Origin of the sequence: Streptomyces sp. AP-93, from assembly GCF_022808175.1 — a bacterium.
Taxonomy (GTDB): domain Bacteria; phylum Actinomycetota; class Actinomycetes; order Streptomycetales; family Streptomycetaceae; genus Streptomyces.
In genome coordinates this window covers 115,343-230,685 of sequence record NZ_JALGBX010000009.1, presented here as the reverse complement: position 1 = coordinate 230,685, position 115,343 = coordinate 115,343, and the positions used below count along the sequence as shown (strand labels likewise).

General features: G+C 72.1%; 100 protein-coding genes, 1 tRNA gene and 1 pseudogene (2 of these 102 running past the window's edge). 72 read left to right on the top strand and 30 right to left on the bottom strand.

What is annotated here, in order from left to right; all coding sequences use genetic code 11:
- From pfkB to MTF69_RS17405, 3 genes are all read left to right on the top strand, one after another.
- On the top strand, positions 1-748 hold the 3' portion of the coding sequence (pfkB, locus tag MTF69_RS17415; protein ID WP_243335463.1) for a 1-phosphofructokinase. Its footprint begins 206 nt before the window's first position; the window shows 748 of its 954 coding nt (coding positions 207-954); its start codon lies off the left edge, out of view; the stop codon is at positions 746-748.
- 573 nt (positions 749-1,321) lie between these two features.
- On the top strand, positions 1,322-1,891 hold the full coding sequence (locus MTF69_RS17410; protein WP_243335461.1) for a peptidase inhibitor family I36 protein: 570 nt from the start codon (positions 1,322-1,324) through the stop codon (positions 1,889-1,891).
- A 612-nt stretch (positions 1,892-2,503) separates the two neighbouring features.
- Positions 2,504-2,725, top strand: a complete 222-nt coding sequence (locus MTF69_RS17405; RefSeq protein WP_243335459.1) for a hypothetical protein — start codon at positions 2,504-2,506, stop codon at positions 2,723-2,725.
- A gap of 50 nt (positions 2,726-2,775) precedes the next feature.
- Here the strand turns inward: MTF69_RS17405 and MTF69_RS17400 are convergent, their stop codons facing one another.
- Entirely contained in the window at positions 2,776-3,546 is a 771-nt protein-coding gene (locus tag MTF69_RS17400) for a DUF6227 family protein (protein ID WP_243335457.1), read from the bottom strand.
- A gap of 192 nt (positions 3,547-3,738) precedes the next feature.
- Here MTF69_RS17400 and MTF69_RS17395 point away from each other — a divergent pair, with 192 nt between their 5' ends.
- Positions 3,739-4,380, top strand: a complete 642-nt coding sequence (locus MTF69_RS17395; RefSeq protein ID WP_243335455.1) for a vitamin K epoxide reductase family protein — start codon at positions 3,739-3,741, stop codon at positions 4,378-4,380.
- Positions 4,381-4,523: 143 nt separating this feature from the next.
- On the opposite strand, the gene MTF69_RS17390 is transcribed toward MTF69_RS17395, so the two are convergent.
- Positions 4,524-4,934, bottom strand: a complete 411-nt coding sequence (locus MTF69_RS17390; RefSeq protein WP_243335453.1) for a rodlin — start codon at positions 4,932-4,934, stop codon at positions 4,524-4,526.
- Between the two features lie 280 nt (positions 4,935-5,214).
- On the opposite strand from MTF69_RS17390, the gene MTF69_RS17385 reads away from it, so the two are divergent.
- Together MTF69_RS17385 and MTF69_RS17380 are read left to right on the top strand one after the other, a co-directional pair.
- Positions 5,215-5,772 carry a hypothetical protein gene (locus MTF69_RS17385; RefSeq protein WP_243335450.1) on the top strand — a complete coding sequence of 186 codons (558 nt, stop codon included), beginning with the start codon at positions 5,215-5,217 and terminating at the stop codon, positions 5,770-5,772.
- Positions 5,773-5,919: 147 nt separating this feature from the next.
- Positions 5,920-6,159: a chaplin gene (locus MTF69_RS17380; protein ID WP_243335448.1), complete on the top strand. Its 240-nt coding sequence runs from the start codon at positions 5,920-5,922 to the stop codon at positions 6,157-6,159.
- A gap of 86 nt (positions 6,160-6,245) precedes the next feature.
- On the opposite strand, the gene MTF69_RS17375 is transcribed toward MTF69_RS17380, so the two are convergent.
- The 5 genes from MTF69_RS17375 to MTF69_RS17355 all read right to left on the bottom strand — a co-directional run bounded on the left by MTF69_RS17375 (position 6,246) and on the right by MTF69_RS17355 (position 9,366).
- Positions 6,246-6,596 carry a hypothetical protein gene (locus tag MTF69_RS17375; protein WP_243335447.1) on the bottom strand — a complete coding sequence of 117 codons (351 nt, stop codon included), beginning with the start codon at positions 6,594-6,596 and terminating at the stop codon, positions 6,246-6,248.
- A 176-nt stretch (positions 6,597-6,772) separates the two neighbouring features.
- Entirely contained in the window at positions 6,773-7,987 is a 1,215-nt protein-coding gene (locus MTF69_RS42890) for a chaplin (RefSeq protein WP_279345864.1), read from the bottom strand.
- 121 nt (positions 7,988-8,108) lie between these two features.
- Complete coding sequence (locus MTF69_RS17365) at positions 8,109-8,342, bottom strand: chaplin (RefSeq protein WP_243335444.1); 234 nt, start codon at positions 8,340-8,342, stop codon at positions 8,109-8,111.
- A 241-nt stretch (positions 8,343-8,583) separates the two neighbouring features.
- Complete coding sequence (locus MTF69_RS17360; protein WP_112451357.1) at positions 8,584-8,994, bottom strand: rodlin; 411 nt, start codon at positions 8,992-8,994, stop codon at positions 8,584-8,586.
- A gap of 117 nt (positions 8,995-9,111) precedes the next feature.
- Positions 9,112-9,366: a chaplin gene (locus MTF69_RS17355; protein WP_243335442.1), complete on the bottom strand. Its 255-nt coding sequence runs from the start codon at positions 9,364-9,366 to the stop codon at positions 9,112-9,114.
- A gap of 102 nt (positions 9,367-9,468) precedes the next feature.
- Between MTF69_RS17355 and MTF69_RS17350 the strand changes: the two genes are divergently transcribed.
- The 9 genes and pseudogenes from MTF69_RS17350 (at position 9,469) to MTF69_RS17310 (ending at position 20,940) form a co-directional block, all read left to right on the top strand.
- Positions 9,469-10,674: a DUF3344 domain-containing protein gene (locus tag MTF69_RS17350; protein ID WP_243335666.1), complete on the top strand. Its 1,206-nt coding sequence runs from the start codon at positions 9,469-9,471 to the stop codon at positions 10,672-10,674.
- 19 nt (positions 10,675-10,693) lie between these two features.
- The gene (locus tag MTF69_RS17345; RefSeq protein WP_243335440.1) at positions 10,694-11,950 is read left to right on the top strand and encodes a glycosyltransferase; all 1,257 of its coding nucleotides are present in this window, start codon (positions 10,694-10,696) and stop codon (positions 11,948-11,950) included.
- A gap of 2 nt (positions 11,951-11,952) precedes the next feature.
- A complete protein-coding gene (locus tag MTF69_RS17340) occupies positions 11,953-13,560 on the top strand; it encodes an exopolysaccharide biosynthesis polyprenyl glycosylphosphotransferase (RefSeq protein ID WP_243335663.1) in 1,608 nt (535 codons plus the stop codon).
- A 3-nt stretch (positions 13,561-13,563) separates the two neighbouring features.
- Complete coding sequence (locus MTF69_RS17335) at positions 13,564-15,030, top strand: O-antigen ligase (protein WP_243335439.1); 1,467 nt, start codon at positions 13,564-13,566, stop codon at positions 15,028-15,030.
- On the top strand, positions 15,027-16,796 hold the full coding sequence (gene murJ / locus MTF69_RS17330; protein ID WP_243335437.1) for a murein biosynthesis integral membrane protein MurJ: 1,770 nt from the start codon (positions 15,027-15,029) through the stop codon (positions 16,794-16,796). Before MTF69_RS17335 ends, murJ begins: the two co-directional genes overlap by 4 nt.
- Entirely contained in the window at positions 16,786-17,562 is a 777-nt protein-coding gene (locus tag MTF69_RS17325) for a polysaccharide deacetylase family protein (protein WP_243335434.1), read from the top strand. Before murJ ends, MTF69_RS17325 begins: the two co-directional genes overlap by 11 nt.
- Positions 17,559-18,677: pseudogene (locus tag MTF69_RS17320) on the top strand (glycosyltransferase); the annotation flags it as partial. The gene MTF69_RS17325 and the pseudogene MTF69_RS17320, both read left to right, overlap by 4 nt.
- Before the next feature lie 410 nt (positions 18,678-19,087).
- Entirely contained in the window at positions 19,088-19,801 is a 714-nt protein-coding gene (locus MTF69_RS17315) for a lipopolysaccharide biosynthesis protein (protein WP_243335432.1), read from the top strand.
- Complete coding sequence (locus MTF69_RS17310) at positions 19,798-20,940, top strand: GNAT family N-acetyltransferase (protein WP_243335430.1); 1,143 nt, start codon at positions 19,798-19,800, stop codon at positions 20,938-20,940. The genes MTF69_RS17315 and MTF69_RS17310 overlap by 4 nt, the downstream gene beginning before the upstream one ends.
- Before the next feature lie 14 nt (positions 20,941-20,954).
- Here the strand turns inward: MTF69_RS17310 and MTF69_RS43400 are convergent, their stop codons facing one another.
- Complete coding sequence (locus MTF69_RS43400; RefSeq protein WP_308401412.1) at positions 20,955-22,658, bottom strand: glycosyl hydrolase; 1,704 nt, start codon at positions 22,656-22,658, stop codon at positions 20,955-20,957.
- A 294-nt stretch (positions 22,659-22,952) separates the two neighbouring features.
- Between MTF69_RS43400 and MTF69_RS17300 the strand changes: the two genes are divergently transcribed.
- The 5 genes from MTF69_RS17300 (at position 22,953) to MTF69_RS17280 (ending at position 28,635) form a co-directional block, all read left to right on the top strand.
- Entirely contained in the window at positions 22,953-24,275 is a 1,323-nt protein-coding gene (locus MTF69_RS17300) for an ATP-grasp domain-containing protein (protein WP_374323234.1), read from the top strand.
- A gap of 144 nt (positions 24,276-24,419) precedes the next feature.
- Positions 24,420-25,685: an NAD(P)-binding domain-containing protein gene (locus tag MTF69_RS17295; RefSeq protein ID WP_243335426.1), complete on the top strand. Its 1,266-nt coding sequence runs from the start codon at positions 24,420-24,422 to the stop codon at positions 25,683-25,685.
- Between the two features lie 31 nt (positions 25,686-25,716).
- Positions 25,717-26,136: a hypothetical protein gene (locus MTF69_RS17290; RefSeq protein WP_243335424.1), complete on the top strand. Its 420-nt coding sequence runs from the start codon at positions 25,717-25,719 to the stop codon at positions 26,134-26,136.
- Between the two features lie 5 nt (positions 26,137-26,141).
- A complete protein-coding gene (locus MTF69_RS17285; protein WP_374323233.1) occupies positions 26,142-28,271 on the top strand; it encodes a SpoIIE family protein phosphatase in 2,130 nt (709 codons plus the stop codon).
- 184 nt (positions 28,272-28,455) lie between these two features.
- Positions 28,456-28,635: a hypothetical protein gene (locus tag MTF69_RS17280; protein ID WP_243335422.1), complete on the top strand. Its 180-nt coding sequence runs from the start codon at positions 28,456-28,458 to the stop codon at positions 28,633-28,635.
- 104 nt (positions 28,636-28,739) lie between these two features.
- On the opposite strand, the gene MTF69_RS17275 is transcribed toward MTF69_RS17280, so the two are convergent.
- On the bottom strand, positions 28,740-29,201 hold the full coding sequence (locus tag MTF69_RS17275) for a DUF6299 family protein (protein ID WP_243335420.1): 462 nt from the start codon (positions 29,199-29,201) through the stop codon (positions 28,740-28,742).
- Between the two features lie 175 nt (positions 29,202-29,376).
- Between MTF69_RS17275 and MTF69_RS17270 the strand changes: the two genes are divergently transcribed.
- The 4 genes from MTF69_RS17270 to MTF69_RS17255 all read left to right on the top strand — a co-directional run bounded on the left by MTF69_RS17270 (position 29,377) and on the right by MTF69_RS17255 (position 34,834).
- Positions 29,377-29,982, top strand: a complete 606-nt coding sequence (locus tag MTF69_RS17270) for a DUF4352 domain-containing protein (RefSeq protein ID WP_243335418.1) — start codon at positions 29,377-29,379, stop codon at positions 29,980-29,982.
- 57 nt (positions 29,983-30,039) lie between these two features.
- The gene (locus tag MTF69_RS17265; protein WP_243335416.1) at positions 30,040-30,534 is read left to right on the top strand and encodes a DUF5949 family protein; all 495 of its coding nucleotides are present in this window, start codon (positions 30,040-30,042) and stop codon (positions 30,532-30,534) included.
- A gap of 221 nt (positions 30,535-30,755) precedes the next feature.
- A complete protein-coding gene (locus MTF69_RS17260; RefSeq protein WP_243335414.1) occupies positions 30,756-32,738 on the top strand; it encodes a WD40 repeat domain-containing serine/threonine protein kinase in 1,983 nt (660 codons plus the stop codon).
- A gap of 80 nt (positions 32,739-32,818) precedes the next feature.
- Positions 32,819-34,834, top strand: coding sequence for a WD40 repeat domain-containing serine/threonine protein kinase (locus MTF69_RS17255; protein ID WP_243335412.1), 2,016 nt, complete (start codon positions 32,819-32,821; stop codon positions 34,832-34,834).
- A 37-nt stretch (positions 34,835-34,871) separates the two neighbouring features.
- Here the strand turns inward: MTF69_RS17255 and MTF69_RS17250 are convergent, their stop codons facing one another.
- The 3 genes from MTF69_RS17250 to MTF69_RS17240 form a co-directional block, all read right to left on the bottom strand.
- On the bottom strand, positions 34,872-36,131 hold the full coding sequence (locus MTF69_RS17250) for a cytochrome P450 (RefSeq protein WP_243335410.1): 1,260 nt from the start codon (positions 36,129-36,131) through the stop codon (positions 34,872-34,874).
- A 204-nt stretch (positions 36,132-36,335) separates the two neighbouring features.
- Positions 36,336-37,490, bottom strand: a complete 1,155-nt coding sequence (locus MTF69_RS17245; protein ID WP_243335408.1) for a low temperature requirement protein A — start codon at positions 37,488-37,490, stop codon at positions 36,336-36,338.
- Between the two features lie 28 nt (positions 37,491-37,518).
- Positions 37,519-38,241, bottom strand: coding sequence for a sirohydrochlorin chelatase (locus MTF69_RS17240; protein WP_243335406.1), 723 nt, complete (start codon positions 38,239-38,241; stop codon positions 37,519-37,521).
- A 277-nt stretch (positions 38,242-38,518) separates the two neighbouring features.
- On the opposite strand from MTF69_RS17240, the gene nirB reads away from it, so the two are divergent.
- From nirB to MTF69_RS17180, 12 genes are all read left to right on the top strand, one after another.
- A complete protein-coding gene (nirB, locus tag MTF69_RS17235; protein ID WP_243335404.1) occupies positions 38,519-41,299 on the top strand; it encodes a nitrite reductase large subunit NirB in 2,781 nt (926 codons plus the stop codon).
- Positions 41,300-41,462: 163 nt separating this feature from the next.
- The gene (locus MTF69_RS17230) at positions 41,463-42,884 is read left to right on the top strand and encodes a NarK family nitrate/nitrite MFS transporter (RefSeq protein ID WP_243335402.1); all 1,422 of its coding nucleotides are present in this window, start codon (positions 41,463-41,465) and stop codon (positions 42,882-42,884) included.
- Between the two features lie 209 nt (positions 42,885-43,093).
- Entirely contained in the window at positions 43,094-45,391 is a 2,298-nt protein-coding gene (locus MTF69_RS17225) for a VCBS repeat-containing protein (RefSeq protein ID WP_243335400.1), read from the top strand.
- Between the two features lie 264 nt (positions 45,392-45,655).
- On the top strand, positions 45,656-47,926 hold the full coding sequence (gene pflB / locus MTF69_RS17220; RefSeq protein ID WP_243335398.1) for a formate C-acetyltransferase: 2,271 nt from the start codon (positions 45,656-45,658) through the stop codon (positions 47,924-47,926).
- A 118-nt stretch (positions 47,927-48,044) separates the two neighbouring features.
- Entirely contained in the window at positions 48,045-48,872 is an 828-nt protein-coding gene (pflA, locus tag MTF69_RS17215; protein WP_243335397.1) for a pyruvate formate-lyase-activating protein, read from the top strand.
- 128 nt (positions 48,873-49,000) lie between these two features.
- Positions 49,001-50,095, top strand: a complete 1,095-nt coding sequence (locus tag MTF69_RS17210) for an MFS transporter (protein WP_243335395.1) — start codon at positions 49,001-49,003, stop codon at positions 50,093-50,095.
- Positions 50,092-52,422, top strand: a complete 2,331-nt coding sequence (locus MTF69_RS17205) for a molybdopterin oxidoreductase family protein (protein WP_243335394.1) — start codon at positions 50,092-50,094, stop codon at positions 52,420-52,422. Before MTF69_RS17210 ends, MTF69_RS17205 begins: the two co-directional genes overlap by 4 nt.
- A gap of 6 nt (positions 52,423-52,428) precedes the next feature.
- The gene (locus MTF69_RS17200; RefSeq protein ID WP_243335392.1) at positions 52,429-53,028 is read left to right on the top strand and encodes a 4Fe-4S dicluster domain-containing protein; all 600 of its coding nucleotides are present in this window, start codon (positions 52,429-52,431) and stop codon (positions 53,026-53,028) included.
- The gene (locus MTF69_RS17195) at positions 53,025-53,708 is read left to right on the top strand and encodes a ubiquinol-cytochrome c reductase iron-sulfur subunit (RefSeq protein ID WP_243335390.1); all 684 of its coding nucleotides are present in this window, start codon (positions 53,025-53,027) and stop codon (positions 53,706-53,708) included. The genes MTF69_RS17200 and MTF69_RS17195 overlap by 4 nt, the downstream gene beginning before the upstream one ends.
- Entirely contained in the window at positions 53,705-54,073 is a 369-nt protein-coding gene (locus MTF69_RS17190) for a DUF6755 family protein (RefSeq protein ID WP_243335387.1), read from the top strand. The genes MTF69_RS17195 and MTF69_RS17190 overlap by 4 nt, the downstream gene beginning before the upstream one ends.
- A gap of 2 nt (positions 54,074-54,075) precedes the next feature.
- Positions 54,076-55,503 carry a NarK family nitrate/nitrite MFS transporter gene (locus MTF69_RS17185; RefSeq protein ID WP_243335385.1) on the top strand — a complete coding sequence of 476 codons (1,428 nt, stop codon included), beginning with the start codon at positions 54,076-54,078 and terminating at the stop codon, positions 55,501-55,503.
- A 37-nt stretch (positions 55,504-55,540) separates the two neighbouring features.
- Positions 55,541-55,765, top strand: a complete 225-nt coding sequence (locus MTF69_RS17180) for a hypothetical protein (RefSeq protein ID WP_243335384.1) — start codon at positions 55,541-55,543, stop codon at positions 55,763-55,765.
- A 13-nt stretch (positions 55,766-55,778) separates the two neighbouring features.
- Here the strand turns inward: MTF69_RS17180 and mscL are convergent, their stop codons facing one another.
- The 8 genes from mscL to MTF69_RS17140 form a co-directional block, all read right to left on the bottom strand.
- Positions 55,779-56,282, bottom strand: coding sequence for a large conductance mechanosensitive channel protein MscL (mscL, locus tag MTF69_RS17175; RefSeq protein WP_279345893.1), 504 nt, complete (start codon positions 56,280-56,282; stop codon positions 55,779-55,781).
- Between the two features lie 120 nt (positions 56,283-56,402).
- Complete coding sequence (locus tag MTF69_RS17170; RefSeq protein ID WP_243335375.1) at positions 56,403-56,978, bottom strand: hypothetical protein; 576 nt, start codon at positions 56,976-56,978, stop codon at positions 56,403-56,405.
- A 139-nt stretch (positions 56,979-57,117) separates the two neighbouring features.
- On the bottom strand, positions 57,118-57,579 hold the full coding sequence (locus tag MTF69_RS17165; RefSeq protein ID WP_243335373.1) for an orotidine 5'-phosphate decarboxylase / HUMPS family protein: 462 nt from the start codon (positions 57,577-57,579) through the stop codon (positions 57,118-57,120).
- Complete coding sequence (locus MTF69_RS17160; RefSeq protein WP_243335371.1) at positions 57,576-57,743, bottom strand: orotidine 5'-phosphate decarboxylase / HUMPS family protein; 168 nt, start codon at positions 57,741-57,743, stop codon at positions 57,576-57,578. The genes MTF69_RS17165 and MTF69_RS17160 overlap by 4 nt, the downstream gene beginning before the upstream one ends.
- A 17-nt stretch (positions 57,744-57,760) precedes the next feature.
- Positions 57,761-58,594 (bottom strand): S-methyl-5'-thioadenosine phosphorylase, encoded by an 834-nt coding sequence (locus tag MTF69_RS17155; RefSeq protein ID WP_243335369.1) that lies wholly within the window; start codon positions 58,592-58,594, stop codon positions 57,761-57,763.
- Positions 58,595-58,692: 98 nt separating this feature from the next.
- Positions 58,693-59,007, bottom strand: a complete 315-nt coding sequence (locus tag MTF69_RS17150; RefSeq protein WP_243335367.1) for an FmdB family zinc ribbon protein — start codon at positions 59,005-59,007, stop codon at positions 58,693-58,695.
- 217 nt (positions 59,008-59,224) lie between these two features.
- Entirely contained in the window at positions 59,225-60,511 is a 1,287-nt protein-coding gene (locus MTF69_RS17145; protein ID WP_243335365.1) for an MFS transporter, read from the bottom strand.
- Between the two features lie 365 nt (positions 60,512-60,876).
- The gene (locus MTF69_RS17140; RefSeq protein WP_243335363.1) at positions 60,877-62,448 is read right to left on the bottom strand and encodes a potassium/proton antiporter; all 1,572 of its coding nucleotides are present in this window, start codon (positions 62,446-62,448) and stop codon (positions 60,877-60,879) included.
- Between the two features lie 338 nt (positions 62,449-62,786).
- On the opposite strand from MTF69_RS17140, the gene MTF69_RS17135 reads away from it, so the two are divergent.
- Positions 62,787-65,648, top strand: a complete 2,862-nt coding sequence (locus MTF69_RS17135; protein WP_243335361.1) for a penicillin acylase family protein — start codon at positions 62,787-62,789, stop codon at positions 65,646-65,648.
- A 21-nt stretch (positions 65,649-65,669) separates the two neighbouring features.
- On the opposite strand, the gene MTF69_RS17130 is transcribed toward MTF69_RS17135, so the two are convergent.
- Complete coding sequence (locus MTF69_RS17130; RefSeq protein ID WP_243335359.1) at positions 65,670-66,281, bottom strand: 5-formyltetrahydrofolate cyclo-ligase; 612 nt, start codon at positions 66,279-66,281, stop codon at positions 65,670-65,672.
- 92 nt (positions 66,282-66,373) lie between these two features.
- On the opposite strand from MTF69_RS17130, the gene galU reads away from it, so the two are divergent.
- The 7 genes from galU (at position 66,374) to MTF69_RS17095 (ending at position 71,783) form a co-directional block, all read left to right on the top strand.
- On the top strand, positions 66,374-67,276 hold the full coding sequence (gene galU, locus MTF69_RS17125) for a UTP--glucose-1-phosphate uridylyltransferase GalU (RefSeq protein ID WP_243335358.1): 903 nt from the start codon (positions 66,374-66,376) through the stop codon (positions 67,274-67,276).
- 4 nt (positions 67,277-67,280) lie between these two features.
- A complete protein-coding gene (gene glp / locus MTF69_RS17120) occupies positions 67,281-68,636 on the top strand; it encodes a gephyrin-like molybdotransferase Glp (RefSeq protein WP_243335356.1) in 1,356 nt (451 codons plus the stop codon).
- 89 nt (positions 68,637-68,725) lie between these two features.
- Positions 68,726-69,229: a cyclic pyranopterin monophosphate synthase MoaC gene (gene moaC, locus MTF69_RS17115; RefSeq protein WP_243335354.1), complete on the top strand. Its 504-nt coding sequence runs from the start codon at positions 68,726-68,728 to the stop codon at positions 69,227-69,229.
- Positions 69,226-69,816 (top strand): molybdenum cofactor biosynthesis protein B, encoded by a 591-nt coding sequence (locus MTF69_RS17110; protein WP_374323226.1) that lies wholly within the window; start codon positions 69,226-69,228, stop codon positions 69,814-69,816. The genes moaC and MTF69_RS17110 overlap by 4 nt, the downstream gene beginning before the upstream one ends.
- A gap of 17 nt (positions 69,817-69,833) precedes the next feature.
- Entirely contained in the window at positions 69,834-70,463 is a 630-nt protein-coding gene (locus MTF69_RS17105) for a GNAT family N-acetyltransferase (RefSeq protein ID WP_243335352.1), read from the top strand.
- Between the two features lie 157 nt (positions 70,464-70,620).
- Positions 70,621-71,631 (top strand): hypothetical protein, encoded by a 1,011-nt coding sequence (locus tag MTF69_RS17100; protein ID WP_243335350.1) that lies wholly within the window; start codon positions 70,621-70,623, stop codon positions 71,629-71,631.
- A gap of 78 nt (positions 71,632-71,709) precedes the next feature.
- Positions 71,710-71,783 (top strand) — tRNA-Ala (locus tag MTF69_RS17095).
- 152 nt (positions 71,784-71,935) lie between these two features.
- Here the strand turns inward: MTF69_RS17095 and MTF69_RS17090 are convergent.
- On the bottom strand, positions 71,936-72,436 hold the full coding sequence (locus MTF69_RS17090) for a GNAT family N-acetyltransferase (RefSeq protein WP_243335348.1): 501 nt from the start codon (positions 72,434-72,436) through the stop codon (positions 71,936-71,938).
- 38 nt (positions 72,437-72,474) lie between these two features.
- Here MTF69_RS17090 and MTF69_RS17085 point away from each other — a divergent pair, with 38 nt between their 5' ends.
- On the top strand, positions 72,475-73,278 hold the full coding sequence (locus MTF69_RS17085; protein WP_243335346.1) for an exodeoxyribonuclease III: 804 nt from the start codon (positions 72,475-72,477) through the stop codon (positions 73,276-73,278).
- Here MTF69_RS17085 and MTF69_RS17080 read toward each other — a convergent pair.
- Entirely contained in the window at positions 73,260-73,940 is a 681-nt protein-coding gene (locus MTF69_RS17080; protein WP_243335344.1) for a MerR family transcriptional regulator, read from the bottom strand. The two genes, MTF69_RS17085 and MTF69_RS17080, sit on opposite strands and share 19 nt — an antisense overlap.
- Positions 73,941-74,148: 208 nt before the next feature.
- Between MTF69_RS17080 and MTF69_RS17075 the strand changes: the two genes are divergently transcribed.
- The 4 genes from MTF69_RS17075 (at position 74,149) to MTF69_RS17060 (ending at position 77,809) form a co-directional block, all read left to right on the top strand.
- Positions 74,149-75,723, top strand: coding sequence for a flavin-containing monooxygenase (locus MTF69_RS17075; protein WP_374323222.1), 1,575 nt, complete (start codon positions 74,149-74,151; stop codon positions 75,721-75,723).
- Positions 75,720-76,682 carry an alpha/beta fold hydrolase gene (locus MTF69_RS17070; protein ID WP_243335342.1) on the top strand — a complete coding sequence of 321 codons (963 nt, stop codon included), beginning with the start codon at positions 75,720-75,722 and terminating at the stop codon, positions 76,680-76,682. Before MTF69_RS17075 ends, MTF69_RS17070 begins: the two co-directional genes overlap by 4 nt.
- On the top strand, positions 76,679-77,563 hold the full coding sequence (locus tag MTF69_RS17065) for an SDR family oxidoreductase (RefSeq protein ID WP_243335340.1): 885 nt from the start codon (positions 76,679-76,681) through the stop codon (positions 77,561-77,563). Before MTF69_RS17070 ends, MTF69_RS17065 begins: the two co-directional genes overlap by 4 nt.
- Before the next feature lie 78 nt (positions 77,564-77,641).
- Positions 77,642-77,809: a hypothetical protein gene (locus MTF69_RS17060; RefSeq protein WP_243335336.1), complete on the top strand. Its 168-nt coding sequence runs from the start codon at positions 77,642-77,644 to the stop codon at positions 77,807-77,809.
- 116 nt (positions 77,810-77,925) lie between these two features.
- On the opposite strand, the gene MTF69_RS17055 is transcribed toward MTF69_RS17060, so the two are convergent.
- Positions 77,926-81,207: a S41 family peptidase gene (locus MTF69_RS17055; RefSeq protein ID WP_243335335.1), complete on the bottom strand. Its 3,282-nt coding sequence runs from the start codon at positions 81,205-81,207 to the stop codon at positions 77,926-77,928.
- Positions 81,208-81,416: 209 nt separating this feature from the next.
- On the opposite strand from MTF69_RS17055, the gene MTF69_RS17050 reads away from it, so the two are divergent.
- Both MTF69_RS17050 and MTF69_RS17045 read left to right on the top strand, forming a co-directional pair.
- Positions 81,417-82,007, top strand: a complete 591-nt coding sequence (locus tag MTF69_RS17050; RefSeq protein WP_243335333.1) for a TetR/AcrR family transcriptional regulator — start codon at positions 81,417-81,419, stop codon at positions 82,005-82,007.
- Between the two features lie 157 nt (positions 82,008-82,164).
- A complete protein-coding gene (locus MTF69_RS17045; RefSeq protein WP_243335331.1) occupies positions 82,165-84,372 on the top strand; it encodes an MMPL family transporter in 2,208 nt (735 codons plus the stop codon).
- Positions 84,373-84,508: 136 nt separating this feature from the next.
- Here the strand turns inward: MTF69_RS17045 and MTF69_RS17040 are convergent, their stop codons facing one another.
- A complete protein-coding gene (locus tag MTF69_RS17040) occupies positions 84,509-84,961 on the bottom strand; it encodes an SsgA family sporulation/cell division regulator (RefSeq protein ID WP_243335329.1) in 453 nt (150 codons plus the stop codon).
- A gap of 195 nt (positions 84,962-85,156) precedes the next feature.
- On the opposite strand from MTF69_RS17040, the gene MTF69_RS17035 reads away from it, so the two are divergent.
- The 5 genes from MTF69_RS17035 (at position 85,157) to MTF69_RS17015 (ending at position 89,599) form a co-directional block, all read left to right on the top strand.
- Entirely contained in the window at positions 85,157-86,212 is a 1,056-nt protein-coding gene (locus MTF69_RS17035; RefSeq protein ID WP_243335327.1) for an energy-coupling factor ABC transporter permease, read from the top strand.
- Between the two features lies 1 nt (position 86,213).
- Entirely contained in the window at positions 86,214-86,975 is a 762-nt protein-coding gene (gene cbiQ, locus MTF69_RS17030) for a cobalt ECF transporter T component CbiQ (protein ID WP_243335325.1), read from the top strand.
- 8 nt (positions 86,976-86,983) lie between these two features.
- On the top strand, positions 86,984-87,751 hold the full coding sequence (locus MTF69_RS17025) for an energy-coupling factor ABC transporter ATP-binding protein (RefSeq protein ID WP_243335321.1): 768 nt from the start codon (positions 86,984-86,986) through the stop codon (positions 87,749-87,751).
- Positions 87,752-87,830: 79 nt separating this feature from the next.
- Positions 87,831-88,988 carry a serine hydrolase domain-containing protein gene (locus tag MTF69_RS17020; RefSeq protein ID WP_243335319.1) on the top strand — a complete coding sequence of 386 codons (1,158 nt, stop codon included), beginning with the start codon at positions 87,831-87,833 and terminating at the stop codon, positions 88,986-88,988.
- A gap of 137 nt (positions 88,989-89,125) precedes the next feature.
- The gene (locus tag MTF69_RS17015) at positions 89,126-89,599 is read left to right on the top strand and encodes a YbaK/EbsC family protein (protein ID WP_243335316.1); all 474 of its coding nucleotides are present in this window, start codon (positions 89,126-89,128) and stop codon (positions 89,597-89,599) included.
- A gap of 133 nt (positions 89,600-89,732) precedes the next feature.
- On the opposite strand, the gene MTF69_RS17010 is transcribed toward MTF69_RS17015, so the two are convergent.
- Complete coding sequence (locus MTF69_RS17010; RefSeq protein WP_243335315.1) at positions 89,733-91,376, bottom strand: penicillin-binding transpeptidase domain-containing protein; 1,644 nt, start codon at positions 91,374-91,376, stop codon at positions 89,733-89,735.
- A gap of 143 nt (positions 91,377-91,519) precedes the next feature.
- Positions 91,520-93,301: a dolichyl-phosphate-mannose--protein mannosyltransferase gene (locus tag MTF69_RS17005; protein ID WP_374323216.1), complete on the bottom strand. Its 1,782-nt coding sequence runs from the start codon at positions 93,299-93,301 to the stop codon at positions 91,520-91,522.
- Between the two features lie 157 nt (positions 93,302-93,458).
- Between MTF69_RS17005 and rsmI the strand changes: the two genes are divergently transcribed.
- The 14 genes from rsmI to MTF69_RS16930 all read left to right on the top strand — a co-directional run bounded on the left by rsmI (position 93,459) and on the right by MTF69_RS16930 (position 110,715).
- Complete coding sequence (gene rsmI / locus MTF69_RS17000; RefSeq protein WP_243335635.1) at positions 93,459-94,343, top strand: 16S rRNA (cytidine(1402)-2'-O)-methyltransferase; 885 nt, start codon at positions 93,459-93,461, stop codon at positions 94,341-94,343.
- A gap of 289 nt (positions 94,344-94,632) precedes the next feature.
- Positions 94,633-95,013 carry a hypothetical protein gene (locus MTF69_RS16995; RefSeq protein WP_243335633.1) on the top strand — a complete coding sequence of 127 codons (381 nt, stop codon included), beginning with the start codon at positions 94,633-94,635 and terminating at the stop codon, positions 95,011-95,013.
- Between the two features lie 10 nt (positions 95,014-95,023).
- Entirely contained in the window at positions 95,024-95,902 is an 879-nt protein-coding gene (locus tag MTF69_RS16990) for a TatD family hydrolase (protein ID WP_243335313.1), read from the top strand.
- A gap of 448 nt (positions 95,903-96,350) precedes the next feature.
- Positions 96,351-97,823: a ubiquitin-like domain-containing protein gene (locus MTF69_RS16985; RefSeq protein WP_374323267.1), complete on the top strand. Its 1,473-nt coding sequence runs from the start codon at positions 96,351-96,353 to the stop codon at positions 97,821-97,823.
- A 29-nt stretch (positions 97,824-97,852) separates the two neighbouring features.
- The gene (rsmA, locus tag MTF69_RS16980) at positions 97,853-98,773 is read left to right on the top strand and encodes a 16S rRNA (adenine(1518)-N(6)/adenine(1519)-N(6))-dimethyltransferase RsmA (RefSeq protein WP_243335632.1); all 921 of its coding nucleotides are present in this window, start codon (positions 97,853-97,855) and stop codon (positions 98,771-98,773) included.
- The gene (locus MTF69_RS16975) at positions 98,770-99,666 is read left to right on the top strand and encodes a 4-(cytidine 5'-diphospho)-2-C-methyl-D-erythritol kinase (protein ID WP_243335307.1); all 897 of its coding nucleotides are present in this window, start codon (positions 98,770-98,772) and stop codon (positions 99,664-99,666) included. The genes rsmA and MTF69_RS16975 overlap by 4 nt, the downstream gene beginning before the upstream one ends.
- Positions 99,667-100,097: 431 nt before the next feature.
- Positions 100,098-101,447: an acyltransferase family protein gene (locus MTF69_RS16970; protein ID WP_243335305.1), complete on the top strand. Its 1,350-nt coding sequence runs from the start codon at positions 100,098-100,100 to the stop codon at positions 101,445-101,447.
- Between the two features lie 41 nt (positions 101,448-101,488).
- Entirely contained in the window at positions 101,489-103,288 is a 1,800-nt protein-coding gene (locus tag MTF69_RS16965) for an ABC-F family ATP-binding cassette domain-containing protein (RefSeq protein ID WP_243335303.1), read from the top strand.
- Positions 103,289-103,451: 163 nt separating this feature from the next.
- Positions 103,452-105,164, top strand: a complete 1,713-nt coding sequence (locus tag MTF69_RS42885) for a PQQ-binding-like beta-propeller repeat protein (protein ID WP_279345862.1) — start codon at positions 103,452-103,454, stop codon at positions 105,162-105,164.
- Positions 105,165-105,234: 70 nt separating this feature from the next.
- Complete coding sequence (locus MTF69_RS16950) at positions 105,235-106,998, top strand: PQQ-binding-like beta-propeller repeat protein (RefSeq protein ID WP_243335301.1); 1,764 nt, start codon at positions 105,235-105,237, stop codon at positions 106,996-106,998.
- Positions 106,999-107,125: 127 nt separating this feature from the next.
- Positions 107,126-107,542, top strand: coding sequence for a hypothetical protein (locus MTF69_RS16945; protein WP_243335299.1), 417 nt, complete (start codon positions 107,126-107,128; stop codon positions 107,540-107,542).
- A gap of 149 nt (positions 107,543-107,691) precedes the next feature.
- Complete coding sequence (locus MTF69_RS16940; protein WP_243335628.1) at positions 107,692-108,381, top strand: LuxR C-terminal-related transcriptional regulator; 690 nt, start codon at positions 107,692-107,694, stop codon at positions 108,379-108,381.
- 97 nt (positions 108,382-108,478) lie between these two features.
- Complete coding sequence (gene galE, locus MTF69_RS16935; RefSeq protein ID WP_243335298.1) at positions 108,479-109,453, top strand: UDP-glucose 4-epimerase GalE; 975 nt, start codon at positions 108,479-108,481, stop codon at positions 109,451-109,453.
- Positions 109,454-109,929: 476 nt separating this feature from the next.
- Positions 109,930-110,715 carry a response regulator transcription factor gene (locus tag MTF69_RS16930; protein WP_243335296.1) on the top strand — a complete coding sequence of 262 codons (786 nt, stop codon included), beginning with the start codon at positions 109,930-109,932 and terminating at the stop codon, positions 110,713-110,715.
- Here the strand turns inward: MTF69_RS16930 and MTF69_RS16925 are convergent.
- On the bottom strand, positions 110,674-111,171 hold the full coding sequence (locus MTF69_RS16925) for a MarR family winged helix-turn-helix transcriptional regulator (protein ID WP_243335294.1): 498 nt from the start codon (positions 111,169-111,171) through the stop codon (positions 110,674-110,676). The two genes, MTF69_RS16930 and MTF69_RS16925, sit on opposite strands and share 42 nt — an antisense overlap.
- A 160-nt stretch (positions 111,172-111,331) precedes the next feature.
- On the opposite strand from MTF69_RS16925, the gene MTF69_RS16920 reads away from it, so the two are divergent.
- The gene (locus tag MTF69_RS16920) at positions 111,332-112,216 is read left to right on the top strand and encodes a trans-aconitate 2-methyltransferase (RefSeq protein WP_243335291.1); all 885 of its coding nucleotides are present in this window, start codon (positions 111,332-111,334) and stop codon (positions 112,214-112,216) included.
- 2 nt (positions 112,217-112,218) lie between these two features.
- On the top strand, positions 112,219-112,623 hold the full coding sequence (locus tag MTF69_RS16915) for a VOC family protein (protein ID WP_243335288.1): 405 nt from the start codon (positions 112,219-112,221) through the stop codon (positions 112,621-112,623).
- A 105-nt stretch (positions 112,624-112,728) separates the two neighbouring features.
- Here MTF69_RS16915 and MTF69_RS16910 read toward each other — a convergent pair whose 3' ends face one another.
- On the bottom strand, positions 112,729-114,453 hold the full coding sequence (locus tag MTF69_RS16910) for a VCBS repeat-containing protein (protein WP_243335285.1): 1,725 nt from the start codon (positions 114,451-114,453) through the stop codon (positions 112,729-112,731).
- 255 nt (positions 114,454-114,708) lie between these two features.
- On the bottom strand, positions 114,709-115,343 hold the 3' portion of the coding sequence (locus MTF69_RS16905; protein WP_243335625.1) for a TetR/AcrR family transcriptional regulator. The gene runs 37 nt beyond the window's last position; 635 of the gene's 672 nt are visible here — the last part of the coding sequence; the start codon falls outside the window, past its right edge; its stop codon occupies positions 114,709-114,711.

Genomic DNA, 115,343 nt, shown 5'->3' with positions numbered 1-115,343 from the left:
ACTCCTCGGCGCCCAGGGGGTGGACGTCACGGCGGTCTCCATCGCCGGCCAGACCCGCTCCAACATCTCCCTCGCCGAACCGGACGGCACCCTCACCAAGATCAACGCCACCGGCCCGGCACTGACCGCCGAGGAATCGGCGCTCCTCCTGGAAACGGTCCGCACCTGCTCGGGCGGCGCCGCCTGGATCGCCTGCTGCGGCAGCCTCCCGCGCGGCGTCGGCCCCGAGTGGTACGCCGACATCGTGACCCGGGCCCACGCCGCGGGCGCCCGCATCGCGCTCGACACCTCCGGCCCGGCGCTGCTCGCGGCGCTGCCGGCCCGCCCGGACGTGATCAAGCCGAACGCCTCGGAGCTCGCGGCGGCGGTGGGGCGGCCCCTGGCCACCCTCGGCGACGTGCTCAAGGCCGCGGAGGAACTGCGCTCGCTGGGCGCGGGCGCGGTCCTGGCCTCCCTCGGCGCAGACGGCCAGCTCCTGGTCTCCGAGGAGGGCACCTACTACGGCACCGCGGCCGTCTCCGCGGTCCGCAGCAACGTCGGCGCGGGCGACGCCTCCCTCGCCGGCTTCCTGATCGCGGGAGGTACGGGGCCCGCGGCCCTGGCCTCCGCCCTGGCCCACGGCGCCGCCGCGGTCCAGCTTCCCGGCAGCGTCATGCCGGCCCCCTCGGACCTGAGGCCCGACGCGGTCCACGTCACCCAGGACCTGCCCCTGGACCTCCCCCTGTCCGACATGAGCGACGAGCGCTGAGCGAGACGATGCCGCGCCGCTCTGCGGGCCGAACCGGTCGACCTCGACCTTGTCCGCCGAGTCCAAGGAGGGGACGGCACGTGCCCTCGCCGAACGGCTCCTCCGGCGTTTGAGGAGCGGGGGTCAGGGGGCCGAGCCCCCGGAAACCCTGGGCATCGAACTGCCCAACTGGCCGCAACACCCGAATACACCAGTGCCCCGCCTCGTGACCTCACGCCGCGGGGCACTCGGCTTTCTGGTGGAGCCCTTCAAACCTTGCGAGCCGCTCCCATAGGCCAGTTGACCTCAACCGGCAGCGTTTCCCCTGTTCAGGCCGGGTTTGGATGGGTGGATGTGTCCGAAAACCCTGTGGTCCGGGGAGTTGATGCCACGTACCGTCGGCCAAGATTTCGATAATATGGGGGAAAAATGAACATCCGAAGAATTGTGGCAGCGCTGGCCGTGGGGGCGGCTCTCACGCTGGGTATGGCTGCGCCTTCCACTGCGGTGGCCCCGTCGCCCGTCGCGGAGAACCGCGGGGCGGCTGACTCGGCGGACCGGACCCGTGACGCAAAGGCCCGCAAGGGACCGGTGATGGCGTTGCACAAGGGCAAGTCCATCGACCTGGCCAAGGGCTGGGGCACCGCGACGGTCTGTACGGAGTACGCCGACCTGACCGTGCGCTGCTTCGACACCGACGCCCAGGCGGAAGAAGACCTGGCCAAGTTCAAGGCGCGGAACCCCGGAACGCTCAAGGCGCCTCCGGCCGGACGCGGCGACATGAAGGTGAACCCGCAGGGCAAGATGGAGACGGTTTCGGCTGCTTCGGCCGGAACCCGGTCGGCTTCCGTGATGGCGGCGTCGCCTGGCTGCGCGTGGGGGTTCACGTGCGTGTACGCGGACCTGAACTACGCCGGGCGTAAGCTCCAGTGGGACCTGGACGGCACGAAGACGCTGGGGCAGTACGGGTTCCGCGACCAGACGACATCGGTGGCGAACAACGATCAGATCGGTGGCATGACGCTCATCGATTACCGGGACAACATGGTCGACCCGACCATCATCATCTGCCTCGGCTGTGCCTACGGTGATCTGCGGCAGCAGGACTACCCGGGCTGGGGCACCGGGGACTGGAACGACCGCGCTGACGCGCTGACTATGTAACTGATCGCGGCTTTGAGGAAAGGTGCCTGGCATGTCGGGTCGTACCGTTGCCTGGGTGTTGGTTGGGACTGCTGTTCTGGCTGGCGCACTTCTGTTCTGGTTCCAGCCGTGGAAGACCTGCGGTGACGGCGCTGAGCGGATTACGGACCGTCCCGCCGGGTCGGCGGTCGAAACGTGTGACGACTACCGGCGCTGGGGCCACCCCACGCGATGACTCCATTGTGTTCCGCCCCTGCCGCAAGCCTGCGGCAGGGGCTTTGTCGTGAACCAAGCGTGATCGCTTGATTCCCATTGGTCCGGTGTGCTCTTGTTCGGTGAGGGAGACATTCGACGTGCTTTCGTCTGTTCGGTGGCACGTGAAGGATCGCTCGAACCCCTTCTCGAGAGGCGCCCATGAGATTCCCCCTCCGTCTTCGTGCACCCTCGCCCGCGGTGACTCCTGTGAGTCGCGTTGTGGGCATGGTGCTCCTCTCCGCCTGCACCCTGACAGCTTGCACTGCCGGGTCCGGCGCCCCCACACCGGCGGTTGGTTCCACCGCGACCGGCGCAGCCGCCAGCTCCTCCGCAACGGCCCTGGTGGATCGCTACCACCAATCCGGCGGGGACTTGGACGTGTACGCCATGGAGAAGGAACCTGGCACCAGTAGTGCCGCGCCACGCTTCATCATCCGAACACGCAATCCTGACGGCGATGACGCGGCATTTCAAAAACAGAAGGAATCCATCGTCCAGTTTCTGACTCGAGTAGAAGCACTCTCACCGGGTCAGGGCTACCTCATGGACGTCTACGGACCGGACGGCTCCCTGCTCCATCGGCTGGATACCCGCCCGTGACGCGAGCTTGACGCTGTCACGCACGTTGGCCGTCCCCGCCCCCGTCCCCGTCACCTCACCCGTGCGCGGACCTCCATGGCTCCGCGCGCGGCCGTTTCGGTCTCGTAGACCTCGCACATGTGCCGCCCGTCCGGCGTCACCGTGTGCTCGACCTCCCACAGGCTGAATTCGCTCCCGTCCAGCAGGACGAAGGAGTGCTCGTACAGGCTGAAACCGGCGTCCCGGCCGTCCGCCAGGCACTGCCGGGTGCCGAACACCTGCGTGATCTGGTGCGCGTAGGCCGACCGCAGGAGCAGGGCCACCCGCTCGCCCGGCCGGTCCGGGTTCTCCGCGCGGCGCAGCACCCGTCGAGCGTGGTCCGCGGACTCCTCCACCGCGTACTCGCGGTGCCGCTGGGCCGGGGTCGGATTGGTGAACAGCGCGCTCAGCACGGCGATGTCACTCTCCGGCTCCTCCTCCACCGTCACCTCCACGAGGTCCCGCGCCACCTGCGAGGGGACCTCGCCGAAGAGCCGGGCCGCCGCGAGGCAGGTCTCCGCCTTGCTCGCGAAGACCTCGTACCGTATGGAGAGGTCGGCGTCCTGACGGTGCGCCAGCTCCCACAGGATCACGGAGTCGCCGTCGGACAGCAGGTAGGCGTGCCGGTGGATCTCCCGCCAGGGTCCCGCCGACGGGGCGCGGCGGGTGGTGTGGAGCGAGGACCTGTGGGCGAGCGCCGTACCCAGCCGCTCGACCAACTCGTCCGGCAGATCGAAGGAGTTGAGGGCGCGGCCCAGGAGTCGCTCGAGGTGCGCCTCGGTTGTCTCGTGTGGATCGCTCAAGGTGGGTCTCCAGGCCGTCGCAGCTTGTCACTTCGCGGAAGCTCAACGTAGCCCCTGGGTCTGACATCACGTCCGGGGTTCGGTAAAACGTCCGGGAAGCGCCAGGGGTTCCAGCCACCCCTTCAGGTCAACCTCCATGTCGATGAGCATGGTTGGACCGGATAGCGGGCACAAGGGCGGGAGCATGACCGTATGGCAACAAATACCGTGGGCGTGCCCCGCCAGCAGGGCCGCCCCCACAACCGCAAGGACGCGGAACCGATCGCAGCCCCGCGCGCGCTGGCCTGGCTGCTGCTGCTCACCGGCGCCGCCGGAGTCCTGGCCGCCTGGGTGATCACCCTGGACAAGTTCCTGCTGCTGGAGAACCCGGACTTCAAGCCCGCGTGCAGTCTCAATCCGGTGGTCTCCTGCGGCAGCGTGATGAAGAGCGAGCAGGCGGCGGCCTTCGGCTTCCCGAACCCGATGCTGGGGCTGGTCGCCTACGGGGCGGTCGTGTGCGTCGGCGCCGGCCTGCTGGCCGGGGCCCGCTACCGGGGCTGGTTCTGGCTCGGTCTGGGCGCCGGAATGCTCTTCGGCGTCGGGTTCTGCTCCTGGCTCATGGTCCAGTCGCTCTACGAGATCAACGCGCTCTGCCTGTGGTGCTGCCTGACCTGGCTGGCCACCTTGCTGATGTTCTGGGCGGTCACCGCCCACACCGTCCGCACGGGGATCCTCCCCGCGCCCGCGCCGGTACGGAACTTCTTCGCCGACTTCGGCTGGGCCCCGCCCGTCCTGCACACCGGCGTGATCGGGATGCTGATCCTGACCCGGTGGTGGGATTTCTGGACCGGCTGAGGCCGCCGGACGACACGTGAGGGCCCCGGCAGCTGGACGCTGCCGGGGCCCTCGTCACTTCACACCGCTTCTTCGAACGCGTCGCTCCACGGGCGCCGTGTATGTGGACCACGGGGTCCCGGACCGTAGATCGGGAGCGGAGATCAGCTGCCCTGGGAGACGTTGCCCGAGAGGACCGGGATGTTGCTGAGGATGTGCGAGAGCGGCTCGTCACCCTTGGCCTGGGTGGAGTTCTCGGTGCACTGCTGGTTCTGCGGGTTGGACAGGACGTTGATGTCCTGGACACCGACGTTGACCAGGGCCACCAGCGACTGGGCGTTGACCTTGGCCGGCAGACCGATGCAGGGCTTGTTCAGGGTGCCCTGGACGACGCCGAGCTGCGGGCTCATGTCACCGTGGGTCTTCTGGTTGCCGTACGCCTGCACGGCACCGTTCCCGTTGACGGTGTTGATCCCGTTGTCGTTGCCGATCGCCATGGCGGGGGCGGCAGCAGCAGCGCCCGCGCCGACGGCGGCGGCGGTGACCGCGGCAGCAGTCATGATCTTCTTGAACATTTTGATCCTTTTGTCGCACGAGTGCCCGCTAGTGGAGCGCCCTGATCAACTGCCCTCCCGGAAGGTTGGTTCCGCTGCTTCACTCAAACGGCCTGTCTGTGGGCAGGTTTCCCCCGGGTGGGGTGAGGGGCCCCCGGACGCGTGCGCGAAGCCCGCACGCACCCCGTAGCGGGGTGCGGGGCCCGGCGCTCGTGTTGCGCTCCGTAGAACACGTTCGCACGGTGGGTAGGGAAGCGGATCGCTCGGGTCCGCTTCTGAGCGACCACCAGAAGGAACACCCATGCACCGCACCAAGGCCTCCCGCATCCGCGTCCTCGTCCCGTCGGCCCTGGCGGTCGTCATACTCACCGGCGCGGCAACTCCCGCGGGCGCCGCGGAAGGTGCGGGGGCCGCCGCGAACCGCGTGGCGGCGGCCCAGGAGGAGATCAACGAGAGGGTGGCGGCGGCGGGTCCCGTCGAAGACGCCCTCGCCGCGGTCTCCAAGATCCTGGCGGACCTGACCAAGAGCCTGGGCGCCCTGCTCCCGGGGATCACGATCCCCGAGATCAAACTGCCCGCGCTCCCGCCCCTGCCGCAGATCCCCGCGATCCCCGGGCTCCCCGACCTGACGGTCCCGGCGCTTCCCGAGATCCCCGACGTCCCCATCCCCGACGTCCCGATCCCCGACGTCCCGATCCCCGAGATCCCCGGTGTCCCGGCGCTCCCGGTCTCCAATCCCGCGGCCCCGCCCGCGGGCGCGGTGCCCGCTGTACCGGCGGTGCCTGCGGTCCCCGGGGTACCCGGCACGCCTACGGGCATGTTCCCGGAGATCCCGTCGTTCGCCGAGTTCCTTCCGTAGGGACCACCCGGATCCGCACGCGGTTACGACTATTGGGCTGAACAGGTCTGATCGCGTGCGGAACCGTGTCGTCTGGGAAGGTGGACCGTTTCGCTCGATGTGAGCCCCGGAATCGGGGCAGAACGTCGAAGAGAAGGTGCACTTCCCATGAACACTGCCAAGAAGGCCGCCCTGGTCCTGGCCACCGCTGGTCTCGCTGCGGCCGGTGCCGCCGGCTCCGCTATGGCCGACTCCAAGGCCGAGGGCGCGGCCGTGGGTTCCCCCGGTGTCCTCTCGGGCAACCTGGGACAGGTCCCGGTCCACGTTCCGGTGAACGTCTGCGGCAACTCCGTGAACGTGATCGGCGCGCTGAACCCGGCGTTCGGCAACGTCTGCGTCAACGCCTGACGTTCGATGCAACACATGACTGTGGGCGCCACCGGCGAGGCCGGGGGCGCCCACAGTCGTGTCGGCAGGAGAACGGGACGGGCCCGTCAGTGCTTGCTGCCGCCGCCGTTGAGCTTCACTCCGCCGAGCAGCGGGGAGGCCTGGGTGGCCCCGTTGGCGAGGTTCATCACCTCGGCCGGCGCCTGGTTCTTGACCCCGTTGACCTCCTGGACGGTGGTCACGACCTTCTGGACGCTCTCGCCCTGCTCGGCCAGCCCGTTGCCCACGGTCTGGGGCAGCGCCGCCGATACGGGGTTCACCGAGTCGGTGACCGCCGTCAGCCCGCTCGTCAGGCTCATGGGGACGGCAGGCGCCTCGGTGGCGGCGAAGGCGGGGGAGGTGGCGCCGAGGGCGGCGACGGAGCCGACGACGACTGCGGCGACCTTCGAGAGCTTCATTATCAGAATCCTTTTCTAGGGGCGACCAGAAGTGATCAGTGGCGACCGTCGCGCCACTTTCGACCTGGTTAACGATTCCCCGGCGCCGCGGAAACGCGGAGCCGAACACGGCAACGGCCGGAGAATCCGACAAGGGACTCTCCGGCCGATATTTCTTCTTATTACCGGTATTGCCGTCAGGCGGCGCTACGGGACCTGCGGTACAGAATGGCGCCGCCCAGGATGAGGGCCGAGGCCAGGGCCGCGGCGCCGGCGGGCTGTCCGGCGCCGGTCGCCGCCAGCTCCTGCCGTGCGGGGGCCGCCGCGACGGGCACGGCCTCGGGCGCGGGTGCCGGCGCGGGGCCCGGTGCCGGTGCGGGTGCCGGGGCGGGCAGCGGTGCCGGGGGAAGCCCGACCGGCAGGTCACCGGCGGGGGCCGCCGGCGGCTGGTCGGCCGGGTGCACTACCGGCGCCGGGTGCTCCACGACCTGGCTGCCGTGCGGGGGCGTCGGTGCGGGAGCCTGCTCCACCGGAGCGGGCGCGGGCGCCGGAGCGGGGAGCGTGTGCGGAGCCTCCTCCACTACGGGCGCGGGGGCCGGTGCCGGTGCCGGAAGCGGCTGCGGGGCCTCCTCGGCCGGCGCCGGGACGGGGGCCGGTACGGGCTCCGGAGCCGGTACGGGCTCCGGAGCGGGCTCCGGCGCGGGTGCCTGCTCCACCGGCGCGGGAGCGGGCGCGGGCGCCGGGTGCTCCGCCTCGGGCGCGGGCAGCGGCTTCGGCACGGGGGGCGCGTGATGCGGTTCCGGGGCCGGGGCCGGTTCCGGGGCCGGGGGGTGCTCGGCGTGCGGCGCCGGCTCGTGCTGCGGTCGCGGCTCGGGACTCTCCGGGGCGGGGTGGTCGTCGCACTCCTCTTCCTCGCCGGAGTCTCCGTAGCCGCCCTGCTGCTCGGGACCGTGGTCCTCGTGGCCACCCGGCTGTTCGGGTCCGCGGTCTCCGTAGCCGCCCTGCTGTTCGGGTCCGCGGTCTCCGTAGCCGCCCTGCTCGTGCCGGTCCTCGTCGCGCTGGTCGCGCCGGGCTTCCTGGCCGACGTAGCGGCGGACCTGCTCCGCCTGCTCCGGGCTGAGGTAGCGCTCGTAGTTGTGTCCGGAGTCGGAGCCGGTCGTGGTGGCGCAGTTGTTGCCCATGGCGGGGTTGAGGCCCGCTCCGGCGTCCACGGTGTTTCCGCACACGTTCGGCGAGAAGGTGATCGGTACCGAGACGCTGTTGCCCGCCAGCGCGCCCGGTGAATGGGCGGCCTCGGCCATCGCCCCGGGCTGCGCGTAGGCCGCGCCGGTCGCGATGGACAGCAGACTCGAGGCAGCGGCCGCCGTGAGCACCCCCTTGCCCAGTACCTGTCGGCTCAGTACCTGTCGCATGGGTCCTTCCCTGTCTACCGGCCCTGCGGCCGGTGCTGAATCGAAGGTGGCCTCGGAGTGCACCGCCGTGCACTCCGAGGCCACCCCGAGGAGGTCTGCCCTTGCGGGCGCAGGCGCTTCGTCAGGCGTTGACGCAGGTGTTGCCGAACGCGGGGTTCAGCAGCGCGATCACGTTGACGGTGTTGCCGCAGACGTTGACCGGGACGTGGACCGGGACCTGGAGCAGGTTGCCGGAGAGGACGCCCGGGGAGCCGACGGCCTTGCCGTCCGCCACCGAGTCGGCCATGGCGGGGGAGGCGGCACCGGCGGCCATCAGAATGCCGGCGGCCAGCACCACTGCCTTCTTGTACGTCATTTGTTTTCGTTTCCTTCCCGCAGAGGTCTATCCGCTGCAGAATTAACAACGAGTGGGTCCGGGAAAAGAAACCGGGGATTTTTGCGCGCTTCCCGTCAATTCACTCAGATGCTCGTGGGTCCTGAATTATGGCCGGTTTCTTACGAGCCCCTATTCGGGTCCCGACATGCGGCGGGGCCGCCGCGACCCGAAGGTGCGACGGCCCCACTGGCGCGGTGCTGTGTCAGCTGGCGCGGCGCTGTCAGCTGCCGGCGGAGGCGTTGCCGGACAGGACCGGGATGTTGCTGAGGATGTGCGAGAGAGCCTCGTCGCCCTTGGCCTGGGTGGAGTTCTCGGTGCACTGCTGGTTCTGCGGGCTGGACAGGACGGGGATGTCCTGGACGCCGACGTTCACCAGAGCCAGCACGGACTGGACGTTGGCCTTGGCCGGCAGGGCGATGCAGGGCTTGTTGAACGAGCCCTGGATGAGCGCCATCTGCGGGCTCATGTTGCCGTAGGTGGCCTGGTTGCCGTAGATCTGCGAGGCCCCGTTGCCGTTCACGGTGTTGATGCCGTGGTCGTTGCCGATGGCCATGGCCTGCGGGGCCATGGCGGCACCCAGACCGACGAACGAGGCGGCAACCGCTGCGCCGGCCGCAAACTTCTTGATCATGATGGTCCCTTTTTTGCAGGATTGCCCGGTACTCAAGCACTCGGATCAACGGCGCAACCGTGGTTCGGGTTGCGTGTCTTCACTCGGATGCCGACGTTTCGGGCAGCACGGTTGACGTCAGGCGTTGACGCAGGTGGTGCCGAACGCGGGGTTCAGCAGGGCGATCACGTTCACGGTGTTGCCACAGACGTTCACCGGGACGTGGACCGGGACCTGGAGCAGGTTGCCGCTCAGGACGCCGGGGGACTCGCCGGTGAAGCCGTTCGCCGTCGCGCCGTCGCCGCCGTGCGCGGAGGCGAGGCCCGCGCCGCCCATCAGCAGCGCGGTGCTCGCGACCGCCAGGGTGGCGCCGCGCACCAGCCTCTTCTTCATCTCCGTTTTTCCTTTCCGTTCGAACAATGGTGCAACCCATAACGACCCGCCCGTCTCCAGGGTGCGTGTTATCGCCCAAAAGGCCGTATGAGCGAGTCCGGCGTGATTTCCCTCCTGACTTCTGACAAAGTTCACTCCTGTTTTGTCCCCTTGATCGAAAATGGAGACAGGGTCATGGGTTCCTCCCGCAGAATCCTCGGCACGCTCGGTCTGCTGTCCTGCCTCACGCTTTCGGTGAACGTCCCCGCCGCCGGTGCGGCTGCCGGTGCCGCCGCCGCCCCGCCGGGCGCGCGGGGTCCGCTGGTCAAGGAGGCGCCACGGGTGCCGTTCACCCAGCGTTATCAGGCCGTGCAGCACGGCGGCCTGGTCCGGGCCTCGAACTCGTCCATCGGCTGCCGCAAGGAGGAGTCCGAGCAGGCCGAGCCGTGTGCCGCGGTCAACAAGGGTGCGGCCGGGACCAACGGCGACTACGAGATGTTCTACGACGAGGTCGACAAGGACCCGGACACCTACAACTCCACCCGGGCGGAGCTCAAGGTCCCGGCGGGCGCGAAGGTCTCGTACGCCCGGCTGTACTGGGGCGGGAACCTGCGGGTCGGCGAGCAGAAGCCGCCGCAGGACAACGGCCGGGTGCTCGTCGCCGAGCCGGGCGGCGCGTACAAGGAAGTGCTGGCCGACACGGCGATCGGGCACCGCAGCGACGCGGCCGGCGATGCCTACCAGGCCTCCGCCGACGTGACCCCGCTGGTCCGCAAGGGCGGCGCCGGGATGTGGACGGTGGCCCAGCTGAACATCGCCATGGGGCACTCGGACATGGGCGCCTGGGGCGGCTGGACGCTGGTGGTCGCCTACGAGCACCCGCAGGAGCCGGTGCGCAGGATCTCGGTCTGGGACGGCTTCGAGGGGCTGGCCGCGGGGGCCGGCGAGGCGGCGGGCGGGACGGTGGAGCTCACCGGTCTGGACGCGGCGCCCGGCGCGCAGGGGCGGGTCGGGGTGGTCGCGTACGACGGGGACCGCGGAACGCTCGGGGATTCACTCACGGTGACCGCCGACAGCGGACGCAGGGTCAGTCTCAGTGACGGAGAAAATCCTTTTAATGATGTTATGAATTCCACGATCACGGAATTCGGTGATCGCTCGTTCGTGCGACAGCCCGAACATGTGAATAACCTCGGATATGACGCGGACGTGTTCGATCTGAGCCCCGCCCTGTCCGGTGGCGCCCGCAGCCTGACCTTCGGGTTCACGGGCGAAAAGCAGGGTCATTTCCTCGGTGTGCTCTTCGTTCAGACAGATGCGCGCCGCTGAACGCAGGAGACCACTCCACGTGCCGACACAGCCGCCTTCTCCCTCTCCTTCTCCCTCTCCCTCTCCTTCTCCTTCTCCCTCTCCCTCTCCCTCTGCTCCTTCCTCCCCTCCCCGGCCTCCGGTCGTCCTCCACCTCGTCCAGCCGGTCGAGGGCGGGGTCGCCCGCGTCGTCGTCGACCTGGTACGCGCCCAGTCCGCGGCCGGCCTGCGGACCTACGTCGGCTGCCCGCGCGGCGGACAGCTCGCGGACGCCGCCCGCGAGGCCGGGGCCGAGGTGCTCACCTGGCGTGCCGGGCGGGCTCCCGGACCGGGACTGGCCGCCGAAGTGCTCGGCGCGCGCCGCCTGATCGGCCGGGTCCGGCCCGACATCCTGCACGCCCATAGCGCCAAGGCCGGACTCGCCGGGCGGCTCGCCGTGCGCGGGGCCGTCCCGACCGTCTTCCAGCCGCACGCCTGGTCCTTCGACGCCGTCGGCGGGGCCACCGCCGCGCTCGCGCTGCGCTGGGAGCGCTTCGGGGCCCGTTGGGCCGACCGGGTGCTCTGCGTCAGCGAGGCCGAACGCAGCACCGGCGAGTCCGAGGGGATCGCCGCCCGCTGGTCGGTGATCCGCAACGGCGTCGACCTCGCCCACTTCCGCCCCGGCGGCGCGGACCCCGTCCAGGACAAGGCCCGCGCACGCGCCGAACTTCCGCTGCCCGCCGCCTTCCAGGGCGACGGGCCGCTCGCGGTCTGCGTCGGCCGGCTCTGCCAGCAGAAGGGGCAGGACGTCCTGCTGCGTGCCTGGCCGGAGCTGCTCGGAACCGTTCCCGGGGCCCGTCTCGTGCTCGTCGGGGACGGCCCCGACATGGAACGGCTGCGCCGGGGCGCCCCGCCCTCGGTCCACTTCGCGGGGGCCGCCTTCGACATCCGGCCGTGGCTTCGGGCCGCCGATCTCGTTGTACTGCCGTCGCGGTGGGAAGGCATGGCGCTCGCCCCGCTCGAAGCGATGGCCTGTGGCCGCCCGGTTCTGGTCTCCGACGTCAGCGGTGCCAGGGAGAGCCTCCCGCCCGGCCAGGGACGGCTGTGCCTGGTGGAACCGGAGGACCCGGCGGCGCTGGCCAAGGCCCTGGGCGGGCTGCTCGCCGAGCCACGGCTGCTCGCCGGACTCGGGGAGCAGGCCGAGCGGCACGCGCGGATGGAATTCGACGTGCGGCGCACCACGGACGCGGTCACCGGTCTGTATCACGAACTGCTGGGCAGGCCCCGGCCCTTGAACCAGGAGCGCATCAGTCGATGACGATGGACAGTGCACCCGCCCGGCACACCGGGCAGGGCGGTACGGGGCCCGCCGACGGCATCACCGGCATCACCGGCACGACCACCACCGGCGGCGCCGGCGCGACCAGCACGGCCACCAGCGCGGCCACCAGTACGGCCACCGGCACCGCCGTCGGCGTCGGCGTCGGCGTCACCGCCGTCCGTCGTTCCGTGACCGCCATCCACCCCCCGCGCGGACCCAAGGCCGACCGCGCCCGGGCCACCGTACGGCCGAGGCGGGTGCGTCGCCGGGACGGGATCGCCCCGCTGCTGGCCGCCGACGCGTTCGCCGCCGCGGCGACCGTGGCGGCCCTGCCCGGAGCGGAGCTGCCCCTCGGTGCGGCCGCTCCCCTCGCCCTGGCCCTGGTCGCGCTGCACGCGCAGGCCGGGCTGTACCGGCCGCGGCTCGCCCCCTCCGCGCTCCTCGAACTGCCCGCGCTCGCCGGGCGGGCCGCCGCGCTGTGGTGCGCGGCCGCCGCCGTGCTGGCCGCCGCCGCCCCGGGCGACGCCCTGGGCTGGAGCGCGCTGCTCGGCGCCGTCTGCGTCCAGGTCGTACTGGCCTGCGCGGGGCGCGGAGCCGTCAACCAGTTCCGCCGCCGCACCCGCGCCCGCCGCCCCGCCTCCGCCCTGGTCGTGGGACCCGGCGCCGGGGCGAGCGCGGTCGCCGCCGCCCTGCACGGGCGCCCCGAGTACGGACTGCGCCCCGTGGGGCTCGCGGACACCGGGCCCGAGGGGGAGGGGGCGGCGGGAGTGCCCGTACTGGCCACCCACGAGGACATCCGGCGGGCCGTCATCCAGAACTCCGTCCGGCACGCCGTCTTCACCCGCCCGCCCGAGGCCGACGAACGCACCGCCTCCCTGGTCCGGCTCTTCCACGACCACGGCTGCCGGCTCTGGCTCGCCGACCCGGCGGGCACCGCCAAGGTCACCGGGATGCGCGTCGCGCAGCCCGCGGACCAGCTCTGGGGCTACGCCGTGCAGCCGCTGCTGCCCCGCCCGGCGCGGCTGGCCGAGCGGTACGCGAAGCGGGTCATCGACTCCTCGCTCGCCGCGATCGCGCTGCTCGCCGCTGCGCCCGTGATGGGCGCCTGCGCGTTCGCCGTACGGATTTCCGACGGGCCGGGGGTGATCTTCCGGCAGGAGCGTGTCGGCCTGTACGGACGCCCCTTCACCCTGCTGAAGTTCCGCACGCTGCGCGCCGACGCGCACGAGTCCGCCACCCGCTGGACGGTGGCCGGCGACTGCCGGATGAGCCCCATCGGCTCCTTCCTGCGCAAGTCCTCGCTGGACGAGCTGCCGCAGCTGTGGAACGTGGTCCGGGGTGACATGAGCCTGGTCGGTCCGCGTCCCGAACGGCCCTTCTTCGTGGCCAAGTTCAGCAGCGTGCACCCCGGGTACGAGGCCCGGCACCGGATGCCGGTCGGCATCACCGGCCTCGCCCAGATCAACGGGCTGCGCGGGGACACCTCCATCGAGGACCGGGCCCGCTTCGACAACCACTACATCGACACCTGGTCGCTGTGGCAGGACCTGTGGATCCTGGCCCGCACCGCGGCCTCCTTCTTCCGCTTCCGGCTGGGGGGCAGCTAAAGCATGAGCCTTGCCGCACCGACGTCCTGGGCCCGCCCGGACACCGCCGATCTGCTGCGCCGGCACTGGCCGCTGCTGCCGCTCGCCGCGACCGTACTGGCCCTGCTGGTCCCCGTGCCGGCGGGTGACGCCACCGCCTCGGGGAAGGTCGGTCCGGCCGACGCCGCCTCGCTGCTGCTCGTGTTCGTCTGCGGTATCCAGGCCCTGCGGGGCAGGGTCCGGCCGCTGAGCCCGCTGGGCGTGTTCGTCCTCGGCCTGCCGGCCGTCGGGCTCGCCGTCTCGACGGTGACCGCGGGGGACCCGTACGCGGCCCTGCCCGGCTTCGTGCGCTACCTCCAGGTGTTCGTGCTGGTCCCGGCGGCGATCGTGCTACTGGTGCGCAGCGCCTCGGAGTTCCGGCTGGCCGCGGCGTGCTTCGTGGTGCTGGCGCTGGTCCAGGGCGCGGTGGGCGTGGTGCAGTTCGCCACCCACACCGGGGCCTCGTACCAGGGCGAGGACATCCGCGCCGTGGGCACCTTCGGACCCGGAGACGTCATGGGCATGGCCACGGTCGTGGCCTACGGCCTGGTCGTCGCGACGGCCGGCGCGCTCGCGCCGGGGCTGCCGGCGCGGGTCCGGCGGGCCTCGGGCGCGGCGGCGCTGATCCTGGTGCTCCCGCTGGTGCTGTCCTTCAGCCGCGGCGCCTGGATCGCGACCTTCGCCGCCGCCGGTCTGGTGATGGCCCTGGCCGGGATCCGGCGGGCCCTGAAGGTGCTCCTCGCGCTGGCCGCCGCCGGGGTGGTGCTCGTGGGCGGCTTCGGCGTCGGCTCGGCGATGGTCGCGGAGCGGCTGACCTCGATCACGCAGGTCTCCGACGCCCCCGACCAGTCGGTGACCGACCGCTACACGATGTGGGCCGCGGCCGGGTCGATGTGGCGCGAGCGGCCGGCGGTGGGGGTGGGGCTGAAGGGCTTCCCGGCCAACCGGGACTCGCACTCCGGGCTGGCGCTGTCCTCCGGCAGCGACACCGCGGGCGCGGGCCAGGGGTACATCCGCCAGCCGCTGCTGTCCCCGCACAACATGTACCTGCTGGTGCTGAGCGAGCAGGGGCTGATCGGGCTGATCGCCCTGGCGGGCGGCTGGCTGGCCCTCCTGGTGGCGGGCCTGCGGCGGTGCCTGTCCGGAGCCTCCTCGGTGCGGGACTGCGGACTGGTCGCGACCGGCCTGCTCGTGTGGCAGCTCACCGACTTCCTCTACGCGGACATCGGGGGCCCGTCGACCGTCCTGACCGGAGTGATCATCGGCTTGGCGGCCTGGTGGGCGCTGCCCTCCGGGGGCGGGACGGGCGAGGTCGCCTCAGGCGGTCGCGGTCGCGGTCGCGGCCGCGGTGTCCGTGGACGGGGCCGGGTCCGGGCCGCCGCGGCCGCCTCCGGGCGCGGGCCGGGCGCGCCTGCCCGGGCCGCGGTCCCTGAGGGTGCGGCCGGCCGGTGACGGACACGACGCCCTGGCGGCGGCCCGCAGCCGCGGCGACCGAGGTCGCCGCGGCTGCGGGCCGTCCGCCGCACCTGCCCGACCCGCCCGCGGCCCCCGGACGGCGGGGCGCCGACGGGTCGGCTCCGGGCGACGGGGCCCGCCCGGGGAGCGGGGGCGCGCTCGCCAAGGCCGCCGCCGTCACCGCCGGGCTCACGGCCGCCGGGGCGGTGTTCGGGCTGGTCCGCGACCAGACCATCGCGCACCTCTTCGGAGCCGGGCACGACAGCGACGCCTTCCTCATCGCGTGGACCGTCCCCGAGATGGCCTCGACGCTGCTCATCGAGGACGCCATGGCCCTGCTGATGGTGCCCGCGTTCAGCTACGCCCTGGCCCGCCGGGCCTCCAGCAGGGCCGGGCTCACCCGGCAGGAAGCCCGCGCGCAGGATCCCGTACGCCTCCTCGTGGGGGCCACGCTGCCGCGGCTGCTGGTGCTCCTGGCCGCCGTGGCCTCCGTGCTCATCGTCGCCGCGCCGCTCGTCGTGGGCGTGCTCGCGCCGGGGCTGCCCGACCCCGGGCTCGCCGTCGAATGCACCCGGTGGACCGCCCTGACCGTGCTGTCCTTCGGAGTCGCCGGCTACTTCAGCGCCGCCCTCAGAGCGCACCGCTCCTTCGTGCCGCCCGCCGCCATCTACGTGTCGTACAACGTCGGCATCATCGGGACCATGGTCGCCCTGCACGCCCTGTGGGGGGTGCGCGCCGCCGCCGCGGGCGTCGCCGTCGGCGGAGTGCTGATGGCTCTGGTCCAACTGCCCGCCTTCATCCGCAACGTGGGCTTCGGGCCGCCCCGCGCCAAGGGCGCCCCGCGCAGTCAGCGCGACCGCGACCGGCCGACGCTGATCGCCTTCGGGGTCATCGCCCCGGTCATCTTCTTCGCCGTGTTCCGCCAGTCCCAGGTGCTGGTCGAGCGGTTCCTCGCCGCCGGACTGCCGCCCGGCGCCATCTCGCACCTCAACTACGCCCAAAAAGTCGCGCAGATGCCGATGGTGCTCTCCCTGATGATCTGCACCGTCACCTTCCCCGTCGTCGCCCAGGCCATGGCCGGCGGGGAGCGGGACAAGGCCCGCCGGCGGGTCGAGCGGGACCTCGCGCTCGCCTCGCTCGCCGTGCTCATGGGCACCGCGCTCGTCATCGGGTACGCCCCCCAGATCATCCAAGTCCTCTTCGAACGCGGGGCGTTCACCCACGCCGACACCGAGGCCACCGCCTCCGTCATGCGGGTCTACGGCCTCGGCCTGCTGGGCCACTGTCTCGTCGGGGCGCTCTCACGACCCTTCTTCTCCACCGCCCGGCCCACCTGGTTCCCCGCCCTCGCCATGGGCGCCGGACTCCTCGTCAACATCGTCGCCGGAGCCTTCGCCGTCGGCTGGTGGGGCACCTACGGGATCGCCGCCGCCAACGCCGCGGGCATCTCCACCACCGCCGTGCTGCTCCTCACCGGTCTCGGCTCGCGGATCATCGCCATCCAGGTCCGCCGGGTCGCCGTCAGCATCGGCCGGCTCTCCGTCGCGGCCCTCGCCGCCTGCGCCACCGGCTGGATCGCCGGGCCGATGATCCCCGACCCGCTGGTCAGTGCCGCCCTCGGCTGCCTGCTGGTCCCGGCCATGTTCGGAGCCACCGGCATGGCCATACGGGCCCTGGAGGTCACCGCCCTGCCCGGTCAGCTCGCCCAGCTCACCGCTCACCTCACCTCCCAGCTCACCCAGAGGTTCCGCAATGTCCGCTGACACCGACACGGCGCCGCCCGCCGCGGCGGCCTCCGCCCGCCGCACCGGCTCGCCGTGGGTCCTGATGTACCACTCCGTCGCCGAGTTCACCGATCCCGCGGAGGACCCGTACGGCATCACCGTCACCCCGCACGCGCTGGAGGCCCAGCTGCTGTGGCTGCGCTCCCGGGGACTGCGCGGGGTGTCCGTCGGCGAGCTGCTGCGCGCCCGCGCCGCCGGGCGGGACGCCGGGCTGGTCGGGCTGACCTTCGACGACGGCTACACCGACTTCCTGACCCGCGCACTGCCGCTGCTGCTCCGCCACGGCAGCACCGCCACCCTCTTCGTGCTGCCCGGGCGGCTCGGCGTCGACAACGTCTGGGACCCGCTGGGCCCGCGCAAGCCCCTCCTCACCGCCGAGGGCATCCGCGAAGTCGCCGCCGCCGGACAGGAGATCGGCTCGCACGGGCTGCTCCACCAGGACCTCACCGCGGCCCCCGACGACGTACTGCAGCAGGAGCTGCGCGGCAGCCGCGAGCTGATCCGGGAGCTGACCGGGACGCTGCCCGCCGGATTCTGCTACCCGTACGGGCACCTCGACGCGCGGGTCGTCGCCGCGACCCGGGCCGCCGGATACGGCTACGCCTGCGCCATCGACCCCGGCCGCCTCGCCGGACCCCACGCGATGCCCCGTACCCACATCAGCCAGGCCGACGGCGGCCCGCGCCTGCGCATCAAGCAGGTGCGCCACCAGGTGCGCGAGCTGCGGCGGGCGGTGCACCTGTGAGCCCCGGGAAGGTGCTGCACGTCATCACGGGACTCGGCGTCGGCGGCGCCGAGCAGCAACTGCGGCTGCTGCTGCGGCACATGCCGATGCACTGCGACGTCCTGACGCTGACCAACCCCGGGCAAGTCGCGGACGGGCTGCGCGCGGACGGCGTCCGGGTGGTCCACCTCGGGATGCGCGGCAACCGCGACCTGGGGGCGGTGCCGAGGCTGGCCAAGTTCATCCGGCGGGGCCGCTACGACCTGGTCCACACGCACCTGTACCGGGCCTGCGTGTACGGGCGCCTCGCGGCCCGCCTCGCGGGCGTACGGGTGAGCGTGGCGACCGAACACTCCCTGGGAGCGGGCGAGATCGAGGGCCGGCCGCTGTCGGGCGGGGTACGCGCCCTGTACCTGGCGAGCGAGCGGCTGGGAGCCGCGACCGTGGCCGTATCGGACACCGTGGCGGCCCGCCTGGAGGCCTGGGGGGTGCCGGCCGGGCGGGTGCACGTGGTGCCGAACGGGATCGAAGCCGTGCGGTTCCGATTCGACGAGGGCGTACGGCGGGCCACCCGGGCCCGGACCGGGCTGCCCGAGCGGGCCTTCGTGGTCGGCGGCGTCGGCCGGCTGGTGCCGGGGAAGCGGTTCGACGTCCTGGTACGGGCGGTGGCGGCGCTGCCCGGCGCGCACCTGCTGCTCGCCGGGGACGGGCCGGAGCGGGCGGCGCTGCGCCGGCTCGCCGCCGAGCTGGGGGCGCAGAGCCGGATCCACCTGCTGGGCGAGCGGGATCCGCTGGGCGATTCCGCCGACGGGCGGACCCCGGGGATCCCGGCGCTGCTCGCCGCGATGGACGTGTTCGTGTCCCCTTCGCGGGAGGAGGCGTTCGGACTGGCGGTGATCGAGGCGCTGGCGGCGGGGCTGCCCGTGCTGCACGTCACCTGCCCGGCGATCGACGACCTGCCGGCGGCGCAGGCGCCGGGGGCGCGGCGGATCGGCACCGGCACGGAGGAGCTCGTCGCGGCGCTGCGGGGGCACATGGAGGCCGGTGCCCGGCGGCTGCCGCCGCCCGGGGTGGTGCGGCGCTACGACATCGGCCGTTCGGCGGCGCAGCTGCGACACGTGTACGACCTCGCGATGGCCGCTCCGGCGGCCGGGTCCCGGGGTTCGGGTGCGGCGCCGCTGCCGGGGGCCGGCCCCCGGACCCCCGCGCCTCAAACGCCGGCGGGGCTGGGTTCGGCCCCGGCCGGTTCGGACCGTGCGGCGCCGTTGCCGGGGACCAGTCCCCGGACCCCTGCTCCTCAAACGCCGGAGGGGCTGGATTTGGCCCCGGCCGGTCTGGATCTGGGTCCGGCCGGTTCGGACCGTGCGGCGCGGCTGCCGGGGGCCGGCCCCCGGACCCCTGCTCCTCAAACGCCGGAGGGGCTGAGTTTGCCCACAGGGGGCCGGGATGTGCCCGCCGCCGGTGGCGACATCGGCTGATCCGAGCCCGCAGGGGTCCGCACCGGGCCCCGAAGCAAGCACCCGTCCACCAGGAAAGAGGTACGCACATGGCGGACACCGCCGACCAGAAGAAGTCCACCCACCGGCGCCGGGTACGGCTGCTGCCGCCGCCCGCGTGGTGGCCGCTGCCCGCCGCCGCGCTGCTGGGGCTCGCCGCCGGCGGGGCGTACGGGGTGCTCAAGGCGCCCGAGTACGCCGCGACCAGTTACGTCGTCGCGGTCCCCGACGACACCACCGAGCCGGCCACCGCCCTCGGCTTCGCCCAGGCCTACGCCCGCATCGCCACCAGCAGTTCGACCCTCGCGTACGCCCAGCCCCGCGCGGGCATCGGCGCGGCGAAGCTGCGGACCCAGGTCCGCGCCGAGACCTCCCCCGAGTCTCCGATGATCGCCATCACCGGGACCGCGAAGAGCGCCGGCGAGGCCGCCGACATCGCCAACGCCGTCGCCGACGCCCTGTCGCTGAGCAGCAACCAGGCCGCCAAGAACACCGGCGTGCAGCTGCTCCTCTTCAACCAGGCCGTCGCGCCCAGCGAGCCCGCCTCCGCGTCCCCCGCCCTCAGCGGGGCGGTCGGCCTGTGCGCCGGCGGGCTGCTGGGCGGGCTGTGGCTGCTGACCCGGCCGACGGCCGCCCGGCGGCGTGACGGGGGCCCCGTCACGGAAGCTCCGGAGGGGCCCGTCGCGGAGACCGTCGAGGAGTACGCCTCGCTGCCCGCGCAGGGCGAGCCGGCCGCGGCCAAGGAGAAGGAGTCGGTGCGATGACCTCCGGCTCCGCCGGGGCCCTGTCGGTGACGCTGTGCCGCGATCCCCGGCAGTTCGCCGCGCTGGAGGAGCCGTGGAACCGGCTCGCCCGCGGCTGTCCCACCGCCACTCCCTTCCAGAGCCACGCCTGGCTGCACTCCTGGTGGCTGTCCTACGGCAAGGACGGCCGGCTCCGCATCGTCCTGGTGCGGCGCGGGGAGGAGCTGGTCGGCGCGGCCGCGCTGATGCTCGTACACCGGCCGCTGCCGCTGCTCGTGCCCCTCGGCGGGGGCATCACCGACTACTTCGACGTGCTCGTGGCCGCGGAGTACGCCGACCAGGTCGTCCCGGCCCTGGCCAACGGTCTGCACCGGGCCGCCCGGGGTGCGGTCGTCGACCTGCGCGAGGTGCGGCCCGGGGCCGCGGCCGAGGCCGTGTACGCGGCCTGGCCCGGGATCGGCAGCAAGCTCACCGACTCCACCTGCATGGAGCTGCCGGCCATGCCCTTCGACGAGCTGGTCAAGCGGATGCCGTCCTCCGGCGCCCAGCGGGTGCGGGCCAAGCTCCGCAAGACCGACGCGGCGGGGATCGAGGAGCACGAGGTCACCGAGCAGGAAGTGCCGCGAGCGGTACGGACCTTGCTGCGGCTGCACGAGAAGCAGTGGCGCGGCCGCGGGGTGACCCCCGAACACCTCAAGCCCCGCTTCGCCGAACACCTGACCCGGGCCACCCGGCGGATGGTGCGTGCGGGGGAGGGGCGGCTGGCCGAGTTCCGGCTCGACGGGAAGGTGGTGGCCGCGAACCTCACGCTGCTCTCGGGCGCGCTCAGCGGTGGCTACCTCTACGGCGCCGACCCCGACCTGCGGGACCGGAAGGTGGACGTGGCCACGCTCCTGCTGCGCTACGAGACCACCCGCGCCCTCGCCGAAGGCCGCCCGGTGGTGAGCTTCCTGCGCGGCAACGAACCGTACAAGAACCACTGGCGGCCGCGGACGGTGGTCAATCAGCGTTTCCTGATGGCCACGGCCGCGCTCGCGCCCCTGCTGCGACTGCACGAGTCGCAGGTGACGGGGCGCGAGCGGGCGGTGGACGTACTGCGGGAGGCGTTGCCGGCCGCCAGGGACTGGCGGGCGCGGCTCAACGAACTGCGGGTCCGATGACCCGAACGCCCCGCCTAGAAGGGCCAGAAACCGGTCTCCTTGCCCCAGTCGACCTTGACGCAGACCGACTGCTTGCCGACCAGCTTGGAGAGCCACTCGCCGAAGTTGATCGGCACGCACCACTCCGTGCTGTTGACGGGCGGTACGGGTGGTACGGGTGGTGTCGGCGGCTTGGGCGGCTGGGACGGCTCGGGCTTGGGGACGAGCGGCGAGGGCGCCGGCGACGGGACCTCGGGGCTCGGCTTCGGCACGACCGGGCTCGGGCTGGCGCTCGGGCCCGCCGGGACCTCGGGGACGACCGGGCTGACCTCGGGGGACGGGACGACCGGGCTCGGATCGACGGGGGTCGGGAGGACGGGGGTCGGGAGGACGGGGCTCGGCTCGACCGGGCTGGGCTCGACCGGGACCTCCGGGCTCGGTACCACGGGCGAGGGCGTCGGGGCGACCGGGCTCGGTGCTGCCGGGCTCGGGACCTCCGGGCTCGGTTCGAGCGGGCTCGGTTCGAGCGGGCTCGGTTCGAGCGGGCTCGGTTCGAGCGGGCTGGGCTCGACGGGGCTCGGGACGGCCGGGCTCGGGAGGACCGGGCTCGGGACGGCCGGGCTCGGGACCTCGGGGCTGGGGAGCACGACCGGCGGGGTGACGACCGGCGTCGGGATCTCCGGCGTGGGGACCTGCGGGGTCGGGATGACCGGCGTGGGCACCACGGGGGTCGGGACGACCGGGGTCGGGATCACCGGGCCGGTCCGCTGCGGGGTCAGCGCCTCGCGGAAGACCTTCGCAGAGGCCGGGTTCTGCTTGCACTGCCAGACGCCGTGCGGGCAGTAGTCGGTGATGGTGTGGTAGAGCGGCTTCTGCTTCTGAATCCACTGCAGCATGCGCCGCATGTACTCCGGGTTGTCCCCGTTGCGGAACAGCCCCCACTCCGGATACGAGACCTCTTTGCCGTGTGCTCGCGCGAAGTCCACGTGCTGCTGGAGCCCGTACGGCTGGCTGATCTGCTCGTCGAAGTTCCGGCCGGGACCCTGGTCGTACGAATCCATCCCGACGATGTCGACCACGTCGTCGCCCGGGTAGCACCTGGTCCAGCCGATCGCGTCCGTGCCGCGGTTCGGGGTGAAATCGAACTTGAACTTCTGGCCGGGCACGGAGCGCATCGTCTTGACGACGCGCTTCCAGTACGCCTTCCAGTTCTCCGGGTCGGGACCGCAGCGGTGGGTGTACGTGGTGCCGTTCATCTCCCAGCCGAGCACGATCACCGTGTCCGGGACGCCCAGCGCCACCAGCCGTTCGGCGAGCTTCTTGAAGTGCCGGTCGTACTGGCCGTCCGCGCCCGCCCGGATCAGCTGGACGACCTGGTAGTCGGGGACCCGGGCCTCGTTGCGCTCCTGCATGGGCACGTTGAGGACGAAGAGCCGGTCGTCCCGCTGGCGCCGCCACTGCGCCCAGTCGTCGAGGAAGCTGACGTTGCCCTCGATGCCGGCCCACTGGTCGCCGGGCAGATAGGTGTGCCCGACCCGGATCTCCTTGCCGCCCAGCCAGTTCGACAGGAACGGGATGCGGGCCACCCCGGGCGGCCCGTAGTCGAGGTAGGCACCCATGGCGATGTCGGACTCGGTGCTCTGCTCCTCGGGGGCCGCGAGGGCGGCCCCGGTGGCGAGCAGTCCGGCCGTCACCGTTCCGATGCAGGTGCTCGCCAGTCGGCGGCGTGGTCTGGGCATGGCGTCTCCCGAGCTTTCCTGAATCGGTGTGCTTACCAAAGACGTTAGGCATCACATCTGACGAATGGCCTGTCCGGTGACCTCTTCCTAGGCCATTCGCACGTGCGCACCCTCCCTGCTTGGTCCGACTAGGTGAAAGACACCGTTCCCATGCACGCGCATCCCAGCCAAGTGCCCGCAGTTCTGCTCAGACTCGATCGGAATCCGTTCCACCACGGAACCCTCGGCGCCGTCAGATCCCTTGGGCGCACGGGTGTGGAGGTCCATGCCGTCGTCGAGGCCGGGGGAGGCCCCATGGGGCGTTCGCGCTACCTGCGTGCCGTGCACCCCGGCCCTTCGGGCGGCGTCGACCCCGAGGCGCCCGCAGCGCTGCTGGAGTGCCTGACCGGGGTGTCCGAGCGGATCGGGCGCCCGGCGGTGCTCATCGCGATGGACGACCTGAGCGCGATCGCGGTGTCCCGGGTCGGGGCGATACTGACGGACCGTTTCCGGATCCCCCATCAGCCCGACGACCTGCCCGCGCGGGTGGCGGACAAGGCCGAGCTGTCGCGGCTCTGCGCCCGGTGGGACGTACCGCACCCGGAAACCGTGATTCCGGCGAGCGGGGCCGAGGCGGCGGAGGCCGCGTGGCGGCTGGGGCTCCCGGTGATCGCCAAGTGGAGCCGGCCGTGGCTGCTGCCCGCGGGCACGGGCCTGCGCAGCACCACCCTGCTCCACGCGGCCGCCGAGGCGCGCCGGCTGTACGAGCGCTCGGCGGAGGCGGGGAGCCGGCTGCTGCTCCAGCGGTTCCTGCCGGCCGGGCCGGACACCGACTGGTTCTTCCACGGCGCGTTCGCCCGGGGCGGGCGTCCGCTGGTCACCGGGTCGGGGCGCAAGGAGCTGTCCTGGCCGGTGCGGACGGGGCTGACGGCGGTCGGGCGCTGGCTGCCGGACCCGGCGGTGGAGGAGGCGGGGCTGACGCTCGCCGAGCGGCTCGGCTACCAGGGGATCCTGGACCTGGACTTCCGCCGGGACGAGCGGGGCGTCTTCCGCCTGGTGGACTTCAACCCGCGTCCGGGTGCGCAGTTCCGGCTCTTCACCGACGCGGGCGGCCTGGACGTGGTCCAGGCGATGTACCTGGACCTGACGGGCCAGCGGGTCCCGGAGCCGTCCGGCGGCCCCGGCCGGGTCTTCGTGGCGGAGAACTACGCGCTGCTCGCGGCGGTACGCGGCCGCTCGCTCCCGCGCCGTCGCCCGGCCCCGCCCGCCGCCGGTGCGGGCGCCGAGCCGGGACGGTCCCTACGGACGGCCGGCGCTGCCCCCGCGCGCCGTGGCCGGGGCCGGGGCCGAGGCCGGGAACGGGGGCAGGTGGAAGCGGCATGGTTCGCGGCCGACGACCCGATGCCGTTCCTGGCGATGCTCGCCGCCTTCCTGGGGCGGGGTGCGGTCAAGGGCCTGCGGGTGCTGCGCGGGGTCCCCGCGCAGGGCCGCCGGACGGCCCGGGCGGTGGTCCGCGCCCCGCGCCAGCGGGGCCGGGAGCTGACCCCGCCCGCCGCGGCCGGTGCCTCCGGCGGGCCCGGCCCCCGGTCCGCTCCGCCGGAGGCCCCGGCGGAGCCGGACGAGTTGGTGACGCGGTGACGCCGTAGGGGCATAAGACGCGTAGAGGCAGAAGACGCATGGGGGCGTAAGCGTGTGAGTGCGTAAGTGCGTAAGTGCGTAGGGCGGCGCGGGCGCGGGTGGCAGGGGACGAACCATGAGGCTGGAGGGACTGCGGTGACACGGATGGACGACCTCGTGGTGGTCGGAGCGGGGCCCTACGGGCTGTCGATCGCCGCCCACGCGGCCGGTGCGGGGCTCGGGGTGCGGATCCTCGGGCGCCCCATGGCCTCCTGGCGGGACCACATGCCCGAGGGCATGTACCTCAAGTCGGAGCCGTGGTCCTCCAACCTCTCGGCGCCCGACGGGCGTTACACACTGGCCGAGTACTGCGCGGGCCGCGGGATCGCCGCCGAACACGGAACTCCGCTGCCCATCGGGACGTTCAGCGCGTACGGGCTCTGGTTCGCCCGGCACGCAGCACCCCCGGTGGAGGAGGCGACCGTCACCGAAGTCACCCCGCAGGGCGGGGGTTTCCTGGTCCGCACCGCCGAGGGGCCGCCGCTGCTCGCCCGGACGGTCGCGCTGGCCGTGGGCGTGATGCCCTTCGTCCGCTACCCCGAGGTGCTACGGGAACTGCCCGCCGCCCACTACTCCCACAGCAGCGGCCACCGCGACCTGACCCGCTTCGCAGGCCGCGAGGTCGCCGTGCTCGGCGCCGGGCAGGCGGCCCTGGAGACCGCGGCCCTGCTCGCGGAGAACGGCGCCCGGCCGTGCCTCGTGGCCCGGCGCTCCCGGCTGAACTGGAACACCGTCCCGCAGCCGCTGCGCCGGCCTCCGCTGCGCGCCCTGCGCGATCCGCACAGCGGCCTCGGCACCGGCTGGCGCAGCTGGGCCTGGTCGGAGCTGCCCTGGGCGGTGCGCCGGCTGCCCGCGCCGACCCGGGAGCGGATCGCGGCGACCGCGCTGGGCCCGGCCGGAGCCTGGTGGCTGCGGGAGCGGTTCGAACGGCGGGTCCCGGTCCTGCTCGGGCACCGGTTGCAGCGGGCGGTCCCGGCGGGCGGGCGGACCCGGCTCGGGCTGTCCACCGCCTCCGGGGAGTCCGTCGTCCTGGACACCTCGCACGTGATCGCGGCGACCGGCTTCACCCCGGACCTGGCCCGGCTGGAGCTGCTCGACGCGGGGCTGCGGGCCGCGCTGGCCACCGTAGGGGAGAGCGGGACGCCGGAGCTGGGTCCCGGCTTCGAGTCCTCGTGGCCGGGGCTGTTCTTCGCGGGGCTGCTGACCGCTCCCTCATTCGGCCCTTCCATGCGATTCGTGCACGGCGCCGGCTTCACGGCGGGGAAACTGGTGTCAGGAGTCCGCAAGCGTCTGGGGGCCCGGAGCCCGCTGACGGGTTCCACCGGTGCGCCCCGGACCGACCGGGCTCCGACTGCAGGGCATAGAGCGTGAGAGCCGGTCACACAACGTGAGAGGTGTCGCGATGAGCGATGAGCGCGCACAGGGCCGGGGCTGGGTGAGGATCCCGGCCAGCCGTGCGGAGCAGCCCGGCAGGACCAGGGCGGCGCCCCCGCAGCCGCCGTACGGGCAGTCCTCGTACCCGCAATCCCCGCAATCCCCGCAATCCCCGCAATCCCCGCAATCCCCGCAGTCCCCGTACCCGCAGTCGCCGTACGCGCAGGACCCGTATCCGCAGGACCCGTATCCGCAGGACCCGTACCCGCACGCCCAGCAGCCGCACGGCCGGCCCGCGCAGGACCGGTATCCGCAGGTCCCGTACGACCCCTCGATGATCTACCTCTCCCTCGTCAAGCGCTGGCAGGAGGCCGGACGCACCCTTCCGGGGCATCCTGACGAGGAGTGGGAGCGGCTCATTTCCCAGCCGTGCTGGCCCGGCCGTTAGGTGGTGTGAGTCTCGTGGCAGCGGCGGAGCGACGCGACAAGAGACCGGAGGGCCCCGGGAGCGCGGGGGCTGCCGGGAGCGCCCGGCAGCCCCTCATCGGCCCCGGCGAGCGGCTCGCGCTCAACGGCATGGGCAGCTTCGAGTGGGACCTCGCCGCCGGGACGCTGTCCATGGACGAGGCCGGCATGGCGGTCTTCGACCTGGAGCCGGAAGAGTTCGACGACACACCCGACAGCCTGGGGCTGCGGATCCCGCTCGACGATTCCGCGCGGCTCAGGGACACCGTCCAGGGCGTCCTGGACGCCGGGGAGGAGGCGTACGGCCAGTACTTCACGGTGCAGCGGCGCGACGGCCGCGACCAGTGGACGCACACCCAGGGCCGGGTCCTTCGGGACGCGGAGGGGCGCCCGGTGCGCATCGTCGGCATCGTCCGGGACGCGACGGCCGAGCTCGCCCACCTCACGGTGCTGCGCAAGCTCGAGTCGGCCCGCGCCCAGCAGGCGACCATCGTGCAGCGGACCACGGAGGCCCTGTCGCGGGCGGTGACGGTCGACGACGTGACGGCCACGCTGACGGGCGCGGGGGCGCTGGAGCGGCTCGGCGTCGACGGGATGGCGCTGGGGCTGGTCGAGGGCGGCCACATCAAGATCATCGCGCTGAGCGGGGAGTCGCTGGAGATCCTCAGCGAGCGCAAGTTCACCCGGCTGGACGGCTCGCTGCCGTTGTCGCAGGCGGTGCTCAGCAGGAAGGCACGTTTCGTCACCTCGCTGACGGAGCTGGCTGACGAGTTCCCGCTGCTCTCCGACTACCTGAACCGCATCCAGTACGACGCGGCCGCCTACCTCCCGCTCATCGCGCAGGCCGAGGCCATCGGCGGACTGGTGCTCTTCTACCGCCGCCGCACCGACTTCAGTCCCGAGGAGCGCAACCTCTGCCTGGGCCTGGCGGGCATCGTCGCCCAGTCGCTCCAGCGGGCGCTCCTCTTCGACCAGGAGCGCGAGTTCGCCACCATGCTGCAGGCCGCCATGCTGCCGCGCCGGATCCCCGAGATCACCGGAGGGGAGATCGCCGTGCGCTACCACTCGGCCTGGAGCGGACGCGAGGTCGGCGGGGACTGGTACGACGTGATCGCGCTGCCCCGCGACCGCGTCGGCATCGTCGTGGGCGACGTCCAGGGCCACGACACGCACGCCGCCGCCATCATGGGCCAGCTCCGCATCGCACTGCGGGCCTACGCGGGGGAGGGGCATCCGCCCTCCACCGTGCTGGCGCGCGCCTCCCGCTTCCTGGCCGAGCTGGACACCGAACGGTTCGCGACCTGCATGTACGCGCAGGTGGACCTGGAGACCGGAGGCGTACGGGCGGTCCGCGCGGGCCACCTCGGACCGCTGATCCGGCACACGGACGGGCGAACCGGCTGGCCCAACGTGCGAGGCGGCCTGCCGCTCGGGCTGGCCACGGTCTTCGAGGAGGAGGAGTTCCCCGAGACCCGGCTCGACCTGGTCCCCGGCGAGACCCTCGTGCTGTGCACCGACGGGCTCGTGGAAGAGCCCGGCACCGCCATCACCCAGGGCATGGAGGCCCTGGCCCACGCGGTCCGCAGCGGCCCCCAGGAGGCCGGGGCGCTCGCCGACCACCTCTCGGACCGGCTGTGGGAGCGCTGGGGCTCCGGCGACGACGTGGCCCTGCTGGTGCTGCGCCGGGCCCCGGACCCGGGCACCCACCGGGCCCCGCGCATCCACCAGTACGTCCACCAGGCGGACCCGGAGGGGCTCTCGGAGGCCCGCTACGCCCTGCGGCAGGCCCTGCGCGACTGGGGCATGCCGGAGCTCGCCGACGACGTGGAGCTGGCGGCGGGAGAGCTGCTGGTCAACGCCCTGCTGCACACGGACGGCGGAGCGGTGCTGACGATGGAGGTGCTGCCGGAGCCGGTCCGGCGGATCCGGCTGTGGGTCAAGGACCGCTCCAGCGTGTGGCCGCGGCGGCGCACCCCGGGGGAGTCGGCGACCACGGGGCGCGGGCTGCTGTTGGTGGACGCGCTGGCCACGCACTGGGGGGTGGAGTCCCGGGGCGACGGCAAGGCGGTGTGGTGCGAGTTCTCCACGGCGGGCAGCGCGGCGCGGAGCGCGCCGTGAGGGGGAGCCGGGTCGGGGAGCGCCGTGAGGGAGCGCGCCGTGAGGGAGCGCGCCGTGAGGGAGCGCGCCGTGAGGGAGCGCGCCGTGAGGGGCGGGCGGCGAGGGGGCGGACCGTGACCGGTCGCTCACGTCGAGTTGTGGGGCGGTGGGGGCGGGGTGATGATGCCGCCATGGAACGGTTTCTGTGGAACCTGCCGTGCGCCGGCTGAGCAAGCGCGCGGTGACGGGCGTCCTGGCACTGCTGCTGTGCGCGGCCGGGGCGGCGACTGCGGTGGACTGGTCGACCGGGCGTCCGGATACGGACCCGGGGTGTCAGACGGTGGCCTTCATGTCGATGACGGGCGAGGCGCCCGCGTGCCGTTGACGGTCTCCGTCCGGCTCCGGCCCGCTTCGGCCGGCTTCGGCCGGCGCCCGGATCCCGGTAGCGGCGGCTACCGGAGGGGCGTACGCGCGCACCGCGGGCAGTGGCTATCGGTGGTCGATCACCCGGACCGGGTGGGCGTCCTGCGCGACCGTGTCGATCGACCGGGGCAGCAGGCCGCCGCCGAAACGGATCTCCTGCAGCTCGGCCCTGGCCAGTGCCTCGCCGGCGTGCACGGTCGGGGTGAGGCGGAGCGTGCCGTGCGCCGACCAGTCGTGCACCGCGCCGTCGCACTGGGCGTCGCCGCCGCCGATGCTGAGGCGGACGTCCTCCTGCTCGATGGTCGCCTTGATCTGAACCGCTCCCGAGGGTGACGGGGCGGTGCAGTGGTATTCACCGAAAAGGTGGATCGTGCCGTCGGGAGCGATGTGGGCTTCCGAAGATACGGAAATGTCACGTACGTACATGTCACTGCCGTGGGGCGCGGCCTGTACCGGGGCGGTGAATACCGCCGTGGCGCCCAGTGCGGCGAGTGCGGCCAAGGCCATGCGGGGGCCGGTCGTGGCCATCGTTCCTCCTGTGGGACGGGGTGTGTGAAGGGGGTGCGGAATTCCACCGGAACGCATTGTGCTGGCATATGGAGGTCAATGCGTTCCGCGGGATCGTGTCGGTGTGTGCAATTGCCCGCTCGGGCGCGTGAGACTGGCCGGAATACGTCCCCGAAGATCCCCGAAGGGATCCCGCATGCGTCAGTCCGCTCTTGCCACGGCCGCCCTCCTCCCGCTCCTGCTGTTCGGTGCCGCGGCCTGCTCCGGCGCCCCGGAAGGGGCCGCGCTCGCCCCGGCCGCGGTGCCCGCCGTGCCCGTGGACGACGGTGCGCCGGGTGTCGGGGACGATCCCGCGGCGGAGCGGGACGGGGTGGCGCGGGCCGCCTCGAAGGACGCCCGTGTGGGTGACTCCGTACGGGTCAGGGGCCGGGAGGTGGGCCGCCACCTCCAGGTGGTGCTGGCCGCCTACGTCGATCCGGCGGTCAGCGTCGAGAAGAACTTCGCCCCGGCGGCGGGCAAGCGCTGGGTGGCGGCCTCGATGTCCTTCGTCAACGTGGGCGGGGCCTCGTACGGGCCCCTCGGGCGCATGTGGGCGCTCGACGGCGCGGGCCGGCGCCACGCGGTGGTGCCCACCGGGGAGCTCACGACCGGCAAACCGCTCGTCTTCGATTCGCTCGCGGTCGGTGAGCGGGCCGAAGGATGGGTGGTGTTCGAAATTCCGGAAAACGCGCGCATCGTGCGGCTCCAGTACCAGGACGCGAACATGCTGGCGAATTCCGGAGGTGGTTTCTGGGCGGTCTAGCCCGCCCGGGTGAAACGGCGTCAAAGGGCCGGGCCATCGGCCACTAAGGTGCGGCGCATGACTTCTACCCAGGCCGAACTCGACCGCTCCAAGCTCGGCACCCTTTCGGTGCTCGCGTGGATCGGCGACCCCGACGAGGCCCACGACATTCCCTATCTCCTCGCCTACATCCTCGGGGACGGTCCCGACGGTCCCGAGGCGAGCGAGGCGGCCGCCCGCGGGCTGCTGGAGGAGATCGGCCTGCCCATCGGCGACGTGGTGATGGACGGCGTCCGCAACCCGGCCTCCTTCCCGGTGCAGATCCTCCTGGAGGGCAACCAGATCGCGCTGACCCTGCCGGGCATGAACGCGAAGTGCATCGCCCCGCCGGAGTGGGTCAAGGCGGCGGCCGACAGCGGGCAGGCGTACTTCCTCTTCGCCACCCGCGCCTGGCCCGAGGCGGTTCCCGGCCGGCCGGTCGACCCCGAGACGCTGCAGGCGTTCGCGGGTGACACCGAGGTGCTCAACCACAGCGCCCACGCCGTCCTCGCGGTGCGGCGCCTGCAGCGCTAGGGCCTGTCGTGGGCACCCCCTCGCGCGCCCGCCGCGCGACGGCCCCCGCTCCGGCCGCCGGGCGCCCAGCCTGCCCGGTGGCCGGCCCTTCTTCTCCGGGGCGCCGAGGCTTCCCGGCGGATGTGGAGGAGATGCGGATCTCATCGTCCCCGTGCACTCGATCATGGTTCAATGCCGTCGGAGACGCAGCCCCGTAATCCCCTGCAGATTCGAGTGAGCGCATGGTCGAGCCCGTGGGCCCCGGAGATCCGCGACGTATCGGCCACTACCAGGTCGAGGGCCGGTTGGGCGCGGGTGGCATGGGCCAGGTCTACCTCGCCACGTCGCCGGGCGGCCGCAAGGTCGCCGTGAAGCTCATCCGGCCCGAATTGGCCGCCATCCCCCAGTTCCGGGCCCGGTTCGCGCGTGAGGTCGATGCGGCGCGTCAGGTGGGCGGGTTCCACACGGCGCAGGTCGTCGATGCCGACCCGGAGGCGGCCGCTCCTTGGCTCGTGACCGCGTACATTCCCGGCCCGACGTTGCAGCAGGTCGTCTCCCAGCGGGGGCCGCTGGCCCCGGATGCCGTTTTGCGTCTGGGTGCCGGTCTGGCCGAGGGGCTCGCCGCCATTCACGGGTGCGGTCTCGTCCACCGTGACCTCAAGCCGGGCAACGTCATCCTCGCCGAAGACGGCCCCCGCATCATCGACTTCGGCATCGCGCACGCCCCGGGCGCCGACGCCATGACCCGCACCGGCTCGGTCATCGGTACGTACGCCTATATGTCGCCCGAGCAGATACGATCCGCCCCGGTCTCGCCCGCCAGCGACGTGTTCGCGCTGGGGGCGGTCCTGGCCTTCGCGGCCACCGGCCACAGCCCCTTCGACGCGACGACCGTCCCGGCCATCGTCCACCGGGTCACCAGTGAACCTCCCCGGCTCGACGGTCTCTTCGGCCGCCTGCGCGACCTGGTCACGGCCTGCCTGGCCAAGGACCCGGCCGGCCGCCCCTCCACCGCCGACGTCCTGACCAGGCTCTCGGTCACCGGCGCCGACGTGGCATCCGGCATCCCGTTCAACGACCTGCCCACCGCGCCGGGTTCCGAGCCCGGCGCCGCGCCCAGCACTGCGCCCAGCGCCGCGCCCGCCGCCCCGGTCAGGACGCTGCCCCGGCGCACGCTGCTGTTCGGCGGGATGGCAGTCGCCGCGACGACGGCCGCCGTCCCCGCGTACTTCCTGTGGCGGGAGGCGGGCACGGACCCGGATCCCGGCAAGCCCGTCGCGCGCCTCGGCGGCCACACCGGCGAGGTCGGCTGCCTCGCCTTCGCCCCGGACGGCACGACCCTGGCCAGCGGCAGCAATGACGGCACGGTGCGGCTGTGGGACGTTGCCACCGGCCGCACGATCACGACGTACAGGGGGCACACCGACAACGTCATGTCCCTGGCCTACAGTCCGGACGGCCAGACGCTGTACTCCGGCGGCTTCGACAAGACCTTGCGGCGCTGGGACCTGCGCACCGGCAAGCCGATGAGCGTCGCCGCCTCGTACGGCGGCGAGCAGGACTACGTCAGCTGTCTGGCCTTCAGTCCCGACGGCGAGACCCTCGCCGTGGGCGTCGCGGGCAGGTTCGAGCTCATGGCTCCGTCCACCGGCCGCACCTTCGCCACCCTCAACGGGCCGGGAGGCGTGAACGGTGTCGCGGTCAGCCCGGACGGCAAACTCGTGGCCGGCGTGGGATCCGAAGGCCGTGCCAAGATCTGGCTCTGGGCCGCCGACACCGGCCGCCACCTCAAGACCCTCACCGGAGAGGGCAAAGGCCACTTCAACGCGGTGCTGTTCAGCCCGGACGGCAAGTCCGTCACCGGCGCCGGTCCCGGCATCCAGGTGTGGGACCTGGCCACGGAGCGCCGGACGGCGACCCTCACCGACACCCATCCGTACGTCCCCACGGCGGCTTACCGCCCGGGCGGCGCGATGATCGCGGGGGCCGGAGGCGTGCGCGAGCCCAACACCCAGGACGACACGGGCAAGACCGTCAGCCTGTGGGACCTGGCCGCCGGGCGCGTCACCACGATCCTGACCGGCGCCATGCGCGAGTCCCCGATGGACACCTACATCACAGTGGTGGCCTTCAGCCCGGACGGCAAGACTCTGGCGGCCAGTCTCAACCAGGTCGGTTCGCCCGAGGAGGCGGGCCACTCGATCCAGCTCTGGAAGCTTCCCTGACGTCCCCGGCGTCCCCGGCGTCCCCGGCTTCCCTGGTTTCCCCGGCTTCCCGGCCCTCACCTCTCCAACGGACGGTACTCATGGACGCGTTGTTGCCCGGCGATCCCCAGTGGGTCGGTTCCTATCGGCTGGAGGGCCGGTTGGGCGCGGGTGGCATGGGTCAGGTCTACCTCGCCACGTCGCCGGGCGGCCGCAAGGTCGCCGTGAAGCTCATCCGGCCCGAGCTGGCCGCCACCCCCCAGTTCCGGATCCGGTTCGCGCGTGAGGTCGATGCGGCGCGTCAGGTGGGCGGGTTCCACACGGCGCAGGTCGTCGACGCCGACCCGGAGGCGGCCGCTCCGTGGCTGGTGACCGCGTACATTCCCGGTCCGACGTTGCAGCAGGTCGTCTCCCAGCGGGGGCCGCTGGCCCCGGATGCCGTTCTGCGTCTGGGGGCCGGTCTGGCCGAGGGGCTCGCCGCCATTCACGGGTGCGGTCTCGTCCACCGCGACCTCAAGCCGGGCAATGTCATCCTCGCCGAAGACGGCCCCCGCATCATCGACTTCGGCATCGCCCGTGCCGTGGACGCCAGTTCGCTCACTGCCACCGGCTCGGTCATCGGTACCTACGCCTACATGTCGCCCGAGCAGATCCGAGCCGACCGGGCCGGGCCCGCCAGTGACGTGTTCGCGCTCGGCTCGGTCGTGGCGTTCGCGGCCACCGGCCACAGCCCCTTCGACGCGCCCACCCTCCTGACGGTGGTCCAGCGGATCCTGGACGAGCCACCCGCGCTCGACGGCCTCGGCGGTGAGCTCCGGCGCCTCCTGGACTCCTGCCTCGCCAAGGACCCGGCAGACCGGCCCTCCGTCTCGGACCTTCCCGCCCGGTTCGTGGGAGTCCCCGAGAACGGGACGGCCGTAGTCCCTCCGCCCCGGCCGGAGCCGACTGTGGCCCTGACCCCCGCGCGGCACACCCCGGCCCCGCCCCGAGCCCGGCAGACGCGGTTCGCGACGGTGAGGGACCCGGGTGCGCAAGCGGATGCCGGTGCGGATGCCGGTGCGGATCCGTACGCCGCCACGCAGACGGGCCCTGTCCCGGCAGCGCCCGCGGTACCGGTACCGTCCGCACCCGAGCCGTCCACGGCGCGGGTGTCACGGCGCACGCTCCTCTTCGGCGGCCTCGGGGTCGCCTCGGTCGCCGCGGTCGCCGCGGTCGGAGTTCCCCTCCTCCTGAGCCGGGACGACGCCAACTCCCTGGAGGGCCCCAGCGGTATCGGCGCGCTCGCCTTCAGTCCCGACGGCAAGACGCTGGCCGCCTCCAGTCCGGACGGGACGATCTGGCGGTGGGAGGTGTCCACCCGGCGCAGCACCGTCACCCGGGTCGAGGTCCCCAAGTACCTCCAGGCCAACGCGTTCAGCCGGGATCTCACGCTCCTGGCCAGGGCGGAGGAGAACAAGGTCCAGCTGTGGGACGTGGCCACCGGCCGCTCCGTGGCCACCTTCACGGGGGCCCCGTCGGGCCCGGCGCAGGAGGGCTACCTCCAATCCGTCGGCCTCAGCCCGGACGGCAAGACGGTGGCCGCGAGCGGCCGCGAGGGGCTGTACGTCTGGGACGTGCCCTCGGGCCGCGCCGGCGCCGTCAATGAGGACGCGAAGGGCGGCCCGGCGGCCTTCAGCCCGGACGGTCGCCTGCTGGCCGCCGGTTTTCCCGTCCAGGTGCGGCGGATGCCCGCCGACCAGCTACTGGCCACCGTTGCCGGCGGGCAGAACAAGGACGCGCGGCTCGCGGTGTTCAGTCCGGACGGCCAGATCCTGGCCATCGCGCAGGTGGACTACACGGTGCGGCTGTGGAACGCCGGTTCCCGCCAGGACGTCGCGTCACTGGACCGCCACGGCGCCGAGATCCTCGCGCTCGCGTTCCACCCGGGCGGCCGGCTCCTGGCCAGCGCGGACTCGGACGGGAAGGCTTTCCTGTGGGACACGGCCTCGGGATCGGCCGCTGCCACCTTCACCGGCGGCAGCGCGATCGACGCGGTGGCGTTCAGCCCGGACGGGAAGACCCTTGCGGCGGGACTCCACGGCGGCACCGTCCGCCTCTGGCCCGTCCAGGCACCCTAGGGCCTGCGTGAGCCTGTGGGCCCTTCCGGTCACAGCGCTACGGCTGTTCGAAGGCGAAGCGTAGCGAGCGGACCCGGTTGTCGAAGCTGGAGCCGGCCAGGTCCGGCAGGCCGACCGCGCGGAGGCCGACGGGGCGGGTGAGCAGTTCGCGGAAGAGTGCCTTCATCTCCACCCGGGCCAGGTGCGCGCCCAGGCAGAAGTGCGGTCCGCCGCCGCCGAATCCCAGGTGGGGGTTGGGGGAGCGGGTGATGTCGAAGGCGTCCGTATCGGGGAAGACGGCCTCGTCGCGGTTGGCGGAGGCGTAGTACAGCACCACCTTGTCGCCGGGGACGAACGCGTGGCCGTTCAGGGTGTGTTCGGCGACGACGGTCCGGCGGAACTGGATGATCGGCGTGGAGTGGCGGATGATCTCGTCCACCGCGCCGTCCGCGCGTGCCTCGAAGTCGGCGAGGAGCAGATCGCGTTGGTCCGGGTTGTCCGTCAGCAGGGTCAGGCCGTGGGTGATGGCGTTGCGGGTGGTCTCCACCCCGGCCACCATCAACAGGGAGAAGAAGGCGCCGAGTTGGCGGGCGCCGAGTGCCTCGCCGTCCACGTTCGCGCAGACCAGGGCCGAGATCAGGTCGTCCGTCGGGTTCTCGCGCCGCTCCCGCCCGATCCCGGCCACCATCCGCTGCATCCGGGCCAGGGCCCGCAGTCCGCGTCCGGGCATCCGCAGCCGGGCCGTCAGGCCGCGGTCGACGCCGATGTTCTCGGAGGCGTGGTTGACGCGGTCGGCGATCTCGGCGCGGTAGCGCTCCGGGATGCCCATCATGTTGCAGATGACCTCCAGGGGCAGCTTCGAGGCCACCGCCTCGACGAACTCGTCCGGCCGCCGGTCCAGTACGTCGTCCACGATGCGCGCCGCCACCGCGTGGATGTCCTCCTCGGCCGCCGCCAGCAGCCGGGGGGTGAAGGCCCGCTGCACGATCTTGCGCAGCTGCGCGTGCTCGGCGCCGTCCAGGTTGACCATGGAGTCCCCGAACAGCGCCCGCACCCAGCGGGCCGGCTCGGGCGTCGTCACCCCGGGCGCGCTGGCGAACACCTTGGGCAGCCGGCTCGCCTCCTGCACGTCCGCATGCCGTACGAGGGCCCAGTGCCCGGTCCCTTCGGGGACGAACACGGGGGTGTCCAGGGCCCGCAGGCGGGCGAAGGCGGCCAGTCGGTGGGCGGGGGGCGCCTGCCAGAAGGCGGGCTCGGCCAATTCCCTGCCGGGGGCTTGGGCTTGGGGTCGGCCGGGGCGTTGTGCGGGGAGTGTCATGGCCTGGAAACGGTGCCGGGGGCGCGGGAGTGACGGTCCGGCGCGGCGCCGTTGCCGGGCTCTGCCCGGACCCGCGCCTCAAACTCCCCCAGCTACCGCTGGGAGGGGCCCCCGGGCGAGGCTGAAATTGCCCTGCGGGCAATCCAGCCCGCACTTGGCGGGACGGCGTCAGCCAAATCCAGCCTCGCCCGGCGCCGCACGGCGTCAGCGGTCGGCACGCGTCGCCAGGGTCAGGCCGACCGCTACCGTCGCCGTCGCGACCAGGCCCGCGTACAGGACGGCGTACGTCCCGGTCCAGGAGCAGGCCAGGACCGCGAGGGCGGAGACGGGCAGGGTCAGCTGCTGGGCGAGGCCGCGCTTGAAGTGGCGGGAGTGCAGCAGCCAGACCATCAGGAGGAAGATCGCGGCCGGGACGGTGACGGCCGCGTTCGCGGCGAGCTGCGAGACGTGTGCCTTGCCGACCGCGTGTTCGACCGCGACCTCGATGCCCGCGCCGATGGCCGCGCCCGAGGCGAAGATCAGCAGGTGTCCGTACCCCCACGGGATCGCTTCCCGGTTGGAGTTCAGGTGCTCGTGCATCGGCACCGCGAAGTAGATCCACCAGGCGGCGAAGACGATGAGCAGCCCGCCGGCCGCGATCGGCAGCAGTTCGCCCAGGGCCTCGTGTTCGTCGAGCGCCGACTTCACGGCCACCGTGCTCGCCGCGATCGTCTCGCCGAGCACGATGATCGTGAACAGGCCGTAGCGCTCCACGATGTGGTGGGCGTGCCAGTGCGTCTGGTGGCCGCGCTCCGCCACCACCGGAACCAGCAGCTCGGCGGCGACCAGGATCAGGAACAGCCAGCGCTTGGAGCCGTCCGGGGCGAACAGCAGCGCCACCCAGCCGGCCTGGCACAGGACCAGCCCCGCCGCGTACTTCAGGGCCGCCGTGCGGGCCTCGCCGCTCTCGCCGGAGGCGGCGCGCAGCCACTGGGCGGTGAGTGCGACGCGCATGATCAGGTAGCCGATGACGGCCACCGTCCAGTCGTTCTGGTCGAACGCCCGGCTCACGCCCGCGGCGTAGACGAGCACGCCGCAGATCTGCACGAGCGTCGCGATCCGGTACGGCACGTCGTCGCAGTCGTAGGCGGAGGCGAACCACGTGAAGTTCATCCACGCCCACCACACGCCGAAGAAGACGAAGAGGTAGCTGATCACGCCGGTGCCGGGATGGCCCTCGGCCAGCGCGTGCACGAGGGCCGCGCCCGCCTGCGCGATCGCGACGACGAAGCAGAGGTCGAAGAAGAGTTCCAGCGGGGTCGCGGCGCGGTGGCCCTCGTCCCGGCTGCGGGCGGTCATGGGTACGTAAGCCAGCGGCATGCCGTCCAGGACAGCAGCCCTACGGGGCTCAGCAGGCGAGGCGCGCGGCCCTCAGGGCCCGTGTGCCCCGGGCGGACTCGTACCGGCCCAGGACGAGCCGGGCCAGGCGCGGGTGGTCGGCCAGCGGCTCCGAGACCGTCCAGGCGGCCGAGGCGTTCAGGGTGCGCGTGAAGCGGCCCGGGGCCAGCAGGTGCGCGGCCACCGCGATCCGGCGGTACCCGGCGTCCTGGAGGGAGGCCAGGGCTTCGGGGACGGTCGGCCCGGCGGAGGTGAGGTAGGCGGGGACCGCGGGGACGGGGGCGGCGCCGTCGTCGTACTCCAGCAGGGCGGCCAGCTGGGCCGCGCAGGCCTGCGTACCGGCGTTCCCGCCGGGGCGGGAGGAGCCGGCGCCGGCCACCACCACCGCGTCGGCCCGGGTGTACGGGCCACGGCGCCGCTCGGCTTCGCGCAGCCGGCCGTGCAGGGCGCGGGCGACGTCGCGCTCGCCGCTGAGGCCCTCGGTGAGGACGCAGCCGGTGCCCTCCAGGACGGCGGGGATGTCGACCCGGCGGTGGAAACCGTCGCCGAGCAGCAGCGGGACGACCACCGCGCGCGGGTGCTCCCGTACGACCTCGGCGAGCGAGGGGCGCTGCACGTCGAGGTGGCCGACCAGCGCGTGCACCCCGCTGATGGCCTCGACGGCGGCGACGAGCCGGTCAATGGTCGCGGCGGCTTCCGCAGCCGCGCTGCCGTGGACGGCGATGACGAGCATGTGGTCTGCCTCCCTGATCCGGCCCCGGGTCCTCCTCCCACGCTAGGCGCGGCGCGGCCACGGGTCAGCCGGGCCAAGGGCCCGCGGGGCAGGCCGGAGGTCCTGTGCGGAAAGGGCCGTTTCCCCGTCCCCAGGGGTCCTTTTCGGGCGTTCGGGGGCGCGCCGCCGACCTACCGTCGAAGAGTCGGAACGCATGCACGCATGCACGCGTGACGTCTTGGCCCGGCCGCCCTGGCCGCCCCGGGACCGCGCGGCACAGGGACACGGAGTGAGATCCATGGGGCAGACGCTGGTTGTCATCGGCCACGGCATGGTGGGGCACCGCCTGCTGGAGGCGCTCGCCGAGCGTGACGCGCTCGCCGACCCGGCCCGCCCCGAGCGCGGCGGCTGGCAGGTCACCGTCCTCGCCGAGGAGGAGCGCCCGGCCTACGACCGCGTGCACCTGTCCGCTGCCTTCACCGGCTCCACCGGCGAGGAGCTGTCCCTGGTCGCCCCCGGCTTCGTGGAGACGTACGGCATCGACCTGCGCCTCGGCGACCCGGCGGAGTTCATCGACACGACGGCCCGTACGGTCACCGCCCGCTCCGGCGACGTGTTCCGCTACGACGCGCTCGTGCTGGCCACCGGCTCCTACCCCTTCGTGCCGCCGATCGACGGCGCCGACGCCGAGGGCTGCTTCACGTACCGCACGCTCGACGACGTCGAGGCCCTGACCGCCTACGCCGCGGACGCGGAGGTCCGTACCGGTGTCGTCATCGGCGGCGGCCTCCTCGGCCTGGAGGCGGCGGGCGCGCTGCGCACGCTCGGACTGGCCACGCACGTCGTGGAGTTCGCGCCCCGGCTGATGCCGCTGCAGGTGGACGACGGCGGCGCGGCCGCCCTGCGGGCCACCATCGAGTCCATGGGTGTCGCCGTGCACACGGGCGTCGGCGCGGCCGGCGTGCAGATCCACCCCGACGGGCGGGCGCAGGCGCTCCGGCTGACCAGCGGCGAGGAGATCGGCTCCGACGTCGTGGTCTTCTCGGCCGGCGTGCGGCCGCGCGACCGCCTGGCCCGCGAGTGCGGGCTCGCGGTGGGTGACCGCGGCGGGGTCGTCGTGGACGGCCACTGCCGCACCAGTGACCCGTACGTCTACGCGATCGGCGAGTGCGCGCAGACCGTCGACGGCAAGGTGTACGGCCTGGTCGCGCCCGGCTACCAGATGGCCGAGACGGTCGCGGAGGCCCTCGCGGGCGCGGGCGAGCTGACCTTCACCGGGGCCGACACCTCCACCAAGCTCAAGCTGATGGGCGCCGACGTGGCCTCCTTCGGCGACCCCTTCGCCCCCGAGGGCCGGGACGGGGCCGTCTCGGTGGTCTTCTCCGACGCCCGCGAGGGCGTCTACAAGAAGCTGCTGCTGGGCCCCGACGGCGCGCTGCTCGGCGGCATCCTGGTCGGCGACGCGGAGGCGTACGGCTCGCTGAAGCCGCACGCCGGCCGGCAGCTGCCGGCCCCGCCGGAGGCCTTCATCCTGCCGTCCAGCGACGGCGTGGCGCTGCCCGGCGCGGACGCGCTGCCCGACGACGCGGTGGTGTGCAGCTGTCACAACATCACCAAGGGGCGGGTGCGCGAGGCGGTCGTCGCGGAGTCCCTCACCGACATCGGCGGCATCAAGAAGTGCACCAAGGCCGGTACGGGCTGCGGCGGCTGCATCGGTACGCTGCAGGCGGTCCTGGACGCCGAGCTGGCCGCGGCGGGCATCGAGAAGCCCCGTGGTCTGTGCGAGCACTTCACCCTGACCCGGGCGGAGATCTACGAGAAGATCCGCACCGAGCGCATCCGCAGCTTCAGCGAGCTGCTGGAGTCCTACGGCGAGGGCGGCGAGGGCTGCGCCGTCTGCAAGCCGGTCGTCGCGAACGTGCTCGGCACCCTCGCCCCCGACCTCGGCATCGGACACATCCTGGCGGGCGAGCAGGCGGCCCTGCAGGACTCCAACGACCTCTTCCTCGCCAACCTCCAGAAGGACGGCACCTACTCGGTCATCCCGCGCGTCGCCGGCGGCGAGATCACGGCCGAGCAGGTCATCGCGCTGGGCGAGGTGGCCCGGGACTACGGCCTCTACACGAAGATCACCGGCGCCCAGCGCATCGGCCTCTTCGGCGTCCGCAAGGAGCAGCTGCCCGACATCTGGCGGCGGCTCGGCGGCGCCGGATTCGAGTCCGGGCAGGCGTACGGGAAGTCCCTGCGCGCGGTGAAGTCCTGTGTGGGAGCCCGCTTCTGCCGCTTCGGGCAGGGTGATTCGATCCAGCTCGCGATCGACCTGGAGCTGCGCTACCGGGGTCTGCGCACCCCGCACAAGTTCAAGGGCGGCGTCTCGGGATGCCTGCGCGAGTGCGCGGAGGCGCGGGGCAAGGACATCGGCGTCATCGCCACCGCCAACGGCTGGAACCTGTACGTCAGCGGCAACGGCGGTGCGACCCCGCGCCACGCCGACCTGCTGGCCTCGGACCTGGACACCGCCGAACTCTTCGCGCTGATCGACCGGTTCCTCATGTACTACATCCGCACCGGCGAGCGCCTGGAGCGGACGGCCGCCTGGCTGGAGCGGCTCGGCGGCAGCGGCGCGGGCCTGGACCACCTCAAGGCCGTCCTGATCGAGGACTCGCTCGGCATCTGCGCGGAGCTGGAGGCGCAGATGGAGCGCCACGTGTCGGCGTACGAGGACGAGTGGTCCGCGGTCCTGGAGGACCCGGCGGCGCTGGAGCGCTTCGGGAGCGTGGACTTCGGGGCGGCCGCGGAGGCGGCGGCGCAGTCCTTGGAGCCGGGCCGCGGCCGCACGGCGGTACTGCCGGACGGCACCGAGGCCGCGGTCTTCAAGGACCGTGCGGGCGAGGTCTACGCGGTCGGCAACCGGGACCCCTTCTCGGGCGCGGACGTCATCGCCAACGGCATCATGGGCTCGCGCGACGGGGTGCCCGTCGTGGCCTCGCCGATGCACAAGCAGGTCTTCGACCTGCGGACCGGCATCTGCCTCGACGACCCCGAGGTGTCGCTGCCGCTGGTGGAGCTCAAGCCCTAAGGCTCTGCAGCCGCCCTACCAACGCACTGTGGGCGACGGGACCTTGTCCTGTCGCCCACGCGACGTTCTCCCCTGATGTGAGCCGCCTCTGCAGGCGGACCCTAAGAAGGTCAGGGCTTCTCTCTTTCTTCTTCTCAACCCCTCCGAACCTTCAGGACATGCCATGAGTTCCGCCAAGCAGGAAGCGCGCGCGGCGACCGCCCGAGTGCAGGTGGCCGATCCGGCGCAGTACCGCCCCGGTCGCACGATCACGGAGTGGACACCGGAGGACCCGTCCTTCTGGCAGACCACCGGCAAGAAGGTCGCCACCCGCAACCTGTGGATCGCGGTGCCGGCCCTGCTGGTGGCGTTCGTGGTCTGGCAGGTCTGGAGCATCACGGCGACCAACCTCAAGGACGTCGGCTTCGGCTTCTCGCAGTCCCAGCTGTTCTGGCTGACGGCCGTCCCCGGCATCACGGGCGGCACCGCCCGCATCCTCTACACCTTCATCGGCCCGATGATCGGCCAGCGCCGCTTCACCGCGCTCTCCACGGTCATCCTGATCGTGCCGCTGCTGTGGCTGGGCTTCGCGGTGCAGGACCCCACCACCTCGTACACCACGCTGGTCGCCATCGCCGCGCTCTGCGGCATCGGCGGCGCCAACTTCTCCTCCTCGCTGGCCAACATCGGCTTCTTCTACCCGAAGCAGGAGAAGGGCAACGCGACCGGCATCAACGGCGGCCTGGGCAACCTGGGCGTCTCCGTGGTCCAGCTGCTCACCCCGATCCTGATCACCACCTCGGTGCTGGCGATCGGTTCGGGCCAGAAGAAGGCCGACGGCTCGGAGATCTACCTCCAGAACGCCGCGTTCGTCTGGGTGCCGGTCCTGATCGTCCTCGCGGCCATCGCCTGGTTCGGCCAGAACGACCTGAAGGTGGCCTCCACACCCTTCAGCCAGCAGAAGATCATCTTCAAGCGCAAGCACAACTGGCTGATGACCTGGCTCTACGTCGGCACCTTCGGCTCCTTCATCGGTTTCGCGGCGGCCCTCCCGCTCCTGATCAAGACGACCTTCCCGGCGTACTCCGTGGCCACCTACGCCTGGATGGGCCCGGCGCTCGGCGCGCTGGCCCGCTGGGCCGGCGGCTGGATCGCCGACAAGTTCGGCGGCGCGCGGGTGACGATCCTGTCCTTCGTGGGCATGGGCGCGTCGATCATCGGCGTGATCACCTTCCTGCCGGCGGGCTCCGACCAGGGCTCCTTCTACGGCTTCTTCTTCTGCTTCCTGTCGGCGTTCTTCTTCTCGGGCATCGGCAACGGCTCGACGTTCCGTCAGATCCCGGTCATCTTCCGCGGCCAGCACCTCGCGGGCCTGACCGAGGGCACCCCGCAGTACGCGAAGGCCCTGAAGCAGGCCGAGATCGAGTCGGGCGCGGTCACCGGGTTCACCGCGGCCATCGCCGCCTACGGCTTCTTCTTCATCCCGGCGATGTTCGCCAACTTCGCCGTGACCAGCGCGATGTGGGGCTTCGTCGCCTTCTACGCCAGCTGCGTCGTCGTGGCCTGGTGGTTCTACGCCCGCAAGGGCGCGGAGGCCCCCAGCTAGGCCGTCTCTTTCGGGTCTTGCCCGGACCGGCCCCCGGTCGTCAGCCCGGGTGGGGTGCGGGGCGCTGCGTGAGCGCCGCCCCGCACCCCACCCGGGCTTTGCGGTGCTTCGCCCCCGTTCCCCGCGTGTCGATCACCGGCGGGGGCTGCTATACGCTGCGGTCAGCTGGCTCATTCACGATGATCCTTAAGCCCGGGGGGGCTCTCAGCATGGTTCTGCACGTTCGTCATGCCCGCATTCGGTTCGGCCTCGCGCTGGCACCCGTTCTCTCGCTGGCGCTCGCCGCGCCGAGCGCCTTCGCGGCGCCCGCGGCAGTCACGCCCGATCCTGATCCCGCTCCGGCGATGTCCCTGGCCGCGACCGCCGCGGCGCCCACGACGCTGGGCCGGTGGGGCTCGGCCGCGGAGGTGCCCGGGTTCGCGGCGGACGTTCTGGACATGAAGTCGGCCAAGGACGGCACCATCGTGGCCCTCCTGAAGCAGCCCGACGGCGAGGGCTACCGGACCGTGGCCTCCGTACGCCCGGCCGGCAGCACGAAGTGGCTGCCCGTCACGCCGGTGTCCGGCACCGAGCTCACCACCCTCGGCGACGGCTCCGTCGCGATGCAGTGGACGGAGAAGACCGCCGACGGCACGGCCGTGGTGATCCGTTTCACCCGGGTCCTGCCCGGCGCCACGGCCTTCTCGGCGCCGGAGGCCATCGCCACCGCCCCGGCGGCCACCTGGGTCACCCTCGCGGCGAACGCCTCGGGCCGGCTCGCCGCCGCGTGGGTGGGAGCCGACCGCAAGCTGACCGTCTCCGAGCGTCCGGAGGCGGGCACGGCCTGGTCCGCCCCGGCCGTGCTCGACCAGCTGCCGGAGGCCGTCCACACCGAGGAGCACGACTACGTCTACTACGCCACCGACGTCCGGCTCGCCGTCGCGAAGGACGGCGCCGCGATGGTGATCTGGGGTGGCACCTCCAAGCGCGTCGCCGAAGACGTCGGCTCTGACCCGACTGGCTGGAAGTGGTACTACAAGGCTCTGGAGCGGCCCGCCGGTTCCGACTCCTGGTCCCAGCCGGCCGATCTGCCGCAGCTCGGTGAGCAGCCGGAGGGCGTCGTGCTCGCCGAGCATCCCCAGAGCGGGTTCCACTGGTTCTCGGCCGGGCAGTACGCCCACAAGCCGGCGGGCGCCACGGCCTGGAACCCGGTCGAGGCCGTGGGCCTCGTGGGTTCGAGCCGGCGGTCCCGTCCCCAGATGCTGGCGCTGGCGAACGGCGACATGATGGCGATCAGCCTCGGCACCAGCAGCCCCTATTACGGCGCCGTCGGCAAGCCCGCCTACGCGGTGCGGTCGGCGGCCACCGGGACGTGGACGCCTCCGCAGGAGTTCCCGTCCAGGTACGCCGTGGTCGGCGACTCTTGGGGCTCGCTGCGCGCCGTGCAGGCCGGGAACGGTTCGGTCGTGGTCACCTGGGCCCAGAACCAGCCGGGCGGCGGGGCGCCCACCGACGTGAAGACCTCCACGTACGCGGGCGGCACCTGGTCGACGCCGAAGGTCATCGGCACGGGCGTCAGCAAGTACTACCCGGGCACGGAGCTGGCCACCGACGACAAGGGCCGCCCGGTCGCGCTGTGGAACACGTACGCCACCGTGGACGGCAAGACCGCGTACCGGACTTACACCGCGACGACGGCCACGAGCCGCCCGCTGCCCACGTGGCGGGACTACGACGACGACGGCAAGCCCGAACTGCTCGCCGACTACAACCACGGTGACGTTCCCACGTGGGACGCCCTCAGGAGCTTCTCCGTCGGCGCCACCGATCTGGTCGAGGGCCGGCGGGTGGACTGGGCCCAGCAACCGAAGGTGCAGGCCGCGCAGTTCCTGCCGTTCGGTGACCTGGACGGGGACCGCTGCAACGACGTGCTCGTGCGGCTCGTCACCGGCGAGGTGCGGATGTACACCCCGGTCTGTGGCGGGCTGCCCTCGGAGGGAACCGCGTACAAGAAGATCTCCTCGGACTGGAAGCTGTACGACAGCGTCGTCTCGACCGGGGACCTGACCGGCGACGGCAAGGCCGACCTGCTGGCCCGGTCCTCCGCGAGCGGGTACCTGTACCTGTACCCGAACAACGGCCAGGGCGGTTTCGCCGCCCGCGTCAAGGTCGGCACCGGCTGGAACATCTACAAGAAGATGATCAGCACGGGTGACCTCAACGGAGACGGCAAGGCCGACATGCTCGCCCTCGACGCCTCGGGCGAGCTCTGGCGCTACGACGGCACCGGGATCGGCACCGGCCCCGGTGTCTTCAAGCCGCGCGCGCTGGTCTTCAAGGACTGGGGCGGCAGCTACACGGCGGTCGTCGGTGCGGGTGACCTGACCGGCGACGGCAAGGCCGACCTCATCTCCCGCGACACGAAGGGCCTCGCCTGGCTCAACGCGGGCAACGGCACCGGAAGCTTCGCCGGCCGCAAGCAGCTCGGCCCCACCGCCCCGGCCCTGAAGTACTACCGCCCCTTCTGACGGTCCCCTTTCGCCTCCGCGCCCGTCGCCCGGTCCCTGATCCAGGCGGCGGGCGCCGCCTTTCCCAGAATCTTGTGAAAGTTTTCACAAGCGCACGATGGACCTTTGACCTGCCCAAAATGCCAGGTCAACCGGGATGGGAGACCCTTGGGGCTGGGGATCAGGGGACTTTCGGGCCCCAGCTCAGGACCAACGCGGCGCCAAATGATCGATCAAAAGGCGTGCAATGGATGCAAGCAATGAGGCGATCGGAAGGTGCGGGCGATGACTGCCACCCCTGCGGAAACCACGAAGAACGGCGAAGCCTGGAACGGCTTCAAGGGCGGTCTGTGGCGCGACGCCGTCGACGTCCGCGACTTCATCCAGCAGAACTACACGCCGTACGAGGGTGACGACACCTTCCTCGCCGGCCCCACCGAGCGCACCACCGCCGTGTGGAAGGCGATCACCGACAAGTTCCCGGAGGAGCGCGAGAAGGGCGTCTACGACGTCTCGTACGACATCCCGTCGTCGATCACCGCGCACGCCCCCGGCTACATCGACCGCGACAAGGACCTGATCGTCGGCCTCCAGACGGACGCCCCGCTCAAGCGCGCGATCATGCCCTACGGCGGCTGGCGCATGGTCGCCGGCGCCCTGGAGACCTACGGCTACCCGGTCTCCGACGACCTGGAGAAGGTCTTCACGGAGTACCGCAAGACTCACAACGCCGGTGTCTTCGACGCCTACACCCCCGACATCCGCGCCGCCCGCAAGGCCGGCATCGTGACCGGGCTGCCGGACGCGTACGGCCGCGGCCGCATCATCGGCGACTACCGCCGCGTGTCCCTCTACGGCGTCGACCGCCTCATCGCCGTCAAGAAGGAGGAGAAGGAGGAGATCAACTCCCTCCCCGCGGGCAACCGCTCGCTGGAGGAGACGATCCGCCTGCGCGAGGAGCTCTCCGAGCAGATCCGCGCCCTCGCCGAACTCAAGGCGATGGCCGCCTCCTACGGCTACGACATCTCCGGCCCGGCCACCACCGGCCGCGAGGCCATCCAGTGGCTGTACTTCGCGTACCTGGCCGCCGTGAAGGAGCAGAACGGCGCGGCCATGTCGCTCGGCCGCACCTCCACCTTCATCGACGTCTACCTCCAGCGCGACATCGAGGCCGGCCTCCTCACCGAGGAGCAGGCCCAGGAACTGGTCGACGACTTCATCATCAAGCTCCGCATCGTCCGCTTCCTGCGCACCCCGGAGTACGACGAGCTCTTCTCCGGCGACCCCACCTGGGTCACCGAGTCGATCGCCGGCATGGGCGAGGACGGCCGTCCGCTGGTCACCAAGACCTCGTTCCGCTACCTCCACACCCTCTACAACCTCGGCCCGGCCCCCGAGCCGAACATGACCGTCTTCTGGTCGCCCCAGCTGCCGCAGGGCTTCAAGGAGTTCTGCGCCCGGGTCTCGATCGACACCTCCTCGGTGCAGTACGAGTCCGACGAACTGATGCGCCCGCGCTTCGGCGACGACACCGCCATCGCCTGCTGCGTCTCGGCCATGCCGGTCGGCAAGCAGATGCAGTTCTTCGGCGCCCGCGTGAACCTCGCCAAGACCCTGCTCTACGCGATCAACGGCGGCCGCGACGAGAAGTCCGGCGCCCAGGTCGGCCCGTCCACCGGCGCCCTCACCTCCGAGGTGCTGGACTACGACCAGGTCATGGCCAAGTTCGACGAGCAGATGGAATGGCTCGCCGACACCTACGTCCACGCCCTGAACGTCATCCACTACATGCACGACAAGTACGCCTACGAGCGCATCGAGATGGCGCTCCACGACCGCGACGTGCGCCGCACCATGGCCTGCGGCATCGCCGGCCTGTCGGTCGCCGCCGACTCGCTGGCCGCCATCAAGTATGCCAAGGTCACCGCCGTGCGCGACGAGACCGGCCTCGCCACCGACTACACCATCGAGGGCGACTACCCGGCGTACGGCAACAACGACGACCGTGTCGACTCGATCGCCGTGTGGCTGGTCGAGGAGTTCATGAAGAAGATCCGCAAGCACCCGACGTACCGCGAGGCCGAGCACACCCAGTCGGTGCTGACCATCACCTCGAACGTGGTCTACGGCAAGAAGACCGGTAACACGCCGGACGGACGCCGCGCCGGCGAGCCCTTCTCCCCGGGTGCCAACCCGATGAACGGCCGCGACACCCACGGCTACGTCACCTCGGCGCTGTCGGTCGCGAAGCTCCCGTACGAGGACGCCGAGGACGGCATCTCGCTGACCAACACCGTCACCCCCGACGGCCTGGGCCGCACCCCCGAGGAGCGGATCAAGAACCTGGCGGGCGTCCTCGACGGCTACATGGCGGTCGACGGCTTCCACATGAACGTGAACGTGCTCAACCGCGACACGCTCATGGACGCCATGGAGCACCCGGAGAACTACCCGCAGCTCACCATCCGCGTCAGCGGATACGCGGTGAACTTCGTCCGCCTCACGCGCGCTCAGCAGCTCGACGTGCTGAACCGCACCTTCCACGGCTCTCTCTGATCCCTCTGATCCTTCGAGAGACCCACGAGCACGCGCGGCCCGGGGCCGGCCCCCACCCGGCCCCGGGGCCGCGCGTCACCAGATCAGTCCACGGAATCTGGAAGCTGGAGCACCTGCCATGACCGTCCTCTTCGGTACGAGCCTCCCCGTCGGGCACGCCAACGCGATCAGCGTGAGCGCCGGCCAGACGCCCGCCGCCGCCGCGACCCAGCGGCCGAGCGAGGGCACGGTGCACTCCTGGGACCTGTCCACCGGCGTCGACGGCCCCGGGACCCGGTTCGTGACCTTCCTGTCCGGCTGCCCGCTGACCTGCCTGTACTGCCACAATCCCGACACCATGCGGATGCGCAACGGCAAGCGCACCTCGGCCGACGACGTCATCGCCGAGGCCCGCAAGTACACCAAGTTCATCGCCGCCTCCGGGGGCGGCGCCACCATCTCGGGCGGCGAGCCGCTGCTGCAGCCCGTCTTCGCGGGCGAACTGCTGCACCGGATGAAGAACGACCTCGGACTGCACACCGCCCTGGACACCTCCGGCTTCCTCGGGGCCCGCGCCACCGACGCGCTGCTGCGCGATGTGGACCTGGTGCTCCTCGACATCAAGTCCTGGGACCGCGAGACGTACAGGCACGTGACCGGCCGCCCGCTGGAGCCCACCCTCGACTTCGCCCGCCGCCTCGCCGACCTCGGCAAGGAGGTGCACCTGCGGTTCGTGCTGGTGCCGGGACTGACCGACGCGACGGAGAACATCGAGGGCGTCGCCGCCTTCGCCGGCACGCTCGGCAACGTCTCGCGGGTCGACGTACTGCCCTTCCACAAGCTCGGCGAGAGCAAGTGGGAGGCGCTCGACATGAAGTTCACCCTCCACGACACGCCGTCGCCGACCGCCGCACAGGTCGCCGAGGCGAAGGCGGTCTTCGCCGCACAAGGACTGAACGCGGTCTGAGCGGCGGGGCCCGTGTGTGGGCCCGTGTGTGGGCCCGGGTGTGGGCCCACCCGAGTTATCACTCGAACGGCGCACCCGTAAGCTCCACATAACGGGCCGAATCGGTACAGACCACCTAGCGTGGTGCTGTGTCCGAGCCCTCAGATGTCATCGACGCCGCGCCGCCCCCACCGGCGCCCGAGACCCCACCGCCGGCCGGGCGGTCCGTCACCGCACGGGCCACCCTGGCCGGCACCGTCGTCTCGCTCCTGCTCGTCCTCGCGATCGTGCTCGGCAGCAGGCTGCTGCGGGACTTCGACTCGGCCCTGCTGCCCTACGCCGTGGCCACCGTCTTCCTGGCCTTCGGCGTGGCCTACCGGTACACCGTGTGGGTCTCGGCCCCCGGCGCGCGACGCCTCTTCAAAAAGGGCATCGGCAGCTTCTGGTCGATGGACAACTTCCGCAAGGCGCCCACCGCCCTGCCGAAGATGATCGCCACCTACCTCGGCTTCCAGAAGTTCCTGGGCGCCCGCTCGCGCCCCCGCTGGATCGCCCACCAGCTGATGTTCTGGGGCTGCCTCCTCGCCGCGGCGATCACCTTCCCGCTGACCTGGGGCTGGTTCACCTTCACCTCGGACAGCGGCGCGGGCCCCGGCTACGACATGCGGATCTGGGGCATCAAGGTCCTCGGCTTCGACGCGCTCAGCGTCCTGGGCTGGCTGATGTTCCACGGCCTGGACATCGCCGCCGTCCTCGTCATCCCCGGCGCCTCGTACTTCCTGTACCGGCGGATGAAGGACCGCGGGGCCATGACCGGCCAGCGCTTCGCCTACGACCTGCTGCCGCTGATCTGCCTGATCGTCATCTCCGTGACCGGTCTGCTGCTGACCTTCTCCTCGATCTTCCTGCACGGCGGCGGATACGAGTTCCTCGCGATCCTGCACATGGTGTCGGTGGTGTTCACCCTCATCTACATCCCGTTCGGGAAGTTCTTCCACATCGTCCAGCGCCCGGCCGCCGTCGGCATGCAGCTCTTCAAGTACACGGCCCGCCAGGACGAGCAGGTCTTCCTCTGCAAGCGCTGCGAGGAGCCCATCGACACCACGCCCTACGTGGAGAACCTGCGCGGCACCATGCAGGACCTCAATCTCGACTTCAACGCCTTCGTCGAATACTGCCCGCGCTGCAAGCGGGTCCTGCGCGGCAACGCCTACCTGACCCAAGTCAAGAAAGGCTTCAAGTGACCGCGACCGACCCCGCCAAGGCCGCGTCCCGGCCCGTACGCGTCTCCATCGACCCCTCCATCGCCCCGCCCGGCACCCGCAACTTCCGCGACGCCGGCGGCATCCCCGCCGACCAGTGGCACGCCGACCAGAACGGCGAGACCCTGGTCCCCACCCACTGCTGCTTCTGCGGGGTGCAGTGCGGGATGTACCTGCGCGTGGACAAGGGCGGCAAGGTCTTCGGCGTGGAACCCCGCAACCACGACATCAACCGGATGCGGCTGTGCCCCAAGGGCATCAACGCCTACCAGCAGGTCAACCACCCCGACCGGCTGACCGCCCCGCTGATGCGGCGCTCCCGGGACGAGGAGTTCAAGGAGTGCTCCTGGGACGAGGCCCTGGACTTCACCGTCTCCGAGATCAGGCGCATCCAGGAGGCCCACGGCAACGACGCCTTCGGGCTGCTCGGCGGAGCCAGCCTGTTCTCCGAGAAGACCTACCTGGTCGGCAAGTTCGCCCGGGTCGCGCTGAAGACCAAGCACGTCGACTACAACGGCCGCCTGTGCATGGTCAGCGCCGCCGGAGCCAACAAGCTAGCCTTCGGCATCGACCGGGCCGGCAACCCCTTCTCCGACATCCTCCTCACCGACTGCCTGCTCATCGCCGGGTCGAACGTGGGGGAGTGCTTCCCCGTGATGACCCAGTACCTGTGGGGCGCGCGGGACCGCGGCGCCTCGCTGATCGTCGTCGACCCGCGCGAGACGGCCATCGCCCGCACCGCCGACATCCACGTCGCCATCAAGCCCGGCACCGACTCGGCCTTCTTCAACGCCGTACTGAACGTGGTCATCGCCGAAGGCCTCACCGACGAGGCCTACATCGCCGCGCACACCACCGGATGGGACGAGGTCAAGAAGACCGTCGCCGAGTACCCGCCGTCCCGCTCCGCGGAGATCTGCGGGGTACCGGCCTCGCAGATCGTCCAGGTGGCACGCGTCTTCGCCGGCGCTGACAAGGCCATGGCCTGGCACGCCCGCGGCATCGAGCACCACTCCCAGGGCGTCGAGAACTGCCTGTCCGTGATCAACCTGTGCGCGGCCACCGGCCACATCGGCAAGCCCGGAGCCGGCTACGGCACCATCACCGGCCAGGGCAACGGACAGGGCGGGCGCGAACACGGCCAGAAGTCCGACATGCTGCCCGGCGGCCGCTCCATCACCAATCCGGAGCACCGCAAGCAGATCTGCCAGATCTGGGGCATCGAGGAGTCCGAACTCCCCACCGCCGGCACCTCCATGATGGAGATGGTCTGGCAGATGCAGCGGGGGGAGATCCGCGGCCTCATCGGCATCTGCAACAACCCCTTCGTCTCCCTCCCCAACTACGCGGTGGTCAAGGACGGCTACGACACCGCCGAGTTCCACGCCCAGTTCGACTTCTTCCTCTCCGAGACCGCGGCCAACGCCCACGTGGTCTTCCCCGTCACCACCTGGGCCGAGGACGAGGGCGTGATGGCCAACGCCGAGGCCCGCGTGGTCAAGCACAACAAGGCCCAGGAGCCCCCCGCCGGGGTGCGCACCGACACCTGGGTCATCTGCGAGCTCGCCCGACGGCTCGGCGCCGGGAAGCACTTCGACTTCCCCGGCTCCCGCGAGGTGTTCGAGGAGCTGCGCGTCGCCTCCGCCGGCACGGTCAACGACTACTACGGCATCACCTACGACCGCCTCGACGAGACCGGCGGGATCGCCTGGCCCTGTCCTTCCACCGAGCACCCGGGCACCCCCCGGCTGTTCGAGGACGGCCGGACCTACCACCCCGACGGCAAGATCCACATGCAGGTCGTGGAATGGCACCTGCCCATGGACGCCTACACCGAGGAGTACCCCCTCTCCCTCACCACCGGCCGCACCGTCGCGCACTTCCTCTCCGGCAACCAGACCCGCAGGCTGGGCGCCCTCGTCGAGCAGACCCCCCGCCCCTGGGTGGAGGTCCACCCCTCGCACGGCTTCCGCAACGGCGAACCGGTCCGGGTCGTCACCCGGCGCGGCAGCGAGGTGTTCCCGGCCCTGGTCACCGAGGCGATCCGCCCCGACACCGTCTTCATCCCGTACCACTGGCCCGTCCCGACGGCCGCGAACGCCCTGACCATCGACGCCCTCGACCCCCGCTCGAAGATCCCCGAGTACAAGGTCTGCGCCGCCCGGATCGAGGCCGCCGAGCGGGTCGACGAGGTGCCCGCACCGCCCACCGCACCGGGTCGCGAGGCCTATCCGGAGACCCAGGTCTCCCGCACCGACCCCCTGCCCCCCACGGCCCCGCAGGGCCGTGGCACGGCGGAGAGGAGCTGACCCGCCATGATGGGCCGCACGATCTTCATCGACCCGGGTCGCTGCATCGGCTGCCAGGCCTGCGTCTCGGCCTGCCGCGAGTGCGATTCGCACCGCGGCAAATCGATGATCCACCTGGACTACACCGAACCCGGCATGTCCGTCGCCTCCCTCCCGAGCGTCTGCATGCACTGCGAGGACCCGGTCGCACCCTGCGCCGAGGTCTGTCCCGCCGACGCGATCCTGGTGACCGCCGACGGGGTGGTCCAGCAGGCCGACACCACCCGCTGCATCGGCTGCTCCAACTGCGTCAACGCCTGCCCCTTCGGCATCCCGAAGATCGACCTCCAGGCGAAGCTGCAGATGAAGTGCAACCTCTGCTACGACCGCACCGCCTACGGCCTCGCCCCGATGTGCGCGACCGTCTGCCCGACCGGTGCCCTCTTCTACGGAACCCTCGAAGAGCTCCAGGCGGAGCGCCCCGGCGTCCAGGTCGCCGACTCCTTCGTCTTCGGCGACGTCGTCGTCCAGACCGGCGTGGCCATGGTCGTCCCCGCCGACAAGGTCCAGTGGCCCGTTCCCGGCGGCCTGCCCGTCGTCGAGATCAACGGAAGGGACGTCCGATGAGCGTCACCGAGCAGCCCCCTCCGCACCCAGGCCGTCAGGGCGGCGGCCATGCGGACGGCGGAGCGGCCGCCGACGCCGCGATCGAGCAGCTGCGCGACCGGATCAGCGCCGACTCCCTCACCACCCGCCGCGACTACCTGCGGATCGTCGCCACCGTCTCCGGAGGCCTGGCCATCGGCGGTGTCGGCGTGGCCGCCGGCATCCTGCACCGGCACGGGGACAACGAGGGCCTGCCCGACCCGAAGAAGGTCGCCGACTTGCTGCCCCCCGGCCAGTCCGTGGCCTTCCGGTTCCCCGGCGAGGACGACCGGGCCCTGGCCGTGCGCCTCGGGGACGGCTCCCTCGTGGGCTACTCCGCCGTCTGCACCCACCTGGCCTGCGGCGTGCTGTGGCGCGAGGACCGGGGCCCCGACGGGGAGCTGTACTGCCCCTGCCACGAGGGTGTCTTCGACGCCCGCACGGGCGAGGTGACGGCCGGTCCGCCGCCGCGCCCGCTGCCGAGGATCTACCTGACCGAGCAGGCCGACGGCAGCGTCTGGGCCGTCGCCACCGCCCGGTCGGGAGAGCCGGCCAAGGACGCGCTCTGCCGGCAGTTCGGCGACACCCACCTGGAGGAGGCCGCCCGCCTGGGCTGCCCCGGCTCGGCCCGGGCGGGCACCACCGAGAGGAGGCCCACATGAGCGAGACACCGCTGCCGCCCCGCCCGGAGTACCACCCGGGTAGTGCCCAGCCCCGGCTCAACCGCCCGGTGCGCGAGCGGTACCCGCAGATCCGCTCCACCAGCGGGTACGGGGACCCCCGGATCCGGAACACGGGCCCGGGCCCGGGAGCCGGCACCGAGCAGGAGCCCGAGCGCTCCTCACGGCTCAACGCGCGCCTCGCCCTGGCCCTCACGGTCGTGATCGGCCAGCTCTGGGCGCTCACCGTGACCGTCAACGAGTGGATGAAGGGAAACACCGGCACGGCCTGGTGGGGGGCGGGATTCCTGATCCTGTCCTTCCTCGTCGTGATCGGACTGTGGCTCCTCGACCCGAAGGACCGATGACCATGTCGATGCCCACGCCGACTTCGTCGGCACCCCGCAGCCACCGCGCCGAGAGCTACAGGCCCGGGGCCACCATCGCCGACTGGCGGCCGGAGGACGAGGGCTTCTGGCAGTCCAAGGGCCACCGGGTCGCCCAGCGCAACCTCTGGGTCTCGATCCCCGCCCTGATGCTCGGATTCGTGGTCTGGCAGGTCTGGTCGGTGACCGTGGTCAAGCTGAACGACGTCGGCTTCGGCTTCTCGAAGTCGCAGCTGTTCTGGCTGACCGCCATCCCCGGCATCACCGGCGGCACCTTCCGGATCCTCTACACCTTCATCGGGCCGATGTTCGGCGAGCGGAAGTTCACCGCCTTCAGCACGATCATCCTGATCGGGCCGATGCTGTGGCTGGGCTTCGCGCTCCAGGACACCGGCACGCCCTACTGGGAGCTGGCGCTGATCGCGGCCGTGTGCGGCATCGGCGGCGCGAACTTCGCCTCGTCGATGGCGAACATCGGCTTCTTCTTCCCCAAGCGGGAGAAGGGCAGCGCCAACGGCCTCAACGGCGGCCTCGGCAACCTCGGCGTGAGCGTGGTCCAGCTGATCGCCCCGCTGGTGGTCACCGCGGCCGTCCTGGGCGCCCCGGCGGGCGGACCCCAGCACGACGCGAAGAAGAACACCGACATCTGGCTGCAGAACGGCGCCTTCCTCTGGGTGCCGCTCCTGGTCATCATGGCGCTGGCCGCCTGGTTCCTGATGAACGACCTGAAGGTGGCCGCGGCCCCCTTCAGCCAGCAGAAGATCATCTTCAAGCGCAAGCACAACTGGCTCATGACCTGGCTGTACGTCGGCACCTTCGGGTCCTTCATCGGCTTCGCGGCCGGACTGCCGCTGCTGATCAAGAACAACTTCGAGGCCCAGGGCTACCAGGCCACCACCTACGCCTGGATCGGCCCGTTCATCGGGGCGCTCACGCGCTGGGGCGGCGGCTGGCTCTCGGACAAGATCGGCGGAGCCAGGGTCACGATCCTGTCCTTCGTCGGCATGGCGGCGGCCCTCGTCGTGGTCATCTTCGCGCTTCCGTCCGGAGGCCAGGAGGGCCACTTCTGGTCCTTCTACATCGGCTTCCTGGTGGCCTTCGCCTTCTCCGGCCTGGGCAACGGATCGACCTTCCGGCAGATCCCGGTGATCTTCCGCAACCAGCACATGCAGGCGGCCGAGGGCAAGGGGCCCGAGGCGCAGGCCGCGGCGCTGAAGCAGTCGGAGATGGAGTCGGGAGCCGTCACCGGCTTCTCCTCGGCCATCGCGGCCTACGGCTTCTTCTTCATCCCCGCGATGTTCGCCATCCTGCACGTCACCACGTCGCTGTGGATCTTCATCGGCTTCTATGCCACGTGCCTGGTGGTGTGCTGGTGGTTCTACGCCCGCAAGGGCGCCGAGGCTCCCAGCTGAGCGGGGCCGGTGGCGGGGGCGGCCGTACCCTGGAGGCATGAGCGACGCCCCCGCCACCGACCCGCACGCCCCGAAGTCCGCACGGCCGGAGCCCGCGGCAGAGCCCAAGCCGAAGCCGAAGCCGCGGCTGGACTTCGGGGACCCGCTGGACCAGCAGTCCTCGGACGACACCGACCGGGGCTGGGGCGAGCGGCCGCCCGCCGGCGGGAGCGCGGCCGACCTGGCCCGCTTCCTCGACGAGAAGCCTCCGCACCACGTCTGACCGCAGGGCCCGCCTAGAGCCGCGGGCCGGGAGCGTCGGAGTGGACGTTCCCGCCACCCGCGCCGCGCTGGGCGATCAGCTCGTCGCGGATCTCCTTGAGGACCACCAGCTCGGTGATCTCCATGGTCTCCTGGACGCCTTCCTTCGCCTTGCGGCGCTGCTCCACCTTGGCGAGGTACTTCGCCATCGGCAGGACCATCAGGAAGTAGACGACCGCGGCGGTGATCAGGAAGGTGAGCGCGGCGTTGAGCACCGAGCCCCAGAGGAGCTCCACGCCCGTCGCCTTGCCGTCCGTGCCGATCCCGCAGGGATCCTTGATGCAGCTCTTGTAGGCGTCCAGGCTCTGCGTGCCGATGAGGCCGATCACCGGGCTGATCAGGCCCTTCACGACGGAGTTCACGATGTTCGTGAACGCGGCGCCGATGACCACGGCGACGGCCAGGTCGACCACGTTGCCGCGCATCAGGAAGGCCTTGAAGCCTGCCAGGATGCTCTCCTTCTTCTTCTCGCTCACCAGTGAGCCTTTCTTCGTATCTGCCGAACATGGAGCCAACGGTTCCGAAAGCTACGGCAGTTTGGGTCCGGGCTGTCCAATCGACCCTCACCCCGCGGTGACTTGACCGCACGTTCGTACGATTCAACACAACGTCACCGCCAGTCGGGACACGGTCCCCGCCCCCACCAGAGCCCGCGCGGTGTCCCGGGGAACGGACAATACGACCAAGGCCCCTCCGTCCCCAACGCCCTGCTCCGGAGCGGGCACTTCGGCGACCCGGGCCCCCGCCGCCACCACCCGGGGCGGCCCGCCGCGCTCCGCCGCGACCACGTCCACCCGGTCTCCGGGCCGCAGCAGTCGCACCGTCGCCGCGTCGGCGATGCGCACCGGCGCCGACACCAGCCGCACCGCCGCCGGGGGAGGCTGCGCCGCGGGCGGCGGGGAGCCCCGCGAGGCCCGCGCCTCGGTGCCGCCCACCGCCAGCACGGCCGCCACGACGGCCAGTCCGGCCGCGGCCCCGCGCCGCCGGCGCCGCACCGCCCTGCGCAGCCGGTCCCCGGCCCGGCCCACGCGGAGCGGGGCGAAGAGGGGAACGGGCCGCGCGGGGGGACACGTACCGGAAGAGGGATGCCGGGGGACGGGGGAGGGGCGCACCGGGGTGTGGGTGTGGAGTGAGGAGAGGGACGAGGGAGACGGGACGCGGGAGTTCGCGGTCATGACGGCCACCACCTGAGGGATTGAGATCCGGAGTCCGGACCCAGCGTCCGGACGTCCCCCACGATCCGCCGCCCCGCCGGATCCCGCTCGGCCCTGTGGATGATCCCCAGCCTGTGGATATCCCCGTCACTCGCAGGAGTTACCGCCCCGCCGAGATCCGCCGCAGCGCCGCCACCGGATCCGCGGCACGGGTCACCGACCGTCCCACCACGACGTGCGAGGCCCCGGCCGCGAAGGCGGCCCACGGGGTGTCGGAGCGGGCGTGCCCGCCGGTCTCCCCACCCGCCTCCCCGCCCGGCAGCGTCACGCCCGGCGTGACGATCAGCCGGTCCGGCCCCAGCAGCCTCCTCAGCGGACCGGCCTCCCGGGGCGATCCGACGACCCCGTCGCAGCCGGCCTCCGCCGCCAGCCGGGCCAGCCGCAGCACCTGCTCGTCGGTGCTCACGCCGCCACCGCCGATGCCGATGCCGATGTCGGCGAGGTCGCTCCCGGTCATGCTCGTCACCACCGTCAGCGCCAGCACCCGTAGCCCCGGGAACTCCCGCGCGGCGTTCACGGCGGCCGCCATGATGCCCGTACCGCCCGTGGAGTGCACGGTCACCACGGACCGCGTACGAGGTCCGGCCCGGCGGAGGTCAGGAGCTCCAGGCCGACTTTGTAGAAGCCGCAGGCGCCCCCGAGGCGTGCCACGAGGGCCTCGGCGGCGTAGCGGTCGTCGAAGTCGAGGGCGACGATGATCCGGCGGTCGGAGGCGGTGTCGTTCATCCCGCCAGTGTCACGGCCTAGGGCAGCTCGATGCCCAGGTCCCAGCCGTCGTGGGCGTGGGTGCACAGGCAGGCGCGGGATTCCGTCGCGGGCAGGGCGGCCACCGCGTCGAAGAGGACCTCGCGCAGGCGCCCGACGTTCTCGCCGAAGACCTTGAGGACCTCCGTGTGGGAGACCCCTTCGCCCGTCTCCGCGCCCGCGTCCAGGTCCGTGACCAGCGCCATCGAGGTGTAGCAGAGCCCCAGCTCGCGCGCGAGGACCGCCTCGGGGTGGCCCGTCATGCCGACCACCGACCAGCCGGCCGCGGCGTGCCAGCGGGACTCGGCGCGCGTGGAGAAGCGCGGCCCCTCGATGACGACCATGGTGCCGCCGTCCACCGGCTCCCACTCCCGCCCGCGCGCCGCCGCCAGCGCCGCCGAGCGGCCCACCGGGCAGTACGGGTCGGCGAAGGTGGTGTGCACGACGTTGGGGACCGAGCCGTCCGGGAGGGGCTCCCCGTCGAAGAAGGTCTGGGCGCGGGACTTCGTACGGTCGACCAGCTGGTCGGGGACGAGCAGGGTGCCCGGGCCGTACTCGGGGCGCAGGCCGCCGACCGCACAGGGGCCCAGCACCTGGCGGACGCCCACGGAACGCAGCGCCCACAGGTTGGCCCGGTAGTTGATCTTGTGCGGGGGAACGGTGTGGCTGCGGCCGTGCCGGGGCAGGAAGGCCACGGTCCGGCCGGCGAGCTCACCGAGGTAGAGGGAGTCGCTGGGGGGCCCGTAAGGCGTCTCCACCTGGATCTCGGAGACGTCCTCCAGGAAGGAGTAGAAGCCCGATCCGCCGATGACACCGATCTCTGCATTCGCCATGCGGCCACCCTAACGGGGTACGCCGAAGGCCCCGCCGTCCCGTGGGGGCGGCAGGGCCTCGGATGCAGCCGTTGCGGCTGGTGAAGCCTTGGAGCGCGTCAGGCGGCCGACGAGCTCGACGACGACGACGAGGAGGTCGAGGTCGAGGACGAAGACGACGAAGCCGTCGAGGACGCAGCCGGGGTGGCGGCGGGCGTCGACGCGGGCTTCGAGGCAGGGGTGCTGCTCGACGAAGCGCCGCGGCTGTCGTTCCGGTAGAAACCGGATCCCTTGAAGACGATGCCGACCGCGGAGAACACCTTCTTCAGGCGTCCGTCGCAGCTCGGGCACACGGTCAGTGCGTCATCGGTGAACTTCTGCACGGCCTCAAGGCCCTCACCGCACTCGGTGCACTGGTACTGGTAGGTCGGCACGAATTTCCTCCTGGCACTCTGACTCGATGAGTGCTAATTGGCACCCATAGTAGCTGTTGTCGGGGCCTGGTTGCAGTAATGTGCATCACCTGCCGTGGAGGCAGCGGTCAGGGCTTGGCCGTCGCGACGATCTGTACATCCGAGCGAGAAGCCTCCGTCGTCACGCGGGGGAGGAGTCACGGTGACGTATTCCGGCGCTCGCGCCGCGACTACTTCGTCACTTACCGACCGCGGCAAGTTCGCGGCTCACCGTGCCGCGCGTAACCACTCGGGTTGCGCGCGCCGGCGCCAGCTTCGCACGCAGCGCCAGCAGGATGGTCAGTGCGAGCACGGTGGCCACCATCGGCACGAGGAACCCGTACGAGGACCCGTGCGCGTCCGTCAGACGGCCGGCCAGGGTCACGGCGCCGGCCTGCCCGAAGGCGACGCCGCCGGTGAGCCAGGTGAAGGCCTCGGTCCGCGAGGTGGCCGGGACCAGCTGCTCGATCATGGTGTAGCCGGTGATCAGCGCGGGGGCGATGCACAGACCGACGACCAGGCCGAGCGCGCCGAGCAGGATCATCGAGTGCGCGGCCCACAGGACCGAGGCTGCCGCGGTGAGGCCGATGTAGCCGAGGATCAGGCGGCGGCGCGGGCCGATCTTCCAGGCGATCGCACCGCAGGCGATGCCGGCGATCATGTTGCCCGCGGCGAAGACGCCGTAGAGCAGACCGTTGGCGCCCGGGTTGCCGATCTCCTCGGAGAAGGCGGCGAGCGAGACCTGCATGCCGCCGAAGACGGCGCCGATGCCGATGAAGGCGACGATCAGGACGCGCAGGCCGTGGAACGACAGGGCCGGAGCGTGCTTCTCACCGTGCGCCGGGCGGGCGACCGGCTTGGGCTGCGTGGCGCGCTGGGCGGCGAAGAGCAGGCCGCCGATCAGGGTCAGCGCGGCCTCGGTGACCAGACCGGCCGCCGGGTTGATGCCGGTGCACAGCGCGGTGGCGAGCACCGGGCCGACGACGAAGGTGAACTCGTCGGTGACGGACTCGAACGCTGCGGCCGTGGGCAGCAGCGGGGAGCCCTCGAGCTTGGCCGCCCAGCGGGACCGGACCATGGGTCCGACCTGCGGGACGGATGCACCGGCGGGGACGGCCGCCAGTGCGAGCGCCCAGACGGGCGCACCCAGCAGCGCGAACGCCACCAGGGAGCTGACGGCGGTGGCGTGGATCAGGGCCACCGGGACCAGGACGGCGCTCTGGCCGTGGCGGTCGATGAGCTTGCCCATGACCGGGGCGAACACGGCCATGGAGATACCGGTGAAGGCGGCGACGATGCCGGCGCTGCCGTAGGAACCGGTGGTGTGCTGGACCAGCAGCAGGATGCTGATCGTCAGCATGCCGAAGGGGAGTCGCGCGGCGAATCCCGGGAGAACGAAGCCGAGGGCGCCGGGCGTGCGCAGGAGCTGCCCGTAGCCGGGTCGGGTGGACGTGGCGGACTTGTCGGTCGTGACCGCGGATGTCACGGCCTGGCCTTTCCGCTGCCTGGTAGAACTCCCCGTCCGCGGACGATGCACCGCCTTGTGAGCGATCGCACCCGTACATGTGGGAGCCCCGAGAGCTGTCCTCTTGCGCCGAACCGAGTGATACCTGGGCGCCCACTGCGGGAGGGTGCCACGGCCGCTTTGCGGTCGCGCCAGCTCTGCGTCAGACAGAGTTGGTTCGATGTGTTGTTCCTTAATCGTACAGGCAGATCGGCCGATACGCCCTGTGATTAGGGCTACAGGGCGTGTCTTCACCTGCGATTAACTGGAACTTCGCATTCAAGCCCCACGTAAACAGGGGTGAATGCGGACAGAAGCCGTCGAATTTGATGAATTAGAGCACCGCTCTAACCCTGGGTAGGACCCTTCGGGGCCCCCTTGCGGGACCCCTTTCCGGAGCCCTTGCCAGAGCCCTTGGCCTTCCCTTCGGTTGCGCCCCTGCCCCCGCCCCCGTTCCCGCCGGTCCCCAGCCAGCCCGCGAGCTTGCCGCCCCGGGCCACCGCACGCAGTCGCGCCTCCGCCGCGTCCCGTACCGGATCCGTGGCCACGACCAGCAGCTCGTCCCCGCGCCGCAGCACGGTCGACGGGGCCGGTACGAAGCTCCGCGCGTCCCGTACGACCAGCGTGACGGAAGCCCCCGGCGGCAGCCGCAGCTCGCTCACCTCCACCCCGTGCATCCGCGAGGCGGGCGGGATCGCGAAGGACAGCAGGTGCCCGCGCAGCTTCTCCAGCGGCGCCGACTCGATCCCCAGGTCGGAGGCGGCCTCGTCGCTGATGCCCAGCTTCAGCTTGCGCGCGAGCCAGGGCAGGGTCGGGCCCTGGACCAGGGTGTAGACGACGACCAGGACGAAGACGATGTTGAAGACCCGCTCGCTGCCCTCGATCCCGGACACCATGGGGATGGTCGCCAGGATGATGGGCACGGCTCCGCGCAGGCCCGCCCAGGACATGAGCGCCTGCTCCTGCCAGGGCATCCGGAAGGGCAGCAGCGAGACGAAGACCTCCAGCGGCCGGGCCACCATCGTCAGCACCAGCCCGATGATCACCGCCGGCCAGAAGTCGTGGACCAGCTCGTGCGGGGTGACCAGCAGCCCCAGCAGCACGAACATGCCGATCTGGGCGATCCAGCCGAGCCCGTCGGCGAATCCCCGGGTGGCGGGCCAGTGGGGGAGCTTCGCGTTCCCGAGCACCATCGCCGCCAGGTACACCGCGAGGAAGCCGGAGCCGTGCGCCATCGCGCCGGCCGCGTACGCGGTGATCGCGATCGCCATCACCGCGATCGGGTAGAGGCCCGAGGCGGGCAGGGCCACGTGCCGCAGCCCGTACGAGCCCAGGAAGCCCACCGACAGGCCGATGGCGACGCCGATCGCCAGCTCCAGCGCGATCTTGCCTATGAGGACGTACCACTGGTCGACGGGCCCGACGGTCGCGAAGGCCACGACCAGGATGACGACGGGGGCGTCGTTGAAGCCGGACTCGGCCTCCAGCACACCCGTGATCCGGGAGGGGAGCGGGACCTTGCGCAGGACCGAGAAGACGGCCGCTGCGTCGGTCGAGGAGACGACCGCGCCGATCAGCAGGGCTTGCCGCCATTCGAGTCCGACCAGGTAGTGCGCGCCCGCCGCGGTCACGCTCACGCTGACGGCGACGCCGACCAGTGACAGCACGATCGCGGCCGGCAGGGCCGGCTTGATCTCTTTCCACTTGGTGCCCAGACCACCCTCGGCGAGGATCACGACGAGCGCGGCATAGCCGATCACCTGGGTCAGCTCGGCGTTGTCGAATACGACGTTGCCGATGCCGTCCTGGCCTATGGCGATGCCTATGCCGAGGTAAATGAGCAGGCTGGGGAGTCCGCTGCGCGAAGAGACGCGCACCGCCGCCACGGCGACGAGCAGCACGAGCGAGCAGACCAGCATGAGCTCATTGAGCGTGTGGACAGTCAGCGGGCGGCCCTTTCCTCGATGTGCCAGGCGACGGCGGAACGGCGGACGTCGGGCTGACGGATCGCTCCGGCGCGGGCACGAACGGCAAGTACTTCGTTACCTTACCTAATCTTTGACGCGCCCTTTACTCACTAGCCACATTGTGAAACGCCTGCGGGACCCTGTCCTCATGACCCCTCGTCACGAGCCGTCGGCGAGGGGCCGATCACGAGCCCGACCGAGCCCGACCCCTGGCGGATCACCGGGGGCGGTCCTGCGCCTATGGTTGCTCCCAGCACTCCCAGGACCACCCTGCCCCTCTAAGGACAGCGATGCCCGCCAACGAAACCGTCCCTTCCGTCAAGAAGAAGGGACGACGCGCCCGTCTGATCGTGCTCGTCCTGGTGCTGGCGCTCTTCGCTGGCCTCGGGTACGGGGCGTACTGGAGCGTGGACAGCGTGCGGGCCTCGTTCCCGCAGACCACCGGCTCCCTCAAGGTGCCCGGCCTGGCCGGGACCGTCGACGTCAAGCGCGATGCCAACGGAATCCCCCAGCTGTACGCCGACTCCGACGAGGACCTCTTCCGCGCGCAGGGCTTCGTGCACGCGCAGGACCGGTTCTGGGAGATGGACGTACGCCGCCACATGACCTCCGGGCGGCTCTCCGAGATGTTCGGCGCCGGCCAGGTCGAGACGGACGCCTTCCTGCGCACCCTCGGCTGGCGCCAGGTCGCGCAGCGGGAGTACGACACCAAGCTGTCGCCGGAAACGAAGAAGTACCTGCAGGCCTACGCCGACGGGGTCAACGCGTACCTGAAGGGGAAGTCCGGCAAGGACCTCTCCGTCGAGCACGCCGCCCTCAAGCTCAGCGACGCCTACGCGCCCGAGCAGTGGACCCCGGTCGACTCGGTGGCCTGGCTCAAGGCCATGGCCTGGGACCTGCGCGGCAACATGCAGGACGAGATCGACCGCGCGCTGATGACGGGCAAGCTCTCGCAGGCGCAGATCGGCGAGCTCTACCCGCCGTACCCCTTCGACCGGAACCGGCCGATCGTCGAGGGCGGCACCGTCAAGGGCGGGAAGTACGCCCCGCAGCAGCCCGGCTCCGGCAGCCCCGTGGGCTCCGGCGGCAGCACCGGCGGGCGCGGCGGCTCCACCGGCTCCACCGGCTCGCAGGTCTCCACCCAGAGCGTCGGCGAGACCGGGCTGGCCGGCAACGCCACCGCCCAGGGCGCGACCGTGGGCCTGCGCACCTCGCTCGGCGCGCTGGCCGACACCCTCGACGAGATCCCCGCGATCCTCGGCCCCGCCGGCAGCGGCATCGGCTCGAACTCCTGGGTCGTCTCGGGCCGGTACACGACCACCGGCAAGCCGCTGCTCGCGAACGACCCGCACCTCTCCCCGCAGCTGCCCTCGGTCTGGTACCAGATGGGCCTGCACTGCCGGGCGGCCTCGGCCTCGTGCAAGTACGACGTGGCCGGCTACACCTTCTCCGGCATGCCGGGCGTGATAATCGGCCACAACGCCGACATCGCGTGGGGCATGACCAACCTCGGCGCCGACGTCACCGACCTCTACCTGGAGCAGGTCAGGCCCGAGGGCTACGTCTACGACAACAAGGTGCTCCCCTTCACCACCCGCGAAGAGGTCATCAAGATCGCCGGCGGCGGCGAGAAGAAGATCACCGTCCGGTCCACCAGCAACGGCCCGCTGATCTCCGACCGCAGCGACGAGATCGCCACGGTCGGCGCCCGCGCCCCCGTCACCAGTGCCGCCCCGGACCGCGGCAACGGATACGGGGTCTCCCTGCGCTGGACCGCGCTGGATCCCGGCAAGTCGATGGACGCCGTCTTCTCGCTCAACCGGGCCAAGAACTTCCAGGAGTTCCGCGCCGCGGCCCGCGACTTCGAGGTCCCCTCGCAGAACCTGATCTACGCCGACGACGAGGGCCTCCACGGCAACATCGGCTACCAGGCCCCCGGCCGCATCCCCATCCGGGGCGGCGGCGCGGACGGCAAGATGCCGGCCCCCGGCTGGGACTCCAAGTACGCCTGGAAGGGCGGCAAGGACGGCAGCGCCGGGTACATCCCGCAGGACGAGATGCCGTGGGTGCTCAACCCCGAGCGCGGGTTCATCGTGACCGCCAACCAGGCCGTCACCGAGGGCGGTACCGGCACGGGCAAGTACCCGTACCTGCTGACCACCGACTGGGGCTACGGCGCCCGCAGCCAGCGGATCAACGACCTCATCGAGGCGAAGATCAAGGACAGCGGGAAGATCTCCACCGACGACATGCGCACCATGCAGATGGACAACAGCAGCGAGATCGCCGCGCTGCTGACCCCGATGCTGGCCAAGATCGACGTGTCGGACCCGGACGTCCGCTCCGCGCAGAAGCTCCTGGAGGGCTGGAACTACACCCAGGAGCCCGACTCGGCGGCCGCCGCGTACTTCAACGCGGTCTGGCGCAACATCCTCAAGCTGGCCTTCGGCGACAAGATGCCCAAGGAGCTGCGGGTCGAGGGCAGTTGCATGAACGTCCCCGAGCAGACCACCGGACCGGCCGACGACCTCGCCACGATGGTCCGCGAATGCGGTGAGCGCGACTCCGACTCGGCGCAGCCGGACGGCGGTGACCGCTGGTTCGAGGTGGTCCGCCGCCTGGTCAAGGACGAGAAGTCGCAGTGGTGGCAGTCGCCCGCGGTCGGCCGCACCGTGGCCGCCACGACCACGCGCGACCAGCTCTTCGCCCGGGCCATGAAGGACGCCCGCTGGGAGCTGACCGCCAAGCTCGGCAAGGACCAGTCGACCTGGAGCTGGGGCCGGATGCACCAGCTGATGCTGAAGAACCAGACGATCGGCACCGAGGGCCCCGGCTACCTCCAGTGGCTCCTCAACCGCGGCCCCTGGAACCTGGGCGGCGGCGAGGCCACCGTCAACGCGACCGGCTGGAACGCCTCCAGCGGGTACGGGGTCACCTGGGTGCCGTCGATGCGGATGGTCGTGAACCTCGCCGACTTCGACAAGTCCCGCTGGATCAACCTGACGGGCGCCTCGGGGCACGCGTACCACGACCACTACACGGACCAGACGACGATGTGGGCCAAGGGCGAACTGCTGGACTGGCCCTTCGGGAAGGACGCCGTGGACAAGGCCACGGTCGACACCCTGACCCTCCAGCCCGAGGGTTCGTGACCGCGGGGTCCAAGACAGGGGCTAAGAGCTGAAGCGGAGCACCCCCGACGGGGTGGCCACCGCGCGTACGGGGTGGTCGTGCGGTTCCTCCGGGACCCGCGCGACCACCTCGTCGTCGTAGAGCAGCACGACCAGCGCGGGATGCGCCCCGGCGCGCTCCAGCCGCTCCAGCACCCGGTCGTACGAGCCTCCGCCCCGCCCGAGCCGCATCCCCCGCCGGTCCACGGCCAGTCCGGGCAGCAGTACGGCGTCGGCGCCGGTCACCGCGTCCGGGCCGAGGCGGGGCCCGGCGGGCTCCAGGAGCCGCATCTTCCCCGGGTGCGCGGCCTCGGCCAGGCTCTCCGGGCCCTCGTACGCCGCCCAGTCGAGGTCGTTGTCGGGCAGCAGGACGGGCAGCAGCACGCGGGTGCCGGCCGCCCGGAGGGCGTCGAGCAGCTCGCGGGTGCCGGGTTCGGAGCCGATGGAGACGTAGGCGGCCACGGTGTGGGCGGAGCTGAGTTCGGGCAGCTCCAGGGCGGAGCGGGAGAGGGCGCGGGCCGCCGTGCGCAGGGCGTCGGCGGACAAGGCGCGACGGGCCGCGAGGCGTTCACGGCGAAGGTCCGTCTTGGCCGTCGGGGGCTGGTTCTCTGTCACGGGTGGCTCGAATCCATTTCTATGGGGGTATACCTGATCATGTTCATCTGAATCTCACTCGAGCCTCATGACGAACGACTATCGTTCCGCGCATGACTCAGTTGCACCCCGTGATCAAAAAGGCCGTCATCCCGGCCGCGGGCCTCGGCACTCGGTTCCTTCCCGCGACCAAGGCGACACCCAAGGAAATGCTTCCTGTGGTGGACAAGCCGGCCATCCAGTACGTCGTCGAGGAGGCCGTGTCGGCCGGCCTCGACGACATCCTCATGATCACGGGCCGTAACAAGCGCGCCCTCGAAGACCACTTCGACCGCAACTACGAGCTGGAGTCCGCGCTCATCGCCAAGGGCGACGACGACAAGCTCAAGAAGGTCCAGGAATCCAGCGACCTGGCCACCATGCACTACGTCCGCCAGGGCGACCCCCGGGGCCTGGGCCACGCCGTGCTGTGCGCCGAGCCGCACGTCGGCGACGAAACCTTCGCCGTCCTCCTCGGCGACGACCTCATCGACCCCCGCGACCCGCTGCTGCGCCGGATGACGGAGATCCAGCAGAGCGCCGGCGGCACCGTCGTCGCGCTGATGGAGGTCGACCCCTCCCAGGTGCACCTCTACGGCTGCGCCGCGGTCGAGCCCACCGACGCGTCGGACGTGGTCCGCATCACCGGTCTCGTGGAGAAGCCGGACGCCGCGGACGCACCCAGCAATTACGCGGTCATCGGACGATACGTCCTCGATCCGGCGATCTTCGGCATACTGCGTGAGACCGAGCCGGGCCGCGGCGGTGAGATCCAGCTGACCGACGCCCTGCAGAAGCTGGCCGCCGACGAGGCCGTCGGCGGCCCGGTGCACGGCGTGGTCTTCCGGGGCCGCCGCTACGACACCGGGGACCGCGGGGACTACCTGCGGGCCATCGTCCGACTCGCGTGCGAGCGTGAGGACCTGGGCCCGGAGTTCCGTGCCTGGCTTCACCATTACGTCACGGAGGAGATGTAGGACCTTGAGCAAGCCCGAAGCACCGCAGCACCCCCAAGCGGCCGGGGCCCCCCAGCGTCTCTGGTCGGTGGACGAGCACCTGGCGGACGTCCTGGCCACGGTCCGGCCGCTGGAGCCCATCGAGCTCCAGCTGCTGGACGCCCAGGGCTGTGTCCTCGTCGAGGACGTCACCGTGCCCGTCGCGCTGCCGCCCTTCGACAACAGCTCGATGGACGGGTACGCCGTCCGGACCGCCGATGTCCAGGGTGTGAGCGAGGAGTTCCCGGCGGTGCTGACGGTCATCGGGGACGTGGCGGCCGGCGACGGCGAGCTGCCGACCGTGGGCCCCGGCCAGGCCGCCCGCATCATGACCGGCGCCCCGCTGCCCCCCGGCGCGGAAGCCGTCGTACCGGTCGAGTGGACCGACGGCGGCACGGGCGGCGGCGCCGCCACCGGCATGACCCCCGCCAGCGAGTCGCCCGAGGGCGCCGCCGGCGAGGTACGGGTTCACCGCCCCGCCGAGGCACGGGCGCACGTCCGCGCGCGCGGCAGCGACGTACAGGCCGGGGACCTCGCGCTCGCCGCGGGCACCGTCCTCGGGCCGCCGCAGATCGCCCTGCTGGCCGCCATCGGGCGGGGCACCGTACGGGTGCGCCCGCGCCCGCGCGTGGTCGTCCTGTCCACCGGCAGCGAACTGGTCCAGCCCGGCGAGGCCCTGACGGCCGGCACGATCTACGACTCCAACAGCTTCGCCCTGGCCGCCGCCGCACGGGACGCCGGGGCCATCGCCTACCGGGTCGGAGCCGTCGCCGACGACGCCGACACCCTGCGCTCCACCATCGAGGACCAGCTCATCCGGGCCGACCTGCTGGTCACCACGGGCGGGGTCAGCGTCGGCGCGTACGACGTGGTCAAGGAAGCCCTCACCGCCGTCTCCACCGGCGATGACGAGGTGGACGGCGCGGGCATCGACTTCCGCAAGCTCGCCATGCAGCCCGGCAAGCCCCAGGGCTTCGGCACCATCGGCCCCGACCACACCCCGCTGCTGGCCCTGCCCGGCAACCCGGTCTCCTCCTACGTCTCCTTCGAGCTGTTCGTGCGCCCCGCGATCCGCACCCTCATGGGCCTGCCCGCCTCCGAGGTCAGCCGGCCGAGCGCGCGCGCGGTGCTCGAGGCGGACAAGGCGATCGGCTCCCCGGCGGGCCGCCGCCAGTTCCTGCGCGGCAAGTACGACGCGGAGAGCGGCACGGTCAGCCCGGTCGGCGGATCGGGCTCGCACCTGATCGCCGCGCTGGCGCACGCCGACTCGCTGATCGTCGTACCGGAGGACGTGACCTCGGTGGAGCCCGGGTCCGAGCTGGAAGTGGTCCTGCTCGGCTGAGGTCCCGCTCGGCTGAGGTCCGGCGGATGCGGGTAGCGTGTTGCACCACACAGGCCCTTGCGGGGCCCGGACGGGAGCGGCACGCAGATATGAGTACGCAGAGCAGCGCCGGCGGCGCCGCCGGCACCAGGCTGACGCACATCGACGAGGCCGGCGCGGCCCGGATGGTCGACGTCTCGGCGAAGGACGTCACCACCCGGACGGCGCGGGCCAGCGGCCGCGTGCTCGTCTCCCCCCGGGTCATCGAACTGCTGCGGGGCGAGGGCGTGCCCAAGGGCGACGCCCTCGCCACCGCACGGATCGCCGGGATCATGGGGGCGAAGAAGACCCCCGACCTGATCCCGCTGTGCCACCCGCTGGCCGTCTCCGGGGTCAAGGTCGACCTGAAGGTCACCGACGACGCCGTCGAGATCCTCGCCACCGTCAAGACCACCGACCGCACGGGCGTCGAGATGGAGGCCCTGACCGCCGTCGCGGTCGCCGGGCTCACCGTCATCGACATGGTCAAGGCCGTCGACAAGGGTGCGGTCATCACCGACGTGCGGGTCGAGGAGAAGACGGGCGGCAAGTCCGGCGACTGGGCGCGCTCGTGAACGCCCCGCGCGGCGGCGAGGTGCACAGCCACGCCCATGCCCCTGCTGAGGCGGCGGAAACCGTGACGCCCGGGGCCCCCGCGCTGCGCGCGCTGGTCGTCACGGCCTCGAACCGGGCCTCGCAGGGCGTGTACGCGGACAAGGGCGGCCCGGTGCTCGCCGAGGGCCTGCGCGCGCTCGGCTTCGCGGTGGACGGCCCGCGCGTGGTCCCCGACGGGGACCCGGTGGAGGCGGCCCTGCGCGAGGGCGTGGCCGCCGGGTACGACGTTATCCTGACCACCGGCGGCACCGGCATCTCGCCCACCGACCGGACCCCCGACGCCACTGCCCGGGTACTGGACTACGAGATCCCGGGCATCCCGCAGGCCATCCGCGCCGAGTCCCTGGCGAAGGTGCCCACCGCGGCCCTGTCCCGGGGTCTGGCGGGAGTGGCCGGACACACCCTGATCGTGAACCTGCCCGGTTCCACGGGCGGGGTCCGCGACGGGATCGCGGTCCTGTCCCGCGTCCTGCTGCACGCCGTCGACCAGATCCGCGGCGGAGACCACCCCCGTCCCGGGGGCAGACCGCCCGGGAGCACGAGCTGAACGGCCCCTCCTGGCCGGTGGTGCTGGCGGACGGCGATGTCACGCTCCGGCCGATAAAGCTGCGGGACCAGACCGCGTGGCGCGAGGTCAACCGCCGCAACCGCGACTGGCTGCGGCCGTGGGAGGCGACGATCCCGCCGCCCGCGCCCTGGGGGCCGGTGATCCAGCGGCCGACGTACCGCCAGATGGTGCGCCACCTGCGGGCGGAGGCGAAGGCGGGGCGCATGCTGCCGTTCGTCATCGAGTACCAGGGCCGCCTGGTGGGCCAGCTGACGGTCGCCGGGATCACCTGGGGCTCGATGTGCGCGGGCCACGTGGGCTACTGGGTGGACCGGGACGTGGCGGGCCGCGGTGTGATGCCGACGGCGGTCGCGCTGGCGGTGGACCACTGCTTCGGCAAGGTCGGGCTGCACCGGATCGAGGTGTGCATCCGGCCGGAGAACGGGCCGAGCCGGCGGGTGGTGGAGAAGCTGGGCTTCCGCGAGGAGGGACTGCGCCCGCGGTACCTGCACATCGACGGGGCCTGGCGCGATCACCTCGTGTACGCGCTGACGGCGGAGGAAGTGCGCGAGGGACTGCTGCGCCGCTGGCACCGGGAACGTCATCCGCACGGTCCCGCCGAGCAGGGCAAGCCGCCGGAACAATAGAAATCCGATATCTGTTCGAATTCTTTCGCCCCATGACCGATTCGCCCATAACCTGATCCGAAGAATCACAAAAAAAGTCCGTGATATCAGCGAGATCGCGCGACACGCCGTCCCAATTGGCGGATCCGCCCGGCCGCGTCCCTCTACGGTGTGGGGTGTGAGCAGCAGCGGCCTCATCTACGCAGTCATTGTCGGGGCCTGGGCCGCCTACTTGGTGCCCATGTGGCTCCGGAGGCAGGACGAGCTGAACGAAGCCCGTCCGACGGAACGCTTCTCCACCGCCATCCGGCTGCTTTCCGGCCGGGCGGGAATGGAGCGCCGTTACGCCAAGGGACTGCGTGAGCGCGGTGACGAAGAGGCGCAGCCCCAGCCCCCCGCGGACCCGGACGCCGCGACGGAAACGGTGAAACCCGTGGACGCCGCCGACGCCCGGGCGGTCGTCGTGCCCCCGCCGACCCGTTCCGAGCCGAGATCGGCCGCCTCCGAGCGGGCCGACCGCGCGGAGCGGGCCCGCCGCGAGCAGCGCCTGGTCGTCCTGGCCCGCCGCCGGCGCACCACCGCGCTGCTCTTCCTGATCTTCACCCTCGGCGCGGTCGCCGCCGCCGTCGGCGGACTCCAGTACCTGTGGGCCCCGGCCGTCCCCGCCCTGCTGCTGAGCACGTACATCGTGCACCTGCGGGTCCAGGAGCGACGCCGCTACGAGTTCACCATGGACCGGCGGCGCGCCGAGGCGGCCGCCCGCCACCTGCGCGAGAACCGCCCCCGGCGCCGGGAGTCCGAGCCCGCCGCCGGCTCCGACCCGGACCCCGCGCCACCCGTCTCCCCGCAGGAGGCCGGCCGGCGCGCCCTGGTCGAGCAGACCGACCACGCGGAGTGGGTGGACCAGCAGCGCGAACGCGAGCGCGGTCCCGCCCGCGGTGACAGCTGGGAGCCCGTCCCGGTGCCGCTGCCGACGTACGTGACGGCCCCGGTCGCCCCGCGCGCCACCGGCCCGGCGACCCCGGACCCCTGGAGCGCGGCCCGCTCCAGCACGGCCGAGCCGACGGAACCCCGCCTGCGCGCCCAGCCGTCGACCCCGTCACCGCGGACCCGCCCGCGCGACGCGGCCCGTACCCCCCTCTTCGACCAGTACGAGGGCGACGAGCGGCCGCGCGCCGCGAACGAGTGATCGATGACCTGCGCGGACGCTCCCCGATACCGGTTTTGGAGCACCCGCGAGGGGATGCTAATGTTTCACACGTCGCAAGGGCCTGTGGCGCAGTCTGGTAGCGCACCTCGTTCGCATCGAGGGGGTCTGGGGTTCAAATCCCCACAGGTCCACAAACGACAGTTCACGGGTTGCTCCCGAGAACGTCACGAGATCCCGTCCGGTCGAAAGACCGGGCGGGATCTTTTGCGTTCGGGGCCGGGCTCGGGCCGGAACCGGATCGAGGTCGGGCGCGGGCCCGCGGCCGCGCCCGACTCGGGCCCGGTCAGGCCGGGTTCAGCGGCTTGGTCATGCAGCGGCTGGAGTCGTGGAAGCGGTAGTGGCCGAATTTGGCGTCCGTCAGGGTGTAGCCCTCGGAGAGGTAGAGGGCGATGGCCTCCGGCTGCTGGTCGCCGGTTTCCAGGGCCATGCGCAGGCGGCCGGCCGCGCGGGCGTCCGCTTCCAGGGCGGCGAGGATGCGGCGGGCCAGGCCCAGGCCGCGGGCCTCGGGGACCACGTACATGCGCTTCAGCTCGGCGTCGCCGTCCGCGTAGCCCTCGTCGTTGGCCTCGTGGCCGCGCCAGCCGCCGCTGGCTATCGGGGTGCCCGAAGCGTCGTAGGCGAGGAGGTAGAGGCCCTGCGGCGGGGCGAACATCGCCGGGTCGAGGAAGGTGACGTCGCCCTCGCCGTCGTAGCGCTCCTGGTATTCGATCTGTACTTGGTCGTTGAGCTTGACCGCGTCCGGGTGGTCGTACGGAACGGCGCGGAGCTGTATCTCCTGAGACATCCGAACAGCGTACGGAACGCTCCGGCTATCGTGCAGGGATGTTCTCTGTGACCTCCGTAAACGTGAATGGAATCCGCGCTGCCGCCAAGAAGGGGTTCTCCCCGTGGCTCGCCGGGTCCGACGCCGACGTCGTCTGCCTGCAGGAAGTACGGGCCGAGGAGGGGCAGATTCCGGACGAGGTGCGGGCGCCCGAGGGGTGGCACACCGTGTTCGCGCCGGCCGCCGCCAAGGGGCGGGCCGGGGTCGCGGTGTACGCGCGGCGGGAGCCGGAGCGGGTGCAGGTCGGCTTCGGGAGCGAGGAGTTCGACACGAGCGGGCGGTACCTGGAGATCGACCTGCCGGGTGTGACCGTCGCCAGCCTCTACCTGCCCTCCGGGGAGGCCGGGACCGAGAAGCAGGACGAGAAGTACCGGTTCATGGGGGAGTTCCTCGGCTATCTGAAGGAGCTCAAGGCGCGGGCCGCCGCGGACGGCCGGGAGGTCGTCGTGTGTGGCGACTGGAACATCTGCCATCGCGAAGTTGATCTGAAGAACTGGAAGACCAACCGGAAGAACGCCGGCTTCCTGCCCGAGGAGCGCGAGTGGCTCGGGCAGGTGTACGACGCCGCCGGGTACGTCGACGTGGTGCGCAGCCTGCACCCGGACACCGAGGGGCCGTACTCCTGGTGGTCCTACCGCGGGCGGGCCTTCGACAACGACGCCGGCTGGCGGATCGACCTGCAGGTGGCGACGCCGGGGCTGGCCGCCAAGGCCGTCAAGGCGTTCGTGGAGCGGGCCGAGACGCACCCCGAGCGGTGGTCCGACCACGCGCCCGTGACCGTGGTCTACGAGCTCGGCGTCTGAGGGGACGAGGGCAGAGAGGTGCCCGGGGCCGGCGGGCGCAGGCGGTCCATGGCCATCGTGAGTTCCGCCTCGACCACGCTCTTGGCCAGGGGGCGCAGGCGCGGGACGGCTTCCTCCGAGATGTGCGTGGTGATGAGGTCCGCGAACAGGGCCGCCATCGCGTCCGCGTGCTCGCGGACCCGGCGGCCCGCCTCCAGGACGGCCGAGAGCGGTACGCCCTCGCGGACCAGGGCCGAGGAGACGTCCAGGAGCCGGCGGCTGACGTGGACGATCTCCTCGCCGTCGGTGGCGAGGTAGCCGAGGTCGAGCGAGGCCGCCAGGTTCTCCGGGGTGACCTCGCCCTCGAAGTAGTCGGCGAGGGCCTCGGGCGTCAGGCGGACCGGGGTCTCCTCGGACCAGCCGATGCCGAGCAGCTCACCCAGCTGGCCGACGTCGCGGCCGTTTTCGAAGGCGACGGTCAGCTCGGCTATCCCGCCGAGCGTGTGCCCGCGCTCCAGGAGGGCGGCGATGGTGTGCAGCCGGGCCAGGTGGTGGTCGTCGTACCAGGCGATGCGGCCCTCGCGGCGGGGCGGCGGCAGGAGCTTGCGCTCCCGGTAGAAGCGCAGGGTGCGTACGGGTATGCCGGCGGCCTCGGCCAGCTCTTCCGTGCGGTATTCGCGCACTGTGGTCCCTGCTCCTGTGGCTCGGGTGGGTGGCGCTGCGTCCTGCGTCGCATTGTGCGGCACGTGGGCAGCCTAGGGCGTACTGCCGGTAACTTTCCCGGCGCGACCCCTACCCATGAGTACGGGGCTGCTCTACTCTCCCGATTGTGCCAGTGATTGCTGGCAGCATCCGAGTGGGCTTTGGCATCGGCATCCGAAGGTGGCTGGCATGGGCGGTGGCATGGACGGGCGCGAGCAGGAGCGCGAGCACGTACGCGTGGCGGTGATCGGGTCCGGGTTCGGCGGGCTGGGCGCCGCGGTGCGGCTGCGGCGCGAGGGGATCACGGACTTCGTCGTGCTGGAGCGCGCCGACTCCGTCGGCGGTACCTGGCGGGACAACAACTACCCCGGGTGCGCCTGCGACGTGCCCTCCCATCTGTATTCGTTCTCCTTCGCCCCCAATCCCGACTGGCCCCGCACCTTCTCGGGGCAGCCCGCGATCAGGGAGTACCTGGAGCACGTCGCCGACACCTTCGGGCTGCGCCGCCACATCCGGCTGAACCACGAGGTCCGCATGATGCGGTGGGACGCCGACGGGATGCGGTGGGAGATAGAGACCTCGGGCGGGGACCTCACCGCCGACGTGGTCGTCTCCGCCACCGGGCCGCTGTCGGACCCGAAGATGCCGGAGATACCCGGACTGGCCGGCTTCCCGGGCAAGGTCTTCCACTCCGCCCGCTGGGACCACGACTACGACCTGCGCGGCAAGCGCGTCGCCATGATCGGTACGGGCGCCTCCGCCATCCAGATCGTGCCCGCCATCGCGCCCGAGGTGGAGCGGCTCACCCTCTTCCAGCGCACCCCGCCGTGGGTGATGCCGCGCACCGACCGGGCGATCACCTCGGTGGAGCGCTGGCTGCACCGCCAGCTGCCCTTCACCCGGGCGGCCCGCCGCGGGCTGCTGTGGGGGATACGGGAACTCCAGGTCAGCGCCTTCACCAAACGGCCGGGCCAGCTGGGGCTGATCGAGTCCCTCGCCAAGGCGAACATGGCGCGCTCGATCAAGGACCCGGAGCTGCGGGCCAAGCTGACGCCCTCGTACCGCATCGGCTGCAAGCGGATCCTGCTGTCGAGCGAGTACTACCCGGCGCTCGCCCGGACCAACGTGGACCTCGTGGCCTCCGGGCTCAAGGAGATCCGGGGTTCGGTGCTGGTGGCGGCCGACGGGACCGAGACCGAGGTCGACGCGATCGTCTTCGGCACCGGCTTCCACGTCACGGACATGCCGATCGCCGACCGGGTGGTGGGCGTGGACGGCAAGACCCTCGCGGAGGTCTGGAAGGACGGGATGCAGTCCCTGCGCGGGGCGACCGCGGCGGGCTTCCCGAACTGGATGACGATCATCGGGCCGAACACCGGGCTCGGGAACAGCTCGATGATCCTGATGATCGAGTCGCAGCTGAACTACATGGCGGACTACATGCGCCAGCTCGGCGTCCTCGGTGGAAGCGGTTCGGGCGGGAAGGTCGCCCTCGCCGCCCGGCCGTCCGCGGTCAACGCCTGGAACCGGCAGGTGCAGGTCCGGATGGAGCGGACGGTGTGGAACACCGGCGGCTGCACCAGCTGGTACCTCGACGCGCAGGGCCGCAACACCACGGTCTGGCCGGGCACCACCGGGGAGTTCCGCAAGGAGACCCTGGGCGTGGACCTGGGCGAGTACGAGGTCGTACGGGTCCGGGAGCGCGAGCGGGAACGGGTCCCGGTGGCCGGTGCGGCCGAAGCCGTGCAGGAGGGGGCCGCGTGAGCCGCCTGACGCACGTGACCGCGGGGCCGTACGCCCCGCCGGCCGCCCGCCGGGAGCTGGTCGCCACCTCCGCCGACGGTTCGCGCCTGCACGTCGAGGTGCACGGCGAGGACGGAGCCCCGGCCGTCGTGCTCGCGCACGGCTGGACCTGTTCCACCGCCTTCTGGGCCGCGCAGATACGGGCCCTGTCCACCGGACACCGGGTCATCGCCTACGACCAGCGGGGCCACGGCCGCAGCCCCGCGGGCTCCGTGTCCGGCTACGGCACCGCCGCCCTCGCCGACGACCTGGTCGCCGTCCTGGGGGCCACCCTCGCCCCCGGCGAGAAGGCCGTCATCGCGGGCCACTCCATGGGCGGGATGACGGTCATGGCCGCCGCCGCCCGGCCGGAGTTCGCCGAACACGCCGCGGCCGCGCTGCTGTGCAGCACCGGCAGCGGCCGGCTGGTCGAGGAGGCGCAGGTCCTGCCGTGGCGCGCCGGCCGCGCGAGGACCCGTATCACCGGGGCGGTCCTGGGATCCCGGGCCCCGCTCGGGCCCGTCACGCCCGTCGCCCGCAAGGTGCTGAAGTACGCCACGATGGGCCCCGGCTCCGCGCCCGACAAGGTCGAGGCCTGCGCGCGGATCGTCCACGCCTGCCCCACCCGGGTGCGGCACGCCTGGTCCGGGGTGCTGGCCGCCCTGGACCTGGACGCGCAACTGGCCGCGCTCACCGTGCCCACCGCCGTCCTCGGCGGCAAGAGCGACCGGCTGACGCCGATCGTGCACGCCCGGGGGCTGGCCGCCGCGCTGCCGAACTGCGTGGGGCTCACCGAACTGACCGGGGTGGGGCACATGAGCCCGATCGAGGCCCCGGAGGCCGTCACCGCCGCCGTGCGCGAGCTCGCCGAGGCGTATGTCGCACGCTCCGCCGTCAGCCGCTGCGACACCAACCGTCCCGCGAAGGAGAAGACCCCGTGAGTGCCCGTAGGAGTCTGGAAGGCCAGGTCGCCGTCGTCACGGGGGCCGCGCGCGGGGTCGGCGAACTGCTCGCCCGCAAACTGTCCGCACGCGGCGCGAAGGTGGCCCTCGTGGGCCTGGAGCCCGAGGCCCTCAAGGAGGTCTCCGAGCGACTGCACACCGACAGCGACCACTGGTACGCCGACGTCACCGACCACGAGGCCATGGCCCGGGTGGCGCAGGAGGTCAAGCAGCGCTTCGGCAAGGTGGACATCGTCGTCGCCAACGCGGGCGTCGCCTCCGGCGGACCCTTCGTGGACTCCGACCCCGATGCGTGGCGCCGGGTCATCGAGGTCAACCTCATCGGCGGGGCCGTCACCGCCCGCGCCTTCCTGCCCGTACTGATGGAGAGCCGCGGCTACTTCCTGCAGATCGCCTCCCTCGCGGCGATCACCCCGGCTCCGATGATGACCGCCTACTGCGCCTCCAAGTCCGGGGTCGAGGCCTTCGCGCACTGCCTGAGCGCCGAGGTCGGCTACAAGGGGGTCAAGGTGGGCGTCGGCTACCTGTCCTGGACCGACACCGACATGGTGCGCGGCGCCGACCAGGACGAGGTCATGCGCGAACTGCGCCAGCGGCTGCCGTGGCCGTCGAACCGGACCTACCCGCTGGGGCCGGCCGTCGACCGGATCGTGGCGGGCATCGAGCGCCGCTCCGCCCACGTGTACGCCCAGTGGTGGCTGCGCGGCATGCAGGGGTTCCGCGGGTACCTGCCCGGGATCATCTCGGCAGTCGGACAGCGCGAGATGAAGCGGTTCGAGCCGCGACTGGCCAGTGTTTCCAAGGGACTTGTGGGGGCCGGCGGGGCCGCGGACGAGCAGGAGCGCAGCCCCGGTCGCTGACCGGAATGCGAGGAATGTCCACCTGGGTGAGACTGGTCGGGTTCCCCTTACCGAACACCGCTACAGGAGTGAGGACACATGGGTATCAAGGACCAGTTCCAGGACAAGGCCAAGGAACTCGCGGAGAAGGCGAAGGCCTCCGGCAAGCAGGACGAGGTCTCCGAGCGCGCCTCGCAGGCCGTCGACCAGGCCAAGGACAGGGCCCGCGAACCCTTCGACGGGACCGTCGAGAACTTCGACAAGTAGCGGCAAGTAGTCGAGTAGCAGTACCTGACAGCACGTGCTGAGGGGTGCGACCCGCCGTCCAGGGTCGCACCCCTCACGCATGTCCTACGGTCGCCCGCCAAGCCCGCCCCGCCCGCTCACCCCCGCGGCGGAAGCTTCGGCCGGCGCCGGTCCGGTACGTCCGTGTAGCCGGGCGGCACCGCCGCCGGGTCCTGTTCCAGCAGCTCCAGTGCCAGGTGCACCGCGTCGTCGAGCTGCGCGTGCCGCCCCTCCGCCCAGTCGAGCGGGGTGCGCAGGATCGGCAGGTCGGGCTCCACGCCCTGGTTCTCCACGGACCAGCCGTACTCGGGGAACCAGGCCGCGTTCATCGGCACCGTGATGACCGTGCCGTCGCCCAGCGTGTGCCGGCCGGTCATGCCGACCACCCCGCCCCAGGTGCGCTGCCCGACGACCGGGCCGAGCCCCAGCAGCTTGAAGGCGGCCGTGATCATGTCCCCGTCGGAGGAGGTCGCCTCGTCGGCCAGGGCCACGATCGGGCCCCGGGGCGCGTTGGAGGCGTAGGAGACGGGCTGCGCGTTGCGGGTGAGGTCCCAGCCGAGGATCGAGCGGGTCAGCTTCTCGACCACCAGCTCGCTGATGTGCCCGCCGGCGTTGCCGCGTACGTCCACGAGCAGGGCCGGCTTGGACATCTCGGCGCGCAGGTCGCGGTTGAACTGCGCCCAGCCGGAGCCGCCCATGTCGGGGATGTGCAGGTAGCCGCACCTGCCGTCGCTGATCTCCCGGACCACGGCCCGGCGTTTGGCCACCCAGTCCTGGTAGCGCAGCGGCCGTTCGTCGATCAGCGGGACGACCGCCACCCGGCGGGAGCGGCCCTGTCCCTCGGCGGGCTCGAAGGTGAGCTCCACGGTGGTGCCGCCGGCCGCCGACAGCAGCGGGTGGGGCCCGGCGACCGGGTCCACCGGACGGCCGTCCACGTGGGTGAGGACCGCGCCCTCGCGGATCCCGGTGCCCGCGAGCGGAGAGCGGGCCTTGGAGTCGGAGGACTCGCCGGGCAGGATCCGGCCGACGACCCAGGACCCGTCGCGGGGGAAGAGGTTGGCGCCGAGCAGGCCGATGGCCCGCTGGTAGTGCGGGGGGCCTTCGTTGCGGCGGGCCGGGGACACGTACGCGTGCGAGGTGCCGAGCTCGCCGAGGACCTCGCGCATCAGGTCGGCGAACTCGTCGGGGGAGGCCACCCGTTCGACCAGGGAGCGGTACTGGCGCAGCACCCCGTCCCAGTCGATGCCGCACATCTGCGGTTCCCAGAAGTAGGCGCGGATGAGCCGCCCCGCCTCCTCGTAGGCCTGGCGCCACTCGGCCGCCGGGTCCACCTCGTGCAGGATGCGCCGCAGGTCCAGGTAGACGGTGGAGTCGCTGTCGCCCGACTCGGTCGCCGGGACCGCGCGCAGGTCGCCGTCTTCGTTGACCACGAGCCGGGTGCCGTCTCCGCTGACCGCGAACCAGTCCAGCCCGGAGGCCAGCTCCGTCTTGCGGGCCTTGGTGAGGTCGAAGTACTCCAGCGTCGGCTTGCCGCTGACGTCGGCCGGGTTCGCGAAGGTCTCGCCGAGCGCGCCCGAGATCGGCCAGCGCAGCCACACCAGCCCGCCGCCGTGCACCGGGTACAGGGCCGAGTACTTGGAGGCCGACACCGGGAAGGGGGTGACCCGGCTCTCCAGCCCTTCCACCTCGACGGTCACCGCACCGTCGCCTTCGCTGGATTCGCTCTCCACCGGGTCGAGGCCGCCCGCCGCGGGACGGCCGTCGGGGGAGAAGGCGAAGGGGGAGGGGGTGGCCGAGGACAGCGGCACCAGGTACGGGCGGCAGCCCAGCGGGAAGGACAGGTCGCCGGTGTGCACGTCGTAGACCGGGTCGAAACCGCGCCACGACAGGAAGGCGAGGTAGCGCCCGTCCCGGGTGAAGACCGGATTCTCGTCCTCGAAGCGGCCGTTGGTGACGTCCACGATCGTGCGCGCGCCGGGCCCGGAGATCCGGGCCATCTTGATCTGGCGCAGCGAGCGGCCGATGCCCGGGTGCGACCAGGTCAGCCAGCAGCCGTCGGGGGAGAAGGCGAGGTCGGTGACGGGCCCGTTCTCGGACCGGATCAGCTCGCTCGCCTCCCCGTTGGACTCCTCGGTGGCGTCGATGAGGAGCAGCCGGCCGTCGTTGGAGGCGATCGCGAGCCGTTCCCCGTCCGGATCGGAGAGCAGTTCCAGTACGCGGCCCAGCGCGCCCGAGGCGAGCCGGCGCGGCTCGCGGTCGCCCGAGGCGCGGGGGAGGTAGGCGATCTCGATCGCGTCCTCGCCCTCCGCGTCGGTCACGTACGCCACCTGCCCGCCGCTGCCGAGCATCTCGGGCAGCCGGACCCGTACTCCCGGGGTGTCGGCGATGGTGCGGGCGGGCCCGTCGCGGTGCGTGAGCCAGTACAGGCTGCCGCGCACGACGACGGCGCTGGCCCGCCCGGTGGCGTCGACGGAGAGGGAGTCGACGTGGCTGGCGGCCGGGACCTGGTAGGTACGGCGGCCCGCGCGGGGGCCGCCGAGGCGGACCTCCAGCTTGCGCGGGGAGGCGCCCGGGGCGAGCGACTCGACGATCCACAGGTCGCCGGCGCACTGGTAGACGATCCGGGAGCCGTCGCTGGAGGCGTGCCGGGCGTAGAACTCCTCGTGGTCGGTGTGCCGGCGCAGGTCCGTGCCGTCGGGCAGGCAGGAGTAGAGGTTGCCGATGCCCTCGTGGTCGGAGAGGAAGGCGATCCGGCCGCCCACGAACACCGGGGAGTCCAGGTGGCCCTCGATGCCCTCCAGCAGCCGCTCGCCGTGCAGCCACAGCCGGCCGGTGGCGCCGCCGCGGTAGCGCTTCCACGCGGCGGGCTCGTGCGGGGGCTTGCCGGTCAGCAGCAGGGTGTGCCGCTCGCCCCCCTCCTCGGCGTGCATCTGGATGTCGGAGACCGGCCCCCAGGGGAGCCGGCCGCCGGGGCTGCCGTCGGTGGGGAGGGTGTACGCCCAGGCGAAGTAGGAGAAGGGCTGGCCGTGCGAGGAGACGGCCAGGATGTCGCTGCGGCCGTCCTTGTCGGGCGGGGTCCAGCCGCAGACCCGGGTGTCGGTGGAGCCCCAGTAGCTGAGGCGGCGCGCCGGGCCGCCCGCGACGGGGGCGAGGTGGATCTCTGGATCGAGGCTGCGCCAGGTGGTGAAGGCGATGTGCTTTCCGTCGGGGGAGAACCGGGGGTGGCCCACCCGGGTCCGGTCGACGGTGATCCGCCAGGCCCGGCCGGCGGGCTCTCCGGGAGGAACCAGGGGCGCCACCCAGAGGTCGTCCTCGGTGGCGAAGCACAGCAGATCGTCGTGGAGATGGGGGAACCGGAGGTACGCCGCGTCGTGACTCACCCCCCAATGCTTTCCGCGCGGAGGGGGGCTGGCAACTCGTACAGGTGATCCATGGGGCTTCCCGAGGGGGCGGCGGCCGGCGGGTGGGGCGTGACCGACACCACTCCCCAAGCGAAACGGAACGGTTTCGTTTCGCTTGGCTGCGGGGTATGGTCGATCCGTACGAAACGGTTTCGTTCGGTGGGGCACGGTCGGGAGGAGATGCCGAAATGGTCGAAGAGGTCATGTCGCGTCGCACCCGGATCACCCCCGAACGGGAAGCCGAACTCCACGGAGCGGTCCTCGACCTCCTGCGTGAGGTCGGCTACGAGGCGCTGACCATGGACGCGGTCGCCGCCCGTACGAAGTCCAGCAAGGCCACCCTCTACCGCCAGTGGGGGAGCAAGCCCGAGCTGGTCGCGAAGGCCCTGCGCTGCACCCAGCCGGTCTCCCTGCGGGAGATCGACACGGGCAGCATCCGCGGGGACTTCGGGGTCATGATCGAGAACTCCGACGACGCCCAGATGGCGAAGGACACCGCGCTGATGCGGGGCCTGACCCACGCGGTGCACGAGAGCCCCGAGCTCCACAAGGCGCTGCGGGACCTGCTGGTCGATCCGGAGATCAACGGCCTGCAGCAGATGCTGCAGAGAGCCGTGGACCGGGGTGAGATCGCCCCGGACTGTCCGGCCCTGGCCTTCGTGCCGCACATGCTCATCGGGGCGTTCATCGCCCTCCCGCTCATCGAGGACCGGTCCGTCGACCGGACCTTCCTCGGTGATTTCATCGACGCCGTGGTCTTCCCCGCCCTCGGCGTCTGACCCTGCCCGTGCACGCATGCCCGGCTGCTCACCCGGCAGCCGCCGCCCGCGCTGTCCCCGCGCTCGATTCCTGCCTCTCCTGACACGCCGCTCTCGTCGTCGGAACGGCATTCCATGCCCTGATCCATCCCACGACCCGAACGGGAGAACCACCGACGTGGCCACCTTCCTTTACCGCCTCGGCAGAGGCGCCTTCCGGCGCCGCCGATTCGTCGCCCTCGTCTGGGTGGCGCTGCTGTTCGTCGCCGGCTTCGGCGCGGCAACCGCGTCCACGCCCACCTCAGGCTCCTTCTCCATACCCGGTACGGAGGCCCAGAAGGCCTTCGACCTGCTGGACCAGCGCTTCCCGGGGATGGCCGCCGACGGCGCCACCGCCCGCATCGTGATCAAGGCCCCGGCCGGCGAGAAGGTCGACTCCGAGGCCGTCAAGCCCCAGGTCGAGAAGATCGTCAGCGAGCTGAAGGACGGTCCGGGCAAGGACCAGATCTCCTCGGTCACCAGCCCGTACGAGGCCAAGGCCGTCAGCCAGGACGGCTCCACCGCCTATGTGAGCGTCAAGTACAAGGTCAGCGGCATGGAGCTGACGGACGCCACCCGCGAGGCCCTCACGGAGTCCGCCACGGCCGCCAAGGCCGACGGCCTGAACGTCCAGATCGGCGGCGACGCCCTGCAGGCCGCCCCCGAGACGGGCTCCGGCGAGATCATCGGCATCGCGGTCGCCGCGATCGTCCTCGTCATCACCTTCGGCTCGCTCATCGCCGCGGGACTGCCGCTGCTGACCGCGCTGATCGGCGTGGGCATCGGCATCTCCTCCATCACCGCGCTGGCCAACGTGCTGGACCTCGGCTCCACCACCTCCACCCTCGCGATGATGATCGGCCTCGCCGTCGGCATCGACTACGCCCTCTTCATCGTCTCCCGCTACCGCGCGGAGCTCGCCGAGGGCCGTGAGCGCGACGAGGCCGCCGGACGCGCCGTCGGAACCGCCGGTTCCGCCGTGGTGTTCGCCGGTCTGACCGTGGTCATCGCCCTCGTGGGCCTGGCCGTCGTCAACATCCCGATGCTCAGCAAGATGGGCTTCGCCGCCGCCGGCACCGTGGTCCTCGCCGTCCTCGTCGCCCTGACGCTGGTCCCGGCCCTGCTCGGGTTCGCCGGCAAGAAGGTGCTGCCCGCCGGTACGAAGTCCCGCTTCCTCGGCAAGGCCAAGCCGGTCGCCGAAGGCGCCGAGCCCAAGCCCAACGGCGGTACCCGCTGGGCCCGCTTCATCCTGCGCCGCCCCGTCATGGTGCTGCTCGCGGGCGTGATCGGCCTCGGCATCATCGCGATCCCGGCGAGCAGGCTGGAGATGGGCCTGCCGGACGACGGCGCCCAGCCGGTCTCCACCACGCAGCGCCAGGCGTACGACATGCTCTCCGAGGGCTTCGGTCCCGGCTTCAACGGCCCCCTGATGGTCGTCGTGGACGGGGACAAGGCGCTCGCCGACCAGACGGTCGAGCGGATCAAGGTCCTGGACGGCGTGGCCGCGGTCATGCCGGCCACCCAGAACGAGGCCAAGGACGCCGCCGTCATCTCGGTCATCCCGAAGGACCGGCCGTCCTCCGTGCAGACCGAGGACCTGGTCCACGAGATTCGCGAGGGCAGCGACAGCGGCAAGGTGTTCGTCACCGGCGCGACCGCGATGAACATCGACTTCTCGCAGAAGATGAACGACGCGCTGCTGCCCTACCTGGCACTCGTCGTCGGCCTCGCCTTCCTGCTGCTGATGCTCGTCTTCCGCTCGATCCTGGTCCCGCTCAAGGCGGCCCTCGGCTTCCTGCTCTCGGTGGTCGCCGCCCTCGGCGCCGTCGTGGCGGTCTTCCAGTGGGGCTGGCTCGGCTCGCTCTTCGGGGTGGAGCAGACCGGCCCGATCATGTCGATGATGCCGATCTTCATGGTCGGCGTGGTCTTCGGTCTGGCCATGGACTACGAGGTCTTCCTGGTCACCCGCATGCGTGAGGCGTACGTCCACGGGGAGCGGCCGGGCCAGGCCGTCGTCACCGGGTTCCAGTACAGCGCCCGGGTGGTCGTGGCCGCGGCCGTCATCATGATCGCGGTGTTCTCCGGCTTCATGGGCGCCAGCGACCAGATGGTGAAGATGATCGGCTTCGGCCTGGCCATCGCCGTCGTCTTCGACGCCTTCGTCGTCCGCATGACCATCGTCCCGGCCGTCCTCGCGCTGCTCGGCCACAAGGCCTGGTGGCTGCCGAAGTGGCTCGACCGGATCCTGCCGAACGTGGACGTGGAGGGCGAGAGCCTGCGCAAGCACCTCGGGGAGTCCGACGGCGGCTCCGGTCCCGACAAGGACCGCGAGATGGCCAACGTCTGACCCTTCGGTCGCCGGCAGTAGGCACGCAGTACGTACGCAGAACGTACGCAGAACGCACGCAGAACGGCCCCGCACCTCTCGGTGCGGGGCCGTTCCGCGTGACCGGGCCTCCCGGATCGGGCGGGCCCGGCTGGGCCTAACGGGTGGCCGCGGGCGAGGGCGCGTACGTACGGCGCAGGAAGCGGCGCAGCGCGGCGATGTCGAACTGGACCACCGCGACGCCCTCCGGCGAGTGGAATTCGACGACGGCCTGGACGCGCCCGCAGGGCCAGACGCGTACGTCGCCGGTCCCGGTCGGGGCCTGGAGGCCGGCCTCCAGGAGGGCGCGGGGGAAGACCCACTCGTTGTCGGTGCCCTCGGGGGAGAGGTCGGCGGGGAAGACGATCCGTACGGCCAGCGGCTCGGCGGGGACGAAGCGCAGGGAGACCGGGATGGCCCGGTAGAGCGGGTCGTCGGTGATCACTCGGGCGCGCACACGTTCTTCGACGAAGGGGCCTTCGAGGAAGGGGGCCTCGACGAGGGGGGCCGGGGCGGTCGCGGCCCGGGTGGCGGTGGCACCTGCGGATGGATTCTCGGCGGCGGCTGACATCGACAAGACTCCTCGAATCGGAACATTTGCGTCCGTATTGACCCCAGCCTCGCACATTCCCACGAATCCGCGCGGAGCTATTTGTGATGCGTCCGCTCTTGCCAAGCGTTCGCAAGAAGGCCCTATTCTTGAACGGTTAAAGATTTTGTCAGGTCAACGGACCGTTCGCCGGACCGCAGGAAGCGGAGCAGAACCATGCATGTGCCCGACGGCTTCATCGATGCCCCCGTCTCCATTGCCGCAGGTGTCGCCGCCGCCGGAGCCGTGGCGGTCAGCCTCCGCGGCGCCCGCCGGGAGCTCGACGAGCGCACCGCGCCCCTCGCCGGCCTCGTCGCCGCCTTCATCTTCGCCGTACAGATGCTCAACTTCCCCGTCGCGGCCGGAACAAGCGGCCACCTTCTGGGAGGTGCGCTCGCGGCGATCCTCGTCGGGCCCTACACAGGCGTGCTGTGCGTGTCCGTGGTCCTGCTCATGCAGGGCCTCCTGTTCGCCGACGGCGGCCTGACCGCCCTCGGCGTCAACGTCGTCACCATGGGCGCCGTCACCGTGGTCGTCGCCTACGCCGTCTTCCGCGGGGCGGTCAAGCTGCTGCCCGCCGGCCGCGGCTCGGTCACCGTCGCCGCCTTCGCCGGAGCCATGCTCTCGGTGCCCGCGTCGGCCGCCTTCTTCACCCTCCTCTTCGGCCTCGGCGGCACCACCGACGTCCCGCTGGTCAAGGTGTTCGGCGCCATGGTCGGAGTCCACGTCCTCATCGGCATCGGCGAGGCCGTCATCACCGCCGCGACCGTCGGCGCCGTGATCGCCGTCCGCCCCGACCTCGTCCACGGCGCCCGCGGCCTGAGCACCCCGCTGAAGCTGCGCGTCGGCGGCGAACTGGTCGACGCCCCCGCCGCCCCGGCCGCCGCGCCCGTCGCCGCCCGCTCCACGAAGCCCGTCTGGATCACCGGCCTGGTCGCCGCGCTGGCCCTGGCCGGCATCGTCTCCTTCTACGCCTCCGCCAGCCCCGACGGACTGGAGAAGGTCGCCGCGGACCACGGCATCGACCAGAAGGTCACCGAGCACGCGGCCGCCGGCTCCCCGCTCGCCGACTACGGCGTCAAGGACGTCTCCGACGCCCGCCTCTCCGGCGGCCTCGCCGGAGTCATCGGCGTGGGCGCGACCGTCGTCGTCGGCACCGGCGTGTTCTGGACCGTCCGCCGGCGCCGCAGCGCCGACCTGACCGCCGCCTCCACGGCCGTACCGGCCGCCTGACATGGGCGCGGGCCACGCCCACAAGCTCTACCGGGCCGGGAACTCCCCGGTCCACCAGCTGCCGCCGCACTGCAAGCTCGCCGCGACCTTCGGCTTCGTGATCGTCGTCGCGTCCACACCGCGCGAGGCGGTGTGGGCCTTCGGCCTGTACGCCCTGCTCATCGCGGCGGCCGCGGCCGTGGCCCGGATCCCAGCCGGCTTCCTGCTGCGCCGGCTCCTGATCGAGGTGCCCTTCGTCGCCTTCGCCGTCCTGATGCCCTTCGTGGCCCAGGGCGAGCGGGTGGAGGTCCTCGGCATGTCGCTCAGCGTCTCCGGCCTCTGGGGCGCCTGGAACGTCCTGGCCAAGGGCACCCTCGGCGTGGCCGCGTCCGTGCTCCTGGCCTCCACCACCGAGCTGCGGGCCCTGCTGCTGGGCCTGCAGCGGCTCAAGCTGCCGCCGCTGCTCGTCCAGATCGCCTCCTTCATGATCCGGTACGGGGACGTCATCAACGACGAGCTGCGCCGGATGTCCATCGCCCGGCGCTCCCGCGGCTTCGAGGCGCGCGGGATCCGGCACTGGGGGGTCCTCGCGAAGACCGCCGGAGCCCTGTTCATCCGCTCCTACGAGCGCGGCGAGCGGGTCTACCTCGCGATGGTCAGCCGCGGTTACGCCGGCTCGATGCCGGTGATCGACGAGGTGACGGCCACCCGCACGCAGTGGGCGTACGCGGCCGCACTCCCGGTGACGGCGCTCGCCGTCTGTCTGATGGGCTGGACCTTGTGAACGACCCCGTGAACGCACCCCACCCCGCCACCCCGCCCTCGCTGGAAGTCGCCGGCCTCGCCTACGCCTACCCCGACGGCCACCAGGCACTCTTCGGGGTCGACCTCACGGTCGGGCACGGGGAGCGGGTGGCGCTGCTCGGGCCCAACGGCGCCGGCAAGACCACCCTGGTGCTGCACCTCAACGGCATCCTGGCCGGCGGCGTCGGCTCCGTGAGCGTGGCCGGGCTGCCCGTGGAGAAGCGCAACCTCGCCGAGGTCCGCCGCCGGGTCGGCATCGTCTTCCAGGACCCCGATGACCAGCTGTTCATGCCGACCGTCCGGGAGGACGTGGCCTTCGGCCCGGCCGCCGCCGGACTGCGCGGCGCCGAGCTGGAGGAGCGGGTGCGGGGCGCCCTGGAGCAGGTCGGGATGGCCGCCTTCGCGGACCGGCCCCCGCACCACCTCTCCTTCGGGCAGCGCCGCCGGGTCGCGGTGGCGACCGTACTGGCCATGCGGCCCGAGATCCTCGTACTGGACGAGCCGTCCTCCAACCTGGACCCGGCCTCGCGCCGCGAGCTCGCGGACATCCTGCGCTCGCTGGACGTCACCGTGCTGATGGTCACCCACGACCTGCCCTACGCGCTGGAGCTCTGCCCGCGCGCGGTGATCCTCAGCGAGGGGACCATCGTGGCGGACGGCAGGACCCAGGACGTGCTGTGCGACGAGGAGCTGATGCGGGCGCACCGGCTGGAGCTGCCCTTCGGCTTCGACCCGCGCTCAGTATCGGTGGGATGAGCACAGCGGTGGGATGAGCACAGCGGTGGGATGAGCACAGCGGTGGCATAAGCGCCGGTCGGAGGTTGTTGCACACCCCGTGGACATCAAGGGTGTGGTGGTGGAGGGCTTCGAGCCCGTCAGGGACGCGTTCGTCCGCAACTTCCAGGTCCTCGGGGACCGGGGCGCGGCGGTGGCCGTGTACCGGGACGGGCGCAAGGTCGTGGACCTCTGGGGCGGTACCAAGGACGCGAACGGTACGGAGCCCTGGGCCGAGGACACCGCGCAGATCGTCCGCTCCGCGACCAAGGGCGTGGCCGCCGCCGTACCGCTGCTGCTCCAGCAGCGCGGACTGCTGGACCTGGACGCGCCGGTGGGTTCGTACTGGCCGGAGTTCAAGGCGGGCGGCAAGGAGCGGACCCGGGTCCGGGACCTGCTCGCGCACCGCGCGGGAGTACCGGCCCTGGATCGCGGACTGACCGTGGCCGAGGCCGCCGACGGGGTCAGTGGACCGCGCGCGGTCGCCGCGCAGCAGGCCTTCTGGGAGCCCGGCACCGAGCACGGCTATCACGCGCAGACCTTCAGCTGGCTGCTGTCCGAGCTGGTGCTGCGGGCGACCGGTCGCTCGCTGGGGGGCGTCTGGGCCGAGGAGATAGCGGAGCCGCTGGGCATCGACTTCTGGATCGGGCTGCCGCAGACCGAGGCCCACCGGGTGGGCCGGGTCGCGCCGGTCGATCCGCCGGAGGGCGCCGGCACGCTCAGGACCCGGCCGAGGCGAAACGTTTCCGAGGCCTACGCCGACCCGGACTCCCTCACCCGCCGCGCCTTCGCGGCCATCGACCCGCTGCCCGACGAGAACGACCCCGCCTACCGGGCGGCCGAGCTGCCCGCCTCGGCGGGCATCGGCACGGCCCGCGCACTGGCCCGCTTCTACGCGGCCACCATCGGGGTGGTGGAGGACGGCGCCCGGATCTTCACCCCGGCCACGACGGCGCTGGCCGCGCGGGAGTTCTCCGCCGGGCCGGACCGGGTGCTGGTGGTCAACACGCGATTCGGGCCCGGCTACATGCTGCACGGGCCTTCCTCGCCGCTGCTGTCCCCGGCGTCGTTCGGGCATCCGGGGCGCGGTGGCTCCCTGGCCTTCGCGGATCCGGAGGCGGGGATCGGATTCGGCTACGTCACCAACGCGCACGCGAAGTCGGTCACCGCGGACCCTCGGGCCCAGGCCCTGATCCGCGCGCTGCGGTCTGCGCTGTAGCGGGGGGCCGCTGCGCGGAGCTTTCCCCCACCCCGCCCCTTCCCGAAACCGGGCTTTGCCCGGACCCGGTCCTCAAACGCCGGACGGCTGAAAGAAGTGCGTCGCGGGGGTCCGGTGGGGAGCGCTAGCGTGCGGGGATGACGACCATCGCGCATCCGCTCTTCGCCGAAGCACTCGCCGCCCTGGGGCTTGATCCGGGTGTGCGGAGCTTCCCCGACGGGACCCGGACCGCCGCCGACGCGGCCACCGCGATCGGCTGCGAGCTCAGCCAGATCGTGAAATCGCTGATCTTCGCGGCCGACGGGGTCCCCGTCCTGGTGCTCATGGACGGGGCGTCCCGGGTGGACGTGGAGGCGGTGCGCCGCGAGCTCGGCGCGGGCGCCGTGACCCGGGCGGACGCGGCCCTGGTCCGGGAGACCACGGGCTACGCCATCGGCGGGGTGCCGCCGTTCGGGCACCGCACCCGCACCCGGGTCCTCGCGGACCGCTCCCTGCTGGCCCACGAGGTGGTCTGGGCGGCCGCGGGGACCCCGCACACGGTGTTTCCCATGGACCCGCGCGAGCTGATCCGGCACGCGGGGGCCGCGCTGGCCGACGTACGGGAGGGCTGAGCGCCGGAGCTGTCACAGGCCCGTGCAGGGCGGCCGCCGCGTGCAGGCGCGACAGGCCGGCCGACGGACGGAGTCCGGCGCAGCGGCGCGAAGCCGAGGAGGCCCGCCAGGGCCGACGCGTGCGAGCGGCGCGTCAAAAGGAGAGGACGGCCGCCACGATCGGGCCCGCCGCGTCGCCGCCGTGGCCGCCGCCCTCGACCATCGCCGCGGCCGCCACGTCGCCGCTGAAGCCGGTGAACCAGCTGTCCGGGTTCTGCGCCCCGTCGACCTCCGCCGAGCCGGTCTTCGCGCCCTTGTCGGAGCCGTGGACCGCGGACATCGCCCCCTGGGCCGTGCCCCCGGTGGCCGTCAGCTTCATCATCCGCACCAGCTGCGCGGCCACCGACGGCTTCATCTTCCGGGTGGCCTTGGCGAGCGTGCGGCCGTCCAGCGAGGCCTTGACGACCACCGGCTGGCGGAACACCCCGGTGCGGGCGGTCGCCGTGATCGAGGCCATCGTCAGCGGGTTCATCTGGATCTGGCCCTGGCCGATGTACGCGGCGGCCGCCGCCGGACCGGTCGCGTCCGGGACCTTGCCGTCGACGGTGGGCACGCCGACCTTCCACTCGATGCCCTCGCCGATGCCGAAGACCTCACGGGCCTCCTTCGGGAGCGCGTCGTCGTCGTCGACCGGCTTGATCTGCTTGATGAAGGCGGTGTTGCAGGACTGGGCGAAGCTCGTCGCGAAGGTCTCCCCGTCGAGCTTGAAACCCTTCAGGTTCGTGAAGGCCTTGCCCTCCCACGTCACCTCCGCCGGGCATTCGGCGACCCGGTCCGCCGCCACCAGACCCCGGTCGAGCAGCATCGCGCCGGTCACGATCTTCATCGTGGAGCCGGGCGCGCGGGCTCCGCTGAGGGACGCGGGAAAGCCGTCCCCGCGGTGGTCGGCGACGGCCAGGACGTTCCCGGTACTCGGCTGGACGGCGACCACCGAGGCCTGCGGGAACTTCAGGACCGCCTTCTCGGCCGCCGCCTGGACGTCCGCGTCCAGGACGGTCTCGATCTGCCCCGCCTTCCCCTCGACCAGCGTCAGCAGGGTCCGCCGGGGTGCGTCCTGGGCGGCCGGCTCGATCCACAGCTCGGCGCCGACCTTGCCGCCCTGCCGCTCCCCGTACGTCTTGCGCAGGCTGTCGAGCACCGGGCGCAGCGACGGGTACTTCTCCGCCGTCAGCTCCCTGCCCTTGCGGTCGACGGCCTTGACCGGCGGGTTGGCCGGGGCGCCGCCGCGCAGCTTCTCGCCCTTCTGCAGCTCCGGGTGGAGCACCGAGGGCTCCCAGTCGACGAGCGGCAGCCCGGTGGTGTTGCCGCGGACCACGGTCAGCTTGGACTCGTAGGAGAGGGGCTTGGTGACACCCTCGTAGGTGACCTCCGCCGCGACGGAGTACGCCACCGTGGTCCCGGTCTGGGAACCGGGGGTGATCGCGACCTTGGACACGTAGGCCTTGGCCGTGAAATCACCGAGGGCGCCCTGCGCCTCCGCCGGATTGTTCGTCAGGTCGGCCCCCGCCCGGGCGTCCCCGGCCGCCCACGCGGCGAAGAACGCCTTGGCGGTCGCCGCGGCGTCCTTGTCGCCGACCGGCCCACTGCCCTTGGCGGGCACCGCCGGGCCGGTCGTGCTCGTGCTCTGCGCGTCGCTGTCGCGGGCGTCCCCCACCAGCGAGTACACCCCGTATGCGGTCCCGCCCACCATCGCGAGGAACGCCCCGCCGACGATGGCACCCTTTGCAGCCCCGTTCATCCCTCTCCCCGTTCCCGTGTGTCCCGCCCCCGGCCCCTGAACGCTGAACACGTTCAAGGAGTCCGTGGAGTAGACCTTACGTCGAACAGACAAACGGTTCAGGGGTTTGGTTGTCCTGGGCGCCCGGGATCACAGCGGTCCCGCTATACCCAGGTTTCCAGCCACATCCGGTTCTGCCAGGAATCCATCGGGATGGTCTGGCCGGTGTAGATCGGCCAGAAATAGATGAAGTTCCACACGATCAGGAGCACCAGCACGCCCGCCGCCACCGCCCCCAGGGCGCGGCGGCGTTCCGAGGAGCCGGCCGGGCCCAGCAGGGCGCCGATCATCATGGCCACCGCCAGGCACAGGTACGGGACGAAGACCACCGCGTAGAAGAAGAAGATGGTCCGCTCCTGGTAGTTGAACCAGGGCAGCAGGCCCGCGCCCAGCGCGCACGCGATCGCGCCCGCCCGCCAGTCGCGGCGGAAGAACCACCGCCACAGCACGTACAGCAGCGCGAAGCAGCCCGCCCACCACAGCAGCGGCGTGCCGAGCGCCAGCACCTCGCGCGCGCACTTGGCGGTCTCCGTCGCCGGGCAGCCGTCGGTGCCGGGTGCGGGGGACTCGTAGAAGTAGGAGACGGGACGGCCCAGGACCAGCCAGCTCCACGGGTTCGACTCGTAGGTGTGGCCCGAGGTCAGGCCCACGTGGAACTTGTAGACCTCCGTCTCGTAGTGCCACAGGCTCCGCAGCCACTCCGGCAGGAAGGACCACGTGCTGTTCTGGTCGTTCTTGGCGGCCCAGTCGCGGAAGTAGCCGCCCTTGCCGTTGTCGGGGGAGAGGATCCAGCCGAGCCACGAGGCCACGTAGACCGAGATCGCCACGGGGACCAGGGAGAGGAAGCCGGGCACGTTGTCGTGGCGCATCATCGCCGCGTACGGGGTCCCCGCGCCCGCCGTGCGGCGCGCGGCCACGTCCCACATGACCATGATCACGCCGAAGAAGGCCAGCACGATCAGGCCGTTCCACTTCGTGCCGAAGGCCAGGCCCAGGCAGACCCCGGCCAGCAGCCGGTACGGGCGCCAGCCCAGCTTCAGCGTCTCCGCGATCCGGGCGTCCGGGCGGGTCCGCCCCTCCTCGTCCACCGGGAGCGCCGCCGCGAGCCGGGCCCGCACCTTGTCCCGGTCGATCACCAGCGATCCGAAGGCCGCCAGCACGAAGAACATCAGCACCAGGTCGAGCAGCGCGGTCCGGCTCATCACCAGGTGCAGCCCGTCCACCGCCAGCAGGAGACCGGCCAGGCAGCCCAGGAAGGTCGAGCGGAACAGCCGCCGCCCGATGCGGCACAGCATCAGTACGGACAGCGTGCCGAGCAGCGCGGTCATGAACCGCCAGCCGAACGGGTCGAAGCCGAACATCCACTCGCCCAGGCCGATCACCCATTTGCCGACCGGCGGGTGCACGACGTAGCCCGGGTCCAGCGGGAGGGAGACCCCGTCGGGGTTGGCGAGGATCGACTTGTCGATGTCCTTGGGCCAGCTCGCCTCGTAGCCCTGCTTGACCGTGGCCCAGGCGTCCTTGGCGTAGTACGTCTCGTCGAATATCACCGCCTTCGGGCTGCCCAGATGGGCGAACCGCAGCACTCCCGCGACCAGCGCCACCAGCAGCGGACCGGCCCACGCCAGCACCCGCTCCCAGCGCTCCGCCGCGGCCGGCCCGATCCCCAGCTGCGCCCACAGCTGGGCGGAGGGCCGTGCGTACGGGGGCACCAGGCGGGTGCGCACGTCCGACTGCCGCTTCGCCCCGGCGGGCGGAACGTAGCCGAAGCCGCGCAGGCGGCGCAGCCAGGCGGACGGCTGGTCGGCGGGGTCCGGGCCGGGCCCGTCCTCGGTGGCGGGCGGGGCCCCCGCAGGGCTGGGCGGCGGCGTCGCGGTACTGGTCACCGGCACATCGTAGGGAACGACCCTGTGCCGGACCCAGGGGGTCGGGAGTGTGGGGCGCGGCGGTTGGGGCGGCTGAGAGGATGGGGCGGTGACCACTGACCAGCCCCGCTCCGCCGAAGCCCCCGCCCCGGCCCCCTCCACGGCGTCATCCTCCGACGTGCACGGGGCGGGCGTCCTCGTCCTCGCCGGGACGCCCATCGGCGACCTCGCCGACGCCCCGCCGCGGCTCGCCTCCGAGCTGGAGCGGGCCGACGTGATCGCCGCCGAGGACACCCGTCGGCTGCGCAGGCTGACGCAGGGTCTCGGCGTGCACACCACCGGGCGCGTCCTGTCGTACTTCGAGGGCAACGAGTCCGCGCGGACCCCCGAACTGGTCGAGGCCCTGGAGGCCGGCAAGCGCGTCCTGCTGGTCACGGACGCCGGCATGCCCTCGGTCTCCGACCCCGGCTACCGGCTCGTCGCCGCCGCCGTGGAGAAGGACATCAAGGTCACGGCCGTCCCCGGGCCCTCCGCCGTCCTCACCGCGCTGGCCCTCTCCGGGCTGCCCGTCGACCGCTTCTGCTTCGAGGGCTTCCTGCCGCGCAAGGCCGGCGAGCGCCTCGGCAAGCTCCGCGAGCTCGCCGCCGAGCGCCGCACCCTCGTCTACTTCGAGGCCCCGCACCGGCTCGACGACACCCTGGCCGCGATGGCCGAGGTCTTCGGCGCCGACCGGCGCGCCGCCGTCTGCCGCGAGCTGACCAAGACCTACGAGGAGATCAAGCGCGGCGGGCTCGGCGAGCTGGCCGCCTGGGCCGCCGAAGGCGTGCGCGGGGAGATCACCGTGGTCGTCGAGGGCGCCTCGGCCGCGGCCCCCGGCGATGTGGACGCCGAGGAGCTCGTGAACCGGGTACGGGTGCGCGAGGAGGCGGGGGAGCGGCGCAAGGAGGCCATCGCGGCGGTCGCGGCCGAGGCCGGGGTACCCAAGCGCGAGGTGTTCGACGCGGTCGTCGCGGCAAAGAACGCGGCACAAAAGTCGCCGTCGGTCGGTAAAGAGCTAACCTGAAAAGCAAAGCTCAGACCGCGCACCGGGCGCTTGGGGCATGACTCGCCCAAGGACCGTCCAACAGTAGACAGGGCCTGATGCGCTCCCGCCGGAAGAGGCGTCCACTGGCAATGGCAGCAGTGGAACAAGAGGAGCTGGCATGAGTGAGATCGCCGAACCCCGACCCCGTCCCCAACCCGCCGGACCCAGCGCTTCAACCGTCGCCGCACCGGCCGCACCGGCCGTCCCTGCGACGGGGGCGGGTCCCGAGGCCGTGCCGACCGTGCACGAGGCGTACTCCTTCGCGTGCATGAAGTGCGGATACGGCTGGGAGCAGGGATACGAGATAGAGCACCACACCGACGGCCGGGGCCTGCCGTTCATCGTCTACAAGGCGGCCGGCGAGCGGGTCCCCTCCCCCCTGTCCAACCCGACCTGCATGAACTGTGGCGGCCACGTGGTGCGGATCATGCGGGAGGGCCAGGTCGAGTCGGTCATCGGCATGCTCGACCAGCTCTACCACCACCGCGCGGCCCCGGGGATCGCCGGCCCGGTGCCCGCCGGGTACACCGCAAGGGCCCCAAAGCCCCCCAAGCCCCGCAAGGCGTCCCTGCACGACGCCCCCGGCCCGGTCCACGTGGAACGGCCCGGCCTGATGGCCCGGCTGCTGGGGTTCTTCCGCCGGTCATAAGATCGGCCGTATGAGCCGTAGTACGCCGAACGACGCGCCGCCCCCGCTGCCCGAACCGCTCCGGGTGGCGGTCGCCGACTCCCACACCCACCTGGACATGCAGTCCGGCACCGTCGAGGAGGGCCTGGCCAAGGCCGCCTCCGTCGGGGTGACCACCGTCGTCCAGGTGGGCTGCGACGTGAAGGGCTCCCGCTGGGCCGCCGAGACCGCCGCCGCGTACGACAACGTCCACGCGGCCGTGGCCCTGCACCCCAACGAAGCCCCCCGGATCGTGCACGGGGACCCCGACGGCTGGTCGCGGCAGGGCGCCCGGACGGGCGGCGGCGAGGCCGCGCTCGACGACGCGCTCGCCGAGATCGAAGCCCTGGCGGCCCTCGCGCACGTGAAGGCGGTCGGCGAGACCGGACTCGACTACTTCCGGACCGGCCCGGAGGGCATGGCCGCGCAGGAGCGTTCCTTCCGCGCGCACATCGAGATCGCCAAGCGGCAGGGCAAGGCCCTGGTCATCCACGACCGCGAGGCGCACGCCGACGTGCTGCGCGTCCTGCGCGAGGAGGGCGCCCCCGAGCGGACCGTCTTCCACTGCTACTCCGGCGACGCGGAGATGGCCCGGGAGTGCGCCGCCGCCGGCTACTACATGTCCTTCGCCGGGACCGTCACCTTCAAGAACGCGGCGCCGCTGCGCGAAGCCCTCGCGGTGGCCCCGCTGGAGCTGGTGCTCGTGGAGACGGACGCCCCCTACCTCACCCCGGCCCCGTACCGCGGACGGCCCAACGCGCCGTATCTCATTCCGCTGACCGTACGGGCGATGGCCGCGGTCCGCGGCATCGACGAGGACGCCATGGCGACGGCGCTGGCGGCCAATACGGCTCGCGCCTTCGCTTACTGAGGCCCCCGGCCGGCCGGGCCGTCGCCGATCCGCCTCACCCGTTCGCCACGTTCCGTAGCCGTGCGGCTTTGTAGCGTGACGACCGCTCCGCTAGGGTGCCGTGCCCGAAGCAGCCGGACGGACCAGTGGAGCGAGCGCGATGAGCGATGTGGCCTGGCCGGCCGGTGGCCGCGACCCCTGGGCCGAGGCCCCGGACCCGACCACGGAACCGGGCCCCGGCCCGGACCTGGATCCGTACCGGGGCCCGGGCATGGACCTGGACCCGTACCTGGACCCGTACCCGGACCGGGGCGTGGATCCGGGCGTGGATCCGGCCCCGGAGTCGTACGGGGGCCCGTACCGGGGCCAGGGCGTGGACCCGGATCCGGACCTGGACCTGTACCGGAGCCCGGGCACGGACCCGTACCGAGGCCCGGCTGCGGACGCGAACCGTGGCCGGAGCCCGGGCATGGACACGGACCCGTACTGGGGTCAGGGTGTGGAGGCGGACCCTTACCCGTCCTCCCCGGGCCCGCACTCGGAGCCCGGGGTGCCGGCGCCCCGGGGCGGCGGCCGGCGGCGTCGCAGCGTGCCGGTGGCGTCAGCGGACACCGCCGCCGCGGCCGCAGCCGGACCGGCCCCCGCGGGGACCGGGCGGCGCAGGGGAGGGGGCGGACTCGGCACGGTGCCCGCGCCGGCCAGCCCCGGCGTCGGCCCCGGCGTCGGCCCCGGCCCCGGCGTCGGCCCCGGCCCCGGACCCGGACCCGGACCCGGACCCGGACCCGGACCCGGCCCCGGACCTGGCCCCGGCCCCGGTCCGAGGCGGCGTAGGAGCGCCGCCCCCGCCCCGCGCGACACCTGGCGGCGCATCGTGCCGCAGGCCCTGGTCGTGGCCTTCCTGGCGGGCGGCACCACCGCCTTCGTCGCCGCCGACAAGGCCGTACGCCTCACCGTCGACGGAGTCCCGCGGACCCTGCACACCTTCGCCGACGACGTGGACGAGCTGCTCGCCGCCGAAGGGCTCGGCGTCGGCCCCCACGACCTCGTCGCCCCGGCCGGGGCGGAGGTCCTCGACGACGGGGACGAGATCGTCCTGCGCTACGGCCGCCCGCTGAGCCTGACCCTCGACGGACAGCGGCGCGAGGTGTGGACCACCGCCCGCACCGTGGACGGCGCACTGCGCCAGTTCGGCATCCGCGCCGAAGGCGCCTACCTCTCCGCACCCCGCACCGCCCCCGTCCCCCGGACCGGCCTGAACCTCGCCGTCCGCACCGAACGCAGCATCACCTTCATGGCCGACGGCCGCGAGCGGGCGATCCGCACCAACGCCGCCACCGTCCAGGAGGCCCTCGACGAAGCCGGGATCACCCTCCACGGCCAGGACACCACCTCCGTGCCCGCCGGCTCCTTCCCGCGCGACGGCCAGACCGTCACCGTGCTCCGCATCACCGGCACCCGCGAGATCCGCGAGGAACGCATCCCGTACGCGACCGAGAGGGTCAAGGACCCCGCCCTCTTCGCCGGCACCGAAGTCGTCGAGCGCTCGGGGCGGCCCGGGGCGCGCAGGGTCACGTACAGCCTGCGCACCGTCAACGGGGTCCGGCAGAAGCCCCGCAGGCTCGCCGAGGAGACCGTCCGCGAGCCCGTCAGCCAGCTCGTCAAGGTCGGCACCAAGCCGCTGCCGACCTCCGTCCAGGGCGCGGACGGACTCGACTGGGGCGCGCTGGCCCGCTGCGAATCGGGCGGCCGGCCCGGCGCCACGGACCCCTCGGGGACCTACGGGGGGCTCTACCAGTTCGACGTACAGACCTGGCAGGCCCTCGGCGGCAGCGGCCGCCCGCAGGACGCTTCGGGCCCGGAACAGACGTACCGGGCGAAGAAGCTCTACGTACAGCGGGGGGCGAGTCCCTGGCCACACTGCGGCCGTACCCTTTATCGGTGAGCACCGCAGAGCAGCAGCCCGAAAGCACCGTGCCGGAGACCTCCGCGCCGGAGACCTCCGCGCCCCAGACGTCCGCGCCCGAGACCTCCGCCCTCCTCGGCGCGGCCGACATCCGGGAGCTGGCCGCCGTACTCGGCGTACGGCCGACGAAGCAGAAGGGCCAGAACTTCGTCATCGACGCCAACACGGTGCGCCGCATCGTGCGCACCGCCGAGGTCCGGCCGGACGACGTCGTCGTCGAGGTCGGTCCCGGACTGGGCTCGCTGACGCTCGCACTGCTGGAGGCCGCCGACCGGGTCGTCGCCGTCGAGATCGACGACATCCTGGCCGCCGCGCTGCCCGCCACCATCGAGGCGCGGATGCCGGAGCGCAAGGACCGCTTCGCGCTGGTCCACTCCGACGCGATGCTGGTCAAGGAGCTGCCCGGGCCGCCGCCGACCGCGCTCGTCGCGAACCTCCCCTACAACGTGGCCGTGCCGGTCCTGCTCACCATGCTCGACCGCTTCCCCAGCATCGAGCGGACCCTGGTCATGGTGCAGGCCGAGGTCGCCGACCGGCTGGCCGCCGAGCCCGGCAACAAGGTGTACGGGGTCCCCTCCGTCAAGGCCAACTGGTACGCGGACGTCAAGCGGGCCGGTGCCATCGGCCGCAAGGTCTTCTGGCCCGCGCCGAACGTCGACTCCGGACTCGTCTCCCTGGTCCGCCGGGCGGAGCCGGTCAAGACCACCGCGACCAAGGCCGAGGTCTTCGCGGTCGTCGACGCGGCCTTCGCCCAGCGCCGCAAGACGCTGCGCGCGGCGCTGTCCGGCTGGGCCGGGTCCGCGGCGGGCGCCGAGGCGGCGCTGGTCGCCGCCGGTGTCTCCCCGCAGGCCCGCGGCGAATCCCTCACGGTGGAGGAGTTCGCGGCGATCGCCGAGCACAAGCCCGCCGCCCAGAGGCCCGCGCTGTGAGCGGGTCGGTCACCGTACGGGTCCCCGCGAAGGTCAACGTCCAGCTGGCGGTGGGCGCGGCCCGGCCGGACGGCTTCCACGACCTCGCGAACGTCTTCCTGGCCGTCTCCCTCTACGACGAGGTCACCGCGACCACCGCCGACGAGCTGACGGTGACCTGCGCCGGCCCGGACGCCGACAAGGTGCCGCTCGACCGCACCAACCTCGCGGCCCGGGCCGCGGAGATCCTGGCGGAGCGGGCCGGACTGCGCCCCGACGTTCACCTCCACATCGAGAAGCGGATCCCGGTGGCGGGCGGCATGGCCGGCGGCAGCGCCGACGGGGCGGCCGCCCTGCTCGCCTGCGACGCCCTGTGGGGTCTGAAGACCCCGGTCGGGGAGCTCCTCGACCTCTGCGCGGAGCTGGGCAGCGACGTGCCGTTCAGCCTGGTCGGCGGGGCGGCGCTGGGCACCGGGCGCGGGGAGATCCTGACCCCGGTGGCCGCCGGCGCCTTCCACTGGGTGTTCGCGGTGGCCGACGGCGGGCTCTCGACCCCGGCGGTGTTCCGCGAGTTCGACCGGCTCACCGCCGGTACGGAGGTGCCCGCTCCGCAGGCCTCCCCGGCCCTCCTCGCGGCCCTGGCCTCCGGTGACCCGGACGCGCTGGCCGCCACCCTGGCCAACGGGCTCCAGCCCGCCGCCCTTTCGCTGCGGCCGTCGCTGGCCGAGACCCTCGCGGCGGGCGCGGACGCCGGGGCGCTGGCCGCGCTGGTCTCCGGCTCCGGCCCCACGACGGCCTTCCTGGTCCGCGACGCGGAGTCCGCGGCGAAGGTTGCGGCCGCGCTCGACGCCTCCGGCACCTGCCGCAGCACCCACCTGGCCACCAGCCCGGCCCCGGGCGCGACCGTCCTCTGACCCCCCGGGTCGGGGGCCCGGGCCCCCGACCCGGGGCTGGTGGTGGCCGGCGCAGCCCACGCCCGCCGGGTGTGCCGCTGCGCGGCGCGAAGTCCCCTACCCGCCCTTCGCCCGTTCCCCGGGTCTCCGCCCCGGACCCGTTGCCGCGCGCGGCACCGCTCCGGGGGCCACCCCCCGCACCCCCGCGCCTCAAACGCCGGCGGGGCTGGATTTTTCAGCCCCTCCGGCGTTTGAGGAGCGGGGTCTGGCGGGTCAGGGCGGAGCCCTGGGAACGGTGGAAGGGCGGGTAGGGGACTCCGCCCCGCGCAGCGGTACACGCCGGGGAAGCTCGGTGCAGCGAAGGGGGGCTCGGGGCGGAGACCGGGGTACCTAGGCGGGAGTGAGTACGCGCGCCCTGTCGCCGCGGAGGCCCGCGCGGGAGCGTAGGCCCCATGGGAGCCACCGCAAGGGACATCGCCGCCGCCACCCCCGCCACGCGGGACCGCTACGTCGACCTGCTCCGGGTCGCCTCGCTCGGGACCGTCATCGCCGGGCACTGGCTGATGGCCGCCGTCAGCGGCGACGGCATAGGGAACCTGCTCGCCGTCGTGCCGCCGCTCCAGGTGCTCACCTGGGCGCTGCAGGTGATGCCGGTGTTCTTCTTCGTCGGCGGGTTCTCGCACGCCCTGTCCTACCGGTCCCTCGCGCGCCGCACCGAGGGCCCCGTCTACGCCGCCTTCCTGCGGGCCCGGCTCCGGCGGCTGCTGCGGCCCACCCTCGTGTTCGTCGCCGTCTGGACCGTGCTCGCCCTCGGCGCGCAGCTCCTCGGCGGGGGCGGCGGCCGGCTGTCGGGGGCCGCGTTCCGGCTGGTCACGCAGCCGCTGTGGTTCATCGGGATCTACCTCGCGATGGTGGCCCTGACCCCGCCCCTGCTGAGACTGCACGAGCGCTACGGCTGGGCCGCCTTCGGGGCGCTGGCCGCGGCCGCCGCCGCCGTCGATCTGCTGCGCTTCGCGGGCGGAGTCCCGTACGCCGAGTTCCTGAACTTCGCCTTCGTCTGGCTCGCCGTCCACCAGCTGGGCTTCCTGCGCGCCACCGGCCCTGGCCGTGGGCAGCTCCGCCGTCCCGGCGCCCTCGCCGCCGCCGGGCTCGCCGGGGCCGTCCTGCTGGTGGCGTACGGGCCGTACCCGCTGTCCATGGTCGGGATGCCCGGGGAGAAGGTCTCCAACATGGCCCCGCCCACCCTCGCCCTGCTCGCGCACGGGATCTGGCTCGTGGGCGCCGTGGAGCTGCTCCGGGGCCCCGCCGCCGCCTGGCTGGCCCGGCCCCGGGTCTGGCGGCGCGTGGTCGCCGCCAACGGGGTCGCGATGACGGCCTTCCTCTGGCACCTCACCGCGATGCTGGCCGTGTACGCCGCCCAGCTCGGGCTCGGCATCGCCCTGCCCGAGCCCGCCGGGGCGGCCTGGTGGGCCCAGGTCCCGGTCCGGTTCCTCGCCGCCGCCGCGCTGACCGGCGTACTCGTCGCGGTCTTCCGGCGCTTCGAGGCGCCGCCAGTCGGGAGCGCCGCGCACCCCGGCCCCGGCCCCGGACCCGGCCCCGGCCCCGGTTCCGGCCCCCGCGCCGCCCTCGGCACCGCGCTCTGCCTCCTCGGCGTCCTCGGGCTCTCCACGACCGGCCTCGGCGGGCTCCTGGAAGGCCACAGCGCCACCCTGATCGCCCTCCCGGTCACCGCGCCCGCCGCGATCGGCATGGCGCTGGGCGGCTGGCTGCTGGTGGAACGGTCCGGCACTTCGCGGAGTTAGGCTGAGGGGCTGATCCACACCCCTTCCCTGGAGCGCTCCTGATGGCCGTCAACCTGGTCAATGTCGAGGCAGTCAGCAAGGTGTACGGCACCCGTACCCTGCTCGACGGCATCTCCCTCGGCGTATCCGAGGGGGACCGGATCGGTGTCGTAGGCCGCAACGGCGACGGCAAGACCACCCTCATCCGCATGCTCGCCAAGCTGGAGGAACCCGACACCGGCCGGGTCACCCAGAACAGCGGACTGCGCATGGGCGTGCTCACCCAGCACGACTCCCTGGATCCGACGGCCACCATCCGGCACGAGATCATCCGGGACATGGCCGACCACGAATGGGCCGGCAACGCCAAGATCCGCGACGTGCTGACCGGCCTCTTCGGCGGGCTCGACCTGCCCGGCTTCGGGCAGGGCCTCGACACCGTCATCGGCCCGCTCTCCGGTGGCGAGCGGCGCCGCATCGCGCTCGCCCAGCTGCTCATCGCCGACCAGGACCTGCTCGTACTCGACGAGCCCACCAACCACCTCGACGTCGAGGGCATCTCCTGGCTGGCCAAGCACCTCCAGGAACGCCGCTCCGCGCTCGTCTGCGTCACCCACGACCGGTGGTTCCTCGACCAGGTCTGCACCCGCATGTGGGACGTGCAGCGCGGTGACGTCCACGAGTACGAGGGCGGCTACAGCGACTACGTCTTCGCCCGCGCGGAGCGCGACCGCATCGCCGCGACCGAGGAGTCCAAGCGGCAGAACCTGATGCGCAAGGAGCTCGCCTGGCTGCGCCGCGGCGCCCCGGCCCGGACCTCCAAGCCGCGCTACCGCATCGAGGCCGCCAACGAGCTGATCGCCGACGTGCCGCCGCCGCGCGACAAGTCCGAGCTGATGAAGTTCGCCAACGCCCGCCTCGGCAAGACGGTCTTCGACCTGGAGAACGTCACCGTCCAGGCCGGCCCCAAGACCCTCCTCAAGCACCTCACCTGGCACCTGGGCCCCGGCGACCGCGTCGGTCTCGTCGGCGTCAACGGCGCCGGCAAGACCTCCCTGCTGCGCGCCCTCGCCGAGGCCGCCCGCACCCAGGGCGAGGTCCAGCCGGCCGCCGGGTCCGTGTCCGTCGGCAAGACCGTCAAGCTGGCCTACCTCTCGCAGGAGGTCGGCGAGCTCGACCCGTCCCTGCGCGTCCTGGAGGCCGTCCAGCGCGTGCGCGACCGGGTCGACCTCGGCCAGGGCCGCGAGATGACGGCGGGGCAGCTGTGCGAGCAGTTCGGCTTCACCAAGGAGAAGCAGTGGACGCCGGTCGGCGACCTCTCCGGTGGTGAGCGGCGCCGGCTGCAGATCCTGCGCCTGCTGATGGACGAGCCCAACGTCCTCTTCCTCGACGAGCCCACCAACGACCTCGACATCGAGACCCTGACCCAGCTGGAGGACCTCCTCGACGGCTGGCCCGGGTCGATGATCGTGATCTCGCACGACCGGTTCTTCATCGAGCGCACCACCGACACGGTCATGGCGCTGCTGGGCGACGCGAGCCTGCGGATGCTGCCGCGCGGCCTCGACGAGTACCTGGAGCGCCGCCAGAAGATGATCGAGGCGGCCGCTCCGGCGCCCGCCCCGGCCGCCGCCGGAAAGTCCTCGGCCTCCGGGGACGCGCGCGCCGCGAAGAAGGAGCTGCAGAAGATCGAGCGGCAGCTCAACAAGATGACGGACCGCGAGAGCAGTCTGCACGCGCAGATCGCCGAGAACTCCACCGACTTCGACAAGGTCGCCAAGCTCGACGCCGAGCTGCGGGAACTCATCTCGGGCCGCGACGAGTTGGAGATGCGCTGGCTGGAGCTCGCCGAAGAGGCGTAGGGCGCCCCGCGCCGTCGGGGCCCGCGCGCCCCAACTGGCCGATAACGGCCGCATCACGGGCCGGTCCTCCCTTGGGAACAGGGGTCGGACCGGCCCGGCGCGCTTCTCGTCGTCAGTGATAGAAAGGGCTTCCTCCCACACCCGAAGCCGAAGGTATGCGCTGATGACCGAGCCGCCCCAGCCGCCGAACCAGCCGCCGAACCCCTCCGGTTACGGACACCTGCCGGGGCCCCCGCAGCCCGGTTACGGCTTCCCGCCGCAGGGCGAGAACCCGTACGCGCAGCAGCCCCAGCCCCAGCCCCAGCCGCAGCAGCCCCAGCAGCCCCAGCCGGCGGGACCGTACGGCCAGCAGCCGCAGGGCCCGTACGGCCAGCAGCCGCCCGGGGGCTACGGCTTCCCGCCGCCGCCCCCGCACATGCCCGGCGCCCCCGGCATGCCGCCCGGGCCGCCCGGCGGGCCGAAGAAGAAGCTCGCCGTGCTGATCGCGGCTGCCGTCGCCGGCGTGCTCGTCCTGGGCACCGGCGGCTACTTCGCGTTCTTCGCCGGCAAGGACAAGGGCTCCGACAAGGTGATCGGGCAGGACACCACGCCGCCCGCCGACGACAAGGCCTCGCCCTCCGCCTCCGCCTCCGTGGACAAGGGCGACGGCAGCGGAAACGGCGGTGAGGAGGAAGAGGACCTCAACGCCGGCCGCAAGCAGGGCGAGGACAAGGTCCTCTGGTTCAAGAGCAGCAAGATCGACGGCCCCGGCTCGGGCGTCGACTCCAAGGGGCAGTGGATCGTCGGCGACACCGTCGTCAAGACCCTCTGGAAGTCGGTCACCGGCTACGGGGTCAAGGACGGCAAGGAGAAGTGGACCCTCACCCTCCCCACCATGATCTGCGGGGTCGGCGACATGACCGCGGACGGCAAGACCGTCGTCATGTACAAGAACGGCGAGTCCAACACCGCCGACTGCAACCAGATGCGGATGATCGACCTCAAGGCCGGCAAGGAGGGATGGTCGAAGGAGGTCCCGAAGGAACACCTCTTCGACATCTTCTCCAACCCGGACCTCGCCCTCGCCGGTGACTCCCTCGTCGTCAACCGGATGGGCACGAGCAGCGCGTTCAAGGTCAGCACCGGGGACAAGCTCTTCGACAACAAGGTGGAACAGGGTTGCCAGCCCGGCGACTTCGCCGCCATGAACGGCAAGATGCTCGCCATCGCGACCTGCCAGGACGCCGACAAGACGGTCCAGGTCATGGACGCCGACCCGGCCACCGGCAAGACCACCTGGATCTACAAGCTCCCCAAGGGCTTCGAGGTCAAGAACGTCTACTCGCTGGACCCGATCGTCCTCGACCTCGGCAACGCAGCCAAGGAACGCTCCATCGTGGTCCTCGGACCCGACGGCAAGCAGCGCGCCACCGTCTCCGGCGAGGGCAGCTTCCCGGTCGGCTGCGGCGGCCTCTTCAACCGCTCCATCCAGAGCTGTGGTTCCTCCTACGTGGACGCGAACACCCTCTACCTGCCCACCAAGGCCGACATCGGCCAGCCGAACGAGATCGTCGCCTTCGACCTCGGCACCGGCAAGGTGAAATGGCGCACCCCGGCCGGCGAGGGCCGCACCCTGACCCCGCTGAAGGCGGCGGGCGGCCAGGTCGTCGTCTACCGCGAGGCGCAGAGCGAGAAGGGCGGCGAGGTCCTCACGATCCCGGCGGGCGGGGGCACGCCCACCGCGGTCCTGCGCAACCCGTCCGGCCCCGCCGCCCCGGTGGAGAGCTCCTTCTTCTCCCCGATCGTGGACTACGTGGACGGCCGGCTGTTCGTCTCCGCCTCCCATCTGCAGGCCCAGAACAAGAGCGAGAAGTTCCTGATGGTCTTCGGCAAGTGAGCGACCGCCCCGAGAACGAGCAGTCCGCCCAGCAGTCCGCCGAACCGCCCACCGAGAGGCAGTAGCACCGATGAGTACCCCGCCGCCCCCCAGCCAGCCGCCGTCCGGCGGTTTCGGCGCGCCGCAGGACCAGCCGCCGGGCGGCTTCGCCGCGCCCCCGCCCCCGGCCGCGCCCCCGGCCATGCCGCCCATGCCGGCCGGGCCCCCGCCGCCGCCCCCGGCCCAGCCGCCGACGGTCCCGGCCGGGCCGCCCGCCGGGCAGGCCTCGTACGGGTATCCGCAGGAGCAGGCCTACGGCTACCCGCAGCAGCCGCAGCCCGTCACCGCGCCCATGTACGCGGCCCAGGGCCCGGCGGTCCCCGCCGGCGGCGCCAGCGGCGGCAATGACGTGCGCACCCAGCTGATGATCGTCGGCGCGGCCCTCCTGGCCATCGTCCTCATCGTCGGCGGCGGCTTCTGGTACGTCTCCGGCGAGGGCGAGGGCGAGGGCGAGGGCGAGGGCTCCGGCAACCAGCCCGTGGCCGGCGGCAGCGCGAGCCCCGGCGGCGACAAGGCCCCGGGCGGCGGCGGCACCGAGAAGGTGCCCGCCAAGACCAAGTCGAAGACCCTGGTCAACGTCCCGATGCCGGAGTCGAAGGAGATCGTCCAGATCCCCGGCTCCTGGCTCACCGACACCACCTACGCCAAGTCCGACATGGGCAAGGTCGTCGGCTACAACCTGGCCGACGGCGCCAAGAAGTGGGAGATCCCGCTCGGCGCCAACGTCTGCGCGGCCAGCCGCTGGGTCTCGGACAACAAGACGGCGATCGTCTTCGACGAGACCCTGCCGACGGCCGAGAAGAAGCACCAGCCGTGCAACCAGGTCGGCGTCATCGACCTGAACGCCGGCAAGCTGCTGTGGAAGGCCACGACCAAGGTCCAGGGCGGCGGCGACAAGCCGATCCAATTCGAAGAGGTCACCGTCAGCGGCCAGACCGTGGCCGCGGGCGGACTGTACGGCGGCTCCGCCTGGAACCTCGCCGACGGCAAGCCCCTGTGGACGCCCAAGGTCGACGCGGATGACTGCAAGGACCTCGGCTACGCCGGCGGCCCGGCCCTCGCCGTGATCCGTCGGTGCGGCCAGAGCTCGGGCTACACGCTGTCCGCCCAGGCCCTGGACCCGGTCACCGGCGCGCAGAAGTCCTCGTACAAGCTCCCCGCGGGTCTGGAGTTCGCCCAGATCGTCTCCACCAAGCCGCTGATCGTCGCGGCGGACGTCAACAACACCTCCAAGAACGCCATCGGCGTCAGCGACCTCTTCGTCCTCGACGACGCGGGCCAGCTCAAGACGCGTATCCCGCTCACCTCGGGCAACTACAACCCCGAGTGCGGGGCCACCGATGTCGAGGACTGCACCAACATGGTCATCGGCAACGGCAAGCTTTACCTGCCGACCGAGGAGCACAAGGGCACGACCGACTCCGGACGCACCAACGAGATCGTCTCCTTCGACCTGGAGACCGGCAAGCTGACCGCCGACCGCGCCGACGCCGGCGAGCGCTACACGATCTACCCGCTGCGCATGGACGGCTCCAACCTCATCGCCCACAAGGTACCGCCCTACGACGGCGGCGGCCAGGTCGTCTCCATCGACGGCAAGACGATGAAGGAGACCGTCCTCATGCAGAACCCGGCGACCAGGGAGTCGCAGCGTGCCGAGACCCAGTTCCTGCCGAACGCCGCCGAGTATCGCTACGGCAACGGGAAGCTCTTCATCGCCCGGACCGCGGTCATGAGCAAGTCCTCAGTGGCAACGGATCCTTACTACACCTTCGTCTCCTTCACCACTGGCTGAGCTGCCTTACGGTGGCCGCACCTCAAGTTCACTTCTTGCACAGGGTGATTGGCGAGGAGTCGTGTCGATTGCCTGTTCGAGCAGATACCTTGTGGTGCGCAAGTGCGTGAATCATCAAGGGGGTCCGATGAAGAAGGTTTGGCGTGTTGCGGGCGTGGCCGCGGGGGCGGCTGCCGGAGTGATGCTCATGAGCGGGCCCGCGGCGGCGGCGGAGCACCGCAACTCCGCAGATGTCCCTGGTGCATGGGGAAAGATCGACTTCGGTTTCGAGAGTTCTACCCGTGCGGCACCTATCTACCTTTGGGTAAAGGACACGCGGGAAGACGGACGGGTCGCGAAGATGCGAGTCGTCGCGGGGACGGGGGCAGGCACCAAGTACTACTCGTGGCGGACTGCGTCAGGCTGGGGTGCCACCACGGAGGCCACTACGTACCTGAACGACAGTACGGGAATCGTGTGGATCAGCATCGAAGTGTGCCGTGCGAGCAATGCCGGCAACGAGGAGTGCGAGTACTCCACCAGGATCTGGAACAACCACATTTAGGCGCTGCTGCGTCAGGTGACCTGGGCGCGCTACTGCACCCGAAGCCCCCGGAAGGTCCGTCCTTCCGGGGGCTTCTGCGCGGTATCCGCACCGCGCCGTCGAACAAGCGTGTAGCTTGCCGGGTCAGAAGGGCGGGGGTGGGTGCCTCAATGGGCGTACGGGTCATGGTGGTCGACGAGCACCGGCTGCTGGCCGAGGCGCTCGCCTCGGCCCTGAAACTGCGCGGCCACCGGGTGCTGGCGGCCGCCGCCCCGGCCGCGGGCGCCGCCGAACTGGTCATCAGCCGCGCCCCGGAGGTCTGCCTGCTGGGCACCGCCACGCCCGCCGAGCCCGGGGTCTTCGAGCCGATCGTCCGGATCAAGCGGGAGCGTCCGCAGATCGCCGTGGTCGTACTGGGCCCGGTGCCGAGCCCGCGCGGGATCGCCGCCGCCTTCGCGGCCGGCGCCTCGGGGTACGTACGCCACGACGAGCGCATCGAGGGCGTGGAGCGGGCCCTGGCCAAGGCCCGGGCGGGGGAAGTCGCCATCGCGCCGCAGCTGTTGCAGGGGGCCTTCGCCGAGCTGCTCAACCCCGCCGCCCAGCCCGACGACGAGGGCAGTCGGCTGCTGCGACTGCTCACCCCGCGCGAGGTGGAGGTGCTGGTCCGGGTCGCCGAGGGCGAGGACACCCGGCTCATCGCCGCCGGCATGGCCATCGCGCCGAGCACCGCGCGCACGCACGTCCAGCGGGTGCTGATGAAGCTGGGCGTGGGCTCGCGGCTGGAGGCGGCCGCGCTGGCCGCCCGTACCGGTCTGCTGGACCGGGCCGGACCGCCGCCGTCCGGGGGCGCCCGGCCCTGATCCGGGCCGGGGATTTCCCCGGCGGCGCGGATTCGGGTATGCCGGTGACCAGCACGCGCACGGTGCGTGCGTTTCCCCGGCGAGAGGCAGTAGGCACGTGAGCGAGACGGCGTCTTCGAAGTACCTGGTCACCGGCGGAGCCGGATACGTGGGCGGGGTGGTCGCCGCGCACCTCCTCGAGGCGGGCCACGAGGTCACCGTCCTCGACGACCTCTCCACCGGCTTCCGTTCCGGGGTGCCGGCCGGCGCCGCGTTCATCGAGGGCCGCATCCAGGACGCCGCCGAGTACCTGGACCCCTCCTACGACGGGGTCCTGCACTTCGCGGCCTCCTCGCAGGTCGGCGAATCCGTGGTGAACCCCGGCAAGTACTGGGAGAACAACGTCGGCGGCACGCTGGCCCTGCTGGCCGCGATGCGCGGGGCGGGCGTGCGCCGGCTGGTGTTCTCCTCCACCGCGGCCACCTACGGCGAGCCCGGCGACGGCCCGTTGACCGAGTCCTCGGCGACGGCCCCCACCAACCCGTACGGGGCCTCGAAGCTGGCCGTCGACCACATGATCGCGGGGGAGTGCGTGGCGCACGGCCTCGCGGCGGTCTCGCTGCGCTACTTCAACGTGGCCGGGGCGTACGGACGGTTCGGCGAGCTGCACGACCCCGAGACCCACCTGATCCCGCTGGTGCTGCAAGTGGCCCTCGGCGAGCGGGAGTCGATCTCCGTGTTCGGCGAGGACTACCCGACCCCGGACGGCACCTGCGTACGGGACTACATCCACGTCGCCGACCTGGCCGAGGCCCACCTGGCCGCGCTGCGGGTCGCCGCCGAGGGGGAGCACCTGGTGTGCAACCTCGGCAACGGCGGCGGGTTCTCGGTCCGCGAGGTCATCGAGACGGTCCGCAAGGTCACCGGGAAGGAGATTCCCGAGATCGTGGCCCCCCGCCGGGCCGGCGACCCGGCCTTCCTCGTCGCCTCCGCCCGCACGGCACACGAGCGCCTCGGCTGGGCCCCGACCCGCTCGGACCTCACCGGCATCGTGACGGACGCCTGGAACTTCACCCGCGCCCGGCGCGGCTGAGCCCGCAGGCACCTCCCGCACCACCCCTGCCCCGCGCGCCCCCGCCCCCACCGGAGCGGGGGCGCGCGTGCGTTCCGGGCGCGCCCTCGCCGGGCGCTGCGCGCGGGCGCCCGGCGTGCGCACGCCGAGTGAAATACCCCTCGTGCAACTGCCCGCGGCACACGACCGCACGGAACGGGACTTCCGCAGGCGGTAAGCAGTCGATTTCAAGCCACCCCGGAGCCCCTCCGGAAGCGCCTCGCCGGAAAATCGCTCGGAAAACTTCTGCAATTCGGCCAACCACGAGTCGACCCCGGCCCTACGCTGATGCGTGACACCGGTGGGGGCCGGTGTTGATTCAGGGGTCGAGACAAGTCGGGTACGACGTCCGGTCCGGGGTAGTGCAGAGATGTCACGGCGGCGGCCGCGGCGCCTGCGGATCACCCGGTCCGGGCGTCGTACCCGCAGTCGTCCGTTCCCCGACCCTTGGGGGTTTTGTGGTCCGTATCCGGGTACTCGTGGTCGACGATCACCGCATCTTCGCCGAATCTCTCGCCGCCGCGCTCGCGGCCGAACCGGACGTGGACGTCTCCGCGGCCGGCAGCGGCCCCGCCGCGCAGCGCTGCCTCGAACGTGCGGTGGCCGAGGGGCGCCGCTTCGACGTCCTGCTGGTCGACTCCGACCTGGCCGCCGTCTCCGCGGGCGTCCCGGCCCAGCGGGAGTCCGGCTCCGCCCCACCCACCGCCGACGGGATCGCACTGGTGGCAGGCGTACGGGTGTCCCATCCCGAGCTCCGTACGGTCGTACTCGCCGAGCGCGACGACGCACGCCGGGCCGCCCTCGCGCTCCAGGCGGGGGCCTCGGGCTGGGTGGCCAAGGACAGCTCGCTCTCGCGGCTCCTGGCCGTCATCCGCGGAGTCCTGCGCGAGGAGACGCACCTGCCGCCCGCGCTGCTCACCGGGGTGCTCCGCGAACTGACCGCGGCGCGCAAGCACCGTACCGACAGCGAACGGCTGGTGGAGTCCCTCACGCCCAGGGAACACGAGGTGCTGCGCTGCATGGTGGCGGGGCTGGGCCGCAAGGACGTGGCCGCGCGGCTGTTCCTCTCCCCGCACACCGTCCGCACCCACATGCAGAACGTGCTGGGCAAGCTGGGCGTGCACTCCACGCTCGCGGCGGTCGCCCTGGCCCGCCGGGCCGGCGTACGCCCCGCCGACCTGCCGGGACTGCCGGGGCAGGGGCTAGCCGGGGATGTTGTCGAACGGAGCGGTCAACTGGCGTAGCAGCCCGGCGAGATCGCCGCGCTGCGTCCGCGAGAGCTGGGCCAGGATCGCCCGTTCCTGGGCCAGCAGCCCGGCGAGCGCCTGGTCGGCGCGGTCGCGCCCCTCGGGGCTGAGGCGCACCAGGACCCCGCGGCGGTCGTTGGGGTCCGGCAGCCGTTCGACGAGGCCCTTCTTGGCGAGCCGGTCGATACGGTTGGTCATGGTCCCGGAGGTCACCAGGGTCTGCGTCAGCAACTGGCCGGGGGAGAGCTGGTAGGGCGCGCCGGCCCGACGCAGCGAGGTCAGGACGTCGAACTCCCAGGGCTCCAGGCCGTGCTCGGAGAAGGCCAGCCGGCGGGCGCGGTCGAGGTGCCGCGCGAGCCTGCTGACGCGGCTGAGCACCTCGAGTGGTTCCACGTCGAGGTCAGGGCGTTCCCGCCGCCATGCCGCGACCAGTCGGTCGACCTCGTCCTCCATGCGGATCAGTGTAAAGGGTCTGTCGATGTGAAGTCTCTTTAAATCGAGTATCTCGGTTCCGAGTATCTTGACGTCGAGATATATTTTCCGCCACCATGGGCATGGAGGGGGCCGGAGCAGCTTCCGATTCCGACCGAACCGCCAGCAGGGAGGCTCGAACATGCATTCCGATACCGCGCCGGCCAGGATTCCGGCGACGACCACGACCACGACCACCGCCACGACGACGGCGCCCCCAGCCCCCACCTGGGATCCGCAGCAGTACCTCCGGCACGCCGGCCACCGCGCCAGGCCCTTCCTCGACCTCCTGGCCCGGATACCCGAGCTCCCCTCCCGGGCCGCCCGGATCGCCGACCTCGGCTGCGGCCCCGGCAACGTCACCGCGCTCCTCGCGGACCGCTGGCCCGAAGCCCACATCACCGGGTACGACCTCTCCCCGGAGATGCTCCACCGCGCCCACGCCGAGTACGCCGGCCCCACCGGCGGCGGCGGCCGGCTCGACTTCCGCCACGGGAACCTCGCCGACTGGCTCCCCGAGGAGCCCTACGACCTGATCGTCTCCAACGCCGCCTTCCAATGGGTCCCCGGCCACGCCGGCTCCTTCGCCCCCTGGATCAACGGACTGCGCCCCGGCGGCACCTTCGCCTTCCAGATCCCCGGCAACTTCACCGCCCCCAGCCACCGGATCCTCGCCGAGCTGTGCGACACCCCGCGCTGGCGGGCCCGGCTCGCCGGACACGGAGCCCGCTACATCCACATCCTCGAACCCTCCGGATACCTCGAGCGGTTCACCGAACTCGGCTGCGCCGCCGACGTCTGGGAGACCACCTACCACCAGCTGCTCCAGGGCCCCGACCCGGTACTGGACTGGGTCAAGGGCACCGCGCTGCGGCCCGTGCTCACCGCGCTGGCCGACGACGAGGAGGCCGCCGAGGCCTTCCTCGCCGAGTACCGCACCCTGCTGCGCGAGGCCTACCCCACAGGTCCCCGCGGCACCGTCTTCCCGTTCCGCCGGATCTTCGCCGTAGCCCGCAGGGAGGCCTGAGCATGCTCGTCGGGCTTGCCGCCGTCGACCACGTCCAGCTCGCCGCCCCGCCCGGCTCGGAGGAGCGGCTGCGCACCTACTACACCGAGGTCCTCGGCATGACCGAGATCCCCAAGCCGCCGGTGCTCGCGGCGCGCGGCGGCTGCTGGTTCGCCGCCGGGCCGGTCCAGCTCCACCTGGGCATCGAGGAGGACTTCCGCCCCGCCCGCAAGGCCCACCCGGGACTCAGGGTCGACGGCATCGAGGCCTACGCGAGCAGACTTCAGGAGCGGGGCGCGAAGGTCGTCTGGGACGACGGCCTGCCGGGGCACCGCCGCTTCTACTCCGAGGATCCGGTGGGCAACCGGCTGGAGTTTTTGGAACCACACGGCCTGGAACCGCACGGCCACGAACCGCACGCTCTCTGACCGCACACCCCGGAACGCGTCGGCCGCTGAACCGCCACGGCGCACACGAAGGCGCCCCGCCACCGGAGATCCGGTGACGGGGCGCCTTCGTGCGTACGGGACCGGTCAGAGCAGGTTCACGTAGGCGTTCCAGCCGCCACCGAGGGAGGTGCTGCCCTTGAAGGTGCTCAGGCCCTTGAGGCCCGTCGCCTTGTACAGGTACGCGGTACCGGCGGAGTTGACGCCGACGAGGTCGGTGCGGCCGTCACCGGTGATGTCGCCGACCGCGGCCAGCTTCTTCAGGGTGTTCCAGCCGCCGTCGCCGATCTTGACGCGGTCGCCGAAGCCGGCGGTGCCGTTGCCCGGGTAGGCCCACAGCGTGCCGTCGCTGCCGCGGGCGAGCAGGTCGGCGCGGCCGTCACCGGTGATGTCGCCGGCGCCGAAGAGCTTGTTGTAGGAGCCCCAACCGCTGCCGAGCCGGACACGGTCACGGAACTGGTAGCCGTTGCCGTAGCTCGGGTAGAGCCACAGCACGTTGGACTTGTCGCGGGCCAGCAGGTCGCCGTAGCCGTCGCCGTTGATGTCGCCCACACCGACGAGGGAGTTGTAGATGCCCCAGCCGGCGCCCAGGTCGTGGTCGCCGATGTAGAGCTTGCCGCCGCCCCAGAAGAGCCAGCTGGTCTCGTTCTGGGAGTCGAACGAGGACGCCACGGCCATGCCGACCTGGTCGACCGGCGCCTGGCCGTTCCCCAGAGCCTCCTGGCGGTCGCCGAAGCCACCGTTCTGCTTGCCGTAGTAGTAGTAGACGGCGCCGCCGCTGGTGCGGCCGACCAGCTCGGAGCGGCCGTGCGCGGGCACGCCGCCCTGGCCGGAGATCAGGTCGGTGAACTCCCAGCCCTGGCCCATCGCCACACGGTCGCCGAAGCCGCCGGCGCCGTTCGAGGGGTAGTTCCACATCTTGCCGCTCGCGTCGCGGCCCACGAGCCAGCTGCCGCCCGTGTTGTTGGTCAGCACCTGGATCTGGTTGTACATGTTCCAGCCGGTGCCGGACTTGATCCGGTCGCCGAAGCCGCCGGAGCCGTTGCCCGGGTAGACGTAGAGCGAGCCGCCCGGCGTGGCCACCGCGAGGTCGGCCTTGCCGTCGGCGGTGAAGTCGCCGCCACCGACGATCTGGGAGTAGCTGTTCCAGCCGCCGCCAAGGGCGATCCGGGAGCCGTACGGGCTGCTCGAACCGGCCGTGCCCTTGCCCGGGTACAGGTACAGGGAGCCCGCGTACGTACGGGCCAGCAGGTCCGCCTTGCCGTCGCCGGTCACATCGCCGACCCCGGTGACCTTGTTGTAGACGTTCCAGCCGCTGCCGGACCAGCCGGTGGCCGAGGAGCCGTTCGTCTCCGCCGTCAGCAGCGACAGCCTGCCGGTGACGGAGAGCGTCAGGAGCTCCGGGCGCCCGTCGCGGTCGAGGTCGCCGGCCGGGATGACGTCCTTGAAGTCCGCGCCGTCGTCGGGACCGGAGCCGGGTACGCCGTACACCGGGTCCTGCTCGTCGTGGAAGGTCTTCAGGAACGTCCTGCCGCTGAGCCCGCGGTACAGGATGTCCGACCAGCCGTCGCCGTCGACGTCGAACAGCGGCGTCAGCGGAGCGGCGGCCGTCGTGCCGCGGGTGCTGTTCTTGGCCTTGGGCGCCGGGGCCTGCGGCCGGGTGCCCGTGGCGCGGTCATCGGTCTCGGGCCGCTCGGCCTTCGCCGTGGGGACCGGCTGCTCGGCGGCCGAGACCGGACCGGAAAGGAGCATGCCCGCCGCGACGGCGAGGGCGGTGCAGGCCGCGATGCGGCCGGAGCGCGTGGAGCGCATGAAAGACAAGAGGTCTCCCTGGTAGTCAGGCGAAACCGGGCTGAACGTCTTCGTCCACGGCGCGCGGCAGTGCTGCGCTGCACGTGAGACGGCATTCCCCCCCGGGAGTTACCGAAGACTACCCGTGCGGCGGGCATTGTCCAGACATTAAGCGAGCCGTTTTGATCACGTTCAGAACGCAGCGGTGCCCGGGGCCTGCGGCCCCGGGCACCAGGCGCGACGTCCCGCTCACACACCGCGAACGGACGGGCGCACTCACTTCTTGCGGTGGCCCACCAGCCGCGGCTTCGCTTCCAGGTTCTCCAGCCCGTGCCAGGACAGGTTCACCAGGTGCGCCGCCACCTCGGCCTTCTTCGGCTGGCGCGTCTCCAGCCACCACTGCCCGGTCAGCGCGACCATCCCGACCAGCGCCTGCGCGTACAGCGGGGCCAGCTTCGGGTCGAAGCCGCGGGCCTTGAACTCCAGACCGAGGATGTCCTCGACCTGAGTGGCAATGTCGCTGATCAGCGAGGCGAAGGTGCCCGTCGACTGGGCCACGGGGGAGTCACGGACCAGGATCCGGAAACCGTCCGTGTAGTTCTCGATGTAGTCCAGGAGCGCGAAGGCCGCCTGCTCCAGCAGCTCCCGCGGGTGCCCGGCCGTCAGCGCGCCCGTCACCCCGTCCAGCAGCTGGCGCATCTCGCGGTCCACGACGACCGCGTAGAGGCCCTCCTTGCCGCCGAAGTGCTCGTAGACCACCGGCTTGGAGACTCCGGCCTTCGCCGCGATCTCCTCCACCGACGTGCCCTCGAACCCCTTCTCGGCGAACAGGGTGCGGCCGATGTCCAGCAGTTGCTGACGCCGTTCGGCGCCAGTCATCCGGACCCGGCGGCCGCGCCTGGGCTTCTCGC

Excerpts from the sequence above, each read along its gene's own strand:
- MTF69_RS17310 (WP_243335430.1), top strand. The coding sequence starts at position 19,798 with ATGACCTCCGGCTCCGCCGGGGCCCTGTCGGTGACGCTGTGCCGCGAT.
- galU (WP_243335358.1), top strand. The coding sequence starts at position 66,374 with ATGACTCAGTTGCACCCCGTGATCAAAAAGGCCGTCATCCCGGCCGCG.
- MTF69_RS17075 (WP_374323222.1), top strand. The coding sequence starts at position 74,149 with ATGGGCGGTGGCATGGACGGGCGCGAGCAGGAGCGCGAGCACGTACGC.
- MTF69_RS42890 (WP_279345864.1), bottom strand. The coding sequence starts at position 7,987 with ATGCGACAGGTACTGAGCCGACAGGTACTGGGCAAGGGGGTGCTCACG.
- MTF69_RS17160 (WP_243335371.1), bottom strand. The coding sequence starts at position 57,743 with ATGAACGACACCGCCTCCGACCGCCGGATCATCGTCGCCCTCGACTTC.
- MTF69_RS17380 (WP_243335448.1), top strand. The coding sequence starts at position 5,920 with ATGAACACTGCCAAGAAGGCCGCCCTGGTCCTGGCCACCGCTGGTCTC.
- MTF69_RS17060 (WP_243335336.1), top strand. The coding sequence starts at position 77,642 with ATGGGTATCAAGGACCAGTTCCAGGACAAGGCCAAGGAACTCGCGGAG.
- MTF69_RS16945 (WP_243335299.1), top strand. The coding sequence starts at position 107,126 with ATGAAGAAGGTTTGGCGTGTTGCGGGCGTGGCCGCGGGGGCGGCTGCC.
- MTF69_RS16910 (WP_243335285.1), bottom strand. The coding sequence starts at position 114,453 with ATGCGCTCCACGCGCTCCGGCCGCATCGCGGCCTGCACCGCCCTCGCC.
- MTF69_RS17270 (WP_243335418.1), top strand. The coding sequence starts at position 29,377 with ATGCGTCAGTCCGCTCTTGCCACGGCCGCCCTCCTCCCGCTCCTGCTG.
- MTF69_RS16950 (WP_243335301.1), top strand. The coding sequence starts at position 105,235 with ATGAGTACCCCGCCGCCCCCCAGCCAGCCGCCGTCCGGCGGTTTCGGC.
- MTF69_RS17195 (WP_243335390.1), top strand. The coding sequence starts at position 53,025 with ATGAGCGTCACCGAGCAGCCCCCTCCGCACCCAGGCCGTCAGGGCGGC.
- MTF69_RS17275 (WP_243335420.1), bottom strand. The coding sequence starts at position 29,201 with ATGGCCACGACCGGCCCCCGCATGGCCTTGGCCGCACTCGCCGCACTG.
- pflB (WP_243335398.1), top strand. The coding sequence starts at position 45,656 with ATGACTGCCACCCCTGCGGAAACCACGAAGAACGGCGAAGCCTGGAAC.
- MTF69_RS16970 (WP_243335305.1), top strand. The coding sequence starts at position 100,098 with ATGGGAGCCACCGCAAGGGACATCGCCGCCGCCACCCCCGCCACGCGG.
- MTF69_RS17190 (WP_243335387.1), top strand. The coding sequence starts at position 53,705 with ATGAGCGAGACACCGCTGCCGCCCCGCCCGGAGTACCACCCGGGTAGT.
- MTF69_RS17050 (WP_243335333.1), top strand. The coding sequence starts at position 81,417 with ATGGTCGAAGAGGTCATGTCGCGTCGCACCCGGATCACCCCCGAACGG.
- MTF69_RS17245 (WP_243335408.1), bottom strand. The coding sequence starts at position 37,490 with ATGCCGCTGGCTTACGTACCCATGACCGCCCGCAGCCGGGACGAGGGC.
- MTF69_RS17385 (WP_243335450.1), top strand. The coding sequence starts at position 5,215 with ATGCACCGCACCAAGGCCTCCCGCATCCGCGTCCTCGTCCCGTCGGCC.
- MTF69_RS17185 (WP_243335385.1), top strand. The coding sequence starts at position 54,076 with ATGTCGATGCCCACGCCGACTTCGTCGGCACCCCGCAGCCACCGCGCC.
- cbiQ (WP_243335325.1), top strand. The coding sequence starts at position 86,214 with ATGGGCGCGGGCCACGCCCACAAGCTCTACCGGGCCGGGAACTCCCCG.
- MTF69_RS17135 (WP_243335361.1), top strand. The coding sequence starts at position 62,787 with ATGCCCGCCAACGAAACCGTCCCTTCCGTCAAGAAGAAGGGACGACGC.
- MTF69_RS16925 (WP_243335294.1), bottom strand. The coding sequence starts at position 111,171 with ATGGAGGACGAGGTCGACCGACTGGTCGCGGCATGGCGGCGGGAACGC.
- MTF69_RS17365 (WP_243335444.1), bottom strand. The coding sequence starts at position 8,342 with ATGACGTACAAGAAGGCAGTGGTGCTGGCCGCCGGCATTCTGATGGCC.
- MTF69_RS42885 (WP_279345862.1), top strand. The coding sequence starts at position 103,452 with ATGACCGAGCCGCCCCAGCCGCCGAACCAGCCGCCGAACCCCTCCGGT.
- MTF69_RS17340 (WP_243335663.1), top strand. The coding sequence starts at position 11,953 with ATGGACAGTGCACCCGCCCGGCACACCGGGCAGGGCGGTACGGGGCCC.
- MTF69_RS16990 (WP_243335313.1), top strand. The coding sequence starts at position 95,024 with ATGAGCCGTAGTACGCCGAACGACGCGCCGCCCCCGCTGCCCGAACCG.
- MTF69_RS17255 (WP_243335412.1), top strand. The coding sequence starts at position 32,819 with ATGGACGCGTTGTTGCCCGGCGATCCCCAGTGGGTCGGTTCCTATCGG.
- MTF69_RS16965 (WP_243335303.1), top strand. The coding sequence starts at position 101,489 with ATGGCCGTCAACCTGGTCAATGTCGAGGCAGTCAGCAAGGTGTACGGC.
- MTF69_RS16940 (WP_243335628.1), top strand. The coding sequence starts at position 107,692 with ATGGGCGTACGGGTCATGGTGGTCGACGAGCACCGGCTGCTGGCCGAG.
- MTF69_RS17240 (WP_243335406.1), bottom strand. The coding sequence starts at position 38,241 with ATGCTCGTCATCGCCGTCCACGGCAGCGCGGCTGCGGAAGCCGCCGCG.
- MTF69_RS17290 (WP_243335424.1), top strand. The coding sequence starts at position 25,717 with ATGAGCGATGAGCGCGCACAGGGCCGGGGCTGGGTGAGGATCCCGGCC.
- MTF69_RS17410 (WP_243335461.1), top strand. The coding sequence starts at position 1,322 with ATGGCGTTGCACAAGGGCAAGTCCATCGACCTGGCCAAGGGCTGGGGC.
- MTF69_RS17395 (WP_243335455.1), top strand. The coding sequence starts at position 3,739 with ATGGCAACAAATACCGTGGGCGTGCCCCGCCAGCAGGGCCGCCCCCAC.
- MTF69_RS17010 (WP_243335315.1), bottom strand. The coding sequence starts at position 91,376 with ATGAACGGGGCTGCAAAGGGTGCCATCGTCGGCGGGGCGTTCCTCGCG.
- MTF69_RS17230 (WP_243335402.1), top strand. The coding sequence starts at position 41,463 with ATGAGTTCCGCCAAGCAGGAAGCGCGCGCGGCGACCGCCCGAGTGCAG.
- moaC (WP_243335354.1), top strand. The coding sequence starts at position 68,726 with ATGAGTACGCAGAGCAGCGCCGGCGGCGCCGCCGGCACCAGGCTGACG.
- MTF69_RS17260 (WP_243335414.1), top strand. The coding sequence starts at position 30,756 with ATGGTCGAGCCCGTGGGCCCCGGAGATCCGCGACGTATCGGCCACTAC.
- MTF69_RS17200 (WP_243335392.1), top strand. The coding sequence starts at position 52,429 with ATGATGGGCCGCACGATCTTCATCGACCCGGGTCGCTGCATCGGCTGC.
- MTF69_RS17325 (WP_243335434.1), top strand. The coding sequence starts at position 16,786 with ATGTCCGCTGACACCGACACGGCGCCGCCCGCCGCGGCGGCCTCCGCC.
- nirB (WP_243335404.1), top strand. The coding sequence starts at position 38,519 with ATGGGGCAGACGCTGGTTGTCATCGGCCACGGCATGGTGGGGCACCGC.
- MTF69_RS17085 (WP_243335346.1), top strand. The coding sequence starts at position 72,475 with ATGTTCTCTGTGACCTCCGTAAACGTGAATGGAATCCGCGCTGCCGCC.
- MTF69_RS17390 (WP_243335453.1), bottom strand. The coding sequence starts at position 4,934 with ATGTTCAAGAAGATCATGACTGCTGCCGCGGTCACCGCCGCCGCCGTC.
- MTF69_RS16920 (WP_243335291.1), top strand. The coding sequence starts at position 111,332 with ATGCATTCCGATACCGCGCCGGCCAGGATTCCGGCGACGACCACGACC.
- pflA (WP_243335397.1), top strand. The coding sequence starts at position 48,045 with ATGACCGTCCTCTTCGGTACGAGCCTCCCCGTCGGGCACGCCAACGCG.
- MTF69_RS17355 (WP_243335442.1), bottom strand. The coding sequence starts at position 9,366 with ATGAAGAAGAGGCTGGTGCGCGGCGCCACCCTGGCGGTCGCGAGCACC.
- MTF69_RS17090 (WP_243335348.1), bottom strand. The coding sequence starts at position 72,436 with ATGTCTCAGGAGATACAGCTCCGCGCCGTTCCGTACGACCACCCGGAC.
- MTF69_RS17015 (WP_243335316.1), top strand. The coding sequence starts at position 89,126 with ATGACGACCATCGCGCATCCGCTCTTCGCCGAAGCACTCGCCGCCCTG.
- MTF69_RS17225 (WP_243335400.1), top strand. The coding sequence starts at position 43,094 with ATGGTTCTGCACGTTCGTCATGCCCGCATTCGGTTCGGCCTCGCGCTG.
- MTF69_RS17295 (WP_243335426.1), top strand. The coding sequence starts at position 24,420 with ATGGACGACCTCGTGGTGGTCGGAGCGGGGCCCTACGGGCTGTCGATC.
- MTF69_RS17265 (WP_243335416.1), top strand. The coding sequence starts at position 30,040 with ATGACTTCTACCCAGGCCGAACTCGACCGCTCCAAGCTCGGCACCCTT.
- MTF69_RS16915 (WP_243335288.1), top strand. The coding sequence starts at position 112,219 with ATGCTCGTCGGGCTTGCCGCCGTCGACCACGTCCAGCTCGCCGCCCCG.
- MTF69_RS16995 (WP_243335633.1), top strand. The coding sequence starts at position 94,633 with ATGAAGTGCGGATACGGCTGGGAGCAGGGATACGAGATAGAGCACCAC.
- MTF69_RS16985 (WP_374323267.1), top strand. The coding sequence starts at position 96,351 with ATGGACACGGACCCGTACTGGGGTCAGGGTGTGGAGGCGGACCCTTAC.
- MTF69_RS17180 (WP_243335384.1), top strand. The coding sequence starts at position 55,541 with ATGAGCGACGCCCCCGCCACCGACCCGCACGCCCCGAAGTCCGCACGG.
- MTF69_RS17335 (WP_243335439.1), top strand. The coding sequence starts at position 13,564 with ATGAGCCTTGCCGCACCGACGTCCTGGGCCCGCCCGGACACCGCCGAT.
- MTF69_RS17155 (WP_243335369.1), bottom strand. The coding sequence starts at position 58,594 with ATGGCGAATGCAGAGATCGGTGTCATCGGCGGATCGGGCTTCTACTCC.
- MTF69_RS17170 (WP_243335375.1), bottom strand. The coding sequence starts at position 56,978 with ATGACCGCGAACTCCCGCGTCCCGTCTCCCTCGTCCCTCTCCTCACTC.
- MTF69_RS17250 (WP_243335410.1), bottom strand. The coding sequence starts at position 36,131 with ATGACACTCCCCGCACAACGCCCCGGCCGACCCCAAGCCCAAGCCCCC.
- MTF69_RS17300 (WP_374323234.1), top strand. The coding sequence starts at position 22,953 with ATGGGGCGTTCGCGCTACCTGCGTGCCGTGCACCCCGGCCCTTCGGGC.
- MTF69_RS17140 (WP_243335363.1), bottom strand. The coding sequence starts at position 62,448 with ATGCTGGTCTGCTCGCTCGTGCTGCTCGTCGCCGTGGCGGCGGTGCGC.
- MTF69_RS17035 (WP_243335327.1), top strand. The coding sequence starts at position 85,157 with ATGCATGTGCCCGACGGCTTCATCGATGCCCCCGTCTCCATTGCCGCA.
- MTF69_RS17360 (WP_112451357.1), bottom strand. The coding sequence starts at position 8,994 with ATGATCAAGAAGTTTGCGGCCGGCGCAGCGGTTGCCGCCTCGTTCGTC.
- MTF69_RS17315 (WP_243335432.1), top strand. The coding sequence starts at position 19,088 with ATGGCGGACACCGCCGACCAGAAGAAGTCCACCCACCGGCGCCGGGTA.
- MTF69_RS43400 (WP_308401412.1), bottom strand. The coding sequence starts at position 22,658 with ATGCCCAGACCACGCCGCCGACTGGCGAGCACCTGCATCGGAACGGTG.
- MTF69_RS17375 (WP_243335447.1), bottom strand. The coding sequence starts at position 6,596 with ATGAAGCTCTCGAAGGTCGCCGCAGTCGTCGTCGGCTCCGTCGCCGCC.
- MTF69_RS17040 (WP_243335329.1), bottom strand. The coding sequence starts at position 84,961 with ATGTCAGCCGCCGCCGAGAATCCATCCGCAGGTGCCACCGCCACCCGG.